We start from the raw sequence: 101,580 nt of genomic DNA, 5'->3' as shown, positions 1-101,580 counted from the left end.
CCCTGTCGGGTGCGTACCGGCGTCAGGCGCCCTTGAGCTCCTCGGCCACCAGCTCCGCGATCTGCACGGCGTTCAGCGCCGCGCCCTTGCGGAGGTTGTCGTTGGACAGGAACAGCGCGAGGCCGTTCTCGACCGTCTCGTCGACCCGGATGCGTCCCACGAAGGACGCGTCCTTGCCGGCCGCCTGGAGCGGGGTGGGGATCTCGGAGAGCTCCACGCCCTCGGCGTCCTTCAGCAGCTCATAGGCGCGCTCCACGCCGATCGGGCGCTCGAAGCGGGCGTTGACCTGGAGGGAGTGGCCGGAGAACACCGGGACGCGCACACACGTGCCGGAGACCTTCAGCTCCGGGATCTCCAGGATCTTGCGGGACTCGTTGCGGAGCTTCTGCTCCTCGTCCGTCTCGAAGGAGCCGTCGTCGACGATCGAGCCCGCCAGCGGCAGCACGTTGAAGGCGATCGGGCGCTGGTAGACGCCCGGCTCGGGGTACGACACGGCCTCGCCGTCGTGGGTAAGCTCGGCGGCCTGGCCGGCGACGGCCTTGACCTGGCCGTCCAGCTCCGCGACGCCCGCCAGCCCCGAGCCGGAGACGGCCTGGTAGGTGGTGGCGACCAGGGCGGTCAGGCCCGCCTCCTGGTGCAGCGGCTTCAGCACCGGCATCGCGGCCATGGTGGTGCAGTTCGGGTTGGCGATGATCCCCTTGGGGCGGTCCTTGATCGCGTGGGGGTTCACCTCGGAGACGACCAGCGGCACCTCGGGGTCCCGGCGCCAGGCGGAGGAGTTGTCGATCACCACGGCACCCTGCGAGGCGACCTTCTCGGCGAGCGCTCTGGAGGTGGCGCCACCGGCGGAGAAGAGCACGATGTCCAGGCCGGTGTAGTCGGCCGTGGAGGCGTCCTCGACGGTCACCCCGTCCAGCACCGTGCCCGCCGACCGGGCGGAGGCGAACAGCCGAAGCTCGTCGGCCGGGAACTTCCGCTCGGCAAGGATCTTGCGCATGACCGTGCCGACCTGACCGGTGGCTCCGACGATTCCGACCTTCACGGGGACTCCTCCGTACGTGCTTGCGGGCCTGGCGGCCTGGGTGCCGCACCCATCATGCGTATCACCAGGACGGGCTTGTCCAATTCATTGTCCGGGACGTGAGAAGCAGCACGCACGGCGACGGAAAGGGCGGGCGCCCGGTCCGGACGCCCGCCCTCACTCACCGTATGTCCGGTGTCACGGAGTGACCTTCTCGATCACCACGCTGCCGCTGCCCGCGACCGTGCCGCGTGCCGTCAGCAGCGACACCTCGCCGAAGAACCGCCGGCCCTCGGGGGCCGCGCCGCTCACCAGCACCTCCGCCGAGACCTGCGCGGACGCGCCGCTCGCCAGGGTGACCGGCTTCGACTCGTCGACCTTCAGCGTGCCGAGCGCGGACGAGAAGTACACGTCCTTGTAGTCGTACGTGGTCGTCCCGGCCGGTACCGCGTATCCGTCCACGACGATCGTGTACGTCCCCGGGGCGGGCTTGACCAGCGAGACGGACTCCTCCGAGTCGCCGTCCGCCGACTGGCCGACGACCTTGCCGTCCTTCAGGACGGTCAGGTCGAGGTCGGCGCCCTTGTCGGAGGTGTTGCCGATCACGACGTCCAGGCGCTCCACGCCCTCGCCGACCGTCACCGTGCTGGTCTGCGACGCGTGGTTCCCGATCGTCGGCGTGGCGACCTTCGCGGAGCCGAGCGAGCCGCCCTTCAGCCTGCCGTCGATCGCCGCGAAGGTGTTGGTGACCTTCCAGCCGACCGCGGCCGGCGTGCCGACCCTGGCCTCCGGGACCGTCTGCACGGCCGGGTCGAAGGTGGCGCCCAGCAGGGACACGTCCAGCGTGTAGGGGTTGTCCAGGTCCGGCGACGTGCGGCGCGCCTCGACCTCGATCTCCCAGACGCCCGGCGTCGGGTCGGCGAACGAGCGCACGTCCGGACGGCAGTCGTTGGCCGGGTTGTAGTGCGGGTAGCAGAGGTTCGACGCGGTGCTCCCCACCGGCACCCCGTACGGGTGGATGGCGAGGAACCGGGTCTGGCTCTTCTCCTTCAGCCCGCCGATCGCGACCTCCAGCGCCTTGGCGCCCTGGGGCACGGTCACGAAGTAGGACATGTGGCTGTTGCGCTGCACACTGCCCCGCGCGGAGAAGGAGTACGAGGGCTTCGCCAGGTCGTGCGCGACGACCACGGTGGCGAGGATCTGCCTGTCGACTCCCTCGGTGTCCTCGTCGTCCGCCTCCAGAATGGCGCTGTGCACGCCCGCGGAGCCGGCCCTGGCCTGCACCTTGACGGTGACCGGCTTGTTCAGCGGCAGGTCCACCTCGTCGTCGCCGAGGATGCGGAAGGTGCCGTCGTTGTACTTCAGGTCCAGCTCGTGCTCGATCGGCCGGTCGGGGCCGGTCGTGCGCGTGATGGTGACGTCGTACACCTTCTTCTGGTTGACCTTGAGGCCGCCCTCACGGTCGTAGATGCCGGTGCCCGGCTTGCTCAGGTGCTGCTCCAGCGCGGTGTCGACGGGGGCGGCGACCTTGTAGTCGTGCGCGGTCGCGCCGTCCTCGACCGACTCCCAGGCGTCGAGGACGTCGATCAGGCCGGAGCCCTGCTCGTGCGCCGCGACACCGGAGATGCGGTTGGCGGTGCTGGTCAGCGCGGTGCGCAGGCTCAGCGGCGACAGGTCGATCTTCTTCTGCCTGGCGGCCGAGATCAGCAGCGCGCTCGCGCCCGCCGCCTGCGGCGAGGACATCGAGGTGCCGTTGAGCATCCCGTACCCGGCGGGCAGCCGGTAGCTGGTCTCGGGGACACCGGCGCCGGCCATCCACATCGGGATGGTGTTGACCGCAGAGCCGGGCGCGGAGATCGTCGGGGTGAAGCCGCCGTCCTCGCGCGGGCCGCGCGAGGAGAAGGGGAACATGGCGTACTTCTTCTCGACGGCGGAGTTGTAGTTGGCCGCCCAGGTCTCCCTGGAGATGGCCGCGCCGACCGAGACGACCTTGTCGGCCAGGCCGGGGTCGCCGATGGTGTTGAGGCCGGGGCCGGAGTTGCCGGCCGAGATGACCAGCTGGACGCTGTAGGTGTCGATGAGCCGGCCGTACAGCTCGGCACGGGCGTTGTCGCCGGAGTTCAGCGCCGGCAGGCCACCGATGGACATGTTGACGATGTCCACGCCGCGGTTGATGACCAGGTCGGCCATGCCCTCGGTCAGGGCGGTGTTGGTGCAGCCGCCGGACCAGGTGCAGGCGCGCGAGGAGACGAGCTTCGCGCCGGGCGCGGCGCCGTTCATCTTCCCGCCGAACAGCCCGTGCGCGGCGGTGATGCCGGCGACGTGCGAGCCGTGGTCGGACTCGACGACGCCGATGTTGACGTAGTCGGCCTTGTCCCCGGCGGCGTTGTACTCGACGTCCTTGCGGATCTCGACCACGAACGGGATGCGCTCGGCGATCTCGGTCGCCGGGTCGTCCGTACCGAAGTGGCCGATCTGGAAGCCGTCCTTGTACGGCTTCATCGCCACGTCGTCGGTGAAGTCGGCGTTGTCGTTCAGGTCGACCCGGACGGTGCCGGCGGCGGCGTCGTACAGCACGCCCCACGCGTCGGTGGTGTCGCCGTCCCGGTTGAGGTCACCGGCCATGTCGCCGCCGCGCGTGACGGCCTCGGCGAACCGGCTGTAGGCGTGCGTGCCGGCCGGGGCGGCGAACGTGCGCCCGTCGGCGGTGAACGTGGGCCCCTCCACGGCCACGTTCATCCGCTGCCAGGTGCCGTCGCCGTCACCGACCGGGTCGGTGGCGGTCACCCAGTCGGTGATCTTGCGCTCGCCGGTGGTGGTCTTCTGCAGCGCCGGGTGGTCCAGGTCGACGCCGGAGTCCAGGATGCCGATGGTCACGCCCCGGCCGTCGGCCCTGGGGTACTTCTTCACGAAGTCGACCGCGCCCGTCTCGAAGGACGGGTTGTACGGGTTCTTCGCCGGGGTCCTGGCGTTCGGGCCCGGGTACGCGGTCGTCGCCCCCGTGGCGGTGGCGCCCCGTGCGGCGGACTGGCCCGCGTCGGGCGAGGGGTCGTCCAGCTTGATCTCGTACTGGAGGTCGATGCCCTTGACGGAGGACAGCTTCGCGGCCCGGTCAAGCGCGGACTCGGCCTTCCCGGTGGGCAGGGTGGCGCGGACGTAGCCGAGCTTGTCGTACGTCGTGCCGACCGTGGCGCCCGTGACGCCGTCCAGCTGCGCGGCGACCTGCTCGGTCTGGCCGGGCGCGGTGGCCACCATGACGGTGACGGTCTTCTTGCCCGTGGCCTCCGCCTCGGCGAGCCGTTCGGCGTCGGCCGAGCCGAGCTTGTCCGCGGTGGCGGACGAGCGGGCCGGCTTGGGCGGCGCGGGGTCCGCCGGGCCGGCGGCGAAGACCGGGGCGGTGCCGGCCGCGACGAGCGCGGCCACCAGGCCGGCCGCGGCGGCCACGCGGGCCGCCCGTCTGTGGCCGGGGGCCGGGCTCCCTGATATGGAGCCCTGGGATTCGAGGGTGGTCATCAGCATCCCTGTATGTGAAAGAGCGAGTCCGGAATTCGGAGCCGGATGACCGCTCACCCTTTCGTAAGTGACAGGGTTTTGTGGAGGGTTGCCGGAGGTCAGGATGCGGTCATGGCGTACATCCGCCACTGCGGGATGTACGCCATGAGGGACGAACCGGGCTCAAAACCCCGAATGTGGTTGAGCGTTCGACCTTTCAGGCCTCTTTCGTCCGTGCCGTCCGCGCGTAGTGCCTGGATGCCTTCGCCCGGTTGCCGCACACCGCCATGGAGCACCAGCGGCGTGTGCCGTTGCGTGAGGTGTCGAAGAAGTGCAGGACACACGCCTCGTGCGCGCAGGCCCTGATCCGGTCGGGCGCGGTGCGCAGCAGGTCCAGGTAGTCGCGGGCGGCCGTCCACGCGGGCCCCCAGGACGGGTCGGCGAACTCGGGTTCCTCACCCGGGCCTTGTGGCGTCAGCGTGGCGCGGATGCGGCCGTGGCCGAGCACGGTGTTCAGCCGGTCGGTGGCGGGCCGGTCGCCGGGTGAGTCGACGAGCGCGGCGAGGGCGTCGCGAGCGGCGAGGGTGTGCTCCAGGGTCGGCGCGTCGGCGGTGAAACGGTCCGCGAGGCCGGCGCTCGTCAGCCAGACGGCCAGGCCGTCGGTGCCGGTCAGCAGGTCCTGCCGGGCGCCGTCGTGGACCCAGCGGGTGTTGAGCAGGTCCAGGCTGACCGGCTCGCCGACGAGCGGGCGGGGGTCGGGGGCGGTCATTTCTGGTCGTCTCCTCGCGCATGCCTCGACCGAGCTAACCCCTCAAGCGTACGTGACCGGTTGACGGGCCTTGTTCTAACCCTTAAAGTCATGTTGAGAAGTTAGAACCCACCCGATGAGAGGGGTACGCCATGACGGCGACCACCAGCACGCCGCACTCCGGCCGCGTCGGCCACATCGGCCTGAACGTCACCGACCTCGAACGGTCCCTCGCCTTCTACGGCGACGTCCTCGGCTTCGACGTCCTGGGTGAGGGCAAGGAGGACGGCGAGCGGTACGCGTTCCTCGGCCGGGAAGGCCGGCTCGTGCTCACCCTCTGGCAGCAGGCCGACGGCGCCTACGCCCCCGCCCGCGCCGGACTCCACCACCTCGCCTTCGAGGCCGACACCATCGACCAGGTCCGGGCCGCCGAGGCCGGACTGAAGGCGCGCGGCGTCCACTTCGCGTACGACGGTGTCGTCGCCCACGGCGAGGGCGCGGCCTCCGGCGGGATCTTCTTCCACGACCCGGACGGCACCCGCCTGGAGATCTACGCACCGGCCGGTGCCGAGGACGTGGCCGCTCCCCATACGGCCGCGCCCACCTGCGGCTTCTTCTAAACCCGATACGGAGGTCCACCATGAACGGCCCCGTCGGCCCCTACCACCACGGCTCGCTCGCCGTGCAGGACCGCGTCGGTGTGCGCGAGCTCGCCGACCACGTCGGCCGCTCCATCGGCCCGGGCATCCGCCCGGTCGCCGCCGCCTTCCTGGAGCTCCAGCCCATGGTCGTGATCGGCGCGGCGGACGAGGACGGCCGGGTCTGGAGCTCCCTCCTGACCGGCCGCCCCGGCTTCGTACGGGCCACCGGGCCCGCTTCCGTGTCGGTGGCCGGCGGCGTGCCGGACGGGGACCCGCTGGCCGCCGCCCTCGCCCGCGGGTCCACCCCCGTCGGCACGATCGCCCTGGACCCGCGCACCCGGCGGCGGATGCGGCTGAACGGCACGGCCCGGCCCACCCGGCGCGGCCTGGCCATCGACGCCGAGCGGGTCTTCTCCAACTGCCCCAAATACCTCCAGAAGCGCGACCTGTACGCGCCCGCCCCCGGCTCCGCCCCCGTCGCCGTCAGGTACGGCGCACGGATGACCCCCGACCAGGCGGACCTGGTCCGCGCCGCCGACACCTTCTTCATCGCCACCCTCGCCCCGGGCCACGGCGCCGACGCCAGCCACCGCGGCGGCAACCCCGGCTTCGTGACCGTCACCTCGCCCACCGGGCTGAGCTGGCCCGACTACCCCGGCAACGCCATGTTCCTGACCCTGGGCAACCTGGAGACCGACGCCCGCGCCGGACTGCTCTTCCTCGACTGGGCCACCGGCACCACCCTCCAGCTCACCGGTACCGCCCGCACCCTGTTCGACGGCGGCGACCGCACCGTCCGCTTCACCGTCGACCGCGTCGTCGAGGCCGAGGGCGCCAGCCCGCTGCGCTGGTCCCCGCCCGCGTACTCACCGGCGAACCCGGGCCTGCCCCGCTGACCGTCGCACTGCCACCACGGCCATCACGGCCACCACGGCACCCGGAGGCCTCGCGGCCCGGACGGCGCTCGCCGGCGCCGAACGTCAACGGCGGCCGGGCGGGCGACACGCAAGCGGCCGTCGGGGCCGGGTTCCGCGTCCGGCCTACCTCGGCAGGACCACCACGTAGGCGGCCGGGGCGCGGTCCCCGGCCGCCATCAGGGCCGTACGCACCACGACGGCCTGCTGCTCCGGAGCGTCCCGGAGCTTGCGGGGCGTGAGGTGGACGACGGTGATGCCGAGCCGCTCCAGGTGCTCGCGCTTGCGGGTGTACTCCGACCACACGGTGGCGTCGTCCCGGCGCGGCGAACGGGTGTCGAGCTCCACGGCGACGGCGTGGTCGGGCCAGTACGCGTCCACACCACCCAGATGCGGCCCGCCCGGCAGCCGGAGGTCGACGTTCCACAGCGGTTCCGGCAGGTCCTGCGTGCGCACCATCTCGTACAACCGGTCCTCCGCCAGCGCCCGCCCCTCGGCGAGCAGCGAGTCGACGGCGTCCACGACGTGCGGCCGGGTCAGCAGCCGGAGCCGGTTCAACTCACGTACCACCGCGGCCGGTTCGCAGTGTCCGCCGCGTACCGCCTCCGTGAGCAGCCGCCGTACGGTGTGGGCGTCGTCGATCCGCGCGACGGCGTCCGCCAGCGCGCGGGCCACCGGGGCGACCGGTACGCCGGTGACCTCCAGCGGCTCCGGTGTCTCCTGCGCCCGCACGATCCGCACGTACCCGGTGGACCGCAGCCGCCGGGTCCGTGACACCAGGACGTCGATGCGGTCCAGCGACAGCAGCGGCGGCGCGGAGGCGAACCGGTACAGCGCGAGGGCGGCGAGCCCGGTGATCATCGCCTCCGGCGCCTGCCGCTGCCGGTCGGCGTACAGCAGGGCGGCGCGCAGCCGCTCCTCGCTGGTGGGCGGGCCGGGGTGCAGCAGGTACACACCCGGCAGGACCTGCTGCCAGGCCCCGCCCGGCCGGGACTGCGCACCGGCCTCGGCGGCGGAGACACCGTGCGCCCGCAACTGCGCGGCGGACAGCACGCGGCGACGGTCGGCGGCCAGGTGGGACAGGGGGCGGGGGGAGAGCGGGGTGTTCGTCATGCCCGGGGCGTTCCCGCCAACTGCCCTGCCGCTAACCGCTGTTACACACCCGTCGACAATCCGGGACAACCCCGTCCTAAAGTACGGGCGTTCGACTGCCGATCAGGGGCCCCGATCACGCCATTGACCTGCGCGGCGGCCCCCCGGCCGGACGGATGTACGTCCGGGGGACAAGCGCCCGGGCCCGCCCCGCCCGGCCGCACGCGCGCCCGGCGCCCGGGGCCCGCCGGCGCGGCCGCCCCGCCCCGGGCCCGCCGGGTGTCAGCCCGCCGACGCGTCGCGGGCCTGGGCGCGCAGAGCGCGGGCCAGGTCGTCGCGGGCCTCCAGGACCAGCCGCCGCAGCGCGGGTGCGGCCGACTCATGGGCGGCGAGCCACGCGTCGGTGGCCTCCAGGGTCGCCGGGTCGTCCTGGAGGGACGGGAAGAGGCCCCGCACCACGTCCATACCGATCTGGATGGACCGCTCCGCCCACACCCGCTCGATCACGGCGAAGTACTTCGGCGCGTACGGAGCGGTCAGCGCCCGCTGCGACGGCTGGGCGAAGCCCGCGATCACCGCCTCCACCAGCGCGTTCGACAGGGCGTCCGACTCGACGACCTGCGCCCACGCCTGCGCCTTGACCGTCTGGGAGGGACGGGACGCCAGGCAGCGCACCTGGTGGCGCTTGCCCGAGGCCGTGTCGTCGCGCGCCAGCTCCGCCGCGATCACCGCCTCGTCCGCCCGGCCGTGCGCGGTCAGCGGCTCCAGGAACGACCAGCGCAGCTCCTGGTCGACGTCCAGCCCGTCGATCTTCGCCGTGCCCTCCAGCAGACCTTCGAGGAGCTGGAAGTCCCTCTCCGAGGCGGCCACCGCCGCGAAGAAGCGCGCCCACGTCAACTGGTGCTCACTGCCCGGCTCCGCCGCCCGCAGCTCCCGCAGGGCCCCCTCGGCCAGCAGCCGGGCGCCCTCCTCGCGCCACTTCGGCGCCGCGTAGTGCACCAGCGCGGACCGCGTCCAGGCGTGCAGCATCTGCAGCACACCGATGTCCGACTCGCGCCCCGCGAAGGCCAGCACCAGGTGCACGAAGTCCCGCGCCGGCAGCACCGCGTCCCGGGTCAGGTTCCACAGCGCCGACCAGCACAGGGCACGGGCGAGCGGGTCCGTCAGGTCACCCAGGTGCTCCCGGAGCGTGGCGAGCGAGTCCTCGTCGAATCGGACCTTGCCGTACGTGAGGTCGTCGTCGTTGACGAGCACGAGGTCCGCCCGCTCGGCCCCCGCCAGTTCCGCCACCACGGTCCGCTCACCGGTGATGTCCACCTCGGCGCGGGCGTACCGCACCAGCTCCCCTCCGGGGGACAGCCGGTACAGGCCCACCGCCGCCCGGTGCGGCCGCAGCTCGCCGCCCTCCTGGAGGACAACCAGCTCCGAGATCCGGCCGTCCGCGCCGTATGTGACGACCGGCGTCAGGACGTTGACGCCCGACGTCTCCAGCCAGGAGCGGGACCAGGCCCTCATGTCGCGCCCGGAGGTCTCCTCCAGCACCGACAGCAGGTCGTCCAGGCGTGTGTTCCCGTACGCGTGCCGCTTGAAGTACCGGCGGGCGCCTTCCATGAACGCGTCCCGGCCCGCGTACGCCACCAGCTGCTTGAGCACCGCCGCGCCCTTGGCGTAGGTGATGCCGTCGAAGTTCAGCTTGGCGTCCTCGAGGTCACGGATGTCGGCCGTGACCGGGTGCGTCGACGGCAGCTGGTCCGCGCGGTAGGCCCAGGCCTTGCGGCTGTTGGCGAAGGTCACCCAGCTGTTGGTGAAGCGGGTGGCCTCGGCCAGCGAGAAGGAGCCCATGAAGTCCGCGAAGGACTCCTTCAGCCACAGGTCGTCCCACCACTTCATGGTGACCAGGTCGCCGAACCACATGTGGGCCATCTCGTGCAGGATGACGTTCGCCCGGCGTTCGTACGCCGCCTGCGTCACCTTGCCCCGGTAGATGTACTCCTCGCGGAAGGTCACGAGGCCCGGGTTCTCCATGGCGCCCAGGTTGTACTCGGGCACGAACGCCTGGTCGTACTTCCCGAAGGGGTACGGGTAGTCGAAGTTGTCGTGGAAGAAGTCCAGGCCCTGCTTGGTGACCAGGAAGACGTCCTCCGGGTCGAAGTGCCTCGCCAGGCTCCTGCGGCACATGGCGCCCAGCGGGATCTCCAGCTCGCCGCGCCGGTAGGTGTCCGTCACACAGTGGTACGGACCGGCCACGACACAGGTGATGTACGTCGAGATCGGCGCCGTCTCGGCGAATCGCCGGACCTCGCCGTCCCGGGACTCCTCCGCCCCGTTGCTCCACACCGACCAGCCCTCGGGAGCCGTCACCTCGAACCGGAACGGCGCCTTCAGGTCGGGCTGTTCGAAGTTGGCGAACACCCGCCGCGCGTCGGCCGGCTCGTACTGCGTGTAGAGGTAGACCTCGCCGTCCTCCGGGTCGACGAACCGGTGCAGACCCTCGCCGGTCCGGCTGTACGCGCACTGCGCGTCCACCACCAGCACGTTCTCGTCGGCCAGGCCGCCCAGCGCGATCCGGGAACCGTCGAAGACGGCCGCCGGGTCCAGCTCCCGCCCGTTGAGCGTCACGGCGTTCACCGACGGGGCGATCAGGTCCACGAACGTGGCGGAACCCCGCGCGACGCGGCGGAACCGGATCGTCGTCACCGAACGGAACGTACGCCGCTCCGACTCGCTCCCGCCGACGGCGGACCGCAGGTCGAGCGCGACCTCGTACCCGTCGACGGACAGCAGCTCCGCCCGCTGGCGGGCCTCGTCGCGGGACAGATTCTCACCGGGCACGGGCGGCACTCCTTCGTGGCTCGTTGGTACAGGAGTGATCCTGCCATGCGGGACTGACACCCGGCAGCACACGGGAATGGTCCCGCCGGAACCCGCGTTGTGCCCGGGGACGAGCACGGCCGATCACCAGCGCAGACCATGAGGAGTGACATGTCCGAGAGCAGGACCACCGCCGACTTCTGGTTCGACCCCCTGTGCCCCTGGGCGTGGATGACCTCCCGCTGGATGCTGGAGGTCGAGAAGGTCCGCCCGGTCGACGTGCGCTGGCACGTGATGAGCCTGGCCGTCCTCAACGAGGACAAGCTGGACGAGGTCCCGCCGGAGTACCGGGAGATGCTGGAGACCCAGGCGTGGGGTCCGGTGCGGGTCGTGATCGCCGCCCGGGAGCTGCACGGCGACGAGGTGGTCGGCGGGCTCTACACCGCGCTCGGCACCCGTTTCCACAACAAGGGCGAGGGCCCGACCCGCACGGCGATCCGCGAGGCGCTGGAGGACGCCGGCCTGCCGGTGTCCCTCGCCGAGTACGCCGACAAGGACACCTACGACGCCGAGCTGCGCGCCTCCCACCACGAGGGCATCAGCAAGGTGGGCCAGGAGGTCGGCACCCCGGTCATCGCGGTGCCCGGCCCGGACGGCGGGGAGATCGCCTTCTTCGGCCCGGTCGTCACCCCCGCGCCCGAGGGCGAGGAGGCCGCCCGGCTGTGGGACGGCACGCTGATGGTGGCTTCGGTCCCGGGCTTCTACGAGATCAAGCGGAGCCGGACCCAGGGCCCCGACTTCAGCAACCTCTAGGACCTCCCGCGTACGGAAGGCCCCCCGCGAGTCATGTCCTCGCGGGGGGCCTTCCTCCATCCGCCTGCCCGGTGAAGGTTGAGAAGACGATCACGAGCAGGACGTTTCGGGGGACCCGGTTCAGGGGTCGATCAGCGGGGTGCGCTCCTTGGCGCGGGCGTAACGCCTGGCCACGTCCTGCCAGTTGACGACCTCCCACATCGCCTCGATGAAGTCCACCTTCTGGTTCTTGTACTGCAGGTAGAAGGCGTGCTCCCAGGCGTCGAAGACCAGGATCGGCACCGAGCCCTGACCGACGTTGCCCTGGTGGTCGTAGACCTGCTCGACGATGAGACGCCCACTGACCGGCTCGTAGGCCAGGACGCCCCAGCCCGATCCCTGGGTCGTCGCGGCGGCCTTGGACAGCTGGGTCCTGAACTTGGCGAAGGAGCCGAAGGACGCGGTGATCGCGTCGGCGAGCTCGCCCACGCCGTCCGCCGCCAGCGGCTCACCGCCGCCGCCGTTCTTCTTGCCCGTCATGTTGTGCCAGTAGATGGAGTGCAGGATGTGGCCGGAGAGGTGGAAGGCGAGGTTCTTCTCCAGGCCGTTGATCGAGCCCCACTGCTCCTTGTCGCGGGCCTCCTCCAGCTGTTCCAGGGTGTCGTTCGCGCCTTTGACGTATGCGGCGTGGTGCTTGTCGTGGTGCAGCTCGATGATCTGCGGGTTGATGACCGGCTCGAGCTCCGCGTAGTCGTACGGAAGTTCGGGGAGTGTGTAGATCGCCATGTCCGAGCCCTTCGACTGCTGCTTATTGCGAACTATATGCAAGTGCAGGCTAACAGCAGTAAGGCGAATTGCCGATCAGGCCTCCGTCCTTGGGGCGCGCGTCTCTGGCGAACACCGCCAGATCGGGGAAATCGGTCACCACGGCGTCCACCCCGAGCGCGAAGTGGTGGGCGTACTCGGCGAGGGCGTCCCCGAAGGCGTCCGGATCGGTGCCGCGCCGCAGCCCGGCCGGCAGGTACCGGTTCTCGGCGCGGAAGGTGTACGCGCCCACCTTGAGCCCCGCCGCGTGCGCGTCCGCCAGGAGCGTCGAGGGCGGAACCAGGGACGACTTGTCGGGGCCGATCCACCGCGCGTACTCCGCGATCGCCCGCAGTCCGGCCGGGGTCGTCATGTCGCGGTACGTCATGGGGTGGCCGTACGGGCCGCCGCTGGTGCCGATCGCCTGCCAGAGCGGCACGCGCAGCCGCTCCCCGGCGAGCCGCAGCAGGCTCGACGGCTCGAAGGACTGGATCACGCACTCGTGCGGCCCCAGCCGGTTGCGGCGCACGAGGGCGGCCAGGACCGGCTCCAGGGGCAGGCCCAGGGAGCGGAAGTACGTCGGGTGCTTCGTCTCCGGGAAGACCGTGACGGTCCGCCCGTGACGGCGGGACAGCCGCCGCGCCAGGTCGACGACCTCCTGGAACGTCAGCACCCGCTGGTGGCCGTCGAAGACGGTGTTCCTGTTCCGCACGAGGGGCAGGCGCTCGACCGCCCGGAGGGTCTTCAGCTCCGCGAGGGTGAAGTCCTCGGTGAACCAGCCGGTGACGGCCCGCCCGTCGACGGTCTTCGTGGTGCGGCGCCCGGCGAAGGCGGGGCGCCGGGCGACGTCGGTGGTGCCGGAGATCTCGCTCTCGTGCCGGACCACCAGGTGGTGGTCCGCCGTGGGGACGAGGTCCGGCTCGATCCAGTCGGCGCCGGCCTCGACGGCGTACGTGTAGGAGGCGGCGGTGTGTTCCGGGCGCCAGCCGGCCGCGCCCCGGTGGCCGATCACCAGCGGCCCCGGGGCGGCCGTGGCGCGGGCGGGAGCGGTGGACACGGAAGCGGCGGCGGTCGCGCCCGCCGCGAGGAGTACCGAGCGACGTCTCATGGGCCGGGACGGTAGGCCCACGACGGGGGTGCGCCGGGGCCGGTTCACGCGCTGTCCGGTCGGGTTTCACCCGCCGTACCGCACGGGACCGCGGAAAAGGGAGAGCCCCGGCGCGCGACGCGCCGGGGCTCCTCACGGTGACCGGTCAGGCGGACTTGTCCGCCACCGCCTTCTGCCGGACGAACCCGACGGCGGCCAGGCACAGCGTCAGACCGCCCGTGTAGTAGAGCTGGAGGCGGGTGTCCGGCTCACGTGCCATCAGGACGAAGACCGTCGCCATGCCGGCGAGCGCCACCCAGGTCAGGTACGGGTAGAGCCACATCCGTACGACCAGCTTCTCGGGCGCCTCGCGCTCCAGCCGGCGGCGCAGCATCAGCTGCGACACGGCGATGAAGAACCACACCACCAGGATGATCGCGCCGATCATGTTGAGCAGCCAGGCGAAGAGGTCGTCGGGGCGCCAGTAGCTGAGCAGCACGCACACGAAACCGAACACCGACGACGTCAGCACCGCGATGCGCGGCACCCCGCCGGAGACCTGTCCGAGCAGCTTCGGGCCCTGCCCGCGCGCCACCAGCGAGCAGGCCATGCGCGAGGCGCCGTAGATGTTGGCGTTCATCGCGGAGAGCAGGGCGATCAGCACCACCACGTTCATGATCTGGCCGGCGGCCGGGATGCCCAGGAAGTCGAGGGTGGCGACGTACGGGCCCTTCTCGACGACCGACTCGTGCGTCCAGGGCAGGAGGGTGACGACGACGGCCATCGAGCCGACGTAGAAGATCGCGATCCGCCACATCGCCGTGCGCACGGCCTTCGCGACGCCCTGCACCGGGTGCTCGGACTCGGCGGCGGCGATGGTGACCGTCTCCAGGCCGCCGTACGCGAAGACCGAGGCGAGCAGACCGACGATCAGCCCCTCCGTGCCGTTGGGCATGAAGCCACCGTGACCGGTGAGGTTGCTCGTGCCGGGGGCGTCGGTGCCGGGCAGCACGCCCACGATGGCCAGGACGCCGATGCCCAGGAAGAGGACGATCGCGCCGACCTTGAGCGCGGCGAACCAGAACTCGAACTCACCGAAGTTCTTCACGGCCGCGAGGTTCGTGACGCAGAACATCAGCATGAACAGGGCGACCCACGCCCACTCCGGGGACCCGGGGAACCAGCCCACCATGATCTGCGCGGCACCCATGGCCTCCAGGCCGACCGCCACGCAGAGCAGGAACCAGAAGGACCAGCCCGCCGTGAAGCCCGCCCACGGGCCGATGGCCCGCTCGGCGTGCACCGAGAACGAGCCGGACGCCGGGTTGGCGGCCGCCATCTCGCCCAGCATGCGCATCACCAGCATGACGAGGGCGCCGGAGATCGCGTACGCCAGAATGATCGACGGACCGGCGGCCGCGATGGCCTTGCCGGAGCCGACGAACAGGCCGGCGCCGATGACACCGCCGAGGGCGATCATCGACAGGTGGCGTTGCTTGAGGCCGTGCGTGAGCGGCGCGTCGGCCGACGCCGGCTCCACCGGAGTCGGGTCGGCGGGCGCGGAGGTCCGAGACATGGGCGTGCCCTGTTCAGTAGCTGAGACCGGGAGCTAGGCGGTCGCGCCCAGAGGTCAAGGCGCGGCCCACAGTCTGGGCGGGCCCACCGCTCACGGGGAACATCTGCCCGCTATACGGACACCGTGCTCACACAAGGTGAAGGATCACACACACATTCGTCACACGCGTTGTGTACGTCACTCCCGTTCCCCTCCAGCCGGCCGTACCGCCCGGTGACCGCCCCTGCTCGCAGCGCCCGTGCCTGCTCACCGCACCAGCGGTCACGCTCCGCCGTCCAGCGGCGGCAGCGCCCGGGCCACCACCACCGCCGCGAGGGGCGGCCCGCGCCGGTACGGGGAGCCCCCACATGCGGAGCGCCGGCTTCCCGGGCGCCTCGCGCTCGGAGCGCCGCCGCCACGGGCGGCCCCGGCGGCGGGGTGCCGCGCCGGGGGAGGGATGTCGGGCAGCACTCTACTCTCAGGTAATTGGAAGGACTCCACAGTCTCTCCCTTCGCGTTCTCCCGGCCCACAAGGGGCTGTCCACTCGGTCTTCCCAGTGACGAGCATCACGCCCATCGACGTGTATCCCGTGTCTTTGTGAGAACCCCACCAACGGGCCGTCAACCGCTTTGTGGTCGGCGGACGGTGATCGGGCGTTCACTCGTGGGCTACGGTCGGCCTGTTCCGAACCGCCCTCAGCCCCCGCCGGAGTCCCGATGAGCACTGCCGCCGCCCCCATCCGCCACGGAGTGGTCCTCGCCGACCTGCTCCCGGCCGCCCGCGTCCGCGACATCGCGCTCGTCGCCGGTGGCGCCCTGCTCACCGGCGTGGCCGCGCAGATCGCCGTACCGGTCCCCGGCTCGCCGGTCCCGGTCTCCGGCCAGACCTTCGCGGCCCTGCTCGTCGGCACCGCCCTCGGAGCCCGCCGGGGCTTCCTCTCCCTGGCCCTGTACGCGGTGGCGGGCGTGGCCGGCATGCCGTGGTTCGCCCAGGCGACGTCCGGGTACGCCATGCCGTCCTTCGGCTACATCCTCGGGATGCTGCTCGCCGCCACCGTCGTCGGCGCCCTCGCGCGGCGCGGCGCCGACCGTTCCGCGCTGCGCATGGCCGGCACCATGGCGCTCGGCTCCCTGATCATCTACGCGGTCGGCGTGCCGTACCTGGCCCTGGCGACGGGCATGACGCTGCCGCAGGCCGTGGCCGCGGGCCTGACGCCCTTCCTGATCGGCGACGCGCTCAAGGCGGCGCTGGCGATGGGCGTGCTGCCCGCCGCGTGGAAGGTCATCGGCCGGAAGGGCTGACGTGGTTCCTGCCGAAGAGGTTCGCCGGGTCGTACCGCTCCTTGACCCGGGCGAGCCCCTTCGCCGTTTCCGGGTCGTACAGACCGCCCGGACCGCCCGGGCCGCCCTCCGGACGGTCCGCGCCGCCGAAGCGGAAGTTGAGCGACCGGCCCACGGTGACCGGCGCGAGCGCCGCGAACACCTCCGCGTACCGCGCCCGCACGGCAGGCACGCCGGCACCGTCCAGCGGCGACAGCACCTGCACCAGGAAACGGGCGTCGCGGTGCGGCACCGCGTTGGGCCGGTCCTGGGCCAGCGCCCCGCCCAGGTGCCTCACCTGCGTCACCGTCCACACCGGTGACGCGGGCCCCGTCAGCTCCAGCAGCCGCCGGGCGTCGCCCGCCGACAGCTCGCGCACCAGCACGTTGTCCCCGTAGTACGCGTGCGGTTGCTCCGGGTCGTCGTGGATCGTGGCCGACTCGGCGTACGGCATCTCCCGCAGCGAGTCCTCCAGCGCCGGCCCGACCGCCCGCAACGGCGCCACCAGCCGCTCGCCCTCCGCCGCGCTTCCGGTGTACGCCACGCGGACCGACGCGGTGTACCGGCCGCGCAGGCGCGCGGGCACGAACGGCTCGTCGGGGAAGACCAGCACGCTCAGGGCCGAGGTCAGGGTGTCCGGCACGGTCCGCGTCCACTCCAGGTACGCACCGGCCGCCTCGGTGGCCGCCCCGTCCGCGAACATGACGGACCCCCCGTACAGCCGGGCCACCGGCACGAGGTCCACCTCCATGGCGGTGACCACCCCCAGGGCGTGCCCGCCGCCAAGCAGCGCCCACAGCAGCTCGGGCGCCGACTCCGCGGTGACGTGACGGAGCTGTCCGTCGGCCGTCACGACCTCCAGGCCCCGCACCCGGTCGGCCGCGTAGCCGAACTCCCGCGCCAGGATGCCCAGCCCGCCGCCCAGCGTGTACGACACGGCGCCCACGCCCGGCGCGGACCCGTTCAGCGGTGCCAGCCCGTACGGCGCGGCCGCCTCGACGACCTGACCCCAGCGGACGCCCGCCTCGATCCGGGCGGTGCGCGCCCGGGGGTCGATCCGTACGCCGTCCATGCGGCGGGTGGAGATCAGGACACCCCCTCCGGCGGCCCCGGGCAGCCCGTGCCCGGTGGCCTGGACGCCCACCGGCAGGCCGCTCGCGGCGGCGTGGGCGACGGCGCGGCGCACGTCGTCCGCGGTGGTGGCGGCGACGACCAGGTCGGGCCGCAGGGGGAAACCGGTCTGGAACCCGGCGAGCTCGGCGTCGTACCCGGCGTCCCCGGGGCGATAAGTGATCATGAAAAGGTCCTCCGTCCACTCGGTGTGCACGGCGGAGCCTTCCGCCGATACCTGACAGGACCCGTCAGGTATCGGCGCAGCCGTTCGTTCAGCCTTCCCGTCGTGCCCCGCGCCCGCGGTCGAGCACCACACCGATGCCCACCACGACGGCCGCGACCAGGGTCGACAGCAGGACGACCTCGCGGTTGTCCTTGTCGTAGACCATGTAGACCAGCACGAAGGTGATCATCGCGGCGGTCGCCCACGTCAGGTACGGGAAGAGCCACATCCTCACCGTGACCTTCTCGGGCGCCTCGCGCAGCAGGATCCCGCGCATCCGCAGCTGGGTGAGGCAGATGACCAGCCAGACGAAGAGGGCCACCGCGCCGGAGGAGCTCAGCAGGAATTCGAAGACCGTGTCCTTGAAGGCGTAGTTGAAGTAGACGGCGGCGAACCCGAACGCGACCGACGCCAGGATCGCCGCGGTCGGCACACCCTTGGCGTTGGCCCTGGCGAAGGCCCGGGGAGCGTCACCGCGCTCGCCCAGCGAGTACGCCATGCGGGAGGCGGTGTACAGACCGGAGTTGAGGCAGGACAGCACGGCCGTCAGCACGATCACGTTCATGATCTGGCCCGCGTGCGCGATACCGATGGAGTCCAGGGCGGCGACGTACGAGCCCTTCTCGACGATCGAGGGGTCGTTCCAGGGCAGGAGGGTCAGGACGACGAAGATCGAGCCCAGGTAGAAGACGGCGATACGCCAGATGACGCTGTTGGTGGCCTTGGTGACCGCCCGCCGCGGATCCTCCGACTCGCCGGCGGCCAGCGTGACGATCTCACTGCCCATGAAGGAGAAGACGACCAGCAGTACGCCGGTGAGGATGGCGCCCGCGCCGTTCGGCATGAAGCCGCCGGCGTCCGTGAGATGGGCCAGGCCCGCACCCGGGTTGTCGGAGCCCGGCAGGAGGCCGAACACGGCCAGCAGACCGATGACCACGAAGGCGCCGATGGCGACGACCTTGACGCCCGCGAACCAGAACTCGAACTCGCCGTACGACGAGACCGAGGCGAGGTTGGTGGCGGTCAGCACCACCATCACGATGAGCGCCCAGGCCCACTGCGGCACGGCCGGTATCCAGCCCTCCAGGATCACCGCCCCCGCGGTCGCCTCGACCGCCAGCACCACCACCCAGAAGAACCAGTACAGCCAGCCGATGGAGAAGCCCGCCCAGCGGCCGAGCGCCCGGTCGGCGTAGGCCGAGAAGGAACCCGAGTCGGGGCTCGCGGCCGCCATCTCGCCGAGCATCCGCATCACGAACACGACCATCACGCCGACCAGCAGGTACGACACGAGGATGGCGGGGCCGGCCTTGGCGATGCCGCCGGAAGAACCGACGAACAGGCCCGCGCCGATCACCCCACCGATGGCGATCATGGACAGGTGGCGGTTCTTGAGACCGGCCTTGAGACCGGCGGAGGGCTGCGGAAGTCCGGGATCGCCGGGCGTTCCGCCTTCCTTCCGCAGGGTCGAGTGCGTCGTCATGGACGATTCCTTACGTCTGAACGGGACTCGGGTTACGAGCCCGTGCATGCAAACACGAGACGGGTAAAGATCGAAAGTCCGCCTCGGGGGCGCGGTACGAGGGCCCCACCGGCCCTCCCCGGACAGCGCGCGTGCCACACTCGGACCCATGCGCGTGTACCTCGGCTCCGACCATGCCGGCTTCGAACTCAAGAACCACCTCGTCGAGTGGCTCAAGGCCCACGGCCACGAGCCCGTCGACTGCGGGCCCCACATCTACGACGCCCAGGACGACTACCCGCCGTTCTGCCTCCGCGCGGCCGAGAGGACCGCCGCGGACCCGGACAGCCTGGGCATCGTCATCGGCGGCTCCGGCAACGGCGAGCAGATCGCCGCGAACAAGGTGAAGGGCGTCCGGGCGGCGCTCGCCTGGAGCGAGCAGACCGCGGCGCTCGGCCGTGAGCACAACAACGCCAACGTCGTCGCGATCGGTGGCCGCATGCACTCCGTCGAGGAGTCCACCGCGTTCGTGGAGACCTTCCTCAGCACCCCGTACTCGGGCGAGGAGCGCCACACGCGCCGCATCGAGATGCTCTCGGCGTACGAGACCACCGGCGAGCTCCCCCCGGTCCCGGCCCACCACCCGCAGGAGCCGACCGCCTGATGCCCGAAGGGCACACGATCCACCGACTGGCCGCCGACCACCGGGAACGGTTCGGCGGCCGGTCCGTGCGGGTGACCAGCCCGCAGGGCAAGTTCGCCGACGCCGCGGCCCTGCTCGACGGCACGGTGCTGGAGAGCACCGAGGCCCACGGCAAGCACCTCTTCCTGGGCTTCGGCGGGGACGAATGGGTCCACATCCACCTAGGCCTGTTCGGCAAGGTCACCTTCGGCGGCGCCCCCGCGCCCCCGCCCACCGACACGGTCCGACTGCGCATCGCCGCCCCCGAGTCGTACATGGACCTCCGCGGCCCCACCACCTGCGCGCTGATCACCGACCCCGAGAAGGCCGCGATACACGACCGCCTGGGCCCCGACCCGCTGCGCGACGGCGACGACCCGGACAAGGCGTGGCGGCGGATCTCCCGGAGCCGCACCACCATCGCCGCGCTGCTCATGGACCAGAAGGTCATCGCGGGCGTCGGCAACGTCTACCGCGCCGAGGTCCTCTTCCGGCACGGCATCGACCCCTACCGCGCCGGCCAGGACCTCACGCGGCGCGAATGGGACGCGATCTGGGCCGACCTCGTGCTGCTCATGCGCCAGGGCGTGCGCGACAACCGCATCGACACCGTCCGCCCCGAGCACACCCCCGAGGCCATGGGCCGTCCCCCGCGCGTGGACGACCACGGCGGTGAGGTGTACGTCTACCGCCGGGCGAACCTGCCCTGCCACATCTGCGGGGGCGAGATCCGCACCGCCGGTCTCGCCGCCCGCAACCTCTTCTGGTGCCCCGGCTGTCAGAAGCCGTGAGGCAGCCAGGGCGCGACCGCTGAGCCGAAGGCCAGCGACGCCTCCGCCAGGGCGCCCTGCCGCGCCTCCCGCACCAGACCGGCGCCCGCCAGCGACGCGAGCGACACCCCGCCCAGATAGGCCGCGCCCAGCTCCCGCACCGACAGGGCGAGGTCCGCGGCGTCGTCCGTACGGGAGCACGTCGCCCCCTTCGGGTCGCCCGAAAGCCGCCACCGTCCGGTGTTCCAGGGGCAGAAGACGTCGTCCACCTCCAGGACCACGTCCACCGGAGCCCGGTACGTGCGTGCCTCCAGCGCGGCGGGCAGGTCCACCAACCGCACATGCAGACCGTCCACCTCGCGCAGGTCGCAGCGCCGGACGTCGGAGACCAGGTGCTGCCACGGGTCGTCCACCGGACGGTTCCCCACCTGGACCGCCGACATCAGGTCCATCCCGCACAGGAACCGCCACACCGCCGCGTACGCCGCCGGGTCCAGCGCCCCCATGTGCCGCAGCCGTACCGTCCCCTTCGGTCCCGCCGGTCCCCACTCCGGTTTGGTGCTGTACAGCGCGAACCCCACCACCTCGCCGTCCCGTTCCGCCAGGACGCACTGGAGCGCCGACCCGCCGGCCCGCTCCTCCGGCGGGTCGAGCAGGGGGAGCCGCTCCCAGCCCGGGCGCCGGGCGAGCATCCCGGGCCGCCCGGGAACCAGGCGCGCGTACACCGCCTCGCACGCGGCGCTCGCCTCCTCGGGCGGCGCGAGCCGGAGGGCTACGTCATCGGTCCCCTCCGGTACGGACAGCCGCACCCGGTCCGTATCGATCTCCGCGCGCAGCTGACGGGTGGCGATGCCGTACCCGAACCGCCCGTAGATGGCGGGCTCCGACGCCGTCAGCACGGCGAGCGGCTCCCCCCACGCGAAGACGTCGTCGAGCTGACGCCGCATCATCGAGGTGAGGATCCCGCGCCGCCGGTGCGTCGACGCCACGCTCACCATGGTCACGCCCGCCGTGGGTACCAGGGCGCCGCCCGGCACGGAGAGCCGGAACGTGAACGCCCCGGCCGTGCCGACGCACACGTCCCCGTCCCAGACGCCGATCGAGCGCTCGCACTCGGTGAGCGCCTTCCACAGCTCCCGCTCCTGAGGATGTTCCGGCACACCCCCGAACGCGAGTTCCAACTGCCTGAACCAGGGCTCCCACTCGGCCGGCCGCAGTGCGCGTAAGTCTGTCGTCATATGCCATCCGTATCAGGCGCCCCACCCCCGGAGCGACCCAATTTCGAACGCAATGTCTCAGGGGTCCCCCTGCACGGGGCCGCATCGGGTGGATAGGGTCCAGGCCAATGGCCCGTAGCGCACGAGTGGACGCGTACCTGGCCCGGCTGCGGAGGTCCGCCCGCCGGGCCAAGGTCGGCCTGCGCAAATCCGGGGTCGACTACTTCCGCGGCGACGGCTCCGACTGGATCGCCCTGGTGGGCCTGCTGCTCACCATCCCGGCGATCACACTCCTCACCATCACCACCCCCGTGTGGGCGGCCCCGGCCGCGCTCGTCCTGCCCATCGTGGCGGGCGGCCTGCTGCTGCGCCCGGCGAGCCTGCTGGCCCTGTACGCGGCGGCCGCCTGTGCCCTGATCGTCGAGTCCGCCGTCCTCGGCCCCTACCCGCAGGGCGCCGGCCGCGTCACCCCCGGGACGGTCCTGGTGGTTGCCGCGTGCGGGCTGTTCGGGCTGCTCATAGCCCAGTTCCGGGCCAGGGTCGGTGTGCCCTGGCGACGCGGCGGGACGATGCTGTTCGACCTGCGGGAACGCATCCGGGTGCAGAGCGCCCTGCCCCGGCTGCCGAAGGGCTGGCACCACGAGATGGCGCTGCGGCCGGCGGGCGGCCAGTCCTTCTCGGGCGACTTCGTCGTCGCGGCCCGGACGCACGGCGGCCGCACCCTGGAGGTCGTGCTGACCGACGTGTCCGGCAAGGGCATGGACGCCGGCTCCCGCGCCCTGCTGCTGTCCGGCGCCTTCGGCGGGCTGCTCGGCTCGCTGCCGCCGCACGGCTTTCTGCCGGCGGCCAACGGCTACCTGCTGCGCCAGGACTGGGACGAGGGGTTCGCCACCTCGATCCACCTGGTGCTGGACCTCGACTCGGGCGACTACGAGCTGCTGTCGGCCGGGCACCTCCCGGCGCTCCAGCTGCACGCGGGCAGCGGCCGCTGGGAGGAGATGTCCGGCGAGGGCCCGCTGCTGGGCGTGTACGACGGTGCCGACTTCCATCCGGTCAAGGGCTCGCTGCGGCCCGGGGACGTCCTGATGCTGTTCACCGACGGCCTGGTCGAGGCGGCGGACCGGGACATCGCCGAGGGCATCGACCGGCTCACCGGCGAGGCCGACCGCTATGTGGCGTCAGGCTTCGAGGGCGCGGCATGGCACTTGATCGAGGCGTGCGCGAAGGACGTCAACGACGACCGCGCCCTGCTGCTCATCACCCGTGACGCTTAGGGGGCATCCCGTGCCGTATCTGACAGTGGCCGAGGTCGAGGCGATCGCCCGCGAGGCCCACGAGGGCCAGACCGACAAGGCGGGCCGCCCCTACGCCGAGCACCTCCGGGCGGTGGCCGAGGGCGTACGGTCCCGGGGCGGCAGTGACGAGCAGGTGGCCGCGGCGTGGCTGCACGACGCCGTGGAGGACGACAGGCTGCCGGAGGCCTGGCTCCGGGGCGCCGCGCTGCCGCAGGCCGTCAAGGACATGGTGCTGGCGCTCACCAAGCGGCCGGGCGAGGACCTCGAGGCGTACACCGCCCGCGTCCTCGCCGTGCCGGGCGCCCGCCTCGTCAAGGAGGCCGACCTGGCGCACAACGCCGACCCGGACCGCCTCGCCGTCCTGGACGGGGCGACCCGGGCCCGGCTGACCGCCAAGTACGCGCGGACGCGCGCCCTGCTGGGGCTCAGCGGCGACTGAGGCCGGGTGTGTCCCGCCGGAAGGCCCACTCCATCCTCGGCTCGGTCACCCACCGCAGCGCCCGTCGCACCGGCGGGGTGCACATGGCCGTCACCGCGACGGCGGCCACCGCCGTGACGACGACCCTGCCGAGCGGGGTGCCGAGGTCGTACCCGGGCACGAGCGCCCAGTAGTCCATGGCCTTCACCAAAAACCCGTGCAGCAGGTAGCCGCAGATGGTGCCCGCCCCGAGGACGGTGAACCAGGTCCGCCGGCGCGGCACCCAGGCGAGGAAGGCGGCGGTGAGCACCAGGGCGCAGCCGAAGAGCGTGAAGGTCGCCACCGGCCCGGCCCACCACGGCGCGTCCAGCTCCTCGGCGCTGGTGCTGCGGTAGAACCAGCCCATGCGGACGTCCGGCGTGATCCAGTACGTGAACGCCAGGGCGCCCAGCGCCACCGGCACGGCCGCCTGCCGGACCGCGCGGCGCCGCACCAGCGCGAAGTGCTCCGGCTTCAGCGACAGGCCCAGCACGAAGAACGGCAGGAACTGCAGCACCCGCTGCAGGTCCAGGTCCTGCCCGATGCCGGGGGTGAGCGAGCCGAGCGCGGCGACGGCCAGGGCGACGGGCAGCGGGTGGCGGAGGCTGCGCCACAGGGGCGTGGACAGCCGCCAGACGAACAGGGCGATCAGGAACCAGGTGAGGTAGATGGGGTCGGTCAGGCTGATGGCCTGGTCCGGGATGTGGCCGGCCCAGCGCCGGTAGAGCGAGTACGCCACCTCGAACACCAGGTACGGCACGACGAGCCCGGTGACCAGACGCCTCAGCTGGTCGGGCCGCCCGGCGAAGCTCCGCGAGAAGTACCCGGAGATCAGGATGAACGCCGGCATGTGGAACGCGTAGACGAACATGTAGAGCGCCCTGGTCGCGCGGCTGCCGTCCATGACCGGCTCCCACGCGTGCGCCACGGCGACGAGCACGATCGCCAGGTACTTGGCGTTGTCGAAGAACGCGTCCCGGCCGGGTCTGTCCGTCCCGCGTCCGCGGGCGCTCGTGGTGGTCTCGGGCTCCCCGGCCGACGGGAGCAGGGTCTGCTGATTTCCATGCTGAGCCTGGAACATCCGAAGCACCCTAGCCATGCCTCAGCGCTCTCGTAAAACCCGCCGTAATTCTCTCCATTCGTCACCGACGCCCTCCGCAAGCGGCCTCTATGTCCGGGTTCATCCCCCTTAAATGGGGCGTATCGCTACGCACTCTCCGGCGGAGAATTACTCACCGGACACGCTGCGAATGTCCTGTGATCAATATGTGTGCGGGGCAGAACGATCACATTGAATTCACGGTCCGTCTTTCCGGCCGTCCGCCGGACCGGCCGGGGCGCGGGGCACGCTCGTGTGAACGATGTGTCAGCGGCCCTCCCACGGGGAGATGTTGGTGGCACGATGGACCGAACGGGGGGCGCCGGGCCGCGCACCCCCGGCCGGCAAGGTGGACCGACCGAGGGTGTGTGATCAGTTGTGGCCATTTCACTGTCCGTGGTGGTGCTGTTGGCGATCATTCTCGTGGTGTTGATGCGCGGTGGCTCCCTCAAGGCGGGGCCCGCGATAGTCGCCGTGCTCTTCGGCTTCTTCCTCGCCTCGTCCGGCATGGCGCCGTCCATACGGCGCTTCCTCGACTCGGTCGCGGCCACGATCAACCAGATCAGTTTCTGAGTCGCTCGCCAGTCGCAGCGCGGCGCGGCACGGCCGGGACCGGACTGGAAGAGGGGCCCGGCGGGGGAGGGCCCATCGCGGGAGGCGGCCTGTGCCAGTGCCCGCACCGGGGCAGTACCTGGACTTCTCGCCCACCGAGGAGTTCGACGAGGTCATCGGGCACGTGAAGGCCCGGATGGGCTGAGCGGCCCGGAAAACGCGACACGGCCCGGGCTGGGGAATCGGCCTCCCGCCCGGGCCGCGGCCGGATGGAGCGGGCGACGGGAATCGAACCCGCGTAGCTAGTTTGGAAGACTAGGGCTCTACCATTGAGCTACGCCCGCAAGCAACGCACCGCGGGCCACAGGACCTCGGCGCGAACGCACGGTCATCGTAGCGGGTCGGGCCCGGTCGACGCACACCTCGTAATCGTGCCGACTCACCGCCGTGGGGCATGTACCCTACGTGTCGCACCGACGGGGTGTGGCGCAGCTTGGTAGCGCGTCCGCTTTGGGAGCGGAAGGCCGTGGGTTCAAATCCCGCCACCCCGACCACACCGGATGCGCCGGATCACGTGCGCAACCAAGATCACATTGTGGGCCTCATCCCGCTTGCGGTTACTATGCAAGCTGCGTGCCCGTGTGTCTCTCTGACCGGGCCGAATCGGCCGGAACCGCCGCAAGCGGCACCGGCAGAATCCAAGAATCAGCCACCAAGGAGACCGAACCGTGAAGAGCGCCGTGGAGACCCTGAACCCGACCCGGGTTCGGCTCACTGTCGAGGTGCCCTTCGAGGAGCTCAAGGACAGCCTCGACGCGGCGTACAAGAAGATCAACCAGCAGGTCACGGTCAAGGGCTTCCGCAAGGGCAAGATCCCGGCTCGTGTCATCGACCAGCGGTTCGGCCGTGGTGCGGTGCTGGAGGAGGCCGTCAACGACGCCCTCCCGAAGTTCTACACCGAGGCCGTCAACGAGGCCGAGGTCAATCCGCTGGGTCAGCCCGAGGTGGACATCACCGAGCTGAAGGACGGCGAGGTGCTGGCCTTCACCGCCGAGGTCGACATCCGCCCCACCATCGAGATCCCGGACTACTCCGGCATCGAGGTGACGGTCGACGCCGTCGAGGTCACCGACGAGGACGTCGAGAAGTCCGTGCAGCAGCTGCGCGACCGCTTCGCCTCCACCAACCCGGTCGAGCGCGCCGCCGCCGAGGGCGACGTCGTGACGGTCGACCTCGAGGCCAAGGTCGACGGCGAGGTCCTCCCGGACGGCGTCGCCAGCGGTGTGCAGTACACGATCGGCTCCGGCGAGCTCCTCGACGGCATCGACGAGGCCGTGACCGGCCTGGAGGCCGGTGGCGAGGCCACCTTCACCTCGGAGCTGAAGGGCGGCTCCGCCGAGGGCAAGGAGGCCGAGGTCACCGTCAAGGTCACCCAGGTCGCCGCCCGTGAGCTTCCCGAGCTCGACGACGACTTCGCCCAGATGGCGTCCGAGTTCGACACCCTCGAGGAGCTGCGCGCGGACAGCCGCAAGCGCCTCGAGAACATGAAGCAGTACGACCAGGCCACCCAGGCCCAGGAGCGCGTCCTGGACGAGCTGCTGAAGCTGGCCGAGGTGCCGATCCCCGAGAAGCTCCTCGAGGACGAGGTCAACACCCGCAAGCACAACCTCGAGCACCACCAGCTCGGCCAGATGGGCCTGACCATCGAGAAGTACCTCGAGCTCCAGGGCAAGACCGTCGAGGAGTTCGAGAACGAGACCCGCGAGCAGGCGGTCAAGGGGATCAAGACCCAGTTCATCCTGGACGAGCTGGTCAGCCGGGAGAAGCTCAACGTCAACCAGGAGGAGCTCACCGAGCACCTCATGCGGCGTGCGGCCTCCTCCGGCATGAGCCCCGACCAGTTCGCCAAGGCCGTCGTCGAGGGCGGCCAGGTGCCGATGCTCGTCGGCGAGGTCTCCCGTGGCAAGGCCCTCGCGGTCGTCGTCGAGGCCGCCAAGGTCGTCGACACCAACGGCGAGCCGGTCGAGCTCGACGACGAGGACGAGACCGCCGAGACGGTCGAGGCCTCCGCCGAGGAGTCCGAGGACAAGACCGAGGCCTGAGCCCGGCCCGGCATGAACGGTCCGACGGGCCCGATCCGCACCCGCGTGCGATCGGGCCCGTCGCCGTACGGACCCGGCCCGCCCTCGTCGGCCCAACTACCTTGCGCTCCCAGCGAACAGTTCGGGAACCGGGATGGCGCCCGCCGACCAGCGCGTTAGGGTCCATGAATACGAGGGCAGGGGAGTACCCGCCCCCAGTACGCAACACGCTGAGACGGCCGCAGCCGTCAGAGACGAGCAGGTGGATACGTGACGAATCTGATGCCTTACGCCGCGGGTGAGCCGTCCATCGGTGGTGGCCTCGGCGACCATGTCTACAACCGGCTGCTCGGCGAGCGGATCATCTTCCTCGGCCAGCAGGTCGACGACGAGATCGCGAACAAGATCACCTCGCAGATGCTGCTCCTTGCCGCCGACCCGGACAAGGACATCTACCTGTACATCAACAGCCCGGGTGGCTCGGTGACGGCCGGCATGGCCATCTACGACACCATGCAGTACATCCCGAACGACGTCGTCACCATCGGTATGGGCATGGCGGCCTCCATGGGCCAGTTCCTGCTCACCGGCGGCTCCACCGGCAAGCGCTTCGCGCTGCCGAACACCGACATCCTGATGCACCAGGGTTCCGCCGGCATCGGTGGAACCGCCTCGGACATCAAGATCCAGGCCGAGTACCTCCTCCGTACGAAGAAGCGCATGGCCGAGATCACCGCGCGCCACTCCGGCCAGAGCGTGGAGACGATCATCCGCGACGGTGACCGCGACCGCTGGTTCACCGCGGAGGAGGCCAAGGAGTACGGCCTGATCGACGACATCATGTCTGCCGCCGCGGGCGTTCCGGGCGGTGGCGGCACCGGCGCCTGAGCCGGCCCCCGCCCCCTGCCTCCCAGCCCCGCCGAACGCCACCAGGATGGTGAACACCCATATGAGCAACTTCTCCGCGAGCGGCCTCTACACCGGCCCGCAGGTGGACAACCGGTACGTCGTCCCGCGCTTCGTCGAGCGCACCTCGCAGGGCGTGCGCGAGTACGACCCGTACGCGAAGCTCTTCGAGGAGCGCGTGATCTTCCTCGGCGTGCAGATCGACGACGCGTCCGCCAACGACGTCATGGCGCAGCTGCTGTGCCTGGAGTCGATGGACCCGGACCGCGACATCTCCATCTACATCAACAGCCCCGGTGGGTCCTTCACCGCGCTGACGGCCATCTACGACACGATGCAGTTCGTGAAGCCGGACATTCAGACGGTCTGCATGGGCCAGGCGGCCTCCGCCGCGGCCGTGCTGCTGGCCGCCGGCACCCCCGGCAAGCGGATGGCCCTGCCCAACGCCCGCGTGCTGATCCACCAGCCGTCCGGCGGCACCGGCCGTGAGCAGCTCTCCGACCTGGAGATCGCGGCCAACGAGATCCTGCGCATGCGCACGCAGCTGGAGGAGATGCTGGCCAAGCACTCCACCCAGCCGATCGAGAAGATCCGCGACGACATCGAGCGCGACAAGATCCTCACGGCCGAGGACGCCCTGGCGTACGGCCTGGTGGACCAGATCGTCTCCACCCGTAAGAGCACCGCAGGGGCGGCGGCCTGACGGCCCGACCTTCCCTTGGCACGGTGTGAACCGTGCCAAGGGGGGCCCGAACACGGGGCCCGGCAAGGTACCGTCGGATATGAGGCACCAGGAGCCGGCTGAACCAAGCCGCTCCCAGGCGAAGGGGAAGCACCTCGTGGCACGCATCGGTGATGGCGGCGACCTGCTCAAGTGCTCGTTCTGCGGAAAGAGCCAGAAGCAGGTGAAGAAGCTCATCGCAGGCCCCGGTGTGTACATCTGCGACGAGTGCATCGACCTCTGCAACGAGATCATCGAGGAGGAGCTCGCCGAGACCTCCGAGGTGCGGTGGGAGGAACTTCCCAAGCCGCGGGAGATCTACGAGTTCCTCGAGGGGTACGTCGTCGGGCAGGAGCCCGCGAAGAAGGCCCTCTCCGTCGCTGTGTACAACCACTACAAGCGCGTCCAGGCCGGCGAGAACGGCGGCGCGCAGGGCCGGGACGACGCGATCGAACTGGCCAAGTCCAACATCCTGTTGCTGGGCCCCACGGGCTCCGGCAAGACGCTCCTGGCCCAGACCCTGGCCCGGATGCTCAACGTCCCGTTCGCCATCGCCGACGCGACGGCGCTCACGGAGGCCGGGTATGTGGGCGAGGACGTCGAGAACATCCTGCTGAAGCTCATCCAGGCCGCCGACTACGACGTCAAGAAGGCCGAGACGGGCATCATCTACATCGACGAGATCGACAAGGTCGCCCGTAAGAGCGAAAACCCGTCGATCACCCGCGATGTGTCGGGCGAGGGCGTTCAGCAGGCCCTGCTCAAGATCCTGGAAGGCACCACGGCCTCGGTCCCCCCGCAGGGCGGCCGCAAGCACCCGCACCAGGAGTTCATCCAGATCGACACGACGAACGTGCTGTTCATCGTGGGCGGCGCCTTCGCCGGCCTGGAGAAGCTCATCGAATCGCGCGCGGGTGCCAAGGGCATCGGCTTCGGCGCGACGATCCGCTCCAAGCGCGAGATCGAGGCGAGCGACCAGTTCCAGGAGGTCATGCCGGAGGACCTGGTGAAGTTCGGGATGATCCCGGAGTTCATCGGCCGCCTCCCGGTCATCACCTCCGTCCACAACCTGGACCGCGAGGCACTTCTCAAGATCCTCGTCGAGCCCCGGAACGCGCTGGTCAAGCAGTACCAGCGCCTCTTCGAACTCGACGGCGTGGAGCTGGACTTCGACCGGCCGGCCCTCGAAGCCATCGCCGACCAGGCCATCCTCCGCGGCACCGGCGCGCGCGGCCTGCGCGCCATCATGGAGGAAGTCCTGATGTCGGTGATGTACGAGGTCCCCTCCCGCAAGGACGTGGCCCGCGTGGTCATCACGGAGGACGTGGTCCACAACAACGTCAACCCGACCCTGGTCCCGAGGGTCGTCAAGGACCCGGGCCGCCACGAGAAGTCCGCGTAGCGGTACGAGGCATAAGAGGTACAGCGAAAGGGCGCCCGCCGGTTTCCGAGAACCGGGCGGGCGCCCTTCTGCCGCCGTGCGGTGCGTCGTCAGGCCTTGACGCGGACTTCCTTGCGGAGCTTGACGGTCGTGTCCGCGGCCGCCGACGGGTCGCCGCCCTTGCCGGTCAGGGCACCCGCCATGTCGATCGGCATCACCATGCCGAGGGTGCTGTGGTCGCCCCACACGCACACCGTCAGCGTGACGTCCTTGGGGCCCTCGCCCGCCGAGGCACCGGTGGCGCCCTTCATCTGCTGGCACTTCAGGACGGCGTTCTCCAGCCCCTCCGGCTCGTAGGCCTGCGGGCTGCCGACGAGCTTCGCCTCGGCGTCGGGCTCCTTCTCGGACTCCGACTTCATATGGGCGAAGAAGGCGTCCACCACCTTCTCGGGGTCCTCGATCTCACCGTAGACGCCACCGAACTGCAGCATCTTGGACGCGAAGGGGTTGCTCTCGTCGCCGGACTGGTAGCCCGCCTCGACCTCCTTGGCGTTCTTCACGCCCCACTTCTCGGCTTCCTTGAGCAGGTCGTCGTCGGACGACGAACTGCCGCTGTCGCCCTTGCCCTTCTTGTACTCGCCGAGCACCGTCGCCGGAGTCACCAGCTTGTGGGGCCCGTCGTTCGCGAGGTCGCCGCTGCCGCCCGAGCCGCCGAACACGAAGTAAGCGCCCACGGCGATCGCCGCCACCGCCGCCACCGCGCCGATGATCAGACCCGCCTTCTTGCCGCCGCCGCCGCCCGCGGCCGGCGGGGGCGGGGGATAGGCGCCGGGGCCCGCGCCGTAGGGGGGCTGCTGCGGGGGCTGGCCGTAAGGGCCGGGCTGGCCGGGCTGCTGGGGGTAGCCGTAACCCTGCTGGGGCACGCCCTGCGGGGGCGGGGCCTGCTGGGGGTAGCCGTAACCGGGCTGGGGCGCCTGCGGCGGCTGACCGTAAGGACCCGGCTGGCCGTACGGTCCGGGCTGCTGGGGCTGCCCGCCGTACGGGCCTGGCTGGTTGTAACTCATTAAGGGGCTCCCCCTCCGAATGCTTATGCGTTCCTCACATCCTGGCCGAAACCCTCGCGCTGTGGGACGGCGGGGGTCGCACCGTTACCGAACAATCCCGTTTCAGTACGGGCCTGTGACACCTCTAAACTGTGGCCCGTGACCGAGAACACTCAGCAGCAGCCAGCATCCGTCCCCGAACTGCCGACCCAGTACGCGCCGGCCGAGGTAGAGGGGAAGCTGTACGAGCGCTGGGTGGAGCGCGGTTACTTCACGGCCGACGCGAAGAGCGAGAAGCCCCCGTACACCATCGTCATTCCGCCGCCCAACGTCACCGGCAGCCTCCACCTGGGCCACGCCTTCCAGCACACGCTGATGGACGCCCTCACCCGCCGCAAGCGGATGCAGGGCCACGAGACGCTCTGGCTGCCCGGCATGGACCACGCCGGTATCGCCACCCAGAACAAGGTCGAGCAGCAGCTCGCCGAGGAGGGCAAGTCCCGCCACGACCTGGGGCGCGAGGAGTTCGTCGAGCGCGTCTGGCAGTGGAAGGAGGAGTACGGCGGCAAGATCCTCGGCCAGATGCGCCGCCTCGGTGACGGCGTCGACTGGTCGCGCGAGCGGTTCACCATGGACGAGGGCCTGTCCAAGGCCGTCCAGACCATCTTCAAGCGGCTCTACGACGACGAGCTGATCTACCGCGCCGAGCGCATCATCAACTGGTGCCCGCGCTGCCTGACCGCCATCTCGGACATCGAGGTGGAGTACCAGGAGGACGACGGCGAGCTCGTCTCCATCCAGTACGGCGAGGGCGACGAGACGCTCGTCGTCGCGACCACCCGCGCCGAGACGATGCTCGGTGACACCGCGGTCGCCGTCCACCCCGACGACGAGCGGTACAAGCACCTCGTCGGCAGGCGCATCAAGCTGCCGCTGACCGACCGCACCATCCCGGTCGTCGCGGACACGCACGTCGACCCCGAGTTCGGCACCGGCGCCGTCAAGGTCACCCCCGCCCACGACCCGAACGACTTCGCCATCGGCCAGCGCCACGGCCTGGAGTCCCTGACCATCATGGACGAGCGCGGTGTCATCACCGTCCACGGTCCCTTCCAGGGCCTGGACCGCTTCGAGGCGCGCAGCGCCGTCGTCGGCGCGCTGCGCTCGCAGGGCCGGATCGTCGCCGAGAAGCGCCCGTACGTCCACTCCGTCGGCCACTGCTCGCGCTGCAAGACCACCATCGAGCCGCGCCTGTCGATGCAGTGGTGGGTCAAGGTCGGCCCGCTCGCCCAGGCCGCCGGCGACGCGGTCCGCGACGGCCGGGTGAGGATCCACCCGGAGGACATGTCGAAGCGGTACTTCGACTGGGTCGACAACATGCACGACTGGTGCATCTCGCGCCAGCTGTGGTGGGGCCACCGCATCCCGGTCTGGTACGGGCCGGACGGCGAGGTCGTCTGCGTCGGGCCGGACGACGAGGCGCCCACCGGCGAGGGCTGGACGCAGGACACCGACGTCCTGGACACCTGGTTCTCCTCCGGCCTGTGGCCGTTCTCCACGCTCGGCTGGCCGGAGCGGACCCCGGACCTGGAGAAGTTCTACTCCACCGACGTCCTGCTCACCGGCCACGACATCATCTTCTTCTGGGTCGCCCGGATGATGATGTTCGGCCTGTACGCGATGGACGGCGAGGTCCCGTTCAGGACCATCGCGCTGACCGGCCTCGTCCGTGACGAGCGCGGCAAGAAGATGTCGAAGTCCTTCGGCAACGTCGTCGACCCGCTGGACTGGATGGACGCGTACGGCTCCGACGCCGTCCGTTTCACCCTCGCCCGGGGCGCCAACCCCGGCACCGACGTCCCGATCGGCGAGGACTGGGTCCAGGCGTCCCGCAACTTCGCCAACAAGATCTGGAACGCCACCCGTTTCGCCCTGATGAACGGCGCGACGGTGGACGGTCCGCTGCCCGAGCCGTCGCGGATGTCCGCCACCGACCGGTGGATCCTGTCGCGCCTCAACGCCACGGTCGCCGAAGTCGACGCGTACTACGAGGACTTCCAGTTCGCGAAGCTCTCGGACGGGCTGTACCACTTCGCGTGGGACGAGGTCTTCGACTGGTACGTCGAGCTGTCGAAGACCACGTTCTTCGGCGGCGGCGAGCCCGCCGAGGTCTCGGCCCGCGTCCTCGGCGAGGTCCTCGACGTGACGCTGCGGCTGCTGCACCCGGTGGTCCCGTTCGTCACCGAGACGCTGTGGACCTCGCTCACCGGCAGGGAGTCCCTCGTCGTCGCCGACTGGCCGGCCGACTCGGGCTTCCGCGACGAGGCCGCCGAGCGCGAGATCGAGCTGGTCCAGCGGGTCGTCACCGAGGTCCGCCGCTTCCGCTCCGACCAGGGCCTCCAGCCCGGTCAGAAGGTCCCGGCCCGGCTGGACCTGGACGGCACGGCGCTGGCGCCGCACGAGGCGGCCATCCGCCAGCTGCTGCGCCTCCAGCCGGAGGGCGAGGGCTTCCACGCCACCGCCTCCCTGCCGGTCGCGGGCGCCACGGTCGCGCTCGACCTGTCGGGCACCATCGACGTGGCGGCGGAGCGCAAGCGCCTCGCGAAGGACCTGGCGGCGGCCGAGAAGGAGAAGGCGCAGGCCACGGCGAAGCTCGGCAACGAGGCGTTCCTCGCCAAGGCCCCGGACAACGTCGTGGAGAAGATCCGCACGCGGCTGGCGAAGGCGGACGAGGACATCGCCCGCATCGAGAACCAGCTGGCGAACCTGCCCGAGGCGTAGGCGGAACGAGACGTGACCCGAACGGCGGGGGCGCGGGGCTCGCGCCTCGTACCCCCGCCGTCGCGGCACCGGTCCGGGCGCTGTCGGCGGGGCTCCGTAGACTGGTCCCGTGAGTGAGCAGCCCCCGTCCAGCGACAGCGACGACTTCGACGAGATCGTGGAAGCCGCAACCGACCTCCCCCAAGCTCTCGACTCCGATCGAGCAGGGGACACCCCCGCCCCCGACCTGGCGGTGATCGAGGCCGGCAGCCGTACGCTGCGCGCGCAGGCCGGCCCGCCCCAGGCGGACGAGGCGGTGCCCGCGCGGCCCGCCGACCCGGAGGTGGACAAGGCGCTGCGGGAGGTGGAGCAGGAGCTGGCCACCCGCTGGGGCGAGACCAAGCTGGAGCCGTCGGTGACGCGGATCGCGGCGCTGATGGACGTGCTGGGCGAGCCGCAGCGCGCGTACCCCTCGATCCACATCACCGGGACCAACGGCAAGACGTCCACGGCCCGGATGATCGAGGCCCTGCTCGGCGCGTTCGACCTGCGCACCGGGCGGTACACCTCGCCGCACGTGCAGTCGATCACCGAGCGGATCAGCCTCGACGGCGCGCCGATCAGCCATGAGCGGTTCATCGAGACGTACCGGGACATCAAGCCGTACGTCGAGATGGTCGACTCGTCCCAGGAGTACCGGCTGTCCTTCTTCGAGGTCCTCACCGGTATGGCGTACGCCGCGTTCGCCGACGCCCCCGTGGACGTGGCGGTCGTCGAGGTCGGCATGGGCGGCAGCTGGGACGCGACGAACGTGATCGACGGCGACGTCGCCGTCGTCACCCCCATCGACCTGGACCACACGGACCGGCTCGGTACGACGCACGCCGAGATCGCCGGCGAGAAGTCCGGGATCATCAAGCAGGGCGCCACCGTCATCCTGGCGCAGCAGCCGGTGGACGCGGCGCAGGTGATGCTCAAGAAGGCCGTCGAGGTCGACGCGACGGTGGCCCGCGAGGGCATGGAGTTCGGCGTCGTCTCGCGCGAGGTCGCCGTCGGCGGGCAGCTGCTGACGCTGCGCGGGCTGGGCGGTGAGTACGGGGAGATCTTCCTGCCGCTCTACGGCGCGCACCAGGCCCACAACGCGGCGGTGGCGCTGGCGGCGGTGGAGGCGTTCTTCGGCGTGGGCGCCCAGGAGGCGCGGACGCTGGACGTGGACCGCATCCGCGGGGCGTTCGCCTCGGTGGTCTCGCCGGGCCGCCTGGAGGTGGTGCGGCGCAGCCCGACCGTGGTGCTGGACGCCGCGCACAACCCGGCGGGCGCGCGGGCCACGGCCGAGGGCATCAGCGAGGCGTTCGGTTTCTCCCGGCTGGTCGGTGTCGTCGGCACGAGCGGGGACAAGGACGTCCGGGGCCTGCTGGAGGCGTTCGAGCCGATCTTCGCGGAGGTCGTCGTCACGCGGAACTCAAGCCACCGCGCGATGGACGCGGACGAGCTGGCCGCGATCGCCGTCGAGGTCTTCGGCGACGAGCGGGTGGTGGTCGAGCCGCGTCTGCCCGACGCGCTGGAGGCGGCGATCACTCTGGCGGAGGAGGAGGACGAGTTCGCGGGGGCGGGCGTCCTCGTGACGGGGTCGGTGATCACGGTCGGCGAGGCCCGGCTGCTGCTCGGGAAAGGCAGAGGTTTCTGATGCGTACGCTCTGCGCGTCCACGCTGATCGGCGAGTTCTTCGTGATCGGTTTCGCCGGGCTGGTGGCCATGAAGGACGACAGCCTGTCGATGGGCACCGTCTGGACGGTGTGCGGCGTTCTCATGGCCCTGAGCGTGCTGCTGTGCGGCATGATCACCCGGCCGGGCGGGATACAGCTCGGCTGGGCGCTCCAGGTGGCGCTGATCGCGAGCGGTTTCGTCGTGCCGGTCATGTTCTTCCTGGGCGCGGTGTTCGCGGGGCTGTGGTGGGCGTCGGTCCACTTCGGCCGCAAGATCGACGAAGCCAAGGCCGCCTGGGCGGCCCAGCCGGAGCAGCCCTGACGGGGCGGCGTCACCCGTCCGGAGGCCCGGGGGCGGAGCTTTTTCCCCGCCTCGCCCCGCCCCGCACGTCCCGGGCCGGTGCCCTTCGCGGGTGACCCGCCGCGTGGGCGCAGGCCCCGGCACCCGCCCCGAGCCACCGGCGGCCGAAGGCGCCTCTCCCCAGGCGGGCCGCGCCAGGAACGGCGTACCGGCGCCGGGAACCCGGGACCCCGTGCCGTACCGCCGTATGGCCCCTGTAGCCTCGCCTCACCGCACATGGATGCCTGCAAGGAGCCGTACACACATGACCCAGCGCACGCTCGTTCTTCTCAAGCCCGACGCCGTACGCCGCGGCCTGATCGGCGAGATCATCGGTCGTATCGAGCGCAAGGCCGGATGGGCCATCACCGCGCTGGAGCTGCGCCACCTGGACCAGGACACGCTGGAGCAGCACTACGGCGAGCACAAGGGCAAGCCCTTCTACGAGCCGCTGGTCGCCTTCATGTCGTCCGGGCCGGTCGTCGCCCTGGTGGTCGAGGGCGAGCGGGTCATCGAGGGCGTACGCCAACTGGCGGGACCGACCGACCCGATCGCCGCGGCGCCCGGGTCCATCCGTGGTGATTTCGGCACCATCGTCCGGGAAAACCTGATCCACGCCTCGGACTCCGAGGAGTCCGCCATTCGGGAACTGAAGATTTTCTTCCCCGGCATTTCCTGACCCGCTGTCAGCCATACAGCGCTCATGACCTGGGGCGACCGAAGGAATTTCGGTCGCCCTTCGGCATATGACCGCACCGACCGGGAACGCATCCGTCCGACATCTCGTCACCTATACAGAGGCGGGCCACCGCGCCGAGTCCGCGCAGGCGGGACTACGATGTGAAACTCCTCGCCACACCACCCACCTCGCCGACCTGAGAAGCCGTCAACGCTCTAATTGGGAAGGCCCGACGCATCCTCATGGGAAACAAGGGGAACTCAATGTCGTTCATCGGCCGTGACATGGCTGTCGACCTCGGGACCGCCAACACGCTGGTGTACGTGAGGGGTCGCGGCATCGTCCTCAACGAGCCGTCCGTCGTCGCGATCAACACCAACACCGGCGGCATCCTCGCGGTCGGCGCCGAAGCGAAGAAGATGATCGGCCGGACGCCCGGCAACATCGTGGCTGTCCGGCCCCTGAAGGACGGCGTGATCGCCGACTTCGAGATCACGGAGCGTATGCTCCGCTACTTCATCCTCAAGATCCACAAGCGCCGTTACCTCGCCCGCCCGCGGGTCGTCGTCTGTGTGCCCTCGGGCATCACCGGCGTCGAGCGCCGCGCCGTCATCGAGGCGTCCACCCAGGCGGGCGCCCGCCAGGTGCACATCATCGAGGAGCCCATGGCCGCCGCCATCGGCTCCGGCCTCCCGGTCCACGAGGCCACCGGCAACATGGTCGTCGACATCGGTGGCGGCACCACCGAGGTCGCCGTCATCTCGCTCGGCGGAATCGTCACGGCACAGTCCATCCGGGTGGCCGGCGACGAACTGGACAACGCGATCATCCAGCACGTCAAGAAGGAGTACAGCCTCCTCCTCGGCGAGCGGACCGCCGAACAGATCAAGATCACCATCGGTTCCGCGTACGACCTCGAGACCGACGAGCACACCGAGATCCGCGGCCGGGACCTCGTCTCCGGGCTCCCCAAGACGGTCGTCATCTCGGCCGCCGAGGTGCGCAAGGCGATCGAGGAGCCGGTCAACGCGATCGTCGACGCGGTGAAGACCACCCTCGACAAGTGCCCGCCGGAGCTCTCCGGCGACGTCATGGACCGCGGCATCGTCCTCACCGGCGGCGGCGCCCTGCTGCGCGGCCTCGACGAGCGGCTGCGCCGGGAGACCGGCATGCCGATCCACATCGCCGAGGACCCGCTGGACTCGGTGGCGCTCGGCTCCGGCAAGTGCGTCGAGGAGTTCGAGGCGCTCCAGCAGGTGCTGGACGCCCAGCCGCGCAGGTAGCCGGTGCTCACGGGTCAGCCGTACGGGTGCTGCCGGACCCGTACGGCTGATCGTTGATCCGGTTGGTATAACGGCACGAGAGTTTCCGACGAGATTCCTACGAGGAAGGCACGGCCGCCCCACGTGAGGGACACACGAGAGAGCCGGCTGCTCCTGGTGCTGCTGGTCGCCATCGCGTTCGCACTGATCACGGTGGACATCCGCGGTGGCGAGGAGTCACCCGTCGACGGCGCCCGACGGGCGGCCGCCACGGTCTTCGGCCCGGTCGAGAACAGCGTCGCGTCCGCCGTCAACCCGGTCGGCAACGCCATCGCGGCCGTAAGGGACTCGGGCGAACGCCACGACCGCATCGCGGAGCTGGAGCGGCAGAACGCCGCGCTCAAGGCGAAACTCGGCAGCGACGACCGCAACCGCAGCCGCGTGCGCGAACTCGACAACCTGCTGAAGAAGGCCGGCGCCGGCCAGTACGGCATCAAGGCGGCGGAGGTCATCGCCATAGGAGCCGCCCAGGGCTTCTCCTGGACGGTCACCATCGACGCCGGCTCCAACGACGGCGTCAAGCGGGACATGACGGTCATCAACGGGGACGGGCTCGTCGGCCGCGTCACCACCGTCGGCCCGAGCACCTCCACGGTGCTCCTCGCCAGCGACCCGGACTTCACCGTCGGCACCCGCATGGAGAGGTCCGACGAGCTGGGCTTCGCCACCGGCCAGGGCGACCGCCCGCTGTCCGTGCAGCTCCTCAACGGCAAGGCCAAGGTCAAGCCGGGCGACCGGCTCGTCACCTTCGGCTCGCGGGCCGACAAGCCCTTCGTGCCCGGCGTCCCGGTCGGCGAGGTCGTCCGCGTCGACCCCTCCACCGGCAACCTGACCCGCACCATCCTGGTGCGTCCGTACGTCGGCTTCAGCAAGCTCGACGTCGTCGGCGTCGTCGTCCAGGCCCCGCGCACCGACCCCCGCGACGCCGTCCTGCCGCCCAAGCCCACACCCGAGCCGACCGTCACGGTCACGGCGACCCCGACCCCGTCCGGGGCGCCCAGCGGTGCCCCGAGCGGGCAGCCGGAGGGGGAGTGACCATGATGCTTTTCAACCGGATCCTGCTCTCGACGACGCTGGTCGTCGTCGCCCTCGTCGTCCAGGTGTCGATCCTGGCCCGCCTCCAGCTCCCCGGCGCCGTCCCCGACCTCCTCCTGCTCGTCGTCGTCGCCCTCGCCCTGGTCTACGGACACGTCAGCGGCGCCCTCATCGGCTTCGGCGCCGGGCTCCTCGTCGACCTCGCCCCGCCCGCCGACCACGCCGTCGGACGGTACGCCCTGGTGCTGTGCGTCATCGGCTACCTCGTCGGCCTCGCCAAGCCGGAGAACGGCCAGCTGCGCTCCGCCACCGGCCCGATGGCCATCGTGGTCGCCGCGGCCGTCGGCTCGACCCTGTTGTACGCGGGCGTCGGCGCCCTCGTCGGTGACAACGCGGCCCGCCACGTCGGCCTGGTCTCCCTGCTGATCACCGCCGTGATCTACGACCTGCTGCTCGCGCCCTTCACCGTCCCCCTGATCATGGCGCTCGCCAGACGCGCCGAGAACGATCCCCTCGCCGAGTCCACCGGCACCGGCACCGACGTCGCCTCCGGCTTCCTGGCGAACGGAACCGGCCTGAGGATCGGCGAACAGCGCGGCGTACTGCGCATGAGGGCCGCCCGCAACCGGGCGGCACGGGCCGGACGCATCAAGGGCGTCAAGCGACTGTGACCCAGGGGGCAACCGCGTCATGAGCAACATCCCCGAGACCGGGCGGACCCCCCGGGTCCAGATCCGGCTCATCGTGATCCAGGTCCTGGTCCTCTCCCTGCTCCTCACCCTCGGCGGCCGCCTCTGGTACCTCCAGATCCGGCAGGGCAAGGAGTACACCGACGAGGCGAAGAACAACCACGTCCAGCAGGTCGTCCAGCCCGCCGTGCGCGGCGCCATCCTCGACGCCCGCGGCGTCCCCCTCGCCGACAACGAGACCCGCCTCGTGGTCTCCGCGTCCCGTACCGACCTTCTGAAGATGAAGGACGACGGCAAGGGCGTCCTCACCCGGCTGGCCGGCGTCCTGGGCATGAAGCCCAAGGAGGTCATGGACAAGATCCGCCTCTGCGACTCCGAGACGCCCCAGCCCTGCTGGAACGGCTCACCCTTCCAGCCGATCCCGGTCACCGCCGAGGCCACCACCCAGCAGGCCCTCCAGATCCGCGAACGCGCCGAGGACTTCCCCGGCATCACCGCCGAACCCACCGCCGTACGCCGCTACACCGCGCCCGGCGGCGCCCGCACCGCGCAGGTCCTCGGCTACCTCTCACCCGTCACCGACGAGGAGATCGAGAAGGCCAAGGACTCCGACTCGCCGTTCCTCCGCTCCGACATGGTCGGCCGCTCCGGCCTCGAACGCACCTACGACAAGGCGCTGCGCGGCAAGGCCGGGGTCACCCGGTACGAGGTCGACAACCTGGGCCGGGTCCTCGGCGAGGCGGAGAGCGACCCGGGCCGGCCCGGCTCCACGGTCGTCACCAGCATCGACGCCCGGGTCCAGGCCGTCACCGAGTACGAGCTCCACCAGGCGATGAAGACCGTCCGGAAGGAGACCGACAAGATCACCGGCCGCCCGTACAAGGCCGACGCGGGCGCCGTCGTCGTCATGGAGTCCAAGACCGGCCGGGTCGTCGCCATGGCCTCGCAGCCCGACTACGACCCCAACGCCTGGGTCGGCGGCATCTCCGGCAAGGAGTACGCGAAGCTCACCGGCAAGAACTCCAACTACCCGCTGCTCAACCGGGCGATCCAGGGCCAGGCACCGGCCGGCTCCATCTTCAAGGTGATCTCGGCGAGCGCCGCCGTGCGGGCCGGCTACCCCTTCGACGGCAGCTACAACTGCAGCAGCTCCTACAGCCTCGGCGGCCGCAGCTTCGCCAACTTCGAGTCCAAGGGCCACGGCCCCATCTCCCTCGGCGAAGCCCTCAAGTTCTCCTGCAACACCGTCTTCTACGCCCTCGGCCACAAGGAGTGGCAGAAGGACGGCGGCCTCAAGCCGAAGAAGGACGCCCACGACTGGTTCTACCGGACCGCCCGTGAGTTCGGCCTGGGCTCCGAGACCGGCATCGACCTGCCGAACGAGGTCAAGGGCCGCATCCCGGACCGCCAGTGGAAGCAGTCGTTCTGGCAGGCCAACAAGGACTCGTGGTGCAAGCAGGGCAAGAAGGGCGGCAGCTACGTCGAGCAGATCGCCTACGAGAGCTGCCTCGAAGGGAACCAGCTGAAGGCCTTCGACAGCATCAACTACGCCATCGGGCAGGGAGACGTCCTCGTCACCCCCGTCCAGATGGCCACCGCCTACGCCGCCATCAGCAACGGCGGCACCCTGTTCAAGCCCACCATCGGCAAGGCCGTGATCAGCCCCGACGGCAAGAAGGTCGAGGAGATCAAGCCCCGGGCCGGCGGCCGGCTGCCGGTCGACGCCGAGACCATCAGCGACCTCGACAAGGGCCTGAAGTCCGTCGTCGAACCCGGCGGCACCGCCGCGTGGCGGTTCGGCGGCTGGCCACAGGACAAGATCCCCATGCGGGCCAAGACCGGCACCGCCCAGGTCTACGGCAAGCAGACCACCTCGTGGTTCGCGACGTACACCGACGACTTCACCATCGTCATGACGATCTCCCAGGGCGGTACGGGCTCCGGCGCCTCCGGCCCCGCGGTACGGAACATCTACGACGCCCTCTACGGCCTCGACGACGCAGGCAACCAGGACCTCAAGCGCGCCCTGCTGCCCAAGCCGCAGGCCGAACTGCCCAGGATCCAGCCGGACGGCTCCATCGACGCCCCGGTCGTCAAGCCGTACGACCCCGAGGCCCAGAAGGTCGACCCGGCCCAGCAGGGCGAAGGGGAACAGCAGCTCGCGGGCCCGCCCCCGGTCTGGAGGGACTGACCCACGATGGCCGGAACCAACAACTTCTCCGTCTCGCGCTACGCGCCCGACCGCGGCGCCTGGGGCAGACTCACCGCCCGCGACTCGATGGTGCGCAGGCTCGACTGGCCGCTGCTCTTCTCGTCGGTCGCCCTGTCCGTCATCGGCTCGCTCCTGGTGTGGTCCGCGACCCGCAACCGCACCGAACTCACCCAGGGCGACCCGTACGCCTTCCTCATCCGCCACGTCCTCAACACCGGCATCGGGATCGCCCTGATGATCGGCACCATCTGGCTCGGCCACCGCACCCTGCGCGGGGCGGTGCCGGTGCTGTACGGACTGTCCGTGGTGCTCGTCCTGCTCGTCCTCACCCCGCTCGGCGCCACCATCAACGGCGCGCACGCCTGGATCGTGATCGGCGGCGGGTTCTCCCTCCAGCCCTCCGAGTTCGTGAAAGTCACGATCATCCTGGGCATGGCGATGCTGCTGGCCGCCAAGGTCGACGCGGGCGACCAGCTCCACCCCGACCACCGCACGGTCGCCAAGTCCCTCGGCCTCGCCGTCCTGCCGATGGCCATCGTCATGCTGATGCCCGACCTCGGCTCCGTCATGGTCATGGTCGTCATCGTGCTGGGCGTGCTGCTCGCCTCCGGCGCCTCCAACCGGTGGATCTTCGGCCTCATCGGCGCGGGCCTCGTCGGCGCGGCGCTCGTCGCCGCGCTCGGCGTCCTCGACCAGTACCAGATCAACCGGTTCGCCGCCTTCGCCAACCCCGAACTCGACCCCGCCGGCGCCGGCTACAACACCAACCAGGCACGCATCGCCATCGGATCCGGCGGCCTGTACGGGGCGGGACTCTTCAACGGCCACCAGACCACCGGCCAGTTCGTCCCCGAGCAGCAGACCGACTTCATCTTCACCGTCGCCGGCGAGGAACTCGGCTTCATCGGCGGGGCCACGATCATCGCGCTCCTCGGCGTGGTGCTGTGGCGGGCCTGCCGGATCGCCCGCGAGACGACCGAGCTGTACGGCACGATCGTCGCCGCCGGGATCATCGCCTGGTTCGCCTTCCAGTCCTTCGAGAACATCGGCATGACGCTCGGCATCATGCCGGTCGCCGGACTGCCCCTGCCGTTCGTGTCGTACGGCGGGTCGTCGATGTTCGCGGTATGGGTGGCGATCGGACTGCTCCAGTCGATCAGGGTGCAACGACCACTTGCGGCCTAGACCGCATGAACCCGCCCGCCCGGGGCACTTAGATTCGAATGATGGCGGACACGAAGCGCGAGATCGAGCGGAAGTACGAAGCCTGCCCCGGCACCCGGCTCCCGGACCTCACCGGCGTACGCGGTGTATCGGCGGTCCTCGACCAGGGCGTCGCCGAGCTGGACGCCGTCTACTACGACACCGACGACCTCCGCCTCGCCGCGGCGTCCATCACCCTGCGCCGCCGCACCGGCGGCAAGGACGCGGGCTGGCACCTCAAGCTGCCGGTCTCCCCCGGAGTGCGCGACGAACTGCACGCCCCGCTCGGTGACGACGTACCCGGCTCCCTGGCCGGGCTGGTCCACGCCCGCACCCGCGGCGCCCCGCTCGTCCCCGTGGTACGCCTCCGGTCCCGTCGCGACCTGCGCCACCTCGTCGACGGCGACGGCGCCCTGCTCGCCGAGGCGGGCACCGACACGGTCCGCGCCGAGCGCCTCGCCGGCGGGGACGGCGGCACCGTCGAGTGGACCGAGATCGAGGTGGAACTCGCCGACGACGGCGACCCCGCCTTCCTCGACGCGGTCGACAAACGACTGCGCAAGAAGGGCATCAAGCCCTCCGGTGCGGCGTCCAAGCTCGCCAAGGCGCTCCACGACACCGGATGGCGGCCCACGCCGCCCCAGGAGGACGGCACCGCCGGCGGCCGCGTCCTCGCCCACCTGCGCGACCAGGCCGACAAGCTCGCCACCTACGACGCCGCCGTACGCCGCGACCTGCCCGACTCCGTCCACCGGATGCGCGTCGCCACCCGCCGCCTGCGCAGCGCCTTCCGCACGTACCGGAAGATCCTCGACCCGGCCGTCACCGGCCCCGTGGCCGACGAGCTGAAATGGCTGGCCCGCGAACTCGGCGTCGACCGCGACCAGGAGGTCCTCGCCGAACGGCTCACCGCCGCCGTCGACGCGGTGCCCGTCACACTGCTCCTCGGGCCGGTCAAGGGACGCCTGCGCGCCTGGGGCGGCGCCGGCCGGGCCGGATCGCGCGACCGCACCCTCGCCGTCCTCGACAGCGACCGCTACACCGCCCTCCTGAACTCCCTCGACGCGCTGCTCGCCGACCCGCCGCTGCGCCGCGCCGCCCGGAAGGACGCCGACGCGGTGCTGGCCCGCGCCATCCTCAAGGACCACGAGCGGCTGGCCGCCCGCATCGACCGCGCGCTCGCCCTCCCCGCCGGCCCCGGCCGGGACGTCGCCCTGCACGAGGCCCGCAAGGCCGCCAAGCGCGCCCGGTACGCCGCCGAGACCGCCGCCCCCGTGCTCGGCGGGCCCGCGCGGCGGTTCGCCAAGCGGGTGAAGGCCGTACAGAAGGTCCTCGGTGACCACCAGGACAGCGTCGTGGCCCGTGACACCCTCCGCGACCTCGCCGTCCAGGCCCACCTGTCGGGGGAGACCGCCTTCACCTGGGGCCTGTTGTACGGCCGGGAGGAGGCGCGGGCGGCGGAGCGCGAAAGGGAGCTTCCCGAGGTGTGGGCGAGGGCGGTACCGGGAAAACTACGGCGGATCTGACCTTCGACGCGCCGGGGTACGCTTGAGAGTCGCCCCCTGCCAGCTCATGAAGGTCTCTGATGTCCGAGTCGGTCTTCCCACAGCTCGAAGCTCTGCTCCCGCACGTGCAGAAGCCCATTCAGTACGTCGGCGGTGAGCTGAACTCCACCGTCAAGCCCTGGGACGAGTGCGACGTGCGCTGGGCGCTCATGTACCCGGACGCCTACGAAGTCGGGCTGCCCAACCAGGGCGTCATGATCCTCTACGAGGTGCTGAACGAGCGCGAGGGCGTGCTCGCCGAGCGTACGTACAGCGTGTGGCCCGACCTCGAAGCGCTGATGCGCGAGCACCAGGTGCCGCAGTTCACCGTGGACAGCCACCGGCCGGTCAAGGCGTTCGACGTCTTCGGGCTGAGCTTCTCCACCGAACTGGGCTACACCAACATGCTCACGGCCCTCGACCTGGCGGGCATCCCGCTGGAGTCCAAGGACCGCACGCTCGACGACCCGATCGTGCTCGCGGGCGGCCACGCGGCCTTCAACCCCGAGCCGATCGCCGACTTCATCGACGCCGCGATCATCGGTGACGGCGAGCAGGCCGTGCTCGACATGACCGCGATCATCCGCGCCTGGAAGGCGGAGGGCCGGCCCGGGGGCCGCGAGGAGGTCCTCTTCCGCCTCGCGAAGACCGGCTCCGTCTACATCCCCGCGTTCTACGACGTCGAGTACCTCCCCGACGGCCGCATCGGCCGCGTCGTACCGAACAAGTCGGGTGTCCCGTGGCGCGTGTCCAAGCACACCGTCATGGACCTCGACGAGTGGCCCTACCCCAAGCAGCCGCTCGTCCCGCTCGCCGAGACCGTCCACGAGCGGATGAGCGTGGAGATCTTCCGCGGCTGCACCCGCGGCTGCCGTTTCTGCCAGGCCGGCATGATCACGCGCCCCGTGCGGGAGCGAAGCATCACCGGCATCGGCGACATGGTCGAGAAGGGCCTCAAGGCGACCGGCTTCGAAGAGGTCGGCCTGCTGTCGCTGTCCTCCGCCGACCACTCCGAGATCGGCGACATCGCCAAGGGCCTCGCCGACCGGTACGAGGACGACAAGATCGGCCTGTCGCTGCCGTCCACCCGCGTGGACGCGTTCAACGTCGACCTCGCCAACGAGCTGACCAGGAACGGCCGTCGCTCCGGTCTGACCTTCGCCCCCGAGGGCGGCTCCGAGCGGATGCGCAAGGTCATCAACAAGATGGTCTCGGAGGAGGACCTGATCCGGACCGTCGCCACCGCGTACGGCAACGGCTGGCGCCAGGTGAAGCTGTACTTCATGTGCGGTCTGCCCACCGAGACCGACGACGACGTCCTGCAGATCGCCGACATGGCGATGAACGTCATCCAGAAGGGCCGCGAGGTCTCCGGCCAGAACGACATCCGCTGCACGGTCTCCATCGGTGGCTTCGTGCCCAAGCCGCACACCCCGTTCCAGTGGGCCCCGCAGCTCTCCGCCGAGGAGACCGACGCCCGCCTGGAGAAGCTCCGCGACAAGATCCGCGGCGACAAGAAGTACGGCCGCTCCATCGGCTTCCGCTACCACGACGGCAAGCCCGGCATCGTCGAGGGCCTCCTGTCGCGCGGCGACCGCCGTGTGGGCGCCGTCATCCGCGCCGTCTACGAGGACGGCGGCCGCTTCGACGGCTGGCGCGAGCACTTCTCCTACGACCGCTGGATGGCCTGCGCGGAGAAGACGCTGCCCGGATTCGGCGTGGACGTCGACTGGTACACCACCCGGGAACGCACCTACGAGGAGGTCCTGCCCTGGGACCACCTGGACTCCGGTCTCGACAAGGACTGGCTCTGGGAGGACTGGCAGGACGCCCTCGACGAGACGGAGGTCGAGGACTGCCGCTGGACGCCGTGCTTCGACTGCGGGGTGTGTCCTCAGATGGACACGCACATCCAGATCGGTCCCACCGGCAAGAAGCTGCTGCCGCTGACCGTCGTCAAGTAGCCGCGTAACGTCCGCGCAACGGCCCGGCCGGGGGAGAAACCCCGGGCCGGGCCGTTGCGTCCTTCGCGGCATGGACGTGGAGAAGAGTGAGCCCGGGGGATGCCTGGCGGCGGCCGTCAGGATCCCGGTACGGATCGTGGTGCTGCTCGTCGTCCTGCCCGTACGCGTGGTGTGGGACGCCCTGACCCTGTGCGGCCGGGGACTGGACCGGGTCGTGCTGCGGCCGCTCGGGCGGGTGCTGTACGTGCTGTTCGTCACCCCGCCGGTGTGGCTGTACGCGTACGTCCTCGTGCCCGTCGGCCGCGCGCTGGCGTGGCTGGCCCGGGCGCTGGTGACCTACGCGCTCGTGACGCCGGCCGGATGGCTGTACCGGTGGGTTCTCGGGCCGCTCGGGAACGCGCTCGTGTGGCTGATGGAGACCTTGGTCGTGGCACCGGCGCGGTGGCTGTACCGCTACCTGCTGACACCGCTCGGGCGCGGTGCCGCCTGGCTGGCGAAGTCGCTGTTCGTGTGGCCGTGGGTGGCGCTGTGGCGGTACGTCGTCGTGCCCGTCGTACGGTACGGAATCGTCGTCCCGCTGGTGTGGCTGTGCCGCCGGGTGCTCCTCCCGCCGGTCGTGTGGTTCCACCGGTGGGTGCTCGGGCCGCTCGGGCGGGTGCTCGTGGCCGCCGGGCGGGAGGTCCGGGACGCGGTCGTGGTGGCGTGGCGCGTCGCCGGGTACATCTCCCGGGCCCTGGGACGCGCGCTGAAGTGGCTGGGGTGGAACCTGGTGGGCCGGCCGGTCGCGTGGTGCTACCGGAGCGTGTGCACACCGGTCGGGCACGCGCTGCGTGACCACCTGTGGCGGCCGGTGCGCGCCGCCGCCGCCGGGGCGGGCCACGCCGCCCGGACGGCGCTCGCCTCGGCCGCCGGAACGGTGCGTCGCGCCCGGCGGAACGCGTGGCGGGCGCCGGCCGGCGGACCGGCCGCCGGGCGGGCTGGGGAACCGGCCGGAGTCCCGGCGCGTAGTCTGGGTAGTACAACGACCGCACCTGGCGTGGCGCCCGCATCCGAGATCTCCCTGCGAAAGCGGGGGTGAGCCGGGCGGGACCCCCGGGAGCCGCCCGAATTTCGTGGGCGGAGCGCCACCGCGCCCGCCCCGCACCGAGGAGAAGAACCACTGGGCAAGCGACAGCCCGAAGGCCCGCCGCCCGCACCGGCAGTGCAGCGCGTTCGTCTGCGCTACACCAAGCGCGGCCGCCTCCGGTTCACCAGCCACCGCGACTTCCAGCGCGCCTTCGAGCGCGCGCTGCGCCGCGCCGAGGTGCCCATGGCGTACTCGGCCGGCTTTACTCCGCACCCCAAGGTCTCGTATGCCAATGCCGCCCCCACCGGCACGGGCTCCGAGGCCGAGTACCTGGAGATCGCGCTCACCGAGCAGCGGGACCCGGGGAAGCTGCGCGAGCTGCTCGACGAGTCACTGCCGGACGGACTCGACATCACCGACGCCGTCGAGGCCCGTACGTCGGGTCTCGCCGACCGGCTGACCGCCTCCGTCTGGGAACTGCGCCTGGAGGGGGTGGCGGCCGAGGACGCCGAGCGCGCCGTCGCCGCCTTCCTCGCCGCCGACACCGTCGAGGTGCAGCGCAGGACGAAGAACGGGATGCGCACCTTCGACGCGCGGGCCGCCGTGGCAGGACTGGAAGCCACTCCCGCGCCGTCTGATAGGCCCGGGCAGGGCCCCTGTGCGATACTGCGGCTGGTTGTTCGGCACGTGACACCTGCCGTGCGACCCGACGACGTCCTGTCCGGTCTCCGAGCTGTGGCCGACCTGGCGCCGCCGGTCCCCGCAGCGGTGACCAGGCTGGCGCAGGGGCTCTTCGACGAGGAGTCCGGCACGGTGACCGACCCGCTCGCGCCCGACCGCGAGGCAGTCACGGCCGCCCCACAAAAGGCCGCCGGACCCGCCGCCGCCCCGGAGCCGACAGGTGCAGGTTCCGCGTAGGGCGGTCGTCGCACCGCGGCCCTGGTACTCGGGAGCCACCTGGGTCGGGCCGCGTACACCCACAAGAGACTTTCGCCAGGCCGTGCGTACAACGCGTACGGAACCGGCGAGCCAGACATAACAGCTCCCGTGCGGCGCCGCGCCAGACGCGGCGCCCGGGAGCGTGACGGGAGAACCGCCCGCATGCTCGAGCCGAACGAAACCGGCGCCACCGCCGGTAACCACAACGAGGAGAACACCTCTCCCAGCGACACGCTGCCGCCGCGCCGCCGTCGCCGCGCCGCGTCGCGCCCCGCGGGCCCGCCGGTGACGGCGAGCGCCGGGGACTCCCCGGCCGGTGAGGTCGTCGTCGAGGCGCCCGCGGCCGAGGTGGCCGATGTGGCCGCCCTCGCCGAGGCCCCCAACGACGCCGCCGAGCCCGCTCCGGCGCGTTCGCGCCGCCGTGCGACGCGTAAGGCGACCGCTCCGGCGGGTGCCCCGCAGGTGGCGGAGGCGCTCGTGGAGGAGCCGCAGGCCGCCGCGCCGCAGGCCCCGGCCGCGGAGGCCGCTGTCGAGGAGCCCGAGGCCGCTCCGGCGCGTCCGCGCCGCCGTGCGACGCGTAAGGCGACCGCTCCGGCCGGTGCCCCGCAGGTGACGGAGGCGCCCGTCGAGGAGCCCCAGGCGCCGGCCGCTGAGGAGCCCGAGGCGACTCCGGCGCGTTCGCGCCGCCGTGCGACGCGTAAGGCGACCGCTCCGGCGGGTGCCCCGCAGGTGGCGGAGGCGCCCGTCGAGGAGCCGCAGGCCGCCGCGCCGCAGGCCCCGGCCGCGGAGGCCGCTGTCGAGGAGCCCGAGGCCGCTCCGGCGCGTCCGCGCCGCCGTGCGACGCGTAAGGCGACCGCTCCGGCCGGTGCCCCGCAGGTGACGGAGGCGCCCCTCGAGGAGCCCCAGGCCGCCGCGTCCTCCTCCGAGGCCCCGGCCACGGAGGCCCCGGCCACGGAGACCCCGGTCTCGGAGGCCCCGGTCGCCGAGGAGCCGGAGCCCGAGGCCGCACCGCGCCGTACCCGTCGCCGGGCCACCCGTAAGGCCACCGCGCCCGCCGGGTCGCCCGCGCGGGCCGAGACGGCCGAGGACGAGGAGGCCGCCGAGGCGGGTGAGGGCCTGCCGGCCGCCACCGTCGCGCAGATCTCCTCCGACGAGGCCGGACCCGAGGTCGCCGCCGCCGAGGAGGCCGCCTCCCGAGGCCGTACCCGCCGCCGCGCCGGCGCCCCGCAGTTCACGGCCGAGCCGGTCAAGAAGGCGGAGTCCCGTGGCCGCCGCGCCACGCGGCCCGCCGTGCCGGTCTTCCAGGCCCCGGTCTTCGCCGAGCCGATGTTCCAGACGCCGGAGACCGCAGCTGCCGCGGCCGCCGCCGAGGCCGCCGGGCAGGAGGAGCCCGAGGAGGCCGTCGAAGCGCCCGTGGCCGAGGTCGCCGCCGAGCAGCCCGAGACCGGCGGCCGTCGCCGTCGCCGTCGCCGTGGCGAGCCCGCCGGGCCGGCCACCGAGGCCGCGCCGGCCCGTACGGCCCCGGAGGCCGTAACCGGCGCCGGAACCGACGCCGAGGCCGAGAACGATGTGGAGGCCGAGGCGGAGCCGGAGGCCGCCGAGGGCGAGGAGACCGACGAGTACGGGGACCGCCCGTCGCGCCGCCGCCGCCGTGGCGGCCGCCGTCGCCGCCGGGGCGAGGCCACCGAGGCGGAGGAGGCCGAGGAGGCCGACCACGCCGATGCCGAGGGCGCCGAGGAGCCGGAGGACGAGGAGCAGGACGAGGAGGCCGAGGAGCACGAGGCCGGCACCCCGTCCGCCGCCGGTACCAGCAGCTCGCGCCGCCGCCGTCGCCGTCGCCGTCGCAGCGGTGACGCGGGTGCCGAGGCGGAGACGCCCGGCGAGGAGGACGGCGTCCGTACGGTCGTCAAGGTCCGCGAGCCGCGTCCCGCCCGGGAGAAGGCGGAGCCGTCCGACGAGGTGCAGTCCATCAAGGGCTCGACCCGTCTGGAGGCGAAGAAGCAGCGCCGCCGCGAGGGCCGCGAGCAGGGCCGCCGCCGGGTGCCGATCATCACCGAGGCGGAGTTCCTGGCGCGGCGCGAGGCCGTCGAGCGCGTGATGGTCGTCCGCCAGAGCGGCGAGCGCACCCAGATCGGCGTCCTCGAGGACAACGTGCTCGTCGAGCACTACGTCAACAAGGAGCAGGCGACCAGCTACGTCGGCAACGTCTACCTGGGCAAGGTCCAGAACGTCCTGCCGTCCATGGAGGCCGCGTTCGTCGACATCGGCAAGGGCCGCAACGCCGTCCTGTACGCCGGTGAGGTCAACTTCGAGGCCCTCGGCATGGCCAACGGGCCGCGCCGTATCGAGACCGCGCTCAAGTCGGGCCAGTCCGTCCTGGTCCAGGTGACGAAGGACCCGATCGGCCACAAGGGCGCCCGTCTCACCAGCCAGGTCTCGCTGCCCGGCCGGTACCTGGTGTATGTGCCCGAGGGCTCCATGACCGGTATCAGCCGCAAGCTGCCCGACACCGAGCGGGCCCGGCTGAAGACCATCCTCAAGAAGATCGTTCCCGAGGACGCGGGCGTCATCGTGCGCACCGCCGCCGAGGGGGCGAGCGAGGACGAGCTCCGCCGTGACGTGGAGCGTCTGCAGGAGCAGTGGGAGGACATCCAGAAGAAGGCGAAGAGCGGCAACGCCCCGACCCTTCTCTACGGTGAGCCCGACATGACCGTCCGGGTCGTCCGCGACATCTTCAACGAGGACTTCTCGAAGGTGATCGTCAGCGGCGACGAGGCGTGGAAGACCATCCACGGGTACGTGTCGCACGTCGCTCCCGACCTGACGGACAGGCTCCAGCGCTGGACGTCGGAGACCGACGTCTTCGCGACCTACCGGATCGACGAGCAGCTGATGAAGGCGCTGGACCGGAAGGTCTGGCTGCCGTCCGGTGGTTCGCTGGTGATCGACAAGACCGAGGCGATGATCGTCGTCGACGTCAACACCGGCAAGTTCACCGGCCAGGGCGGCAACCTGGAGGAGACCGTCACCAGGAACAACCTGGAGGCGGCCGAGGAGATCGTGCGCCAGCTGCGGCTGCGCGACCTGGGCGGCATCGTCGTCATCGACTTCATCGACATGGTGCTGGAGTCGAACCGGGACCTGGTGCTGCGGCGTCTGCTGGAGTGCCTGGGCCGGGACCGTACGAAGCACCAGGTCGCCGAGGTCACCTCGCTGGGCCTGGTGCAGATGACCCGCAAGCGGGTGGGGCAGGGGCTGCTGGAGTCCTTCTCCGAGACCTGCGTCCACTGCAACGGCCGTGGCGTCATCGTGCACATGGAGCAGCCGGCCACCGCCGGTGGCGGCGGCAACGGCGGCAAGCGGTCCAAGAAGCGGGGCCGTGCCGCCGAGGCGGAGCCGGAGACGACCGGCGCCGAGGCGGAGACCGAGACGGAGACCGAGGCCGAGGTCGCGGCGGAGGTCGCCGCCCCGGTGGCGGTCGAGGAGCCGTTCCGTCCGGACGAGGAGCTGTACTCCAGCGTCGCGGAGGCCGAGGCGGCCGCGGGCCGTGGCCGTTCGCGCCGCCGGGCGTCCCGCAAGGCGACCGCTCCGGCCGGTGCGCCGAAGGCCGCCGAGGAGCCGGAGCCGCGGCCGGGCGTCGCCGAGGTGGCCCCGGAGGCCATCGAGGTGCAGGCGCTTCCGGCGCTCGCCACCGCGGCCGCGGAGACGGCCGCCGAGGAGGCGGCCCCGGTCGCCGAGGCTCCGCAGGGCCGTACCCGTCGTCGTGCCACCCGGAAGGCGACCGCCCCGGCGGGCCCGCCGAAGCCGGTGGTGGCCGATGAGGAGCCCGCGCCCGCCCCGGCCCAGCCCGCGCCCGCCCCGGCCCAGCCGGAGCCGGCCCAGGCCGAGCAGGTGCGGGAGCCGCGGTCCGAGCCGGTCCAGGCCGGGCAGCCGGTCGCGGAGGAGGCCCCCGTGGCCGCCCCGCCGCGTGCGCGCCGCAGGGTGGTCCGTAAGGTCACCGCTCCGGCCGCTTCACCGGCGGGTGCCGCGGAAGCCGCGGTCATCGTCGTGAGCAGTGGCTCCACGGCGGAGCCCAAGACCGACGAGGCCCCGGCGGCCGAGCCGTCGGAGGCACCGGAGGCCCAGGCACCGGAGGCCCAGGCACCGGAGGCCCAGGCACCGGAGGCCCAGGCACCGGAGGCGGAGGCCGCCGAGTCCGAGGCTCCGGTGAAGAAGGCCACGGCGCGCAAGACCGCCAAGAAGGCCCCGGCGAAGAAGGCCGCCGCCAAGAAGACGGCTGCCAAGAAGACGACCGCGGCGAAGAAGACGACGGCCAAGAAGACGGCCACCAAGTCGGCGACGAAGACGGCGAAGACGACGAAGACGGCGAAGGCCACCAAGTCGGCGTCGAAGGAGACCGTCCAGGCCGAGCAGTAGGCAGGACGGCCCCGGTTCGCCGTGACAGCGGTCACGGCGAACCGGGGCCACCTGACTGCCGAACAGTTGGTGAGCACGGACCGAACGTTCCACGTTCCGCCCCGGATTAACCGGGGCGGAACCGGGGATTTTGTTTCGGAATCGATGCCTCCAACGGTTAACGGCCCCGAAATTGACCAGGAAATTCCTGATAATGTGACGCCGGTCGCTGCCGTCGGCGGGCCCCGCCCGAAGACTACGGTCGGTGACCGACCCGGTTGAGGGACAGACCGGTCCCAGCATTCCTCGGTAGGGCGTCGGCATCGCGCCGGAGGGGTAAGCGCGGCCTTGTTAGCCTCCGCAACACCCTTCAGACCTCTGCCACAAAGAGCTCTTGCGGTGTTCAAGGAGGACGTCCATGCCGAGCATCAACGAGCAGCCCATCCCCGCTGCCCGCCCGGTCATCGGTGAAGAAGAGATCGAGGCCGCCGTGCGCGTGCTGCGCACCGGCCGCGTCGTACAGGGTCCGGAAGTCGCCGCCTTCGAGGAGGGATTCTCCGAGCTGGTGGACGGGCGCCACTGTGTCGCCGTCAACTCCGGTACGTCGGCGCTGCACCTCCTTCTGATGGCGCTGAACATCGGCCCGGGCGACGAGGTGATCGTCCCGTCCTTCTCGTTCGCCGCCTCGGCGAACGCGGTCCGCCTCGTGGGCGCCGACGTCGTCTTCGTCGACATCGAGGCCGACAGCTTCAACATCGACCCGGCCGCCGTCGAGGCCGCCATCACCCCGCGCACCGCCGCGATCATGCCGGTCCACATCTACGGCAACCCGGCCGCCATGGACAAGATCATGGCCATCGCGGAGAAGCACAAGCTCGCGGTCGTCGAGGACGCCTGCCAGGCACACGCGGCGGCCCTGAACGGCACGCCGGTCGGCGCGTTCGGATCCGGCGGCACGTTCAGCTTCTACCCGACGAAGAACATGCACTCCCTCGAGGGCGGCATGATCTCCACCGCCGACGCCGAGACCGCCCGCACCCTGCGCCTGCTGCGCAACCAGGGCATGGAGCAGCGGTACGCCAACGAGATCGTCGGCGCCAACATGCGCATGACCGACGTCGCCGCCGCCGTCGGCCGCGTCCAGCTGTCCAAGCTGCACGGCTGGACCGAGACGCGCATCGCCAACGCCGCGTACCTCACCGAGAACATCACCGCGCCGGGCATCGTCACCCCCGTGGTCGCCGAGGGCGCGCGGCACATCTACCACCAGTACACGATCCGTGTGAAGGGTGGCGAGGGCGCGCGTGACGCCGCGATGGCGAAGCTCACCGAGGCGGGCGTCGGCAACGCCGTCTACTACCCGACCCCGATCCACCGCCTGAAGCCGTACTGGGAGCCGGACCAGAAGGCCGGCCGGAACTGGGACCTGCCCGAGACGGAGAAGGCGGCCGCCGAGGTCGTCTCGCTGCCCGTGCACCCCTCGCTGACCCAGAACGACCTTGAGCGCATCGTCGCCGCCGTGAACGCGCTGGGAGAGAACCTGTGACTGCTGCTGGACTGCGGGCCGGTCTGATCGGCCTCGGCTCGATGGGCCGCCACCACGCCCGGGTACTGGCCGGACTGGACGGTGTGTCCCTCGTCGGCGTCGTCGACCCGATGGGCGACAAGAACGGCTGGGCCCAGGGCGCACCCGTCCTGTCCACCGTCGAGGAACTGATCTCGCTCGGCATCGACTACGCCGTCGTCGCCTGCCCGACCGCGCTGCACGAGGAAGTCGGCCTGAAGCTCGCCGGCGCCGGTGTCCACGCGCTCATCGAGAAGCCGGTCGCCGACACCGTCGACGGCGCCCGCCGCCTCGTCGAGGCGTTCGAGTCGCGCGGCCTGGTGGCCGGCGTCGGCCACATCGAGCGCTGCAACCCGGCGCTGCGGTCCCTGCGTTCGCGCCTGGAGGCCGGGGAACTGGGCGACGTGTACCAGGTCGTCACGCGCCGCCAGGGCCCGTTCCCGCACCGCATCGCGGACGTCGGCGTGGTCAAGGACCTCGCGACCCACGACATCGACCTGACGGGCTGGGTCACCGGCCAGCAGTACACGTCGATCGCCGCGCACACCGTGTCGAAGTCGGGCCGTCCGCACGAGGACATGGTCTCCGCCGTCGGTCAGCTCTCCGACGGCACGATGGTCAACCACCTCGTCAACTGGCTGAGCCCGCTGAAGGAACGCTTCACGTCGGTCACCGGCGAGAAGGGCTGCTTCATCGCCGACACCCTCACCGCCGACCTCACGTTCTACTCCAACGCCGCCATCGCCACCGAGTGGGAGGCGCTGCGCGCGTTCCGCGGCGTGTCCGAGGGCGACATGATCCGCTACGCCATCCCCAAGCGCGAGCCGCTCCTCGTCGAGCACGAGCTGTTCCGGGACGCCGTCCTCGGCGAGTCGAACGACATCTGCACGCTGCGCCAGGGCCTGCGTACGGTGGAGGTGGCCGCGGCCGTCATCGACTCCGCCGACCGCGGTGTCACCGTGCGGCTCACCCCGGAGGACGTGGCCAGTTGACCACACCCGATGTCACCGTCGTGGTAGCCGTGTACAACACGATGCCGTACCTCACCGAGTGCCTGAACTCGCTGGTGGGGCAGAGCATCGGGCTGGACCGGCTCGAGGTCGTGGCCGTCGACGACGGCTCGACCGACGACAGTGGCCGGGAACTGGACCGCTTCGCGGAGAAGTACCCGGACACTGTCAAGGTGATCCATCAGGCCAACTCCGGTGGCCCGGCTGCTCCCAGCAACCGGGCCCTGGAGCTGGCCACCGGTCGTTATGTGTACTTCATCGGCTCCGACGACTACCTGGGCCGCGAGGCTCTGGGGCGCATGGTCGCCTGCGCCGACAAGCACGGCTCCGACGTCGTCGTCGGCAAGATGGTCGGCACCAACGGCCGTTACGTCCACCAGGCGCTCTTCAAGAAGAGCGACCCGGACATCTCGCTGTACGACTCGGCCCTGCCGTTCACGCTGGCCAACACCAAGCTCTTCCGCCGTGAGCTGGTGGAGAAGTACGACCTGCGCTTCCCCGAGGACCTGCCGGTCGGCTCCGACCAGCCGTTCACCCTGGAGGCGTGCGTACGGGCCGCGAGGATCTCGGTCCTGGCGGACTACACGTACTACTACGCGGTCAAGCGCGGCGACGCCAGCAACATCACCTACCGGGCGAACCACCTGTCCCGGCTGCGCTGCACCGAGCGGATCATGCACTTCGCGGCCTCGCTGATCGAGGCGGGCCCGCGGCGTGACGCGGTCCTCAAGCGCCACTTCACCTGGGAGCTCGCCAAGCTCGTCCAGGACGACTTCCCGGCGCTGGACGCGGTGACCCGCACGGAGGTGTGCGCGGGCATCGCCAAGCTGGCGGACGAGTACTTCACCGACGAGCTGCGCGACTCGATGGACGTCAAGCGGCGGGTGCGCATCTGCCTGGCCCGGCGCGGCGCCGTCGAGGAGCTCGTACGGGCCATCGAGGACGAGGCCGCGCACGGCTCACCGCCGCTGCTGCTGGAGGACGGCCGGGCGTACGTCCGGTACCCCGGCTTCCGCGACCCGGCGGTGGGGCTGCCCGACCGCGTGTACGAGGTGATCGGCGAGTCCGTTCCGGGCCGGCTGGCCGAGGGCGCGTCGCTGGTGTCGGCCGAGTGGGACCAGAACGGCGACGACATGGCCGTCGACCTGACGGTACGGGTCGGGCTGACCGGCGAGACCGGCTCCGCCGTCGTGAGGCTCGCCACCAAGGCCATGCCCAAGAGCGCCGACAAGCCCGGCGCCCGCAGGCTCCCCGTGGGCCGCGAACTGCCCGCCCCGGTGGGGGAGTGCACCCGCGAACCGACCGAGGACGGCGAGGGCACCCTGCTGACCGCCCGTATCCCGGTCCAACCGAAGAGCGCCAAGCTCGGCGTGCGCGTGTACGCCGACGTGGCAGGCTCGACGTACGAGATCCCCGTGCCGGTCCGGGGCCGGCCGCTGCCCCTGGCCCGGCGCTGGCGGGAGAGGATCCCGTACCGGATCTCCGCCAACGCCAACCCCAAGGGGCGGCTGGTGATCACCACGGCTCCGCTCTGGGAGCCCTCGCCCGGCGTGGGCAAGCGACTGCGTCAACTGATGTCCCGTGTGAAGAGGAAACTGACCCGATGAATATCTGTGTAGTCGCGCTCGGCAAGATCGGCCTGCCGCTCGCCGTGCAGTTCGCCGCCAAGGGCCACAAGGTCATCGGCGCCGACGTCAACGAGAAGGTCGTCGAGCTGGTCAACGCCGGCACCGAGCCCTTCCCCGGCGAGCACGACCTCGACCGGCTGCTGAAGCAGACCGTCGACGCCGGTCTGCTGTCCGCGACCACCGACACCGCGGCCGCCGTCGCCCAGTCCGAGGCCGTCGTGGTCGTCGTCCCGCTGTTCGTGGACGCCGAGGGCACCCCCGACTTCGGCTGGATGGACTCCGCCACCAAGGCCATCGCCAAGGGCCTCAAGCCGGGCACCCTCGTCTCCTACGAGACCACCCTGCCGGTCGGCACCACCCGCACCCGCTGGGCTCCGATGCTGGAGGAGGGCTCCGGCCTGACCGCGGGTGAGGACTTCCACCTGGTGTTCTCCCCGGAGCGCGTCCTCACCGGCCGGGTCTTCGCCGACCTGCGCCGCTACCCCAAGCTCGTCGGCGGCATCGACGAGGCGTCGGCCCAGCACGGCGTCGAGTTCTACGAGCAGGTCCTCGACTTCGACGAGCGCGACGACCTGCCGCGCGCCAACGGCGTGTGGGACCTGGGCACGGCCGAGGCGTCCGAGCTCGCCAAGCTGGCCGAGACCACGTACCGCGACGTCAACATCGGTCTGGCCAACCAGTTCGCCCGGTTCGCCGACCAGCAGAACATCGACGTCCTGAAGGTCATCGAGGCCTGCAACTCGCAGCCCTACAGCCACATCCACCAGCCGGGTATCGCCGTCGGCGGCCACTGCATCCCGATCTACCCGCGGATGTACCTGTGGAACGACCCGGAGGCCACCGTCGTGCGTTCGGCCCGCGAGGCCAACGCCGCGATGCCCGAGTACGCCGTCGACCTGCTGGCCGCCGCCTACGGCGACCTGAAGGACGTGAACGTGCTCGTGCTCGGCGCCGCCTACCGGGGTGGCGTCAAGGAGACCGCGTTCTCCGGCGTCTTCGGCACCGTCGAGGCCCTCAAGGCCCGCGGCGCCGTCCCGTACGTCTCCGACCCGATGTACACGGCCGACGAGCTGGCCGCGCACGGCCTCACCCCGCACCGGGGCGAGAAGGTCACCGCCGCGGTCCTCCAGGCCGACCACGCCGAGTACAAGGAGCTGGCCGCCTCCGACCTGCCGGACGTCACCGTCCTGGTCGACGGCCGCCGCACCACGGACCCGGCCCGCTGGGAGGGTGTCCGCCGCGTCGTCATCGGCGGCTGACCCCCCGCGACACCGCACGTCCCGACCCTGGCCCTGCCCCGCACACCCCGCGGGGCGGGGCCGACGCGCAGAAGGTTTCCCCATGACCTGGATGATTACTGGCGGCGCCGGATTCATCGGCTCCCACGTGGTGAAGGCGATGGCCGCAGGCGGCGAGCGGATCGTCGTCCTCGACGACCTGAGCACCGGCCGCCGCGAGAGGCTCCCCGACGGCGTCCCCCTGGAGGTCGGCACCGTCCTGGACCGTGACGTCGTCGACCGCGTCCTGCGTGAGCACGCCGTCACCGGCATCGTGCACATCGCGGGCAAGAAGCAGGTCGCCGAGTCGGTCGCCAGACCGCTGCACTACTACCGCGAGAACGTCGAGGGCCTCCGTACGCTCCTGGAGAGCGCCGTCGGGGCCGGTGTGACCCGGTTCCTGTTCTCCTCCTCCGCCGCCGTGTACGGCATGCCGGACGTGGACCTGGTCACCGAGGCCACGCCGTGCGCGCCCATCAACCCGTACGGCGAGACCAAGCTCGCCGGCGAGTGGCTGGTCACCGCGGCCGGCCGGACGCACGGCATGGCGACCGCCTCCCTGCGGTACTTCAACGTGGCGGGCGCCGCCACGCCCGAACTGGGCGACGACGGCGTCTTCAACCTCGTACCGATGGTCTTCGAACGCCTCACGGCGGACGAGCGGCCGCTGGTCTTCGGCGACGACTACCCGACGCCCGACGGCACCTGCGTCCGTGACTACATCCACGTCGAGGACATCGCCTCCGCGCACCTCGCCGCCGCCCGCCGGCTGGCCGCCGATCCCGAGGCGTCGCTGGTCCTGAACATCGGGCGCGGCGAGGGCGTCTCCGTCACGGAGATGGTCGGCATCATCCAGGACGTCACCGGCCGCACCAGCGTCAAGCCGCTCGTCACCGACCGTCGCCCCGGCGACCCGGCCCGGGTGGTGGCCTCCGCCGACCGCATCCGCGAGGAACTCGGCTGGAGCGCCCGGTACGGGGTGCGCGAGATGGTCGAGTCCGCCTGGGCGGGCTGGCGGCTGCGCCACCCGTGAGCGAGCGGACACGGCGAAGGGCCCCGGGAACGCTCCCGGGGCCCTTCGCCGTACTGCCTAGCGGTCCCCGAGGAACAGCTTGTCGAAGGCCTTGCTCACGACCGGCCAGTCCCACGTCGACAGCGCGTACTCCGACGCCAGCTTCCCGGCGTTCTGCCACGCCTCCTCGCTCGCCGTGGTCTCCAGGATCCGCTTGGCGGCCTCCTCCGTGGAGCCGACGACCCAGCCCTCCGGGTACAGCGTGCGGGCGCTGTTGGGCTTGCCCGCGTAGAACGGCCAGTCGCGGGAGACGGGGACGGCGGCGCTCGCCGCGCCCTCCATCAGGCCCACGTGGCAGCCCTCACGCACCGACGAGGAGAGGATCACACCGATGTCGGTCAGCGCCGACGGCACGTCGTCGGTCGGGCCGAGCTTCAGCACGACGCCTTCCTGGATGAGCGGGGCGATCTCCTTGTCGAACTGGCGGCGGTAGTCGCGCGTCGCCCGGCTGGTCTTCGGGTTCATGTCGCCGCCCACCAGCAGCAGCCGGTAGCGCTCGTCGTGCTCCCGCACCCGCCGCAGCACGTCCACGGCCCACATCGGGTCCTTGGCGACCTGGCTGATGCCCACCAGACCCAGGTTGAAGCGCGCGTCGGCCGACTTGGGGCGGGCGAAGCCCGACAGGTCCATGGCGTTGTCGATGAGGTGCGCGCGCGGCGCGCCGTCGCCACGCAGCATCGGTACCAGCGACTCGACGAGGTCCTTCACGTGCGGGGCGACATAGACCAGGTCGTCGATCCGCGAGAAGTCCGTCATGTGCGGCCAGCGCGTGAACGCCTCGTAGCTGTGCAGGCGCACGACGATCCGGGTGTCGCCCGGGTCGATCGTCGTCAGCATCGCCGCCGGGCCCACCGACCAGTCCAGGAAGACGGTGTCCGCCCAGTCCAGGTACGGCCGCATCAGCCGCTCGACTTCCTCCTGGTAGGTGCTGGTGCCGCCGGCCAGGCGGTCCTCCAGCACCCGGCGGCCCGCCCACGCGATCCGCTTGAGCGCCTTCTGCGCCGCGAGGTCCAGGTACCGCAGCTCCACGCCCTCGTGGTTGCCGTACCGGTCCAGGATGTGGTGCAGGAAGTTGTCGTTGGCGCTGGTGGTGACCAGCAGCCGCAGCGGACGGTCCTTGGGGGCCGGGGCCGCCGGGGTCTTCCGTCCCTGCGGGCGGCTGAGCACGTCCATCACCTTGGAGCGGTACAGCGGCTCGACGAAGCCCTGCGCGTCCTTGGCCAGCGGCGACGACAGCTGGTCGATGTGCAGTACCCGGTGGAAGCCCAGGAACAGCGCGCGGTCCAGCGCGAAGGAGGCCTTCTCGTGGTCGCCCTCGGCGAACTGGGCGTCGGCGTGGGCGAGCTGGGCCGCGACCGCCTTGTCGAGGTCGCGCGGGTTGAGGCCCTTGCCGAGCTCCTTCATCACGGCCTCGTCCATCAGCTGCGCCTTGAGCCCCAGGTCGGAGATCTTCGACGCGGCGGCGGCGAGCGCCAGGGCGGCACCACTGGTGCGGCCCGCCCACTGCATGCCCTCGGCCACGTAGCGGGTGGTGGCGATGCGCACCTTGGGAGGCACGCCGGGCGCCGTGACGGCCGTACGCCACACGCGGGCGCCGACCGTGGAGCGCATCACGGGGCGGGCGGTGACGTGCCGCATGACGGTGGCGGGCAGACCGTCCACGGAGCGGCGGACGTTCTGCTTCACGACGTCCATCGGGGGCAGGACGCCCCGGCCGCCGGTGGCACCCTTCTCCTTGACCCGGTCGACGGCCTTCAGGGCCGGCGCCAGACCGAAGTGGGCCTCCTCGACGCGGTAGTACTGCGACAGGCGCCACACCGTGTAGACGGCGCCCGCGTCGAGCGCCACCAGGACGTCGGCCTTGCGGGCCAGCCGGCGCAGCACGCTGTCCCGCTCCGCCTGCATCCACACCTTCATGCCGCCCGGCGCCATACGGGCCTTGCGGCGCAGCGCCGTGCTGCGGAAGTTGAGGTTGCGGGGGAGCTGGTGGGTGCCGTCCAGCTCCATGGCGGAGAGTTCCTCGGCCACCGGGTCGAGGGGGAACGTACCGGCGAGGTACGTGGTGGCGCCGGCGGCGCGGAACTTGCGCACCGAGTCGGCGAACACGCCCAGCTGGGGCCGGACGCTGGCGATGAACAGGACGTTGGTCACAGGGACGGTCCTCCGGCGACGATCTGGTTCTCGGCGACGGCGGTGTCGTCCGCGGTGTCCGTCCGCTCTGCCCCGAGGGCGGTGAAGTCGTCGATGAGCTGCTTCACGGCGGCGGTCATCAGCGCCTCGCGGGTGAACTGGTCGGCGTGCGCCATGGCCTCGGCGTGGACCTCGTCGCTCGTCTCCACCGCCATGTGCGCGGCCTTGACGAACGATTCGGTGAGGCCCTCCTCGTCGATACCGACGGCGCCCGTCCACAGCGGGTGCCCGCGCAGCACGTTGGAGGCGTCGTGCTCGACGACGTGCGCCGAGACGATCGGCAGGCCGGTCGCCATGTACTCGTACACCTTGCCGGAGGTGACGTAACGGCCGCCGATGAGGATGAGGACCATCGCGTCCCAGCGGGCGTAGATGGACGCCACCTCGGCCTTGGCGGCGGGGCCGCCGAAGCGTACGCCGTCGGCCTCGGCCTGCTTGAGGACCTCGGCGTGCCGGTTGGCCTCGCGGCCGGAGCCGTTGCCGATGTGGCCGCGCACCTCGAAGGTGGCGTTGGCCAGCAGCGGTTCCTTCTCACGGGCGGCGCGCCAGGCGTTCAGCACGGTCTCCAGGTGCGGAACCGTGAAGTTGACGGTGCCGAGGTAGCCGAACGCCAGCCCGGCCTCGGGGTTGGCGCGGTGCGGCTTGCCCGGCGAGCTGTCGGCGTCGTAGCCGTTGCGCACGACGTGGACGCGGTCGGCGAAGTCGGGGTAGCGGGTGCGGTAGTGCTCGGCGATCGGGTCGTTGACGACCCAGAGGGAGAGAGCGTTGTCGAGGATCCTCTGCTCCCAGACACCCTCGGCGGAGTCGCGGGCGAACGCCTCGACACCGTCGATGACGTCGATGGACCAGCCGTCGCGGAAGTCCACGGCGTACGGGACCTTCGCCTCCTCCCACAGCTTCCACGCGGCGGCGAGGTTGACGTAGGGGACACAGCTGGCGAGCAGCAGGTCGGCCGGGTGGTCGCGGTGGATGCGGAGTACGGCCTTCTCCAGGTCCTCGCGCCACTCACCGAAGTTCGGCTCGGGGAACGGTTCCATCTGACGCCGGCGCAGCCGCGTCACCCACCCGTTCGGGTTGAGGGCGCGGTCCTCGCTGTACAGACGGATGTCCGTCTCCAGGTCCTCGCGCACCAGGGGCAGTTCGACGATCCTGATCTTCGGGTCGACCTGTTCCAGCAGGGTGAGGTCGACGCCGGAGTCCCTTTCCCACGACTCCTGCGCGATGGTGACGACGGTGACGTCCCAGCCCTGGTTGATGAACTGGTTCGCGGTCTCGCGCATGCGGTACGCGCAGCTCTTGGCCGCTGGCGGGAAACCGATGGCGAGGTAGATCACATGGGGTCGCTTGCCTGCCGCGGGCAGCCCGGACCTGGGAGACGCTGACATAACCGGTGACGCTAGCACGGTGACATGTACGGATAAGTGCCTCGCGAGAGGACGTGTCCGGTCACGCGCGCCGGCTGCCTCCCTTCCACTCTTCCATGATCCGGACAACGTTCTGGGCGGCCCGCCCGTCGCCGTACGGGGCGCCGGGGTCGGCCGTGGGCGCCGCGCGGGTGACCGTGGCGGCCCACTCGTCGGCGGACAGCGTGTGCGGGTCGGGAACAAGGACGTTCCAACCCGTGCCGACGGTTTCCACCCACTCCGTTTCGGGACGGATGGTGGTGGTGATGCGCTCCAGCAGGAACGCTTCCTTCTGCAGGCCGCCCGAGTCGGTGACCACACCGGTCGAGGCCAGTACGGCGGCGACCAGGCCGGCGTACGGCAGCGGCCGGCCGACGTGCACGGAACCGGTGTTCAGCTCGATGTCGTGCGCCTGGGCGCGCGAGACCAGACGCGGGTGGGCGAGCAGCGCGACGGGGACCGGCAGGCCGGCCAGCGAGTCGATGATCGCGCGCAGCCGCTCCGGGTCGTCGGTGTTGTCCGGCCGGTGGAGCGTGGCCAGCAGGAACGGCTTCGACGGGTCGATGCCCTCGGGCAGCGCGGGCGCGGGGTGCTTGCCGGCCAGGACGTCGTCGCGGATCCTCAGGCAGATGTCGACCATCACGTCGCCGGCCAGCACCGCGCGGTCCTCCAGGCCCTCCTCGGCGAGGTGGCGCATGGCCTCCTCGGTCGGGGCGAGCAGGACGTCGGCGCAGTGGTCGGTCAGGACGCGGTTGTGCTCCTCCGGCATGCGCCGGTTGAAGGAGCGCAGACCCGCCTCCAGGTGGGCGACCGGCAGGTGCATCTTCACGGCCGAAAGGGCACCGGCGATGGTGGAGTTGGTGTCGCCGTAGACCAGGACCCAGTCCGGCTTCTCACGCTCCAGGACCGGGTCGAGCGCGGAGAGCACGGCTCCGGTCTGGACGCCGTGGCTGCCGGAGCCGACACCCAGGTGGACGTCCGGGTCGGGGATGCCGAGGCCGTCGAAGAAGACGTCGGAGAGGTCGGCGTCGTAGTGCTGCCCGGTGTGCACGATGACGTGCTCGTGCTCCGTCTCGGCGAACGCGGCCGCGATGGGGGCGAGCTTCACCAATTGGGGACGTGCACCGACGATGCTGATGACTTTCACTGAGCACTCTTCTTCTACTGGGACAGGTCAATGAGGGAGGCGTGCCGTGCCATCGTAGGCAATGGCCGGGGTGACCAGGCCCGCGGCCGGAGCAAGGGCCGGAACACGAGGGTCCGACGACCATGGTCAGAAGGCGCGTGCGCGTCGGCGGGCGGCCGGGATAACGATTCCGTGAACAGTTGACGGCGAGGTTTCGCGGCGGTTGTCAGGGGCGTACGGACCGGGGCCCCAGGCTCTCGGCGCCGTACGCCGCCACCCGTCGGCGCAACTCGCGGTCCGCCGTCACCACGACGCAGCGGCGCCCCGCGGCGGCGGCCTCGCCCGCCAGCTCCACGATCCGGTCGTCACCGCTGCCCGGCGCCTCCTCGACCCGCACCCCGGGCACCGGTTCCACGCCCCGGGCCCGCCCCTCGACCACGAGCACGACGTCCAGCGGGCCGGGATGCCCGGTCACCCCGTCGGCGGCCTGGGGGACGAGCCGGTCACGCAGCCGCTCGGCGGCTCCACGCCGGTCCCGCCACCAGCCGTCCGGCACCGATCCGACGACGTTCGCGGCGTCGACGACAAGGAGAGTGAGCACGGTACGAGGGTCCCACGCCGCCGCGGCCGGGTGGGCCTTTCGGGGGACCGGGGGGCACGCGCCAAAATGCTATCGTCGCGCAAGCTCGGGGGAACTGCGCGTGAACTGTTCGAACTGTTCAGGGGAAGGTCGGCGGTGAGCCATGACGGTGTGGTCCGCGCGGAGATCGCGGAGAGCCGGGCGTCCTGCGGACGCCCCGTCGGGCCGTAGCGCCGCCCGGGGCGGCACCCCCCTCCCCGACGCCTCCCTGCCGGCCACCACCGACTGGCTGGTGCGCGGCAAGGACGGCCGCCTCACGGCGTACGCCCCTGTCGAGGGCGCCGTCCTGCGCTGGACCGAGCGGCACCCCGGCGGACCCGAGTGGACCGGCCCCGAGACGATCCCGGCGCCCGGCATCGACCCGCACCTCTCCATAGCCCAGGGCGCCGACGGTTACGTCCACCTGGTGGCGCTGCGCCGCACGCGCCGCGCGGACGGCACCCCCGCCACCGACGTCGTCTTCGCGCTCCAGTACCAGTCCGGTCTGGCCGTGCGCGACTGGGCGGTGGTGGGCAACCCGTACCCCGACGACCCCGCCCTGGCGGAGCGGATCGGCCCGCCGGCGGCCGTCATCGACTCCGAGGGCTCGCTGCACGTCTTCGTACGCAACGTGGGCGGCGGGATCTGCGGACGCGCCTCGGTGCCGTCGGGGAAGTGGAACAAGTGGGCCGACCTCAAGGGCAGCGGGATCACCGGCCCCATCCGGGCGTCGATCACCTCCGACGGCCTGATGGAGCTGGCCGCGCCCGCGGAGGACCACATCCTGCGGTGGACGCAGGAGACGAAGGGCGTGAAGTTCCAGCGGGCCGAGGACGTCCCGGCCGGCGCCGAGGCCGGCTCGCTCTCCTCGGAACGCACCGGCCCCGGCCGCCTCACCCACTTCTGGCACGACGCCAAGGACGGCACGGTCCGGGCCTGGCGCCCCTCCGACGAGGCCCCGTCCGTCCTCGGCACCGGGGAGGGCACCGGCCCGGTCGCCCTCCTCCGTACCGCGGTCGACGGACACGACTGCACGGTCATGGCCCACCGGGACGCCGCCACCGGCCGCCCCGCCCTCGCCGCCTACCCGACGGAGGACGAGGCGCTCGGCGCCACCTGGACGCTCACCGGCGAACCGTGCGTGGGCGCCCCCGCGCTGGCGGTCGACGGCCGCGGCCGGGTCGTGATGGCCGCCTTCGGCACGGACGGCACCCTGCGCGTCGCCCGCCAGAAGCCGGAGCCGGGGCTGGCCCTGGAGGCGTGGACGCGGGTGTAGCCCCTCCCCGGCCCGGGCGCCGCCGCCCGGAGCCCGGGGCCTGGGGCGTTCCCGGCTCACACAGCGCCCCCGCTCACGCGGCGCCCCTGCTCACGCGGCGGGTCGCTGGCCCCCGTGGCGGGGCGGTGTTCGGGCGGTGGCCCACGCGGCGGGTCGGTGTTCGGGGCGGGACCCGGGCGCGGCGGGGCGGTGGTCCGGTTCCACGCGGCGGTCAGGGTTCGGCTCGGTGGTCCACGAGGCGGGCAGATTTACGCGGCGCCCTGGTCACGCGGCACGCTGGCTCACGCGGCGCCCCGGCTCACACAGCGCTCCCGCTTACGCGGCGCTCCCGCTTACGCGGCGCTCCCGGGCGTGGGGCGCCGGTCCATGGGGCGGGCCGGGCCGGGCGGGGCGCTTCCGGCCGCGCGGGCGGGTCCCGGCGCGGTGGTCGCCCACCGCGCTCCTGCCGCCGCGCGGGCCGGAGCGCGAGAAGGCCCCGGGTGGGTACCCGGGGCCCGGCGCCGCGGGGCGAGGGCGCGCCCCCGCGGGCGGAATCAGACGCGCTCGGTGAGCGTGCCGTCCTTCTCGTCGTACAGGGCGCCGGTCTTCGGGCACTCCCAGACACCGGCCTCGCCGTCCCGCTCCACCAGCTTGACGCCGCTCCGGCCCACCCAGCCGACCTGCCGCGCCGGAACGCCCACGACCAGCGCGAAGTCCGGGACGTCCTTGGTGACGACCGCGCCCGCGGCCACCATCGCCCAGCGGCCGATCTCCAGCGGCGCCACGCACACCGAGCGGGCGCCGATCGAGGCGCCGTCGGCGATCCTCACGCCCACGGCCTCCCAGTCGCCGCCGCGCTTCTGCTTGAAGTCGGGGTCGACCGAGCGCGGGTTGTGGTCGTTGGTGAGGACGACGGCGGGACCGATGAAGACTCCGTCGCCGAGCTCGGCCGGCTCGTAGACCAGGGCGTAGTTCTGCAGCTTGCAGTTGTCACCCATGCGCACGCCGGTGCCGACGTACGCGCCGCGGCCGACCACGCAGCCTTCGCCGAGCTTCGCTCCCTCGCGGATCTGCGCGAGTTCCCACACACTGCTCCCGGAGCCGATCTCGGCGTCGTCGGCGACCTGTGCGGTGGGCTGGACCCTGTAATTCACTGTGCTCTGCCTTCCGGCTCCCGGGATGCGTCTTCGCCCGGCGAGCATACGGCCACGGGTACCGCGCCCGGCCGGGCCGGGCGGCGCCGGGCCGGTTTGACCCGTCGGAGCGCGGACCGTAACCTTGACCGTCGGCGTGTTTCCATGCGCGCCAACTCCTGAGCACCTCCCTTCCGGCCGGACACGGTCCGTGGTTGGAAGAGGCCGCTCATCCCACCCGGAGCAGTCACGGACCCGCCGGTCCGTGCGAGCGGCTGGCATCAGGGGTTTCCGTTCCGAGCGAGAGTGAGTTCCGCGTGTACGCCATCGTGCGCAGCGGTGGTCGCCAGCACAAGGTTGCTGTCGGCGACATCGTTGAGGTTGACAAGATTTCCACTGCCAAGGTTGGCGACACGGTCGAGCTCTCGACCCTGCTCGTTGTCGACGGCGACGCTGTGACCAGCGACCCGTGGGTGCTGGCCGGCATCAAGGTCCAGGCCGAGGTCGTGGACCACCACAAGGGCGCCAAGATCGACATCCTGCGCTACAAGAACAAGACCGGCTACCGCCGTCGTCAGGGCCACCGCCAGCAGTACACGGCGATCAAGGTCACGACGATCCCCACGGCTGCGAAGTAAGGGACTGAGGAGACATGGCACACAAGAAGGGCGCATCGTCCACCCGGAACGGTCGCGACTCCAACGCTCAGCGGCTCGGCGTGAAGCGCTTCGGCGGTCAGGTCGTCAACGCCGGTGAGATCCTGGTCCGCCAGCGCGGCACCCACTTCCACCCCGGCTCGGGCGTCGGCCGTGGCGGCGACGACACGCTGTTCGCGCTGCAGGCCGGTGCGGTGGAGTTCGGCACGTTCCGTGGTCGCAAGGTCGTGAACATCGTTCCGACCGCTGCCTGATCGGGCTGCTCGGTTCTTCGCGAGGGCGGACCTCACTTCCCGTACCGGGAAGCGGGTCCGCCCTTCGCGTGTTAACACGTAGACATTTCCGCACGTAACTGGAGGCACAGAACATGACCACCTTCGTGGACCGCGTCGAGCTGCATGTCGCCGCGGGTAACGGAGGCCACGGCTGTGCCTCCGTTCACCGTGAGAAGTTCAAGCCGCTCGGCGGCCCCGACGGGGGCAACGGCGGCCGGGGCGGCGACGTGATCCTGGTCGTCGACCAGTCGGTCACCACGCTCCTGGACTATCACCACTCGCCGCACCGCAAGGCCACCAACGGCAAGCCCGGCGAGGGCGGCAACCGGTCCGGCAAGGACGGCCAGGACCTGATCCTGCCGGTGCCGGACGGCACGGTCGTCCTCGACAAGAAGGGCGACGTGCTGGCCGACCTGGTCGGGCACGGCACCTCGTACGTCGCCGCCGAGGGCGGCCGCGGCGGCCTCGGCAACGCGGCGCTGGCCTCGGCCCGCCGCAAGGCGCCGGGCTTCGCCCTGCTGGGCGAGCCGGGGCGGTCCGGCGACATCGTCCTGGAGCTCAAGACGGTCGCGGACGTGGCACTGGTGGGCTACCCCAGCGCCGGCAAGTCGTCGCTGATCTCCGTGATGTCCGCCGCCAAGCCGAAGATCGCGGACTACCCCTTCACGACCCTGGTCCCCAACCTGGGCGTCGTCACCGCCGGCTCCACCGTCTACACCATCGCGGACGTACCCGGCCTCATCCCGGGCGCCAGCCAGGGCCGCGGCCTGGGGCTGGAGTTCCTCCGCCACGTCGAGCGCTGCTCGGTGCTCGTCCACGTGCTGGACACGGCGACGCTGGAGTCCGACCGTGACCCCGTCACCGACCTGGACGTGATCGAGGAGGAGCTGAGGCAGTACGGCGGCCTCGACGACCGTCCCCGTATCGTCGTCCTCAACAAGATCGACATCCCGGACGGCAAGGACCTCGCGGACATGATCCGCCCGGACCTGGAGGCACGCGGCTACCGCGTCTTCGAGGTGTCGGCCGTCGCCCACATGGGCCTCAAGGAGCTGTCCTTCGCGCTGGCCGAGATCGTCTCCCAGGCGCGGGCGGCCAAGCCGAAGGAGGAGGCGACCCGGATCGTCATCCGCCCGAAGGCGGTCGACGACGCGGGCTTCACGGTCACGCAGGAGGAGGACGGCCTCTTCCGCGTGCGCGGCGAGAAGCCGGAGCGCTGGGTGCGCCAGACGGACTTCAACAACGACGAGGCCGTCGGTTACCTGGCGGACCGCCTCAACCGCCTCGGTGTCGAGGACCAGCTGATGAAGGCCGGGGCCCGCGCGGGCGACGGCGTCGCCATCGGCCCCGAGGAGGACGCGGTCGTCTTCGACTGGGAGCCCACGATGATGGCGGGCGCGGAGATGCTGGGCCGCCGCGGTGAGGACCACCGCATGGAGGCCCCGCGCCCGGCCGCGCAGCGCCGCCGGGACCGCCAGGCGGAGCGGGACGAGGCGGAGCGCGAGTTCGACGGCTTCGACCCCTTCTGATCCTCCGCCCCACGCCGGACGTTCGATGACGCGCCCCCGTGCGGGGGCTCGCGGTGGGCCGCCCACGCCGGGTGACCAGTGCCGCGCGCCCCTCCCGCACGGGGGCGTCGCGCTGCCCCGGCCCCGTGGTGCGGGGCGCGGGCCCCGCAGGGGCCGTCCGCGGGGCGGCCGGCCGTCGTCGGGCCCGCGCGCGTCGGGTCCGGGACCACCCTGTGTGGCCGGCCGGTCACGGTGACGGTTCCCAGGGCGTAAAAGGGCATGAACTCCGGTTTACCTCGCTCCGGGCGGACAACCTGTGGTCAAGGATCACCGTCTTGTCTCCGGGGGCGGGGCCGTGGGTGCCCCGGCCGACTTGAACGGAGCGTCGATGAAGGTCTCCTTCCTCATCCACACCATCTACGGCATCGGCGGCACCATCCGCACCACACTGAACCTCGCGGAGGAGCTGGCCGGACGCCATGAAGTGGAGATCGTCTCCGTGTTCCGGCACCGGGACGAGCCGCTCTTCGCGATCGACCCGCGCGTCACCGTCGTACCGCTCGTCGACACCCGCCCCTCCTCGGCGACCAACGAGAAGAAGCACGAGCGGCACCTTCAGCCCGCCGAGCACTTCCCGGAGAACGAGGCGCGGTACAAGGAGTACAGCCGCCTGACCGACGAACGCGTCCGCGCCCACTACGCCGGTGCCGGGTCCGACGCCGACGTCGTCATAGGCACCCGGCCCGGACTCGTCGCGTACGTCGCCGCGTTCGCGCCCGAGCACGCGGTGCTCATCGGCCAGGAGCACATGACGCACAACCACCACAAGCCCGGGCTGCGGGCCGAGATGGCCGGGTTCCTGCCGAAGCTCGACGCGTTCGTCACCGTCTCCGAGGGCGACGCCGCCTCCTGGCGCGACCGGATGCCGCTGCCCGGCACCCGGGTGCTGGCCATCCCCAACAGTGTGCCCGCGCCGGTCGTCCCGCCCTCCGACACCTCGGGCACCACGATCGTGGCGGCGGGGCGGCTGGCGTCCGAGAAGCAGTACCAGGTCCTGATCGAGGCGTTCGCGAAGGTCGTCGCCCGCCGCCCGGAGTGGACGCTGCGCATCTGCGGCTGGGGCGACCAGAAGGACCGGCTCCGTGCGAGGATCGACCAACTGGGCCTGTACAACAGCGTCCACCTCATGGGCCCGCGTTCCCCGATCGAGCCCGAGTGGGTCAAGGGTGCGATAGCCGTGTCCACTTCGCGCCACGAGTCCTTCGGGATGACGCTCGTCGAGGCGATGCGCTGCGGCCTGCCCGTGGTGTCCACCGATTGCGACTACGGCCCCCGCGAGATCATCGACGACGGCGAGGACGGCCTCCTCGTACCCGTCGGCGACGTCGACGCCGTCGCCGACGCACTGCTCCGGCTCGTCGACGACCCCGCGCTGCGCCGCCGGATGGGCGCCGCCGCCCTGGTCAACGCTCGCCGTTTCGACCCGGGCCCGGTGGCCAAGCGGTACGAGGAGCTGTTCACCGAACTCGGCGCGGCGGCCACCCACCGCGCGGCCCGCCGCCCGCGGCCCGCCCCCGCCGCCGGAGCGCCGACCGTCGCCGACTGCTCCGTGACCGAGGACGGCACGCTGACCGTGACGCTGCTCACCCCCCGCGAGGGCGCCCGCCTGGTGATCGAGGGGCGCGACTTCCCCGTCGACGAGCACGGCACCGCGACCGTCCCGGCCGGGACGCCGTTCTCCGAGGGCGTCCACCCCGTCCACGCCGAACTGCCGGGCGCCGCCGACGCCGTACCGCTCGCCACCCGCGCCGTCGACCAGCGGGGGGCGATGCGAGCGGCCGAGCGGCAGCGCTCCGGCGAACCGGTGCGGCAGCTGGTTCCGTACACGAGGAACGGTGCGCTCCACCTCCGGTCCTGGGTCCGCCCCGCGCACGCCGAGGCCGGCGACGTCCGGATACGGAACGGAACGCTCACCCTCACCGCACGCCTCCACGGCGCGGCGGAGCCCGACGGTGAACCGGTTCTCCTGCTGCGGCGGCGTGGCAAGGCCCCGCTGGAGCTGGCCTTCCCCGGCACGCGCCACGGCGCCGACGGGTTCCGTTTCACCTTCTCCTGCGCCGCTCCCGCCGCCCGTCAGCAGGATCCGCACGATGTGTGGGACCTGTGGCTCCGGTACGCCCCGGGCGCCGGGCCGGTCCGGCTCGGGCGCTTCCTCGACGACGTGGTGGAGAAGGGCTCCCTCTTCCCGTACCCCCCGGTCGCGCTCCGCAAGAAGCAGCCCCTGGGGCTGGTGCGGGGCCTCGCCAGGAAGCTGGCGGGCAAGCCCGGGGAGCGGACCGTCGTCACGCTCTTCCACAGCGCCGCCAACGACCTCGTGCTCAGCGTCGTCGACAAGCCGGCCGCGTGATGTCGGTCACCGGGGCGCCCTCGCGGTGCCCGTCCACTCTCCTCGGCCACAGCGTGAACACCAGGTGTCGCACGGGTGCGGGGGGCCTGATGTCCGCCTTGCGAGACGGTCACGGAGAGTGCGACCATCAGCCCGTCCCCCAGTCGTCGCAAGGTAGGTCGTTCTGTGTCAGCGCCGCATGAAGCCAAGACCCGCACCACAGCTGTCGTGCTCGCCGGCGGTACCGGACAGCGTGTGGGTCTCGCGATCCCCAAGCAGCTGCTGAAGATCGCGGGCAAGGCGGTCATCGAGCACACGCTGACGATCTTCGAGCAGGCCGACTCCGTCGACGACGTGATCGTGCTGATGGCGCCGGGTTTCGTGCCCGACGTCGAGAAGATCATCGCCAAGGCGGGACTCACCAAGGTCACCCGTGTCATCGAGGGCGGTGCCACCCGCAACGAGACCACCGAGCGCGCCATCCGGGCGCTCGGCGAGGGCCTCGGCGAAGGCGAGGACCTCAACGTCCTCTTCCATGACGCGGTACGTCCGCTTCTGTCACAGCGCGTGATCAAGGACTGCGTCGACGCCCTCGACCGCTACCAGGCCGTCGACGTCGCCATCCCGTCCGCGGACACGATCATCGTGACCCGCACCCATGGCGAGGACGGCGAGTTCATCACCGACGTACCCGACCGCTCCCGGCTGCGCCGCGGCCAGACGCCGCAGGCGTTCAAGCTCTCCACGATCAGGCGGGCGTACGAGATCGCGGCCGGCGATCCCAACTTCCAGGCCACGGACGACTGCAGCGTCGTCCTGCGGTACCTTCCGGACGTGCCGATCTACGTCGTCGCGGGCGACGAGTACAACATGAAGGTCACCCAGCCCGTCGACGTCTTCATCGCCGACAAGCTCTTCCAGCTGGCTTCCACCGCCGCCCCGAGCCAGGCCGACGAGGCCGCCTACCGCGAGCTGCTGTCGGGCAGGACGCTCGTCGTCTTCGGCGGCTCGTACGGCATCGGCGCCGACATCGCCGCCCTCGCCGAGCGGTACGGTGCCACGGTGTACGCGCTGGGCCGCTCCACCACCGGCACGCACGTCGAGAACCCCGAACACGTGGAGGAGGCGCTCGCCAGGGCGTACGCGGAGAGCGGCCGCGTCGACTACGTCATCAACACGGCGGGCGTTCTGCGCATCGGCAAGCTCGCCGAGACCGACAACGCGACCATTCAGGAAGCGCTCAACGTCAATTACCTGGCACCGGTGCAGATCGCCCGCGCCGCGTACAAATACCTGGCCGAGACCAAGGGGCAGCTGTTGCTCTACACCTCCTCCAGCTACACCCGCGGCCGCGCCGAGTACAGCCTTTACTCGTCCACCAAGGCCGCCATGGTGAATCTCACGCAGGCCCTCGCCGACGAATGGGCCGGCGAGGGAATCCGGGTGAATTGCGTCAATCCCGAGCGCACCGCCACGCCGATGCGCACCAAGGCGTTCGGCCAGGAGCCCGCCGGATCGCTGCTGTCCTCCGAGGCCGTGGCCCGGACCTCCCTGGACGTGCTGCTTTCCGAGCTCACCGGCCATGTCATCGACGTACGGCAGCAGGACCCCACCCGTGGGGCGGGCGAGGCGTCCGGCTTCGAGAAGGCACTCGCCTCGGTGCTGGACCGTCAGGAAGATGTGTAAACTCAACGGATGTGTTCTTCGGGCCTCTGTGTCGCATTGTGCGAATGCAGAGGCCCGAGTTCGTGAAAGTCCAACAGAGACCGTAAGGGCTCGCAGAGCCAGTCCGTGAAGTCCCCCGCCTTCACGGGAGTCTTGTCCATGTGAAAAAACGGGCACCCCCCTTCTGGAGCAGGTTCTTCGTGATTTCGACCGCCATTCGCCTGGCACGTGTGGGCAGCGCGTCAGAGCTCGCCGCGGCAGTCCTCATGGGACTGGGTTATCCGTGCGTCATGCTTGCCGCCCTCCTTCCGAACCTCTGGTTCTTCGCGGCCGCCGGTGCCGTGACCTACGTCGCCGACTGGTATCTGCACCAGAAGGACAGTTACCTGATCGACCGGCTGAGCAAGGTCCGGGCCGGTCTCGCGATCCGCTTCCTGCTGCGCCAGCTGCTGCTGGTGCTGCTGCTCGCCCGAGAAGGCCTCGCCGACCAGCCCGTCTTCTACGCGGCGGTCGCCTGCTTCCTGCTGTTCTACGGTCTCCAGGCCCCGCAGGGCGCCCTCGCCACCCTGATCCGGCTGCGCCGCACCATGCCGGTCGTCACCCGCAACATCGACCTCAACGCCGTACGCGTCCCGGACGCCCCGCCGCGGGCGCTCCTCAGCCGCTCCGCCGAGAAGATGCTGCACCTCGACGTCCCCGCCATGGCGGGCGTGATCGTGGCGGTCGCCACCGGCCGGAACGTCATCGGGTACGCGGGTGTCGCCGCGACCCTCGCGCTGGGCCTGCTCTACACCCTGGCCCTCGTCCCCTACCTGCGCCGCAAGCGCCGGGCCCCGGCCGCGGGCGCCGCCCTGAAGGCCGTCGGCAGCTGGCTGCGCGAGTACCAGCCGACGGTGGCCCTGTACTTCTCCGGCTCCGACGACTCCGCGTACCAGGTCAACATGTGGCTGGAGACGATGGAGCAGATCGACGGCCGGCCGATCGTCATCATGCGTGAGCGCACCCTGGTGAAGAAGCTCCAGCCCACCTCCGTGCCGATCCTGTGCGTCCCCGGCGGCCAGCACCTGATGGCGATGGACCTGTCGTCGATCCGTGTGACGCTCTACCCCGCCAACGTCGGCAAGAACATCCACATGCTGCGCGTCCCCACCATGAAGCACGTTTTCATCGGGCACGGCGACAGCGACAAGCTCGCCAGCGTCAACCCCTTCTCCAAGGTGTACGACGAGGTGTGGACCGCCGGCCAGGCCGGCCGCGACCGGTACGCGCTGGCCGACGTCGGTGTCCGCGACGAGGACATCGTCGAGGTGGGCCGCCCGCAGCTCGCGCCGATCAGGACATCGACGGGCGCCCCCGGGAACCCGATCCCCACCATCCTGTACGCCCCCACCTGGGAGGGCTGGGACAACAACCCCGGCAACACCTCACTGCTGCTGGCCGGCGAGAACATCCTGAGGCGGCTGCTGGACGCCCCGCGCCCGGTCCGGGTGATCTACAAGCCGCACCCCTTCACCGGGCTCGTCAACAAGAAGGCCAAGGCCGTCGACGAACGCCTGCGGAAGATGGTCGCCGCCGCCAACGCCGAGCGCGCCACCGACCCCCGCTGGGCGAAGGAGATCGCCGCCGCCCAGTCGTCCCAGGCCGCGGCACGCGCCGAGCTGGACCGGGTCGAGGCGCGGATCGCACGGCTCGCCGCCACCGGCCGCAAGGGCGGCGACGAGGCCGAGGAGTCGCGTGTCTCACTCGCCGACCCGCACCGCCTCGCTGAGATCAAGCGACTGCGGGCCGAGTGGAACGACGCGTACTGGCGCTCCATCGGCTGGTGGGAGCACACGGCCGTCACTGGCGCCGAGCCGACCCTGTACGACTGCTTCAACGAGGCCGACGGCATGGTCTCCGACATCTCCAGCGTGGTGTCCGACTTCATCGCGAGCGGCAAGCCGTACGCCGTGACGGACTCCGCCGAGCTCGGCGCCGACGAGTTCAAGCGCCAGAACACCGCCGTCCGCGCCGCGGTGATCCTCTCCAACAGCGCGGCCGAGCTGGAGGAGTTGCTGGCGGCCGTGGCCGATCCGGCCGCCGACCTGCTGGCCGGGGAGCGGATGCGGCTCAAGCGGTATCTGCTGGGCCCCGACGAGCCCACGTCGATCGAGCGGTTCAACGCCGCCGTGCGTGCGCTGACGGCCAGGGCGGAGGCCCGCAACAACGGTGTGGCTCAGCGGCTGGCCGGCCAGCGGATCGGCGAGCTCGACCAGGAGGCCGACGGCGCGGGCGCCGAGCCGGTGGGCGCCGCCCTCGACACCGTGGCCGAGAAGGGCGCCGGGAAGGGCACCGAGAAGGGCGCCGAGGAGGCCACGGTGGCGGGCTGACCACCCGGCCCCGTCCGCCGGCGGCCGGCGGCCGGCGGCCGGCGGCCGGCGGCCGGCGTGAAGCAGGACGTACACCCCGCGGCCCGCGAGTCCCTCGTCCGAGGAGCACTTGCGGGCCGTTGTGCGCGCCGTCACACCGCGGAAGTGCCCGGCGGGCACCATGACGGACGACCTTCGTCCGTCCGGTGGATCGAGCAGTGGGTGCCGATGACTGAGAACACTCCCGATGTCAGCGTGATCATCGGGGCCTACGAGGCCATGCCGTACCTGGTGAAGTGCCTGGCCTCGGTGGAGGCGCAGACACTCGGCGCCGACCGGATCGAGATCGTCGCCGTCGACGATGGCTCGACCGACGGCACGGGGGAGTACCTGGAGGAGTTCGCCACCCGCTCCAAGGTCGCCACGCGCGTCGTCCGGCAGGCCAACTCCGGTGGGCCAAGCGGCCCGCGCAACACCGGACTCTCCCTCGCCCGGGGCCGTTACGTCTTCTTCCTCGACGCCGACGACTACTTCGGCGAGGAGGCGCTGGAACGACTCGTCGCGATGGCGGACCGGGCCGGCACGGACGTGGTGCTCGGCAGGACCGTCGGCGTCAACCGCAACGCCGCCAAGTCCATGTGGAAGGAGACCGTCGAACGCGCCGACATCTACCGCTCCAACGTCAAGTACACGCTCAGCGCCCAGAAGCTCTTCCGCCGTGAACCGCTCGTCCGGCACGGCATGCGGTTCGACGAGTCGCTGAGGACCGGCGAGGACGCGCTGTTCACGCTGGAGGCGTACCTGCGCGGCAACGGCGTGTCGGTGGTCTCCGACTACACCTGCTACTACCTGGTGGGCCGGGAGGACGGCAAGCACCTGACGAAGACCGGTGGTTACGTGCCCCGCTTCGACTCGGCCAGGGCTCTGATGGAGCTCATCGCCGCGCACGTACCGGCGGGCGAGCGCCGCGACCTGCTGATGATGCGACCGTTCATCGTCACGCTGCTCCCGCAGTTCGGCCCCGTCGTGCTCAGACAGCCGCGCGACGTCCTGCTCGCCAAGATGGAGCTGGCCGCTCCGCTGATGGCCGCCCACTGGACGCCGGGCCTGGCCAACCGCCTGAAGACCGAGGACCGGCTGCGCCTCACGTGCGTGGCGATGGACCTGCCCGACGCGCTCGTCGACGTGGTCGCCTTCCTCCAGGAGGGCACGCGGCCCGGGCGGGTACGCCGGCGGGGCCGCGAGTACCTGGCGTACCCGCACTTCCGCGACCCGGCGGCCGGCATCCCGGACAGCGCGTACGAAGTGCGTGGCGCGCTCGGCCCCTTGACCGCCGGCCGGCGCCGGGCCCGCCGGCTGGCGGGGCGGGTGCTGCGGCTGGTCCGGCCGGCGCCGGGGAAGGCCTGATCCCGGCGGGCCGGCCCGCCCTGCGGCATGTCGCCGGACATGTCCGGCGGGGGTCCGGCGGGAGGCCCGGCGACATGTCCAGCGGCGTGTCCAGCCGCTGGAACTCGCGCGCGCCGGATGCCGCTCCTGGCATAGATTTCCCACGTGACAGTGGCAAGACAGTACGTAACGGAAGCCCGCAGGATCGTCGTCAAGGTCGGTTCGTCGTCGCTGACCACCGCCTCGGGCGGCCTCGACGCCGACCGCGTCGACGCGCTCGTCGACGTACTGGCCAAGGTCCGCAGCGGCGGTGAGAAGGAGATCGTCCTGGTCTCCTCCGGCGCCATCGCCGCCGGGCTCGCGCCGCTCGGCCTCGCCCGGCGCCCCAAGGACCTGGCCCGCCAGCAGGCCGCCGCCAGCGTCGGCCAGGGCCTCCTCGTCGCCCGCTACACCGCCTCCTTCGCCCGCTACGGCGTACGCGTCGGCCAGGTCCTGCTCACCACCGACGACACCAGCCGCCGGGCCCACTACCGCAACGCTTACCGGACGCTCGACCAGCTGCTCGCCATGGGCGCCCTGCCGGTCGTCAACGAGAACGACACGGTCGCCACCGACGAGATCCGGTTCGGCGACAACGACCGGCTCGCCGCGCTCGTGGCGCATCTGGTGCGGGCCGACCTGCTCGTGCTCCTCTCCGACGTGGACGGGGTGTACGACGGCGACCCGTCGAAGCCCGGCACCTCGCGCATCGCGGAGGTGCGCGGACCGGCGGACCTGGAGGGCGTCGAGATCGGCTCGGCCGGCAAGGCGGGCGTCGGGACCGGCGGCATGGTCACCAAGGTCGAGGCCGCCCGGATCGCGGCGGCCGCCGGCGTACCGGTCGTGCTCACCTCGGCCAGCCGCGCCGCCGACGCCCTCGCGGGCCGGGACACCGGCACGTACTTCCGCCACACCGGCCGCCGCTCCGCCGACCGGCTGCTGTGGCTGGCCCACGCCTCCACCCCGCGGGGCGCCCTGGTCCTGGACGACGGCGCGGTGCGGGCGGTCGTGGAGGGCAGGAAGTCACTCCTGCCGGCGGGCATCGCGGCCGTGGAGGGCGACTTCGGCGCGGGGGACCCCGTCGAGCTGCGCGACGCCTCCGGCCGGGCCGTCGCCCGGGGGCTCGTCAACTTCGACGCCAAGGAGATCCCCCAGCTCCTCGGGCGGTCCACCCGGGAGCTGGCGAAAGAGCTGGGCCCGGCGTACGAGAGGGAGGTCGTACACAGGGACGATCTCGTCGTCCTGGAGGCCTAGACCAGCCCCAGAACGGCTGAAAGACCCGCCATCCGCCGGAGAGCTTCACCAAAACCGCCCCAAGTTCCGCGCGGGACTGGTCAACTTTGTCTCAGGGGTAAGCGGGGTGACAGCACCACGACGTACACAGACGTACACACAGGAGGCCGCCGGTGAGACGAGCGCGCCCGGGGGCTCTGCCCCGAGGGACGGCCGAACGCGCCTTGACGAGTGTCGAGGCGGGGGCCGACTTCGACGAGGCCGTCCTCGATGAAGCCGTCCTCGACGAGGCCGTCCTCGACGACGGCACCGCGGCCCGGCAGCCGGGCGACGGCCCGGATCGGCACACCCCGGACCGCCCGGTGTCCAAGCTCTGGCACATCACTCTCAGCGTCTCGGGTCAGGAGGCACCGCTCGCGGACGTCAGACGGGCCCTGGAGCAGCTCGCCCATGACCACCCGTTCCTGCTCACCAGCCGGTATGCCGGTGATCACGCCGAGATCCGGTACTGGGAGGAGGCCCGCGACCTGCACGACGCGGCCGCCGTCGCCCTGCGGCTGTGGGGCGAGCACCGGCAGAGCGCCAAGCTGCCGCCCTGGGAGATTGTGGGCCTGGAGGTCATCGACCGCGAGACGTACCACCTGCGGATCGCCGAGGGGTACGGTCCGCCGCCCGCCGCCCCCGTGGGCGTCCACCCGTACTGACGCGCCACCCGTACTGACGTACGGCCCGTACTGACACGTACCGGCCGTGGGCCGGCGTACCGGCCGCGGGGTGTCTCGCAGAGCGGGATATGTGATGGATGCCCGACCGGAGCGCATTACGCTGCGAGTATGACCTCGTCGCATTCCCCCGCCTCCGCCACCTCGCCGTCCGTCACGCCGTACGACGACATGACCCCGGTCGCCCGTGCCGCCTACCGGGCGCGCGCGGCCTCCGCCGAAATCGCGCCACTCCCGCGCGCGGCCAAGGACGACGCGCTGCTGGCGGTCGCGGACGCGCTGGAGGTCCGTACGGGCGAGATCGTCGAGGCCAACGCCGAGGACGTCGCCCGGGCCAGGGAGGCCGGCACCAGCGAGTCGATCATCGACCGGCTGACGCTCACCCCCGAGCGGGTGCGGGCCATCGCCGCCGACGTCCGCGACGTGGCCGCGCTGCCCGACCCGGTCGGCGAGGTCGTCCGTGGCTCCACCCTGCCCAACGGCATCGACCTGCGGCAGGTGCGCGTCCCGCTCGGCGTGGTCGGGATCATCTACGAGGCCCGGCCCAATGTGACGGTCGACGCCGCCGCGCTGTGCCTGAAGTCCGGCAACGCGGTGCTGCTGCGCGGCTCCTCCTCCGCCTACTCCTCCAACACCGCCCTGGTGCGCGTCCTGCGGGACGCCGTCGGCGGCGCCGGTCTGCCGGCGGACGCCGTGCAGCTGGTGCCCGGTGAGACGCGGGACTCGGTACGCGAGCTGATGCGCGCCCGCGGCCTGGTCGACGTCCTGATCCCGCGCGGCGGTGCCTCCCTGATCCGCACCGTCGTCGAGGAGTCCACCGTCCCGGTCATCGAGACCGGCACCGGCAACTGCCACGTGTACGTCGACGCCCAGGCCGACCTCGACATGGCCGTCGACATCCTGATCAATTCCAAGGCGCAGCGGCCCAGTGTCTGCAACGCCGCCGAGACGCTCCTCGTCCACCGGGACATCGCCGACGCCTTCCTGCCGCGCGCCCTGGAGGCCCTCGCCGGGGCCGGTGTCACCGTCCACGGTGACGAGCGGGTCCAGTCGTACGCCGGTGCCTCCCGGGCGACCGTCGTGGCGGCCACGGCCGAGGACTGGGAGACCGAGTACCTCTCGTACGACATCGCCGCCGCCGTCGTCGACTCGCTGGACGCCGCCGTGGCGCACATCCGGCTCTGGACCTCCGGTCACACCGAGGCGATCGTCACCACCTCCCAGGCGGCCGCCCGCCGCTTCACCCAGCTGGTGGACTCCACGACGGTCGCGGTCAACGCGTCCACCCGCTTCACGGACGGTGGCCAGTTCGGCTTCGGCGCCGAGATCGGCATCTCGACGCAGAAGCTCCACGCCCGCGGCCCGATGGGGCTGCCGGAGCTGACGTCCACGAAGTACATCGTGACGGGCGATGGTCACACACGGTAGTCGTCCCTCCGTGCGCCTTCGGCCCGGCCCGGAGGCGCACAGCACGCGGTCGTGCCGGGGAGAGTCGCCGCTCTCCCTGCCCAAAAGCAGCTCCTCGGTCTACCCTGAGGACGTGCCGGACGACGTGGGAGGCAAGCCGTTCCCGGACGGCTGGGAGCCCGACGACGACCGCGGGGGCGCCGACGAGGACTTCGCCTCCGTGGTGTTCGACGAGGACTTCGTACGGGCGGCCCGGTTCCATGAACCCACCGCCGTCGAACGCCTGTTGGCCGCGGCTCAGGCACGCGCGGACGCCGAGGCCGCACGGTCCGGGGCGGGCGGCGCCGCCGACGACGAGCCCCGCGGCGCCGGGTACGAGCCCGGGGCACGCGCGCACGGGTACGCCGCGCGGTACCGCCCCGCCGACGACACCGGCCCCTACGGAACGCACGGCGGCGCCCTGCGCCCCTACCGGCCCAGCTCCCGCTGGCACCGGCCGGTGGCCTGGGTCCTCGCGGTGGTGATGGGCGTCGGGATGATCGCCCTCGCCTTCGCCGCCGTCCACCGGGGGTCCTCCGGCGGGCGCGGCGGCCAGGTGCCGGCGCCCGCGACCAGCGGCATCGACGCACCGCCCCCGACGCCCGCCCGCACCGCCCCCTCGGCCACGGCTCCTGCCTCCGGCGCGTACAGCGCCCCTACCGTGCCGGCGGTGCCGCGAACGCCCTGAGGCCACTTCTGTGCCGCCGCGCACCATCGCGTTTACCAGGGTCCGCGCAGACCTACCCTGAAGGTATGGCAGGGCGTGGCGACCCGCCCGAGGGGACGCCGGAGGGATTCCCCGGCGGCGGTGAGGACGAGTACCGGTCCGTCGTCTTCGACGAGTCGTTCGTCCGTGCTGCCCACCTCCGGGAGTACTCGGCGCGGGAACGCCTGGGTGAGCCCACCCGGGCCGTATGGAGCCGTCCGGTGGGGGAGAGGCCCCCCTCCACCGGCTCCCGCCCCCGGCACGGCGGGCTGCTCGTCGTGCTGGTGCTCGTGATGGCCTTCGCCGCCGTCGTCTACCTGAGCGCCCGCAACGCCCACCAGCCGCTGACCGACCGGCGCGCCGAGCCGCTGCGGATCACGGTGGTCCCGCTCGCCCCGCAGGGCACGGTCCCGGGTGGAGACCCCGCCGCCCTGTACGCCCGCAGCCCCGCCGCCCAGTTCCACTCGGGCGCCGCCGGGATCACCCTTCCGGCCGCCAGGCGCACGGCCCACTTCTCCGAGGGCCAGGTGGTGACCGCGCTGAGCACCGTGAAGGACTACCTGGTGCGGTCCTCGCTCGACCCGGACGTCGTGACCGGTGGCGCCGTACGGCAGGTCCGGCTGCTGCTCGACCCCGACCAGCTGGAGCAGTTCGACCGCAGCGTCGACTCCCCGGCCGACGACGGACGGCACGCCGCGACCGGCTGGCTGGTGCGCTTCGACACGGCCGAGGTGTCGCTCGCTGCCACCACCGCGCGGGTACGGGGCACCATGCGGGTGGCGGAGACGGAGCCGGACACCCTGGAGGTGGCGTCGGACCACACGCTCGTCTACGCGGTACGCCCGGCCGGCGCTCCCCCCGCCGCCGATGCCTCGCTGTTCACCGTCCGGCGCGAGCTGGTCTTCCGGCTCGACCGCGAGGACCTGCGGATGCACCGGGCGGAGGTGCTGACCAGCCGTGTGCAGGCCGGTCCCCAGGCCTGCTCGGCCGACCCGTCGGGCTTCCTGCGTCCCCTACTCGCCGGACACCGCGCCACCCCTGCGGGACCCGCGCTCACCGACCCGTACGCCACCGGCAGCCGCACCACCCCCGCCCTCTGCGGCGCGCTGTCCCCCACCGCCCAGCCCACCCGCCCGGCCCCCGCCGGCCGGTGAGGGTGGATCGGCCACACCCGCGCCCGCGCGCCCCACGCGCGCCGCCCCGTGCCCGCACCGCCGGGGCGCGGCGTAGCCGGCGTCCGTGGCGCCCCCGGCGGCCCCGGGGGAGACAGGGGCCCGCCGGGTGGTGTGGTGGTCAGTCCGAGGACGTCTGGCCGTTGCCGCCCGGTCGGCCCTCGCCGCCGGAGCCGCCCGCGAACCGGTCGCGCAGCCTGCCGCCCAGGTCGCCGGCGCCGCCGGCTATGTCGCCGACCAGCTTCATGAGCGGGTCCTTGCTGCTGCGTACGGAATCGGCGTAGTGGGACGCGGACTCGCGGAAGGAGTCCGTGACCGACGTTTCCTTGTCCTCCGAGCGGCGCGGGTAGTGGCCGTCCATGATCCGCTGGTAGTCGCGGCTCTCGGCCCACTTCTTCAGCTCGGCGGCCCGGACCGTGGTGAACGGGTGCGAGCGCGGCAGCACGTTCAGGATCTTCAGCACCGAGTCACGCAGGTCGCCCCCGGCCTCGTACTCCTTCGCCTGCTCGAGGAACGCGTCCACGTTCATCTCGTGCAGGTGGTTACCGCCCGCGATCTTCATCAGACCGCGCATCGAGGCCCGCGGGTCCTGCCCCACCAGCAGCCCCGCCCGGTCCGCCGACAACTCGGACTTGCGGAACCACTCGCGCAGCGCCGTCACGATCGCCATGATCGCGACATTGCCGAGCGGGATCCAGGCGATCTTCACCGCCAGACTCGTGAGGAACAGCAGCACCGTCCGGTACACGGCGTGGCCCGACAGCGCGTGCCCCACCTCGTGCCCGACGACCGCCCGCATCTCCTCCTCGTCCAGCAGCTCCACCAGACCCGTCGTCACGACGATGATCGGCTCGTCCAGGCCGATGCACATGGCGTTGGGCTTCGGGTCCTGCGTGACGTACATCGCCGGTACCTTCTCCAGGTCCAGGATGTAACAGGCGTCCCGCAGCATGCCGTTGAGGTGGGCGAACTGCGCGTCGCTCACCCGTACCGAGTCGGAGAGGAAGAGCAGCCGCAGGCTGCGCTCCGGCAGCAGCCCGCTCAGCGCCTTGAAGACCGTGTCGAAACCGCTGAGCTTGCGCAGGGCGACGAGCGCCGACCGGTCCGCGGGGTGTTCGTAGGCCCGGGACGAAATGCCCGGGAACCGCTTGCGCTGCCTGCTCGGCACGTTCTCGTGGCTACCGTCGGTCATGTAAATGCCCCCATCTTCGTACGAGACCTGTCTCGTCCCCCTGACGGCCCCAGCGTAGGCGCTGGAGCCACGGTCTGGCCGAGCCTGTGGACAACCGATCCGGACCGACGGTGACCGGGCCGGACCGAGGACCATCGGGGAGGACCGAGGACCAGCCGGGAGGACCCGGTGGTGACCGGCCGAGGGCCGGGGAGCGCTCCACCTGCCGGACACCGCCGCGCCGCCGGCCGCCGCCTCCGCCGAGCCGGGGCCCGGTGACACGTTCCGGATCGTGCTGGTCGTCCCGCTCGTCACGGCCGCCCCGCTCACCCGGGTCCCGCCGCTCCGACAGCGCGGCACCGACGACAACGGCTGAGTCGGCGTGAGCGTGCCCGGAGGGCCCGCATACGATGTGCGCGAAGTCTCCGCTCCGACTCCGATGGATAGGTCCTGCCGAAGATGAGCCTCCCCACCACCGCCGCCAGTCTCGTCACGCTCGCCGAGGGCGCCGAGCACGGTGGCAACCACGCCAGCCTCAGCCCGTACCTCACCGGTGGCGGCGCCCTCGTCGCGCTGCTCCTGCTGCTGTGGATCACCACGCGCTTCAACCGCGACCGCTGAGTCCCGACCGCTGACGCCGTGACCGCCCGTGGCGCCGTGCCAGTACGCTCTGCACGCATGGGAGACCAGCAAGTGCCTACCAGTTCCGGTAAGCGCCGACTCGGCGTGATGGGCGGGACATTCGACCCGATCCACCACGGACACCTGGTGGCCGCCAGCGAGGTGGCCGCCCTGTTCCACCTGGACGAGGTGGTGTTCGTACCGACCGGGCAGCCGTGGCAGAAGAGCCACAAGAACGTCTCCCCGGCGGAGGACCGTTACCTGATGACGGTCATCGCCACGGCGTCCAACCCGCAGTTCTCGGTCAGCCGTATCGACATCGACCGCGGCGGACCGACGTACACCATCGACACGCTGCGGGACCTGCGTGACCTCAACGAGGGCACGGATCTGTTCTTCATCACCGGAGCGGACGCGCTGTCCCAGATCATGCCGGGCTGGCGCAACGCCGAGGAACTTTTCTCGCTCGCCCACTTCATCGGGGTGACCCGTCCCGGACACGACCTGTCGGACGACGGGCTGCCCGAGGGCGTGGTCTCCCTGGTCGAGGTGCCCGCGCTGGCCATCTCGTCCTCGGACTGCCGGGCGCGGGTCGCCGTGGGCGATCCCGTCTGGTATCTGGTGCCGGACGGTGTGGTGCGCTACATCGACAAGCGCCAGTTGTACCGGGGCGAATGAGCCACGGAGAGGGGCACCGGTGAACGACCAGCAGAACCCGTACGACCCGTACTACCCGCCGCAGCCGCAGATCGTCGGCTACGACGCCTACGGGCAGCCGGTGTACCAGCAGGCTCCGCAGCACCAGGAGTCCCCACAGTCCCAGCAGTACGACCCGTACGCGCAGCCCGAGCAGCCCCACGGCTACGACCAGTACGCCCACCCCCAGCACCCCCAGCAGCACTACGACCCGTCGTACGCCCAGCAGGGATACGGGTACGAGGCGTACGCCTCCGGCTACGGCACCGCCCAGCAGCAGCCGGTACCGCAGCCCGTACACGAGCAGCACCCGCCGCAGCCCCTGCCACAGCCCCGGCAGCCGCAGCCCGAGCCCTCGCCCGCCGCCGTGCCCGAACAGCGCCGCCCGGCGCCGGAGCCCGACGCGGACGCGGACGGGGAGCGCGAGTACCGCACCGAGCAGTTCTCCTTCGTCGAGGACCCGGACGAGGACTCCGAAGACGTCATCGACTGGCTCAAGTTCACCGAGAGCCGCTCCGAGCGGCGCGAGGAGGCCAAGCGCCGGGGCCGCAACCGGGGCGTCGCGCTCGTCGTCGTCCTGGCCGTCGCCCTCATCGGCGGCGTCGGCTACCTGTGGTCCGCCGGGAAGATCCCCGGTCTGTCCGGCCAGGAGACGAAGCAGGGCGCCGCCGCGAGCGGCCCGCAGAAGCGGGACGTCATCGTCCTGCACCTGCACAACACCAGGAACAACGAGACCTCCACGGCGCTGCTGGTCGACAACGCCACGACCAAGCAGGGCACCACCGTCCTGCTGCCCAACTCCCTCTCCGTCGCCAATGACGACGGCACCACCACCACGCTCGCGAAGTCCGTCGACGACGACGGCTCCGCCGGCACCCGCGAGGCCATCGGCGCCCTGCTCGGCACCGACATCACGGGGACGTGGCGGCTCGACACCCCGTACCTGGAGAACCTGGTCGAACTGGTCGGCGGTATCGAGGTCAGCACGGACACCGAGGTCCCCGGGGAGAAAGAGGGCGACGCGCCTCTCGTGCCCAAGGGCGAGGGCCAGACCCTGAACGGGCGCATGGCCGTCGCCTACGCCACCCACCGCGGCACCGGCGAGGCGGAGGCCGAGCAGTTGCAACGGTTCGGGCAGGTCATCGTCGGCGTCCTGCGCAAGATGTCGGACGACCCGCAGTCGGCGACGGTCACGGTCCAGACGCTGGCGCAGATCCTGGACCCGTCGCTGCCCGAGCAGGACCTCGGTGCCTCCCTCGCCAAGCTCGCCGGGCACGCCAAGGCCGGCGACCACAGGACGGCGCTGCTGCCCGTACAGGAGGACGGCACGCTCAGTCAGCAGGCCACCAGCAGTGTGGTGAAGGACATCCTCGGAGGGTCGGTCGGCGCGGCGGAGCAGGGCGCGGCCGTACGGGTCGGCGTCAGGAACGCCTCCGGCGACGAGGGCGCCACCGAGGCCGCGCGGGTCCGGCTGATCAACGGCGGCTATGCCGTCATCGACGGCGGCAAGATCGAGCCGGAGTCGTCGTCGCAGGTCATCTATGGCGACGCGGCACAGAGGGCGAAGGCCGAGGAGGTCGCCAAGACCCTGGGCCTGCCCGAGGGCGCCGTGGAGGAGGGCGAGGCGGCGGCCAACGCGGACGTCACGGTCGTCCTGGGCCGGGATTACGAGGTCGAGTAGGCGGGGTCGCGTGGGCGGCGGAGTAATGGTTTGCCGGGCTGTCGGCCGTACGTGAGACCCTGGGGGTGTTCTGGACCGCCGACGAAAGCTTGCATGTGACCGCCACTGACCGCTCCATCGAGCTCGTGACCGCCGCCGCCCAGGCGGCTGCCGACCGGCTCGCGCACGACATCATCGCCTACGACGTCAGCGACGTGCTGTCGATCACCGACGCCTTCCTGCTCGCCTCCGCGCCCAACGACCGCCAGGTCAAGTCGATCGTGGACGAGATCGAGGAGCGGCTGAACAAGGACCTGGGTGCCAAGCCGGTCCGCCGCGAGGGCGACCGCGACGCCCGCTGGATCCTGCTGGACTACGTCGACATCGTGGTCCACGTCCAGCACAGCGAGGAGCGGGTCTTCTACGCCCTGGAGCGGCTGTGGAAGGACTGCCCCGAGCTGCCCCTGCCGGAGGACGCCGTGCAGACCCGCGGCAAGGCGGAGGAGCACGCCCGGCTCAGCGGTGCCGACGGCACCGACGCCGCCGACGGCTCGGACGGTGAGCTGAGCTGAACGGCACCAAGGGCGGCAGGGGCCGCCGGATCGTCCTGTGGAGGCATGGTCAGACGTCGTGGAACCTGGAGCGCCGTTTCCAGGGCTCCACGGACATCGAGCTGACCGACGCGGGTGTCGCCCAGGCGCGCCGGGCGGCGCGGCTTCTCGCGGCGCTCAAGCCGGACGCGATCATCGCCTCCGACCTCAGGCGCGCGGCGGCGACGGCCGCCGAGCTGGCCGCCATCACCGGACTCCGGATCAGCCACGACTCCGCGCTGCGAGAGACGTACGCGGGCGAGTGGCAGGGCCTCACCCATGAGGAGATCCTGGCGCGGTACGGCGAGCAGTACGCCGCGTGGAAGCGCGGTGAGGCCGTGCGGCGCGGTGGTGGCGAGCTGGAGACGGAGGTGGCCGACCGGGCCGCCCCCGTGGTGCTGGAGCACGCCGAGAAACTCCCTGACGACGGCACGCTCGTCGTGGTCAGCCACGGCGGCACGATCCGCACCACCATCGGCCGACTCCTGGGCCTGGAGTCGTACCACTGGGAGGGGCTGGGCGGGCTCTCGAACTGCTGCTGGTCGGTGCTGGGCGAGGGTGCGCGCGGCTGGCGGCTGCTGGAACACAACGCCGGAACGCTCCCCGAACCCGTCCTCGGCGACGACGACTGACCCGGATTTCACTTTCCGGCAGGTCACAGGCTAAAGTTCTTCTTGTTCGCAGCGCGGAGCGCGAAGAACACGAGGGGCTATAGCTCAGTTGGTAGAGCGCCTGCATGGCATGCAGGAGGTCAGGAGTTCAATTCTCCTTAGCTCCACAGTCACCGAATCCCGTCCCCACAGGGGGCGGGATTCGTGTTTCCCGGCCCCCGCCGCCGCCCCGGCAGCCCCCTCACGGCTCCGTCCCCCTCGGACGGTCCGGCCGGAAGGCCGCCACTCGGGCCCCGGCGGCAGCACGTCCCCGCCCCCACCGCCCGGCGGAGTACGGCACCGGCCGGCCGCGGAGGGCTCGGCGCCACCGGCTCCCGCATGGGGCGCCCGCATGCCATCCGTACGCCCCGCGCGGCCGCGCCACCGTCAGCGGCGGCTCGGTGTGCCCGTCCACCACCGGGCACACCGGATCCGGCACGTGGTAGCCCGGTGAAGCACGGCGAAGAGCTTCCCGGCACACCGCGCGTCCCGAGCTCGTCGGGCCGGGGGCGCCGGTGGCGCGACTTTTGGCACACTCTTGCCCAGCCGTCCGAACATGCCGGGGACGCGCGCTTCGGCCGACCCGCCAGGGGTATGTGCCCCGACGGCGGCCGCCGCTTCGATCCCGGGGGCGTCGGCCGGGCTGGTGCGCCGACCCCGCCGGCCCCGCCGACCCCGCTGACCCCCGTGCCGGGCCATGGCAGAATCGGACGGCCGGAGGGGGACGATGATCCGGACGGGAGGGAGTGCGCGATGGCGGCCAGCGGTTTCGAGGAGGCTTCCGACCCGCTCGTCGCGGCGCGGTCGCGCCCCGGGCTCAGCTGCCCCTCCTGCGGTTCGGCCCACGTCGCCCAAGTGCTCGGTGACAATGGCGGAGTGTCCTATGTGTGCACGTCCTGCGGCCACAGCTGGAGCTGATTGATGGGTGCGCACAGGCGGAAATGCGACTGGTGCGGCAGTGGTACGCCGATCGTCCGGGACATGGACCCGGTCAACACCGCGTACCAGTACTGGTGCGAGGAGTGCGCGCGGGCGCTGATCATAAAAGGCGACCCCATCGAGACCTACCGGGAGCTCGAAGGGGAACCCATCTACGGACGCCTGCTCGACGAGCACTGCACCCTCAAGCGGTTCTACTCGTTCGCCACCGCCTGACCCGTCCGCCACTGCCTGGCACCGAACGCCGCCAGGAGGCCCAGCCCGACCAGCGTGTAAAGGCCTGACAGCGCCATCTGCCAGCCGTTCTGGTGGAGTTCGAGACGGACCGGCGCCGGGGCGTGCGGCACCCACCACAGGGCGAACGACGCGAACACCAGAGCCGTGCCCACGGTCCAGGCCGGCCGTACCCGGGTCGCCAGCAGGATCAGCATCGGCACGCACCACACCCAGTGGTGCGACCATGAGATCGGGCTCACCAGGAGGGCCGTCGTCGCGCACGCCACCACGGCCACCGGCCGGTCGTCCCGCAGCGCCGCCACAACCGCGACCGTGATGCCCGCCACGCCCACCACGACGGCGGCGAGCAGCCACCACACCCCCGGGTCGGTGGTGTGCATCAGGCGGGCCAGCACGCCGCTCAGCGACTGGTTCGCCGTCTCCTCCTTGCGCCCGACCCGGCTGGTCTCGAAGATCATCTCGGTCCAGAAACGGCGCGAGTCGTACGGCAGGACGACGGCCGACGCCACGGTCACGCCGACGAACACCCCGGTGGCCGTCGCCGCCTGCCGCAGCCAGGGATTCCATCCGTACGCACGCGCGCGTGCCACCCCCACCACGAGCAGCAGCACGACGAACAGCCCCGGCGTCAGCTTCACCGCCGTGGCCAGGCCGATACCCACCCCGGCCCACCGGCTGTTCTCCCGCCGCGTCAGGTCCCACAGCACGGCCACCGCGATGAGCAGGTTGATCTGCCCGTACCGCAGCGTGGTCCACACCGGCTCGCACCAGACGAGGACCGCGGCCACCCACAGCGCCGCGCCCGGCCGCTCCCGGCCCACCAGGCGCAGCGACAGGTGCACCAGCGCCAGCAGCAGGAGCAGGTTCCCCGCCGTGGCCAGGGTGCGCATCTCGGGGACGCCGAGCAGGGTCAGCGGCGTGAACAGCAGCGCGGCGAAGGGCGGGTACGTCGTCGGCAGGTTCGCCGATGTGGCGCGCATCGCGTACAGGTCGCCCCCGGCCAGGACGGTCTCCCCCTCCGCCCGGTAGACGGAGAGGTCCAGCATGGTGACGTTGGCGGCGCGCTGCGCCATCCAGAAGGCCGCGAAAGACAGCAGACAGGCCGTTGCGGCGGCGGCGAGGGGCAGCTCCCGGAGGCGCGCCCGGAGGGTCAAGGTCAGGGTCACAAGGGGCGACGCTACCGGCCAGAGCCCTACCGACCGTAAACGGATTTGGTGAACCACCGGGGAGACCGTGTAATGTTCTCCGTGTCGCCGCGAGGGAAGCCCGCGAGGGAAGCCCGGCCGGGAGCAAGACCCGGGACGGCGACACCGCAAGGGGCTATAGCTCAGTTGGTAGAGCGCCTGCATGGCATGCAGGAGGTCAGGAGTTCAATTCTCCTTAGCTCCACAGAACGTGGAAGGCGGGTCATCCCATGGGATGGCCCGCCTTTCTCGTACCCGCGGGCGGGTCGGCCCGCCTCCCTCGGGATGCCCCGGCGGCCGTGGCCGCCGGGGGGCCCGTCAACCTCGACCGCTGCCAAGGGCCTTGCGGCCGGCGCTCGGCAACGCCGGACGGGAGGGGCGCTCCTGGGGGGCCCGCTCGAGCCGGAGCGCGAGCTCGGGGCAACGCCGTACCGCCAGCTGCGCGCGGTCCCGCAGATGGGTCGGCACCGACGCGTCCGCGAGCACCGGGTAGCCGTCGCGGCCCATGCGGATCAGCTCCGGGACGATGTCCGCGCACAGACCGTGGCCCTTGCACAGCGTCCAGTCCACCGCCAGCTTCTCGCCGCTCGGGATCGACTCCACGACCTCCTGGTAGCCCGGCGCGGGCAGCGGCAGCACGCCGATCGTCGGCCGTCCGCAGCCGCCGTGCAGGACGTGCGCCGCCAGGTCGTCGGTGAAGGCGGAGAGCGTCGAGCCGAAGAACCGGGCCGAACCGTCCGGGTGCTTGCACACGCCCCGGCCCTTCACCGCCTGGGTGACCTCGCGCAGCGCCTCCAGGGCGGCCGGCCCACCGCCGTTGAGCACGTCCGACAGACCGCCCGCCGCGGCGGGCAGCCCCAGGCGGCAGGGGCCGCACTGGCCGGCTGTCTCGGCCGCCAGCCAGTTCGCCACCCGCTGCGCCTCGCCCAGCGGACAGGTGTCGGGCCCGATCGGCAGGATCGCACCGGCTCCCAGGGCGCCCCCCACGGCCGCCATGGACTGCTTCGAGATGACACAGTTGTCGACCCCCACGGAGTCGATCCAGTTGCCGTGGTAGCCGCCGGTCAGCACGCCCTGGGGGACCGGCGGGGCGCCCGCGAGCTGGAGGACGTACCGCATGGGGACGCCCGTCGGGACCTCCACCACCATGGGGCGGGCCACCTGCCCGGAGATGGTCAGCAGCACCGTTCCCGGCTCACTGTCCAGTCCGTGCTGGGCGTAGCGGCCGGCGCCGATCCTGGCCGCGATGGCGAGCTGCGCGAACGTCTCGGCGTTCGACAGCAGTGTCGGCGCGTTGCCGACACCCGACTCGGCGGCGCGTTCGCGGCGGCCCGGCGGGATGGCGGGGCCGCCGTTCACGGCGCGGATCACGGCGGACGCCTCACCGGAGACCATGCGCTCCGGGGTGCGGACGACCCGGGCGCGCAGCCGCTGTCCGCGCCGGTCGGACAGGCCCCGCTCGGCGAGGGCGGCGCGGATGGAGATCTCCGTGGAGTTCCGGGTCACCGCGACGACCAGGGTGCGGGCGCCGAGGGCCTCCGCGGCCAGCAGGGCGCCGTCGAGGATGAGGTGCGGGGCGCGGTTGAGCAGGACCGTGTCCTTGCGGCACGCGGGCTCGCCCTCGCTGCCGTTGACCACGACCACGGGGCGCACGCCACGGCGGATCGTCGCCTTGGCGACCGCGCGCAGCTTCCTGCCGAACGGGAAGCCGGCGCCGCCGCGCCCGGTGAGGGATATCTCCTCGGCGAGCTGGGCCAGCCGCTCGCCGCCCATGGGTTCGAGGGGGCCGTGCACCTTCAGGTGCATCTGGAGGTCGAGCCGCTCGACGAGGTCGAAGCCCTGGGTGAGCTGGGGGAGTCCGACGACGCGGACTTCGGGTACGTCGGGGAGCGGGGCGTTCACGGGCGGTCTCCTGATGGTGCGGTCCAGGGCTCGCCGGCCGGCGGCTGCTGGAAGGGACCCGGTGCGGGTTCGGCGGGGCCGGTGGTGCCGGTGGTGCCGTACGGGGGCGGGGGCTCGTGGCCGTAGGAGGGCGGGGGCTCGTGGCTGTACGAGGGCGGGGTCCGGGACGGCGCGGGCGGCGGCGGGGAGGGGGTCGGCCAGTAGCCGGGCCGGGTCGCCGGTTCGTCGGACACGACCGGCAACTCCTCCGTCATGGGGACGCGCTCGGCGTACGGGACCTCCTGGGTGGGGCCGCCGGCTCCGGTGTTGCCGAGGGACACGGCCCGGTAGGCGGCCGAGATCCCCGCCCCCACGGTGCGGGGGGACGGGGAGGGGAAGCCGGGCTCGTACGTAGGCGCCGTGGGCGGGGTCAGGGTGCGGGGCTGTTCGCGCGGGCGGCCGGGCGGGAGGTCCGGGGACGGGGCAGGCGGCCCGGGACGGGAAGCCGGCCCCCGCCGCAGCTCCTGCTCGAACGGGCGGGGGGCCTCGTACGGGCCGGGCGGGGCGATGTCATCCGCGCCGGGCAGCGGCGACACCGAAGGCTCCCGCCGCCTGGCGCGGCTGCGGCCCGGCCTGTCCGCCGACGGCCCGAGCAGGCCGAGGACGTGCTCGGTGAGGCGCTGCTGCACGGGGCCGGGCAGCAGCCGCAGTGACACGGCGCAGGCCACTCCGGCGAGCGCGAGGCAGTACATGGCGGTCACCCAGGTGGCCGCGGGGCGACCCGCGTAGAGCCCGTGCACGAGCGCACAGCACCACGCCGGGTAGGCCAGCATGTGCAGGGGCCGCCAGCGGGCCGCGACGCTGCCACGGCCGGCCAGCGCGCTGCGGGCGGCGCCGGTGGACGCGGCGATCACCATCAGCAGGCCGGCGAGCGACCCGAACCCGATCAGGCCGGACGTGCCGGTCACTCCGAGCCCGAAGGGGACGAGGGCCCCGATGAGCTCCACGTGCCCCAGGGACACCTTGACGGTGGCGTGCAGGAGGAGGAAGCCGAGGGAGGCCACCGCGGTGGTGCGGTGGACGGCCTGGGCGAGGAGCCGGTTCCGGGTGGAGAGGAGGAGCCGGTCCTGCGCGATCAGACCCCAGGCCACCGACGCGGTCAGCGACACGAGGGAGAGGACGCCCGTGGTGAAGTCCAGGGCGGCCCGGAAACTATCGCTCCCTCCGATGGCGAGCACCGGTATGAGCACCAGCGCGGCCGCGGTGAGCCCGCCCTGTACCGGCTTGCTCATACCGGCCTGAAGGGCGGGCGATGAGCGGATCTTGCGATGAGGGTTCATGGGGGGCGACTCCAGTGGTGCGGAAAAGAGGTCCCGTGGCCGCATGCTAAGTCGAGGCATACCAACCGGTACGAGCTTTGAGCGTTTAAAGTTCGGAACGGCCGACAACTGACTTTGGGGTTGCCCTGGATAGGGTCGATACGCGGGGTAATCCGGGCGCCCGTGGTGGTGTCCGACGCCGTGACCGGCCCGTGGACCTCGATGCGGCCCGGACGGGCCCTGCGGTACCCTGACGCCATGCGTGCCGTACGCCTTCTGCTTAGCGAGCCGCGCTGATCAGTCCCGGCGGACCGACAATCCGGCCGGAATCGGCGCGGCGTCCCCTCCTGTGCGAGGGGTTTTTTCATTTCGCCGCGCCACAGAGCGGCAGCGGGCAGAGACGATCGATGGAGCTTTAAGGATCATGAGCGAGATGAATTCGGCTGTCGAGGCGGCAGCCCCGCATCGTTACACGGCGGCCATGGCCGCCGACATCGAGGCACGCTGGCAGGACTTCTGGGACGCCGAGGGCACCTATGAGGCGCCCAACCCGAGCGGTGACCTGGCCGGTGACCCGGCAGTGGTCGCCCGGCCCACGAAGTTCATCATGGACATGTTCCCCTATCCCTCGGGCGCGGGGCTGCACGTCGGTCACCCCCTGGGCTACATCGCCACCGACGTCTTCGCCCGTCACCAGCGCATGACCGGGCACAACGTCCTGCACACGCTGGGCTTCGACGCCTTCGGCCTGCCCGCCGAACAGTACGCCGTCCAGACCGGTACGCACCCGCGCGTGTCGACCGAGGCGAACATCGAGAACATGAAGGTCCAGCTGCGCCGGCTGGGTCTGGGGCACGACAAGCGCCGGTCCTTCGCCACGATCGACCCGGACTACTACAAGTGGACCCAGTGGATCTTCCTGCAGATCTTCAACTCCTGGTACGACGACGAGGCGAGGAAGGCCCGCCCCGTCGCCGAGCTGATCGCGCAGTTCGAGAGCGGTGAGCGCTCCGTACCCGGCTCCACGCGCGCGTGGAGCGAACTGTCCGCCACCGAGCGCGCGGAAGTGCTCGGTGAGTACCGCCTGGCGTACGCCTCGGACGCACCGGTCAACTGGTGCCCCGGCCTGGGCACCGTCCTGGCCAACGAGGAAGTCACCGCCGACGGCCGCTCCGAGCGCGGCAACTTCCCCGTCTTCAAGGCGAAGCTGCGTCAGTGGAACATGCGCATCACCGCCTATGCCGACCGGCTGCTGGACGACCTGGACGCGCTGGACTGGCCCGAGGCCATCAAGCTGCAGCAGCGCAACTGGATCGGCCGCTCCGAGGGCGCCCGTGTCGACTTCGCCGTCGGCGACGACGCCATCACCGTCTTCACCACGCGCCAGGACACCCTGTTCGGCGCCACCTACATGGTCCTGGCGCCCGAGCACGAGCTGGTCGAGAAGATCGTCCCGGCGGTATGGCCCGAGGGCACGCACGACGTCTGGACCGGCGGGCACGCCACCCCGGCCGAGGCCGTCGACGCGTACCGCAAGCAGGCGGCCTCCAAGTCCGACGTCGAGCGTCAGGCCGAGGCCAAGGACAAGACCGGTGTCTTCACCGGCGCGTACGCGATCAACCCGGTCAGCGGCGACCGTGTGCCGGTGTTCATCGCCGACTACGTCCTGATGGGCTACGGCACCGGCGCCATCATGGCCGTTCCGGCGCACGACAGCCGTGACTTCGCCTTCGCGCGCGCCTTCGAACTGCCGATGCGCTGCGTCGTCGAGCCGTCGGACGGCCGCGGCACGGACCCCTCGACGTGGGACGACGCCTTCGACTCCTACGACGCGAAGATCGTCAACTCGTCGAACGAGGGGATCTCGCTGGACGGCCTGGGCGTCGTCGAGGCCAAGGCGCGGATCACCGACTGGCTGGTCGCCCGGGGCGTCGGCGAGGGCACCGTCAACTTCCGGCTGCGCGACTGGCTGTTCAGCCGGCAGCGCTACTGGGGCGAGCCCTTCCCGATCGTCTACGACGAGGACGGCATCGCCCACGCCCTGCCCGAGTCGATGCTGCCGCTGGAGCTGCCCGAGGTCGAGGACTACTCGCCGCGCACCTTCGACCCCGACGACGCCGACACCCAGCCCGAGACGCCGCTGTCGCGCAACGAGGACTGGGTCAACGTCACCCTGGATCTGGGCGACGGCCCCAAGAAGTACCGGCGCGAGACCAACACCATGCCCAACTGGGCCGGTTCCTGCTGGTACGAGCTGCGGTACCTGGACCCGCACAACGACTCGGCGCTGGTCGACCCCGCCATCGAGCGGTACTGGATGGGCCCGCGCGACGGACAGCCGCACGGCGGTGTCGACCTGTACGTCGGCGGCGCCGAGCACGCCGTCCTCCACCTGCTGTACGCGCGCTTCTGGTCCAAGGTCCTGTACGACCTGGGGCACGTCTCCTCGGCCGAGCCGTTCCACAAGCTGTACAACCAGGGCATGATCCAGGCCTTCGTCTACCGGGACGCGCGTGGCATCGCGGTACCCGCGGCCGAGGTCGAGGAGCGTGACGGTGCCTTCTGGTACCAGGGTGAGAAGGTCAGTCGCGTCCTGGGCAAGATGGGCAAGTCCCTGAAGAACGCCGTGACTCCGGACGAGATCTGTGCCGAGTACGGAGCGGACACCCTGCGCCTGTACGAGATGGCCATGGGTCCGCTGGACGTCTCCCGGCCCTGGGACACGCGCGCGGTGGTGGGCCAGTACCGGCTGCTGCAGCGGCTGTGGCGCAACGTCGTCGACGAGTCGACCGGTGAGGCCACCGTCGTGGACACCGAGCCCGACGAGGACACCCTGCGTGCCCTGCACAAGGCCATCGACGGTGTGTCCCAGGACATGGCGGCCATGCGGTTCAACACGGCGATCGCCAAGGTCACCGAGCTGAACAACTACCTGACCAAGACCGGCGCCCCGGTGTCGCGGTCGGTCGCCGAGCGGCTGGTGCTGCTGGTCGCGCCCCTGGCCCCGCACATCGCCGAGGAACTGTGGCGCAGGCTGGGCCACACCGAGTCCGTCGTCCACCAGGACTTCCCGGTCGCCGACCCGGCGTACGTCGTCGACGAGACCGTGACCTGCGTCGTCCAGATCAAGGGCAAGGTCAAGGCACGTCTGGAGGTCTCCCCGTCCATCAGGGACGCGGACCTGGAGGCGCTGGCCCTGGCCGACGAGGGCGTCGTCGCGGCGCTGGGCGGTGGAGGCATCCGCAAGGTGATCGTGCGGGCGCCGAAGCTGGTGAACATCGTCCCGGCGTGAACCGGGCGCGGTTCTGTGCGGCGTGATCCGCCGGAGGCGTGGTCCGGGGGTCGCGACGCCGGTGGTGTGACGCCTGTGGTGTGGCGCTCGAGGTGACGCCAGTGGTGTGACGCCTGTGGTGTACCGACTGGGTGTTTTCCCCTACGGGCAGGTTGGGGGTTCGAAGGGAACCCTCGGCCTGCCCGTTCCGTTTACCGTGGAAGGGAACGACGGCCGACCGCGTCCGGTGCGGCACCTGGCGACACCGAGGGGACTTCATGGCAGAAGCGATCGCGATCCTGGCGTTGCTCTTCGTCGCCTTCGTCGCTCTGGGGGTGTACGTGACGGTGAAGGCGGTCAAGGCGGCCAAGCGCGGGGTGGATCGCACCATCACCCAGGCGCGGCGCACGGTCGAGGACACCACGCTGCGGGCCAAGAGCTACGGGACCGGCGGCGTGACGGCGGAGCTGGCGCAGCTGCGGCTGTCGCTGCGGACCTCCATGCGGGCCACCCAGGACGCGCTGGAGGCGGGTGCGACGGAGGACGCCTCGCTCCAGGAGACCCTGGAGCTGTTCCGCAGGCTCAGCGCCCACGGGCACGAACTCGACGCGGACCTCAAGCGGCTGGAGCGGGACCCGGACCGGGCCGGGGTCGCCGCCCAGCTCGACGAGGTGCGCGAGCGCACGGAGCGGATCACCCACTCCGCGGAGTCGCTGCGGTGGGCGGCCCGGGACCGCGCGCGGAAGTTCGCGGACGACGACCTGGGGTCGCTGAGCGCGCAGATCGACGTGGAGGCCGGCGCCCTGCGGCACTGGGCCGGGCGCGAGCAGGACGGCCTCTCCTGGCCGGAGGCGACCGGGCCGGCCCGAGACCGAACCGGGCCCGCGGCGGCCGAGGCGGGGGCGCAGCCCACGGGGGCGCCGGGCGCGGACCGTGGCGCGTCCGAGCCGGGCGCGCCACGGGCGATCACGGAGAAGGACCCCCGGCAACAGACCTTCTACTCCTGGCAGAAGTCGACCCGTCCCGAGACCACCAACTGATCGGATCCGATCAGGACGCGGGGGCGGGCTGCCTTACGACGCCCCGGCCGGGGTACCCTCCCGGTCATGTCCCGCCATGTCGCGATCGTCACCGATTCAACGGCCTACCTGCCGCCGCAGACGATGGAGCGGCACGGTATCACCGCGGTGCCGCTGACCGTCGTCCTCGGTGACCAGGCCCTTGAGGAGGGCACCGAGATCTCGGCCCGCTCGCTCGCCCTCGCGCTCCAGAAGCGGCGCTCCGTGACCACGTCACGGCCCAGCCCTGAGGTGTTCGCCGAGGCCTACCGGGCGGCGGCCGGGAAGGGGGCCACAGCGATCGTCTCGCTGCACCTGTCGGCCGAGTTCTCCGGGACGTACGACGCCGCGCTGCTGGCCGCCAAGGACGCGACGGTGCCGGTGCGCGTCGTCGACACCGGGATGGTCGCCATGGCGCTGGGCTTCTGCGCGCTGGCCGCCGCCGAGGCCGCGGAAGCGGACGGCACGCTGGACGAAGTGGTCGCCGCCGCGGAGAAGCGGGCCGCCGGCACCTTCGCGTACTTCTACGTCGACACGCTCGAGTACCTGCGCCGGGGCGGCCGCATCGGCGCGGCCCAGGCGCTGCTGGGCTCCGCGCTCGCGGTGAAGCCGCTGCTGCAGCTGGAGGACGGGCGGATCGAACTGCGCGAGAAGGTGCGCACGGCTTCGAAGGCGATCGCCCGGCTGGAGGAGATCGCCGCCGAGCGGGCGGGCGCGAGCCCGGTGGACATCGCGGTGCACCACCTCGCGGCACCCGACCGGGCCGCCGCTCTCGCGGACAGGTTGCGCGCCCGTGTGCCGGGCCTGGCCGAGCTCCACGTCAGCGAGGTCGGCGCGGTCATCGGCGCGCACACCGGGCCGGGGCTGCTGGGGGTCGTCGTCTCGCCGCGGTGACCGTCCGGTTCACTCGGGCGGGTGGCCGCGTTTTCCACAACGGCCAGGTTGTCCACGGATTTTGATGGGGCGCGGCGGGCCGGGGCGAAGGTGCCTACCGTGCTTGGCATGGAAACGCGAACACACTCCGTGACATCCGCATCGCTTCGGGTACGGGCTGTGAGTGGACCCGGCCGGGCGCCGGGCTCGGACGGCCGCACACGGGGCCGGGAGCCCGCACGGCACCGGGGAGGCGGAAGACGCACGGCCGTGCGCGCGGCAGCACGCCGCCGCGCGGACGCGCTCTTCGACGGAACGGCCTCGTCCGCCACGCGTCCGCCGCCCCCGTCCGGTGCCTCATCGCCGGTGGCGCATGCGGCCGCTGTCGCCTCGCCCGTGGTGCCTCCGACTGCTGATGCCTCGCCCGTGATGCCGCCGGCTGCTGGTGCTTCGCCCGCGCTGCCTCCGGTGCCGGTCGGGGCCGGCGTGGCGGGGCCCGTGCGCCGCAGGCGGGTGCCGAGCGGCGGCCGGAGCGGGGCAGGGGTGGCAGGCGCGGCGCCCGAGGACGCCGACGGGGCCGCTCCTCCGGCTCCGGAGCGGACGCCCGGACGGCGGGAGCGGTGGCGACAGGCGCTCCGGGAGCGGGCGCCGCTGTGGGTGCAGACGCGCTGCGGGATGGAAGCCCGCACGGTCGTCGCGCTCGCCGTCGTCCTGCTGGTGGCCGCCGCCCTCGCCGGCCGGTATTTCCTGGTGGGCCGCCCGGAGCCGGTCCGGGCTCCCGAGCTGGTCACGGAGGCGGCGCCGACGGCGGGGGCGCCCGCGACCCGCCGGCCGCCGACGGGGGCGCCGCCCGTCGTCGTCGACGTGAGCGGCGAGGTACGGCGGCCGGGCGTGCTGCGGCTGCCCGCCGGATCGCGGGTCGCCGACGCCCTGCGCGCGGCGGGCGGGGCCAGGCCCGGTACCGACCTCACCGGGCTGAACCGGGCCCGTGTGCTCCTGGACGGTGAGCACGTCGTGGTGGGCGCCGCGGCGCCGGCGGCGGTGCCGGGGGCATCCGGAGCGGTCGGCCCCGGTGGCGGCGCGGGTCCGGTCAGCCTCAGCACCGCCACCGTGGAACAGCTCGACACGCTGCCGGGCGTCGGCCCCGTGCTGGCCCAGCACATCGTCGACTACCGCACCAGCCACGGCGGTTTCCGGTCGGTCGACGAGCTCCGTGAGGTCAACGGGATCGGCGAGCGCCGGTTCGCGGATCTCCAGCCCCTCGTCCGGCCGTGAGGCGCCAGGCGGTTCACGCCGTGTCAGGCGCCCCACGGGGCGTCGCCGACCCGCGCCAGGACGCCCCGGCCGACATGCGGCTCGTAGGGCCCGCCCTGGCGGCGTGGGGAGCGGCGGCACTCGCGGTGGGCGCGCCCGGCCGGTGGACGGCGGTGGGCGTGGCGCTCTGCGCCGCGATCGGCGCACTGCTGCTGTTCGGGCGGGGCGGCGGGCGCGGTGTGCCCGCGGCGGTCCGCCGGAGCGCCAACGGCACGGCGTGTGCGGCGGTGTTGCTCTGCGCCGCGGCCGGTGCGGCATCCGCCGGACTGCACGGCGCCGACCTCCGGCGCGGACCGCTGCCCGGCCTGGCGGAGCGGCACGCGCGGGTCACCGTCGAGGCCACGGTCACCTCTGACCCGCGGCTCACCCGTGTGCGGGTCCGCGGCCCACGGGCGGCCCCCGCCTCCGTCGTGCTCGATGCCGAGGTGACGCTGGTGAGGGCCGCCGACGGGGCGGTCACCAAGGTCCGCACGCCGGTCCTGGTGATCGTCCCGTCCGCCGGGGACGACTGGCAGCGGCTGCTGCCCTCCACCCGGCTGCGTCTGACGGGGAGGGTGGCACCGCCCCATCGGGCGGGGGAGCCGTTCGCCGCCGTGCTGCGGGCGGACGCGGGCCCGCCCCGGACCACCGGGCCGCCGACCGCCCTCCAGCGCGCCGCCGGCGACCTGCGCGCGGGGCTGCGCACCGCCACCGACGGGCTGCCGGCGGACGCGCGTGCCCTGCTGCCGGGGTTGGTCGTCGGGGACACCTCCCGCATCCCCTCCGACCTCCACGACGCGTTCCGGGCGACCGACCTCACGCATCTGTTGGCCGTCTCGGGAAGCAACCTCACTGTCGTGTTGTTGCTGCTCATCGGCCCCCCGGGCAGTGCCCTCAAGGCGGAACGCGGAGGTATGGCACCCCGGTTGGGGATCCCGCTCCGGGCCACCGCGATGCTCGGCGGGGCGCTGACCCTCGCCTTCGTCCTGGTCTGCAGGCCCGACCCGAGCGTGCTGCGCGCCGCCGCCTGCGGCCTGATCACCCTGCTGGCCATCGGCACCGGGCGCCGCAGGTCGCTGATCCCCGCACTCGCCGCCGCCGTGCTGCTGCTGGTGCTGTACGACCCGTGGCTGGCGCGGAGCTACGGCTTCCTGCTGTCGGTGCTGGCCACCGGGGCGCTCCTCA

Annotated in this window: 78 protein-coding genes and 4 tRNA genes (1 of these 82 cut by a window edge); 59 read left to right on the top strand and 23 right to left on the bottom strand. The window is 71.7% G+C overall.

Going from position 1 to position 101,580, the window contains the following annotated elements; translation table 11 throughout:
• Positions 1–22 precede the first annotated feature (22 nt).
• The 3 genes from ABD347_RS02645 to ABD347_RS02635 form a co-directional block, all read right to left on the bottom strand.
• Complete coding sequence (locus tag ABD347_RS02645; RefSeq protein WP_344355870.1) at positions 23–1,042, bottom strand: aspartate-semialdehyde dehydrogenase; 1,020 nt, start codon at positions 1,040–1,042, stop codon at positions 23–25.
• Between the two features lie 177 nt (positions 1,043–1,219).
• A complete protein-coding gene (locus tag ABD347_RS02640) occupies positions 1,220–4,534 on the bottom strand; it encodes a S8 family serine peptidase (RefSeq protein WP_425575555.1) in 3,315 nt (1,104 codons plus the stop codon).
• Between the two features lie 196 nt (positions 4,535–4,730).
• Positions 4,731–5,282 (bottom strand): CGNR zinc finger domain-containing protein, encoded by a 552-nt coding sequence (locus ABD347_RS02635; protein ID WP_344355868.1) that lies wholly within the window; start codon positions 5,280–5,282, stop codon positions 4,731–4,733.
• 131 nt (positions 5,283–5,413) lie between these two features.
• Between ABD347_RS02635 and ABD347_RS02630 the strand changes: the two genes are divergently transcribed.
• Together ABD347_RS02630 and ABD347_RS02625 are read left to right on the top strand one after the other, a co-directional pair.
• Complete coding sequence (locus tag ABD347_RS02630; RefSeq protein WP_344355867.1) at positions 5,414–5,881, top strand: VOC family protein; 468 nt, start codon at positions 5,414–5,416, stop codon at positions 5,879–5,881.
• Positions 5,882–5,901: 20 nt separating this feature from the next.
• Positions 5,902–6,798, top strand: coding sequence for a pyridoxamine 5'-phosphate oxidase family protein (locus tag ABD347_RS02625; protein ID WP_344355866.1), 897 nt, complete (start codon positions 5,902–5,904; stop codon positions 6,796–6,798).
• Between the two features lie 144 nt (positions 6,799–6,942).
• Here ABD347_RS02625 and ABD347_RS02620 read toward each other — a convergent pair whose 3' ends face one another.
• Together ABD347_RS02620 and pepN are read right to left on the bottom strand one after the other, a co-directional pair.
• Positions 6,943–7,929, bottom strand: a complete 987-nt coding sequence (locus ABD347_RS02620) for a hypothetical protein (RefSeq protein ID WP_344355864.1) — start codon at positions 7,927–7,929, stop codon at positions 6,943–6,945.
• A 261-nt stretch (positions 7,930–8,190) separates the two neighbouring features.
• Complete coding sequence (pepN, locus tag ABD347_RS02615) at positions 8,191–10,740, bottom strand: aminopeptidase N (RefSeq protein WP_344355862.1); 2,550 nt, start codon at positions 10,738–10,740, stop codon at positions 8,191–8,193.
• 150 nt (positions 10,741–10,890) lie between these two features.
• On the opposite strand from pepN, the gene ABD347_RS02610 reads away from it, so the two are divergent.
• The gene (locus ABD347_RS02610) at positions 10,891–11,532 is read left to right on the top strand and encodes a mycothiol-dependent nitroreductase Rv2466c family protein (RefSeq protein WP_344355860.1); all 642 of its coding nucleotides are present in this window, start codon (positions 10,891–10,893) and stop codon (positions 11,530–11,532) included.
• 120 nt (positions 11,533–11,652) lie between these two features.
• On the opposite strand, the gene ABD347_RS02605 is transcribed toward ABD347_RS02610, so the two are convergent.
• The 3 genes from ABD347_RS02605 to ABD347_RS02595 all read right to left on the bottom strand — a co-directional run bounded on the left by ABD347_RS02605 (position 11,653) and on the right by ABD347_RS02595 (position 14,978).
• Entirely contained in the window at positions 11,653–12,297 is a 645-nt protein-coding gene (locus tag ABD347_RS02605; protein ID WP_344355859.1) for a superoxide dismutase, read from the bottom strand.
• A 49-nt stretch (positions 12,298–12,346) separates the two neighbouring features.
• Entirely contained in the window at positions 12,347–13,423 is a 1,077-nt protein-coding gene (locus tag ABD347_RS02600; RefSeq protein ID WP_344355857.1) for a glycerophosphodiester phosphodiesterase family protein, read from the bottom strand.
• Positions 13,424–13,568: 145 nt separating this feature from the next.
• Positions 13,569–14,978, bottom strand: coding sequence for an amino acid permease (locus tag ABD347_RS02595; protein ID WP_344355855.1), 1,410 nt, complete (start codon positions 14,976–14,978; stop codon positions 13,569–13,571).
• A 696-nt stretch (positions 14,979–15,674) separates the two neighbouring features.
• Between ABD347_RS02595 and ABD347_RS02590 the strand changes: the two genes are divergently transcribed.
• Positions 15,675–16,259 carry a biotin transporter BioY gene (locus ABD347_RS02590; RefSeq protein WP_344355854.1) on the top strand — a complete coding sequence of 195 codons (585 nt, stop codon included), beginning with the start codon at positions 15,675–15,677 and terminating at the stop codon, positions 16,257–16,259.
• Here ABD347_RS02590 and ABD347_RS02585 read toward each other — a convergent pair.
• Together ABD347_RS02585 and ABD347_RS02580 are read right to left on the bottom strand one after the other, a co-directional pair.
• Positions 16,240–17,574, bottom strand: a complete 1,335-nt coding sequence (locus tag ABD347_RS02585) for an FAD-binding oxidoreductase (protein WP_344355853.1) — start codon at positions 17,572–17,574, stop codon at positions 16,240–16,242. The genes ABD347_RS02590 and ABD347_RS02585 overlap by 20 nt on opposite strands.
• Positions 17,575–17,662: 88 nt before the next feature.
• Positions 17,663–19,096: an amino acid permease gene (locus ABD347_RS02580; RefSeq protein ID WP_344355852.1), complete on the bottom strand. Its 1,434-nt coding sequence runs from the start codon at positions 19,094–19,096 to the stop codon at positions 17,663–17,665.
• 148 nt (positions 19,097–19,244) lie between these two features.
• Between ABD347_RS02580 and ABD347_RS02575 the strand changes: the two genes are divergently transcribed.
• A complete protein-coding gene (locus ABD347_RS02575; RefSeq protein ID WP_344355851.1) occupies positions 19,245–19,739 on the top strand; it encodes a ribose-5-phosphate isomerase in 495 nt (164 codons plus the stop codon).
• On the top strand, positions 19,739–20,548 hold the full coding sequence (locus ABD347_RS02570) for an Fpg/Nei family DNA glycosylase (RefSeq protein ID WP_344355849.1): 810 nt from the start codon (positions 19,739–19,741) through the stop codon (positions 20,546–20,548). Before ABD347_RS02575 ends, ABD347_RS02570 begins: the two co-directional genes overlap by 1 nt.
• Here the strand turns inward: ABD347_RS02570 and ABD347_RS02565 are convergent.
• Entirely contained in the window at positions 20,536–21,765 is a 1,230-nt protein-coding gene (locus tag ABD347_RS02565) for a GNAT family N-acetyltransferase (RefSeq protein ID WP_344355847.1), read from the bottom strand. The two genes, ABD347_RS02570 and ABD347_RS02565, sit on opposite strands and share 13 nt — an antisense overlap.
• Positions 21,766–21,872: 107 nt before the next feature.
• On the opposite strand from ABD347_RS02565, the gene ABD347_RS02560 reads away from it, so the two are divergent.
• Positions 21,873–23,018, top strand: a complete 1,146-nt coding sequence (locus ABD347_RS02560) for a PP2C family protein-serine/threonine phosphatase (protein WP_344355846.1) — start codon at positions 21,873–21,875, stop codon at positions 23,016–23,018.
• Between the two features lie 10 nt (positions 23,019–23,028).
• Positions 23,029–23,478 (top strand): HD domain-containing protein, encoded by a 450-nt coding sequence (locus ABD347_RS02555; protein ID WP_344355844.1) that lies wholly within the window; start codon positions 23,029–23,031, stop codon positions 23,476–23,478.
• Here ABD347_RS02555 and ABD347_RS02550 read toward each other — a convergent pair.
• Positions 23,465–24,577 (bottom strand): acyltransferase family protein, encoded by a 1,113-nt coding sequence (locus ABD347_RS02550; protein WP_344355842.1) that lies wholly within the window; start codon positions 24,575–24,577, stop codon positions 23,465–23,467. The two genes, ABD347_RS02555 and ABD347_RS02550, sit on opposite strands and share 14 nt — an antisense overlap.
• 396 nt (positions 24,578–24,973) lie before the next feature.
• On the opposite strand from ABD347_RS02550, the gene ABD347_RS02545 reads away from it, so the two are divergent.
• Complete coding sequence (locus tag ABD347_RS02545) at positions 24,974–25,168, top strand: hypothetical protein (RefSeq protein ID WP_344355840.1); 195 nt, start codon at positions 24,974–24,976, stop codon at positions 25,166–25,168.
• A gap of 249 nt (positions 25,169–25,417) precedes the next feature.
• Here ABD347_RS02545 and ABD347_RS02540 read toward each other — a convergent pair.
• A tRNA-Gly gene (locus ABD347_RS02540) sits at positions 25,418–25,491 on the bottom strand.
• 133 nt (positions 25,492–25,624) lie between these two features.
• Here ABD347_RS02540 and ABD347_RS02535 point away from each other — a divergent pair.
• The 5 genes from ABD347_RS02535 to clpX all read left to right on the top strand — a co-directional run bounded on the left by ABD347_RS02535 (position 25,625) and on the right by clpX (position 30,257).
• Positions 25,625–25,701 (top strand) — tRNA-Pro (locus ABD347_RS02535).
• Between the two features lie 174 nt (positions 25,702–25,875).
• On the top strand, positions 25,876–27,249 hold the full coding sequence (tig, locus tag ABD347_RS02530; protein WP_344355838.1) for a trigger factor: 1,374 nt from the start codon (positions 25,876–25,878) through the stop codon (positions 27,247–27,249).
• A gap of 261 nt (positions 27,250–27,510) precedes the next feature.
• Positions 27,511–28,116 (top strand): ATP-dependent Clp protease proteolytic subunit, encoded by a 606-nt coding sequence (locus tag ABD347_RS02525; RefSeq protein WP_344356351.1) that lies wholly within the window; start codon positions 27,511–27,513, stop codon positions 28,114–28,116.
• 46 nt (positions 28,117–28,162) lie between these two features.
• A complete protein-coding gene (locus ABD347_RS02520; RefSeq protein ID WP_344355836.1) occupies positions 28,163–28,837 on the top strand; it encodes an ATP-dependent Clp protease proteolytic subunit in 675 nt (224 codons plus the stop codon).
• 136 nt (positions 28,838–28,973) lie between these two features.
• The gene (gene clpX / locus ABD347_RS02515) at positions 28,974–30,257 is read left to right on the top strand and encodes an ATP-dependent Clp protease ATP-binding subunit ClpX (RefSeq protein WP_344355834.1); all 1,284 of its coding nucleotides are present in this window, start codon (positions 28,974–28,976) and stop codon (positions 30,255–30,257) included.
• An 89-nt stretch (positions 30,258–30,346) separates the two neighbouring features.
• On the opposite strand, the gene ABD347_RS02510 is transcribed toward clpX, so the two are convergent.
• Positions 30,347–31,300 carry a hypothetical protein gene (locus tag ABD347_RS02510; RefSeq protein ID WP_344355833.1) on the bottom strand — a complete coding sequence of 318 codons (954 nt, stop codon included), beginning with the start codon at positions 31,298–31,300 and terminating at the stop codon, positions 30,347–30,349.
• Between the two features lie 138 nt (positions 31,301–31,438).
• On the opposite strand from ABD347_RS02510, the gene ABD347_RS02505 reads away from it, so the two are divergent.
• The 19 genes from ABD347_RS02505 to galE all read left to right on the top strand — a co-directional run bounded on the left by ABD347_RS02505 (position 31,439) and on the right by galE (position 59,645).
• On the top strand, positions 31,439–34,060 hold the full coding sequence (locus ABD347_RS02505) for a valine--tRNA ligase (protein ID WP_344355832.1): 2,622 nt from the start codon (positions 31,439–31,441) through the stop codon (positions 34,058–34,060).
• Positions 34,061–34,169: 109 nt separating this feature from the next.
• Positions 34,170–35,726 (top strand): bifunctional tetrahydrofolate synthase/dihydrofolate synthase, encoded by a 1,557-nt coding sequence (folC, locus tag ABD347_RS02500; protein ID WP_344355830.1) that lies wholly within the window; start codon positions 34,170–34,172, stop codon positions 35,724–35,726.
• Positions 35,726–36,067: a DUF4233 domain-containing protein gene (locus ABD347_RS02495; RefSeq protein ID WP_344355828.1), complete on the top strand. Its 342-nt coding sequence runs from the start codon at positions 35,726–35,728 to the stop codon at positions 36,065–36,067. The genes folC and ABD347_RS02495 overlap by 1 nt, the downstream gene beginning before the upstream one ends.
• 283 nt (positions 36,068–36,350) lie before the next feature.
• Positions 36,351–36,764 carry a nucleoside-diphosphate kinase gene (gene ndk / locus ABD347_RS02490; RefSeq protein WP_064069522.1) on the top strand — a complete coding sequence of 138 codons (414 nt, stop codon included), beginning with the start codon at positions 36,351–36,353 and terminating at the stop codon, positions 36,762–36,764.
• Positions 36,765–37,027: 263 nt separating this feature from the next.
• A complete protein-coding gene (locus ABD347_RS02485) occupies positions 37,028–38,047 on the top strand; it encodes a rod shape-determining protein (protein ID WP_344355825.1) in 1,020 nt (339 codons plus the stop codon).
• 123 nt (positions 38,048–38,170) lie between these two features.
• Positions 38,171–39,121 (top strand): rod shape-determining protein MreC, encoded by a 951-nt coding sequence (gene mreC / locus ABD347_RS02480; RefSeq protein WP_344355824.1) that lies wholly within the window; start codon positions 38,171–38,173, stop codon positions 39,119–39,121.
• 5 nt (positions 39,122–39,126) lie between these two features.
• The gene (gene mreD, locus ABD347_RS02475; RefSeq protein WP_344356349.1) at positions 39,127–39,792 is read left to right on the top strand and encodes a rod shape-determining protein MreD; all 666 of its coding nucleotides are present in this window, start codon (positions 39,127–39,129) and stop codon (positions 39,790–39,792) included.
• A 19-nt stretch (positions 39,793–39,811) separates the two neighbouring features.
• Entirely contained in the window at positions 39,812–42,001 is a 2,190-nt protein-coding gene (gene mrdA, locus ABD347_RS02470) for a penicillin-binding protein 2 (RefSeq protein WP_344355822.1), read from the top strand.
• A gap of 6 nt (positions 42,002–42,007) precedes the next feature.
• The gene (gene rodA / locus ABD347_RS02465) at positions 42,008–43,207 is read left to right on the top strand and encodes a rod shape-determining protein RodA (RefSeq protein WP_344355820.1); all 1,200 of its coding nucleotides are present in this window, start codon (positions 42,008–42,010) and stop codon (positions 43,205–43,207) included.
• Positions 43,208–43,248: 41 nt separating this feature from the next.
• Complete coding sequence (locus ABD347_RS02460; protein ID WP_344355818.1) at positions 43,249–44,751, top strand: CYTH and CHAD domain-containing protein; 1,503 nt, start codon at positions 43,249–43,251, stop codon at positions 44,749–44,751.
• A 59-nt stretch (positions 44,752–44,810) separates the two neighbouring features.
• Positions 44,811–46,733 carry a TIGR03960 family B12-binding radical SAM protein gene (locus tag ABD347_RS02455; RefSeq protein WP_344355816.1) on the top strand — a complete coding sequence of 641 codons (1,923 nt, stop codon included), beginning with the start codon at positions 44,811–44,813 and terminating at the stop codon, positions 46,731–46,733.
• Positions 46,734–46,803: 70 nt separating this feature from the next.
• On the top strand, positions 46,804–47,811 hold the full coding sequence (locus ABD347_RS02450; protein WP_344355814.1) for a hypothetical protein: 1,008 nt from the start codon (positions 46,804–46,806) through the stop codon (positions 47,809–47,811).
• 123 nt (positions 47,812–47,934) lie between these two features.
• Positions 47,935–48,717 (top strand): TIGR03936 family radical SAM-associated protein, encoded by a 783-nt coding sequence (locus ABD347_RS02445; RefSeq protein WP_344355813.1) that lies wholly within the window; start codon positions 47,935–47,937, stop codon positions 48,715–48,717.
• 183 nt (positions 48,718–48,900) lie between these two features.
• Positions 48,901–53,154 (top strand): Rne/Rng family ribonuclease, encoded by a 4,254-nt coding sequence (locus tag ABD347_RS02440; protein ID WP_344355811.1) that lies wholly within the window; start codon positions 48,901–48,903, stop codon positions 53,152–53,154.
• Positions 53,155–53,551: 397 nt separating this feature from the next.
• Positions 53,552–54,679 carry a DegT/DnrJ/EryC1/StrS family aminotransferase gene (locus tag ABD347_RS02435; protein ID WP_344355809.1) on the top strand — a complete coding sequence of 376 codons (1,128 nt, stop codon included), beginning with the start codon at positions 53,552–53,554 and terminating at the stop codon, positions 54,677–54,679.
• Complete coding sequence (locus tag ABD347_RS02430; protein WP_344355808.1) at positions 54,676–55,689, top strand: Gfo/Idh/MocA family protein; 1,014 nt, start codon at positions 54,676–54,678, stop codon at positions 55,687–55,689. The genes ABD347_RS02435 and ABD347_RS02430 overlap by 4 nt, the downstream gene beginning before the upstream one ends.
• Positions 55,686–57,314 carry a glycosyltransferase family 2 protein gene (locus ABD347_RS02425; protein WP_344355805.1) on the top strand — a complete coding sequence of 543 codons (1,629 nt, stop codon included), beginning with the start codon at positions 55,686–55,688 and terminating at the stop codon, positions 57,312–57,314. The genes ABD347_RS02430 and ABD347_RS02425 overlap by 4 nt, the downstream gene beginning before the upstream one ends.
• Entirely contained in the window at positions 57,311–58,594 is a 1,284-nt protein-coding gene (locus ABD347_RS02420; RefSeq protein ID WP_344355803.1) for a nucleotide sugar dehydrogenase, read from the top strand. The genes ABD347_RS02425 and ABD347_RS02420 overlap by 4 nt, the downstream gene beginning before the upstream one ends.
• Positions 58,595–58,676: 82 nt before the next feature.
• A complete protein-coding gene (gene galE, locus ABD347_RS02415) occupies positions 58,677–59,645 on the top strand; it encodes a UDP-glucose 4-epimerase GalE (RefSeq protein ID WP_344355802.1) in 969 nt (322 codons plus the stop codon).
• Between the two features lie 57 nt (positions 59,646–59,702).
• Here galE and ABD347_RS02410 read toward each other — a convergent pair whose 3' ends face one another.
• The 4 genes from ABD347_RS02410 to ABD347_RS02395 all read right to left on the bottom strand — a co-directional run bounded on the left by ABD347_RS02410 (position 59,703) and on the right by ABD347_RS02395 (position 65,004).
• The gene (locus ABD347_RS02410; RefSeq protein WP_344355800.1) at positions 59,703–61,835 is read right to left on the bottom strand and encodes a glycosyltransferase family protein; all 2,133 of its coding nucleotides are present in this window, start codon (positions 61,833–61,835) and stop codon (positions 59,703–59,705) included.
• Complete coding sequence (locus ABD347_RS02405; RefSeq protein WP_344356348.1) at positions 61,832–63,208, bottom strand: glycosyltransferase; 1,377 nt, start codon at positions 63,206–63,208, stop codon at positions 61,832–61,834. Before ABD347_RS02405 ends, ABD347_RS02410 begins: the two co-directional genes overlap by 4 nt.
• 112 nt (positions 63,209–63,320) lie before the next feature.
• Positions 63,321–64,424 (bottom strand): non-hydrolyzing UDP-N-acetylglucosamine 2-epimerase, encoded by a 1,104-nt coding sequence (wecB, locus tag ABD347_RS02400; protein WP_344355798.1) that lies wholly within the window; start codon positions 64,422–64,424, stop codon positions 63,321–63,323.
• Positions 64,425–64,629: 205 nt separating this feature from the next.
• Positions 64,630–65,004 carry a PIN domain-containing protein gene (locus ABD347_RS02395; RefSeq protein ID WP_344355795.1) on the bottom strand — a complete coding sequence of 125 codons (375 nt, stop codon included), beginning with the start codon at positions 65,002–65,004 and terminating at the stop codon, positions 64,630–64,632.
• A gap of 142 nt (positions 65,005–65,146) precedes the next feature.
• Here ABD347_RS02395 and ABD347_RS02390 point away from each other — a divergent pair, with 142 nt between their 5' ends.
• Positions 65,147–66,298: a PLL family lectin gene (locus ABD347_RS02390; RefSeq protein WP_344355793.1), complete on the top strand. Its 1,152-nt coding sequence runs from the start codon at positions 65,147–65,149 to the stop codon at positions 66,296–66,298.
• A gap of 533 nt (positions 66,299–66,831) precedes the next feature.
• Here the strand turns inward: ABD347_RS02390 and ABD347_RS02385 are convergent.
• Complete coding sequence (locus ABD347_RS02385) at positions 66,832–67,431, bottom strand: acyltransferase (protein WP_344355792.1); 600 nt, start codon at positions 67,429–67,431, stop codon at positions 66,832–66,834.
• 296 nt (positions 67,432–67,727) lie between these two features.
• Here ABD347_RS02385 and rplU point away from each other — a divergent pair, with 296 nt between their 5' ends.
• The 12 genes from rplU (at position 67,728) to ABD347_RS02325 (ending at position 82,934) form a co-directional block, all read left to right on the top strand.
• Positions 67,728–68,048, top strand: coding sequence for a 50S ribosomal protein L21 (gene rplU, locus ABD347_RS02380; RefSeq protein WP_336322652.1), 321 nt, complete (start codon positions 67,728–67,730; stop codon positions 68,046–68,048).
• Positions 68,049–68,062: 14 nt separating this feature from the next.
• Entirely contained in the window at positions 68,063–68,320 is a 258-nt protein-coding gene (gene rpmA, locus ABD347_RS02375) for a 50S ribosomal protein L27 (RefSeq protein ID WP_344355788.1), read from the top strand.
• Positions 68,321–68,433: 113 nt separating this feature from the next.
• Complete coding sequence (gene obgE, locus ABD347_RS02370; RefSeq protein ID WP_344355785.1) at positions 68,434–69,870, top strand: GTPase ObgE; 1,437 nt, start codon at positions 68,434–68,436, stop codon at positions 69,868–69,870.
• A 367-nt stretch (positions 69,871–70,237) separates the two neighbouring features.
• Entirely contained in the window at positions 70,238–72,256 is a 2,019-nt protein-coding gene (locus ABD347_RS02365; protein WP_344355782.1) for a glycosyltransferase family 4 protein, read from the top strand.
• A gap of 165 nt (positions 72,257–72,421) precedes the next feature.
• On the top strand, positions 72,422–73,921 hold the full coding sequence (locus ABD347_RS02360; RefSeq protein ID WP_344355779.1) for an SDR family NAD(P)-dependent oxidoreductase: 1,500 nt from the start codon (positions 72,422–72,424) through the stop codon (positions 73,919–73,921).
• A gap of 179 nt (positions 73,922–74,100) precedes the next feature.
• Positions 74,101–76,269: a hypothetical protein gene (locus ABD347_RS02355; RefSeq protein ID WP_425575554.1), complete on the top strand. Its 2,169-nt coding sequence runs from the start codon at positions 74,101–74,103 to the stop codon at positions 76,267–76,269.
• A 207-nt stretch (positions 76,270–76,476) separates the two neighbouring features.
• Positions 76,477–77,655, top strand: a complete 1,179-nt coding sequence (locus ABD347_RS02350; protein WP_344355773.1) for a glycosyltransferase family 2 protein — start codon at positions 76,477–76,479, stop codon at positions 77,653–77,655.
• 144 nt (positions 77,656–77,799) lie between these two features.
• Positions 77,800–78,927, top strand: a complete 1,128-nt coding sequence (proB, locus tag ABD347_RS02345; protein WP_344355770.1) for a glutamate 5-kinase — start codon at positions 77,800–77,802, stop codon at positions 78,925–78,927.
• 152 nt (positions 78,928–79,079) lie between these two features.
• Positions 79,080–79,610 carry a hypothetical protein gene (locus ABD347_RS02340; RefSeq protein ID WP_344355767.1) on the top strand — a complete coding sequence of 177 codons (531 nt, stop codon included), beginning with the start codon at positions 79,080–79,082 and terminating at the stop codon, positions 79,608–79,610.
• 129 nt (positions 79,611–79,739) lie between these two features.
• On the top strand, positions 79,740–81,056 hold the full coding sequence (locus tag ABD347_RS02335) for a glutamate-5-semialdehyde dehydrogenase (protein WP_344355764.1): 1,317 nt from the start codon (positions 79,740–79,742) through the stop codon (positions 81,054–81,056).
• 112 nt (positions 81,057–81,168) lie between these two features.
• On the top strand, positions 81,169–81,762 hold the full coding sequence (locus ABD347_RS02330) for an SCO2584 family spore wall biosynthesis protein (protein WP_344355762.1): 594 nt from the start codon (positions 81,169–81,171) through the stop codon (positions 81,760–81,762).
• Between the two features lie 65 nt (positions 81,763–81,827).
• Positions 81,828–82,934 (top strand): SCO2583 family membrane protein, encoded by a 1,107-nt coding sequence (locus ABD347_RS02325; protein ID WP_344355760.1) that lies wholly within the window; start codon positions 81,828–81,830, stop codon positions 82,932–82,934.
• A 139-nt stretch (positions 82,935–83,073) separates the two neighbouring features.
• Here ABD347_RS02325 and ABD347_RS02320 read toward each other — a convergent pair whose 3' ends face one another.
• The gene (locus tag ABD347_RS02320) at positions 83,074–84,144 is read right to left on the bottom strand and encodes a M48 family metallopeptidase (protein ID WP_344355757.1); all 1,071 of its coding nucleotides are present in this window, start codon (positions 84,142–84,144) and stop codon (positions 83,074–83,076) included.
• A 438-nt stretch (positions 84,145–84,582) separates the two neighbouring features.
• On the opposite strand from ABD347_RS02320, the gene ABD347_RS02315 reads away from it, so the two are divergent.
• The 7 genes from ABD347_RS02315 (at position 84,583) to ABD347_RS02285 (ending at position 89,495) form a co-directional block, all read left to right on the top strand.
• Entirely contained in the window at positions 84,583–84,744 is a 162-nt protein-coding gene (locus ABD347_RS02315; RefSeq protein ID WP_344355754.1) for a hypothetical protein, read from the top strand.
• 57 nt (positions 84,745–84,801) lie between these two features.
• Positions 84,802–85,422, top strand: a complete 621-nt coding sequence (nadD, locus tag ABD347_RS02310) for a nicotinate-nucleotide adenylyltransferase (protein WP_344355751.1) — start codon at positions 84,802–84,804, stop codon at positions 85,420–85,422.
• Positions 85,423–85,441: 19 nt separating this feature from the next.
• Complete coding sequence (locus ABD347_RS02305; protein WP_344355750.1) at positions 85,442–87,121, top strand: LytR C-terminal domain-containing protein; 1,680 nt, start codon at positions 85,442–85,444, stop codon at positions 87,119–87,121.
• Positions 87,122–87,216: 95 nt separating this feature from the next.
• On the top strand, positions 87,217–87,672 hold the full coding sequence (gene rsfS, locus ABD347_RS02300) for a ribosome silencing factor (RefSeq protein WP_344355747.1): 456 nt from the start codon (positions 87,217–87,219) through the stop codon (positions 87,670–87,672).
• A complete protein-coding gene (locus ABD347_RS02295) occupies positions 87,669–88,322 on the top strand; it encodes a histidine phosphatase family protein (RefSeq protein ID WP_344356347.1) in 654 nt (217 codons plus the stop codon). The genes rsfS and ABD347_RS02295 overlap by 4 nt, the downstream gene beginning before the upstream one ends.
• Positions 88,323–88,395: 73 nt before the next feature.
• Positions 88,396–88,468: transfer RNA gene (locus tag ABD347_RS02290), tRNA-Ala, on the top strand.
• A 793-nt stretch (positions 88,469–89,261) separates the two neighbouring features.
• Entirely contained in the window at positions 89,262–89,495 is a 234-nt protein-coding gene (locus ABD347_RS02285) for a hypothetical protein (protein ID WP_344355744.1), read from the top strand.
• Here ABD347_RS02285 and ABD347_RS02280 read toward each other — a convergent pair.
• The gene (locus tag ABD347_RS02280) at positions 89,474–90,682 is read right to left on the bottom strand and encodes a glycosyltransferase 87 family protein (protein ID WP_344355742.1); all 1,209 of its coding nucleotides are present in this window, start codon (positions 90,680–90,682) and stop codon (positions 89,474–89,476) included. The two genes, ABD347_RS02285 and ABD347_RS02280, sit on opposite strands and share 22 nt — an antisense overlap.
• A gap of 150 nt (positions 90,683–90,832) precedes the next feature.
• Between ABD347_RS02280 and ABD347_RS02275 the strand changes: the two genes are divergently transcribed.
• Positions 90,833–90,905, top strand: a tRNA-Ala gene (locus ABD347_RS02275).
• Between the two features lie 113 nt (positions 90,906–91,018).
• Here the strand turns inward: ABD347_RS02275 and ABD347_RS02270 are convergent.
• Both ABD347_RS02270 and ABD347_RS02265 read right to left on the bottom strand, forming a co-directional pair.
• Positions 91,019–92,602, bottom strand: coding sequence for an NADH-ubiquinone oxidoreductase-F iron-sulfur binding region domain-containing protein (locus tag ABD347_RS02270; protein WP_344355739.1), 1,584 nt, complete (start codon positions 92,600–92,602; stop codon positions 91,019–91,021).
• Entirely contained in the window at positions 92,599–93,873 is a 1,275-nt protein-coding gene (locus ABD347_RS02265) for a hypothetical protein (protein ID WP_425575567.1), read from the bottom strand. The genes ABD347_RS02270 and ABD347_RS02265 overlap by 4 nt, the downstream gene beginning before the upstream one ends.
• 451 nt (positions 93,874–94,324) lie before the next feature.
• On the opposite strand from ABD347_RS02265, the gene leuS reads away from it, so the two are divergent.
• From leuS to ABD347_RS02240, 5 genes are all read left to right on the top strand, one after another.
• Positions 94,325–97,192: a leucine--tRNA ligase gene (gene leuS / locus ABD347_RS02260; RefSeq protein ID WP_344355735.1), complete on the top strand. Its 2,868-nt coding sequence runs from the start codon at positions 94,325–94,327 to the stop codon at positions 97,190–97,192.
• A 257-nt stretch (positions 97,193–97,449) separates the two neighbouring features.
• Positions 97,450–98,211: a hypothetical protein gene (locus ABD347_RS02255; RefSeq protein WP_344355733.1), complete on the top strand. Its 762-nt coding sequence runs from the start codon at positions 97,450–97,452 to the stop codon at positions 98,209–98,211.
• Positions 98,212–98,277: 66 nt separating this feature from the next.
• Positions 98,278–99,123 carry a DegV family protein gene (locus ABD347_RS02250; RefSeq protein WP_344355730.1) on the top strand — a complete coding sequence of 282 codons (846 nt, stop codon included), beginning with the start codon at positions 98,278–98,280 and terminating at the stop codon, positions 99,121–99,123.
• Between the two features lie 522 nt (positions 99,124–99,645).
• Complete coding sequence (locus ABD347_RS02245) at positions 99,646–100,377, top strand: helix-hairpin-helix domain-containing protein (RefSeq protein ID WP_344355728.1); 732 nt, start codon at positions 99,646–99,648, stop codon at positions 100,375–100,377.
• A 20-nt stretch (positions 100,378–100,397) separates the two neighbouring features.
• Positions 100,398–101,580, top strand: partial view of a ComEC/Rec2 family competence protein gene (locus tag ABD347_RS02240; RefSeq protein ID WP_425575553.1) — the start only. The gene runs 1,295 nt beyond the window's last position; the window shows 1,183 of its 2,478 coding nt (coding positions 1–1,183); its start codon is at positions 100,398–100,400; the stop codon falls past the right edge of the window.

This window comes from Streptomyces gobitricini, from assembly GCF_039532985.1.
Taxonomy (GTDB): Bacteria; Actinomycetota; Actinomycetes; order Streptomycetales; family Streptomycetaceae; genus Streptomyces; species Streptomyces gobitricini.
The sequence above is the reverse complement of the archived record's forward strand: the minus strand, read 5'-3'. Positions and strand labels throughout refer to the sequence as shown.

Coding starts and splice junctions, on each gene's coding strand:
- ABD347_RS02640 (WP_425575555.1), bottom strand. CDS start 4,534: ATGACCACCCTCGAATCCCAGGGCTCCATATCAGGGAGCCCGGCCCCC.
- ABD347_RS02635 (WP_344355868.1), bottom strand. CDS start 5,282: ATGACCGCCCCCGACCCCCGCCCGCTCGTCGGCGAGCCGGTCAGCCTG.
- ABD347_RS02630 (WP_344355867.1), top strand. CDS start 5,414: ATGACGGCGACCACCAGCACGCCGCACTCCGGCCGCGTCGGCCACATC.
- ABD347_RS02625 (WP_344355866.1), top strand. CDS start 5,902: ATGAACGGCCCCGTCGGCCCCTACCACCACGGCTCGCTCGCCGTGCAG.
- ABD347_RS02620 (WP_344355864.1), bottom strand. CDS start 7,929: ATGACGAACACCCCGCTCTCCCCCCGCCCCCTGTCCCACCTGGCCGCC.
- ABD347_RS02610 (WP_344355860.1), top strand. CDS start 10,891: ATGTCCGAGAGCAGGACCACCGCCGACTTCTGGTTCGACCCCCTGTGC.
- ABD347_RS02605 (WP_344355859.1), bottom strand. CDS start 12,297: ATGGCGATCTACACACTCCCCGAACTTCCGTACGACTACGCGGAGCTC.
- ABD347_RS02600 (WP_344355857.1), bottom strand. CDS start 13,423: ATGAGACGTCGCTCGGTACTCCTCGCGGCGGGCGCGACCGCCGCCGCT.
- ABD347_RS02595 (WP_344355855.1), bottom strand. CDS start 14,978: ATGTCTCGGACCTCCGCGCCCGCCGACCCGACTCCGGTGGAGCCGGCG.
- ABD347_RS02590 (WP_344355854.1), top strand. CDS start 15,675: ATGAGCACTGCCGCCGCCCCCATCCGCCACGGAGTGGTCCTCGCCGAC.
- ABD347_RS02585 (WP_344355853.1), bottom strand. CDS start 17,574: ATGATCACTTATCGCCCCGGGGACGCCGGGTACGACGCCGAGCTCGCC.
- ABD347_RS02580 (WP_344355852.1), bottom strand. CDS start 19,096: ATGACGACGCACTCGACCCTGCGGAAGGAAGGCGGAACGCCCGGCGAT.
- ABD347_RS02575 (WP_344355851.1), top strand. CDS start 19,245: ATGCGCGTGTACCTCGGCTCCGACCATGCCGGCTTCGAACTCAAGAAC.
- ABD347_RS02570 (WP_344355849.1), top strand. CDS start 19,739: ATGCCCGAAGGGCACACGATCCACCGACTGGCCGCCGACCACCGGGAA.
- ABD347_RS02565 (WP_344355847.1), bottom strand. CDS start 21,765: ATGACGACAGACTTACGCGCACTGCGGCCGGCCGAGTGGGAGCCCTGG.
- ABD347_RS02560 (WP_344355846.1), top strand. CDS start 21,873: ATGGCCCGTAGCGCACGAGTGGACGCGTACCTGGCCCGGCTGCGGAGG.
- ABD347_RS02550 (WP_344355842.1), bottom strand. CDS start 24,577: ATGTTCCAGGCTCAGCATGGAAATCAGCAGACCCTGCTCCCGTCGGCC.
- ABD347_RS02525 (WP_344356351.1), top strand. CDS start 27,511: ATGCCTTACGCCGCGGGTGAGCCGTCCATCGGTGGTGGCCTCGGCGAC.
- ABD347_RS02520 (WP_344355836.1), top strand. CDS start 28,163: ATGGTGAACACCCATATGAGCAACTTCTCCGCGAGCGGCCTCTACACC.
- ABD347_RS02510 (WP_344355833.1), bottom strand. CDS start 31,300: ATGAGTTACAACCAGCCAGGCCCGTACGGCGGGCAGCCCCAGCAGCCC.
- ABD347_RS02495 (WP_344355828.1), top strand. CDS start 35,726: ATGCGTACGCTCTGCGCGTCCACGCTGATCGGCGAGTTCTTCGTGATC.
- ndk (WP_064069522.1), top strand. CDS start 36,351: ATGACCCAGCGCACGCTCGTTCTTCTCAAGCCCGACGCCGTACGCCGC.
- ABD347_RS02485 (WP_344355825.1), top strand. CDS start 37,028: ATGTCGTTCATCGGCCGTGACATGGCTGTCGACCTCGGGACCGCCAAC.
- mreD (WP_344356349.1), top strand. CDS start 39,127: ATGCTTTTCAACCGGATCCTGCTCTCGACGACGCTGGTCGTCGTCGCC.
- mrdA (WP_344355822.1), top strand. CDS start 39,812: ATGAGCAACATCCCCGAGACCGGGCGGACCCCCCGGGTCCAGATCCGG.
- rodA (WP_344355820.1), top strand. CDS start 42,008: ATGGCCGGAACCAACAACTTCTCCGTCTCGCGCTACGCGCCCGACCGC.
- ABD347_RS02460 (WP_344355818.1), top strand. CDS start 43,249: ATGGCGGACACGAAGCGCGAGATCGAGCGGAAGTACGAAGCCTGCCCC.
- ABD347_RS02455 (WP_344355816.1), top strand. CDS start 44,811: ATGTCCGAGTCGGTCTTCCCACAGCTCGAAGCTCTGCTCCCGCACGTG.
- ABD347_RS02450 (WP_344355814.1), top strand. CDS start 46,804: ATGGACGTGGAGAAGAGTGAGCCCGGGGGATGCCTGGCGGCGGCCGTC.
- ABD347_RS02440 (WP_344355811.1), top strand. CDS start 48,901: ATGCTCGAGCCGAACGAAACCGGCGCCACCGCCGGTAACCACAACGAG.
- ABD347_RS02435 (WP_344355809.1), top strand. CDS start 53,552: ATGCCGAGCATCAACGAGCAGCCCATCCCCGCTGCCCGCCCGGTCATC.
- ABD347_RS02420 (WP_344355803.1), top strand. CDS start 57,311: ATGAATATCTGTGTAGTCGCGCTCGGCAAGATCGGCCTGCCGCTCGCC.
- galE (WP_344355802.1), top strand. CDS start 58,677: ATGACCTGGATGATTACTGGCGGCGCCGGATTCATCGGCTCCCACGTG.
- ABD347_RS02390 (WP_344355793.1), top strand. CDS start 65,147: ATGACGGTGTGGTCCGCGCGGAGATCGCGGAGAGCCGGGCGTCCTGCG.
- rpmA (WP_344355788.1), top strand. CDS start 68,063: ATGGCACACAAGAAGGGCGCATCGTCCACCCGGAACGGTCGCGACTCC.
- obgE (WP_344355785.1), top strand. CDS start 68,434: ATGACCACCTTCGTGGACCGCGTCGAGCTGCATGTCGCCGCGGGTAAC.
- ABD347_RS02365 (WP_344355782.1), top strand. CDS start 70,238: ATGAAGGTCTCCTTCCTCATCCACACCATCTACGGCATCGGCGGCACC.
- ABD347_RS02350 (WP_344355773.1), top strand. CDS start 76,477: ATGACTGAGAACACTCCCGATGTCAGCGTGATCATCGGGGCCTACGAG.
- ABD347_RS02335 (WP_344355764.1), top strand. CDS start 79,740: ATGACCTCGTCGCATTCCCCCGCCTCCGCCACCTCGCCGTCCGTCACG.
- ABD347_RS02325 (WP_344355760.1), top strand. CDS start 81,828: ATGGCAGGGCGTGGCGACCCGCCCGAGGGGACGCCGGAGGGATTCCCC.
- ABD347_RS02320 (WP_344355757.1), bottom strand. CDS start 84,144: ATGACCGACGGTAGCCACGAGAACGTGCCGAGCAGGCAGCGCAAGCGG.
- ABD347_RS02315 (WP_344355754.1), top strand. CDS start 84,583: ATGAGCCTCCCCACCACCGCCGCCAGTCTCGTCACGCTCGCCGAGGGC.
- nadD (WP_344355751.1), top strand. CDS start 84,802: ATGGGAGACCAGCAAGTGCCTACCAGTTCCGGTAAGCGCCGACTCGGC.
- ABD347_RS02285 (WP_344355744.1), top strand. CDS start 89,262: ATGGGTGCGCACAGGCGGAAATGCGACTGGTGCGGCAGTGGTACGCCG.
- ABD347_RS02265 (WP_425575567.1), bottom strand. CDS start 93,873: ATGAGCAAGCCGGTACAGGGCGGGCTCACCGCGGCCGCGCTGGTGCTC.
- leuS (WP_344355735.1), top strand. CDS start 94,325: ATGAGCGAGATGAATTCGGCTGTCGAGGCGGCAGCCCCGCATCGTTAC.
- ABD347_RS02255 (WP_344355733.1), top strand. CDS start 97,450: ATGGCAGAAGCGATCGCGATCCTGGCGTTGCTCTTCGTCGCCTTCGTC.
- ABD347_RS02250 (WP_344355730.1), top strand. CDS start 98,278: ATGTCCCGCCATGTCGCGATCGTCACCGATTCAACGGCCTACCTGCCG.